Here is a 114270-nt window from a genome sequence, read left to right as displayed (position 1 = left end):
CTCCTCCGAGCGACGGAACACCGGGTTGTTGCTCTGCATGGTCTCTCCTTGGAGGCCGTGGATCTGGTGGGCCCACCCTAGTGGGGCCTGTGCTGGGACAACGCCGGGCGGCGGCCAGGCGTTCCCGCCGCCGGCGGTTTCTCAGGAAACCTTCACCGCGCGCACCACGGTGTCGTGCAGCAGCCGCTCCTCGCCCTGGTGGAGCTGCGTGCGTGCCTGCACCTCGGCGACCTGGAGGTCCCAGGTGGCCGGGTCGAGCAGGCCCACGACCTGCTCGAGCGTCGGCATCAGCCGGGTGAGCTCGGGGTCGCGGTGCAGGGCGTGGGAGTCACGCGGGTCGTGGGCGACGTGGAGCAGGGTGCCGCCGGGTGCGACTGCGTCGCCCAGACGGCGTACGACGTCGCCGAGCAGGTCGGCGGGCGGGTGCAGGAAGTGCGCACTGACCAGGTCGTACGTCGCCGGGAACGGCTCGCCGGCGACGACGTCCACGCGTCGCCACTCGACCTCGACGCCGGCCGCCGCGGCGTGGCCGGCCGCGCGGTCCAGCGCGACCTGCGAGACGTCGACCCCGGTGGTGCGCCAGCCCTGCCGCGCCAGCCAGACGGCGTCGGCGCCCTCGCCGCAGCCGACGTCGAGCGCCGTGCCGGGAGCGAGGCCGGCGACCTGCTCGACGAGCCGCTGGTTGGGGTTGCCCGACCAGACCGCGCCGGTGCCGGCGTACCGCTCGTCCCAGAAGCCGGCGGTCCACATGGTGCCGTCGGCGACGGCCGCGGCCTGCCGCGCGACCTGGTCCTGCAGCCGTTCGTCCTGGGAGTGGTCGTGGTCGTGGGTGTGCTCGCGCTCGCTCATGCCGACCAGCGTGCCGCTTCAGGTCGACCTGAAGTCAACCCGCCGACGATCCGCACCGGACGGGTGCCCCCGGCGGGACTCGAACCCGCACCTCGCCGCTTTTAAGGCGGCTTCCTCTGCCAGTTGGGACACGGGGGCCGCGTCGCGCAGGTGTGCTCAGAGGTAAGTCTTGCGCGGGTGGATCGCGTGCGCCCCGGCGACCCGGTCGAGGAACAGGAACCCGTCGGTGTGGTCGATCTCGTGCTGCAGGGCGCGCGCCTCGAAGGCGCTGGCGTGGAGGGTGACCTCCTCGCCGGTGCCGGGGAGCTGGCCGCGGACGACGACGCGGGAGGCGCGCTTCACGTCGCCGGTGAGGTCGGGGACGCTCATGCAGCCCTCGCGGGCCTTCTCGTTGCGGCTGGACTCGACGACCTCGGCGTTGCACAGCACGTAGGTGCCGTGGTGGCCGCGGGTCTTGGGGTGCTCGGAGACGTCGACGCAGAACACCCGGGCCGAGACGCCGACCTGGTTGGCGGCCAGGCCCACGCAGCCGGGGCTGACCCGCATGGTGGCGACGAGGTCGGCGGCCAGCTGCACGGTTGCGGGGTCGGTCGGGTCGACGTCGGCGCCGCGGGTCGACAGCACCGGGTCGGGCGCGCGGACGACGTCGAGCACGCGGCCCTCGACGCCGAGGTCCCGCTCCGACCAGCCGAGGACGACCTCGTTGACGGCGGTGGAGGTGGTGCTCACAGGTCGTCGGCCTCCACGGCGCGCAGCGTCGCACCGACACCGAGGTCGCTCGCAGCGGCGGTGACGGCGGCCTCGAGGGCCGGCACGTCGGCACCCCCGGGCAGGTCGATCTCGGCGACGAGGAGGTAGAGGTCGCCGGCCAGGCGGGTGGTGAGGTCGGTGATGTTGCCGCCGACCTCGGCGACGCGCGCGACGACCGAGGACACGATGCCGGGGCGGTCGCCGCCGTGGACGGTCAGCACCCACGACGTACCGGCGGGCGCTGCGGCGTCCTCCTGCGGCACGTCGCGCACGGTCACCGTGAGCGTGCCGTCGGCGGTGAGCGGCTGGAGGGCCGCCTCGATCGCGGACGCCTCGGCGTCACCGGCGCACAGCAGCATCATCGCGAAGTGACCCCGCAGCAGGGTCATCGTCGAGTCCTCGAGGTTGAGCCCGAGGTCGGCGAGGCGACCGGTGGTCTCGGCGATGATGCCCGGGCGGTCGTGGCCCAGGACGGTGACGGCGTGGAGGGGTGCGGGGCTGCTCACCCGGGCATTCTCGCAAGGGCCGCCGCGCGGCCGAGCACCCGATCCAGCATGGGCTCGGTGAGCTTGCCGGTGAAGGTGTTCTGCTGGCTGGGGTGGTAGCAGCCGAGCAGCGTGACGCCGTCCTCGTGCGCCCCGCCCGGTCGAGCGAGGTGCGCCTCGGCGCCGTGGCCGAACCGCGGCTTGGGGACGGGTACGACGTGCCCCGCGCGGCGGTAGGTGCGCAGCGCGGCGTCCCAGCCGAACGAGCCGAGGGCCACCACGACGCGAACCGAGTCCGCGACGAGCGCGACCTCGCGGTCCAGCCACGGGGCGCAGGTGTCGCGCTCCTCCGGCGTGGGCTTGTTCAGCGGCGGCGCGCACCGGACGGTGGCGACCAGCCGGGTGTCGACCAGCTCGAGGCCGTCGTCGGCGTGGACGCTCGTCGGCTGGGTGGCGAGCCCGACCCGGTGGAGGCTCGCGAAGAGCCAGTCGCCGGAGCGGTCGCCGGTGAAGACCCGCCCGGTGCGGTTGGCGCCGTTGGCGGCCGGGGCGAGGCCGACGACCAGGATCGTCGGGTGCTCGGCGCCGAAGCCGGGGATCGGCCGGCCCCAGTAGGGCTCGCCCGCGAACGACGCGCGCTTGGCGTGCGCGACGTCCTCGCGCCAGCGCACCAGCCGCGGGCAGGCCCGGCACACGCTGACGCCGGCCTCCACGTCGTGGAGGCCGGCGTCGCGCGCGAGGCGTCGGACCGCGGCCGGGGACGCGGCCACCGGTGTCGTCGCGTCGGCCGGGTCCCCCGGCCAGCCGGTGCCGGGCGGCACCGGCGAGGGGAACAGCTCGCCCGTCGCCGGGTGCGGCAGCAGCCCGCCGGGGTCGGTGCTCAATCGATGATCAGGGCGCCGGCTGGATCGACGCCTCGCGCCGGGCCTTGTCGGCGACGTTCGAGGCGGCCTCGGTCGCCTTGTCCTTGGCCTGCTCGGCCGCGGCGGTGGCCTGCTCGGTCGCCTTCGCGGCGGCGGACTGCACGGTGGGGTTCTCCGCGACCTTCTTGGCGCCGGCGCGGATCTGCTCGAAGCGCTCGCGGCCGGCCGCCGAGCCGAGGACGTAACCGATGCCGATACCGGCGAGGAGGATGAGCTTCTTCACGGGATGCTCCTTGGGAGTTGCGGGCTGGCCACCGAGGTCGTCGGCGGCCCGTGCCTGCTCCGGTTGCCGGTCGGGGGGTCGGCGAAACGGTGGCGGAGGGGTGGTCAGCATCCCAAGTTCACTTGGGATGCTGACGCTTCGCGGCCATCGCAACAGCCGAAGAGCGGCGGAGAAGGCCGTGGAGTGGCTCCTGTCGCGCCCGGACCGGAGGACCCCGGCCGGCTCAGTCGAGCAGCGACCAGGCGATCCCGTCGAGGATGTCGGACTCGGAGACGACCAGCCGGTCGACGCCGGCCCGCTCCAGCACCCGGCGCAGGATGAGCGCGCCGGCGCCGATGACGTCGGCCCGGCCGGGGTGCATGTACGGCAGGGCGCGGCGCTCCGCGACGGTCATCGCGACGAGGCGGTCGATCGTGGCGTGCACCTCCGCGACGGGGAGCACCTGCTGGTCGATCGAGCCGGCGTCGTACGCCGTGAGGTCGAGCGCCGCGGCGGCGACGGTGGTGATCGTCCCCGCGACACCGACGACCGTCGCGGCGTCCGCCGGGTCGACCGGGCACGCGGCGAGGTGGGCGTCGACGTCGCGCAGGCACGCCTCGACCTCGGCCGCGGTCGGCGGGTCGGAGTGCAGGTGGCGCTCGTGGAGGCGGACGGAGCCGACGTCCATCGAGTGGCCGGCGGTGACGCCGTCCGGGCCGCCGAGGACGAGCTCGGTCGAGCCACCGCCGAGGTCGACGACGAGCACCGGCCACTCCGGCTGCTCGCGCAGCCCGCGCGCCGCGCCGGCGAAGGACAGCGCGGCCTCCTCGGCGCCGGTCACCACGTCAGGGTCCACGCCGATCCGCTCCCGGACGCCGGCGGTGAACACCTCGGCGTTCGTCGCGTCCCGGGTCGCCGACGTCGCGCACAGCCGGACCCGGGTGGCGCCGTGCTCGCGGATCAGCGCCGCGTAGTCGTCGAGCGCGGCGAAGGTCCGCTCGAGCGCAGCCTCCGACATCCGGCCGGTCGCGTCGATGCCCTCCCCCAGCCGCACGACGCGCATCTCGCGCACCAGCGGCTCGGCCGGCGTCTCGCAGACCAGCAGGCGGATGGAGTTGGTGCCGCAGTCGATGGCGGCGACCGGCCCATCAGTCATCTGCCGGCTCCACGCACGGGCCCGAGGACCACCACTCGCCGAGGGCGTCGAGCACCTCGTCGCCGAGCGGGTTGACGCCGCGGCCCTGGGCCAACGACTGGCCGGCGAGGACGTGCAGGCACTTGACCCGGTCGGGCATGCCGCCGGCGGAGATGCCCGCGATCTCGGGCACGTCGAGCCCCGCCTCGCGGCCGATGGCGTCGCGCGCCTCGAGGTAGCGCTCGTGCGCGGCGGCGTAATGCTGCGCCAGCTCGGGGTCGGTCGCCAGGCGGTCCTGCATCTCCTTCATCAGGCCGGAGCCCTCGAGGGTGCCGATGCGGGACGCGGCGCGCGGGCAGGTCAGGTAGAACGTCGTCGGGAACGGGGTCCCGTTCGGCAGCCGCGGCTCGGTGGTCACGACGTCGGGGTTGCCGCAGGGGCAGCGGTGCCCGACCTCGTGGATGCCGCGCGGCTCACGTCCCAGCTGCGAGGCGATGGCCGCCTCGTCGCGGGGCTCGATCACTGGCGCTCCTCGGTCGTCCTGCTCAGTCGTCCTGCTCGGTGGTGCCGTCGATCTCGCTCGCCGGCGGCGGTTCGTCCTTGGGCGGGTGGCCGGCCAGCTCGACCGACTCCCACGCGTCGACCCACCATGCCTGCGGTGCCTTCTGCGGCAGGTCGTCGGGGTCGCTCAGCCGGGCGCCGGTGGTGAGCGGCTCGCCGTCGCGCAGCACGACGAACGGCGTCTCGCCCTGCATGACGTACCCCAGCCGCGCCCGCGCCTGGGCCTGCACGAAGGCGGGGTCCTGCCACCGCTTCTTCTCCCGCTCCAGGTCGTCGATCGCCGCCCGGCGCTCGGCGATCTGCGCCTTGAGCTCGGCGATCTCCGAGCGCTGGTGCAGGAAGGCGCGCATCGAGGAGGCGTACGACACCGCGAGCACCGCCAGCACGAGCACCAGCACGGCGGCGCGACCGGTCAGCCGCGGCCGCCGGGGCGGTACGCCGGCGGGCCGGCCGGCCGCGAGACGTGCCGCGCGGCCGGAGCCCGGCGTCGCGCGACCCGGTCCGGTGCGCCCCCGCGGGCGTCGTGCCCCGCGGGGGTCGCGTCGGTCGTCGGCCATGGGGCCAAGCCTGCCCGACGATCAGCCCTGGTAGCGGGGGAACGCGCCGGAGCCGGCGTACCGGGCGGCGTCGCCGAGCTCGTCCTCGATGCGCAGGAGCTGGTTGTACTTCGCGACGCGCTCGGACCGGGCCGGGGCGCCGGTCTTGATCTGGCCGCAGTTCGTGGCGACCGCGAGGTCGGCGATCGTCGTGTCCTCGGTCTCGCCCGAGCGGTGGCTCATCATCGAGCGGTAGCCGTTGCGGTGGGCGAGCTCGACGGAGTCGAGGGTCTCGGTGAGCGAGCCGATCTGGTTGACCTTGACCAGCAGCGCGTTGGCCTGGCCGCCGCTGATGCCGCGCTGGAGCCGCTCGACGTTGGTGACGAACAGGTCGTCGCCGACGAGCTGGGTCTTCGAGCCCAGCTGGTCGGTGATGGCCTTCCAGCCGTCCCAGTCGTCCTCGTCGAGCGGGTCCTCGATGGAGACGATCGGGTAGGACGAGACGAGGTCGGCGTAGTAGGCCGTCATCTGCTCGGCGGTCTTCTGCTGGCCCTCGAAGGTGTAGGACCCGTCGGTGCAGAACTCCGAGGCGGCGACGTCGAGCGCGAGCACCACGTCGCGGCCGAGGGTGAGGCCCGCGGCGCCGACGGCCTCGGCGATGAGGTCGAGCGCGGCGCGGTTGGACTCCAGGTCCGGGGCGAAGCCGCCCTCGTCGCCGACGCCGGTGGCCAGGCCGCGCTTCTTCAGCACCGACTTCAGCGCGTGGTAGACCTCCGCGCCGGTGCGCAGCGCCTCACGGAAGGTCGGCGCGCCGATCGGCGCGATCATGAACTCCTGGATGTCGACGTTGGTGTCCGCGTGCGCGCCGCCGTTGAGGATGTTCATCATCGGCACCGGCAGCAGGTGGGCGTTGGGGCCGCCGACGTACCGGTAGAGCGGGAGGCCCGCGGAGTCCGCGGCCGCGCGGGCCACGGCGAGCGAGACGCCGAGGATCGCGTTGGCGCCGAGCGTCGCCTTGTTGGGCGTGCCGTCGGCGTCCAGCATGGTCTGGTCGACGACGCGCTGGTCGTCGGCGTCGAGGCCCTCGATGGCGGGGCCGATGGTCTGGATGACGGCCTCGACGGCCTTCTCGACGCCCTTGCCGAGGTAGCGGTCGCCGCCGTCGCGCAGCTCGACCGCCTCGAAGGCACCGGTCGAGGCGCCGCTGGGGACCGCGGCGCGGGCGAACGCGCCGTCGTCGAGGAGCACCTCGACCTCGACCGTGGGGTTGCCGCGCGAGTCGAGGATCTCGCGGGCGCCGACAGCTTCGATGGATGCCACGGGGCTGCTCCTGAGGGACGGGGAGGGAGGGTCGGACGATCGGCGTCGAGCCTAGGGGATGCGGCCGGGACGCCTGGCTAGTGTTCGGCGCGTGCAGAGCTACCGCGACCACGACGCCACCGGGCTGGCCGCCCTGGTGCGCTCCGGAGACGTCACCCCCGAGGAGCTGCTGGCCGCGGCCCGCGCCCGTGCGGCGGAGGTGAACCCCCGGCTCAACGCGATCGTCCGCGACGTCGACCCGGGCGCGCTGCCCGCGCCGACCGGCCCCGAGCCCGAGGGCGGCCGGCCGTTCGCGGGCGTGCCGTTCCTGCTCAAGGACCTCGGCCAGGACGTCGCCGGCCTGCCGACGAGCGGGGGCAGCCGCGCGCTGAAGGAACACCCGGCCGCCGAGACGGCCACGGTCGTGCAGCGCTGGCTCGACGCCGGCCTCGTGGTCTTCGGCAAGACCAACAGCCCCGAGTTCGGCGCCAAGGGCATCACCGAGCCGCACGCCTTCGGCCCCACCCGCAACCCGTGGGGCACCGACCACACGCCGGGCGGCTCGTCGGGCGGCAGCGCGGCGGCGGTGGCCGCCGGGATCGTGCCGTGCGCGGCCGCCAGCGACGGCGGCGGGTCGATCCGCATCCCCGCCTCCGCGTGCGGCCTCTTCGGCCTCAAGGCCAGCCGCGGACTGCTCCCCTCCGGCCCGGCCCGCGGCGAGTCACTGGGCGGCACCGGCGTCGACGGCGTCGTCTCCCGCAGCGTGCGCGACACCGCCGCGATGCTCGACGTGCTCGCCGGCCCGAGCGACGTCTCGCCGTACCTCCCGGGCGGGCTGCCCGCCGACGGTTTCGCCGCCGGCCTCGACGAGGCGCCGGGGCGGCTGCGCATCGGCATGGCCTGGCGCAGCTCGATCAACCCCGACCCGCACCCGGAGTCGCGCGCCGCGGTGCAGCGCGCCGCCGACCTGCTCGGCGACCTGGGCCACGAGGTCGCCGAGGTGCCGATGCCGGTCGACGACGCGAAGCTCGCCCAGGACTTCCTCACCACGTGGTTCGCCCACTGCGCGGTCTCGGTCGACGAGGCCCGCCGGCTCACCGGCGCCGGCGAGGACGCCTTCGAGCCCGACACCCGCGTGATGGCCGCGCTCGGCCGGGCCACGACCGCCACCGACTTCATCCGCGCCGTCGAGGGCCGCCACGAGCACGTACGCCGCCTGGCGGCGTTCCACGCCGAGCACGACCTGCTGCTCACCCCCACCACCGCCACTCCCCCGCCGCGGATCGGCGCGTTCGACCTGCCGGCGCCGGTGGCGCTCCTGCAGAAGGCGCTGCTGACCGCGCGGGGCGGCGGGCTGCTGCGGTTCACGCCGATCGTCCAGCAGATGATCGACCAGAACCTCGGCTGGGTGCCCTACACCCAGCTGGCCAACCTCACCGGCCGCCCGGCGATGAGCGTGCCGCTGCACCGGACCGCCGACGGCCTGCCGATCGGCGCCCAGCTGGTCGGCCGGCTCGGCGACGACGCCCTGCTGCTGCGGCTCGCCCGTCAGCTCGAGCAGGCCGCGCCGTGGGACGCCGTGCGCGCGATGGCCTAGGACCGACCGGCCTAGGAGCGCCCGACGACCCGCCGCACCGCGTCCCGCAGCGCCTGCTCGGGGTCGGTGCCGGTCGACCGCGCCTCGGCGACGAGCGCGAGCAGCCGGTCGCCGAGGTGGGCGCCCGCCCCGTCGTCGCCCGCCCCGTCGTCGCCCGCCCCGTCGTCGCCTGCTCCGTCGCCGCCCGCTCCGTCGTCGCCCGCCGCGTGCTCGTACGCCGCCGGCGTGCCGGCCCGCTCGAGCCGGTCGAGCACCTTGTCGGCCAGCAGCAGCGCGGGCAGCCCCGGCGGCAGCCCCTCGGTGACCGAGATCCGCTGCTTCTCGGTCGCCTTCGCCGCCTCCCAGGCGTCGTTGACCGCGGCCGGGTCGTCGGCGTCGACGCCCGCGGCGTCGGCCGTCGACCCGAAGACGTGCGGGTTGCGGCGGTGCATCTTGGCGGTCACGTCGGCGGCGACGTCGTCGATCGTGAAGGCTCCGCGCTCCTCGGCGACGACGGCGTGGAAGTAGACCTGGAGCAGCAGGTCGCCCAGCTCCTCGCGCAGGTGCGACCAGTCGCCGGTCTCCTCGCCGACGTCGATCGCCTCGAGCGTCTCGTGGGTCTCCTCGAGGAGGTACCGCGCGAGCGAGCGGTGGGTCTGGGCCCGCTTCCAGCCGCACTCGGCGCGCAGCCGCCGCATGACGGCCAGGAACTCCAGGAGCGGCTCGGCCGGGCCGGCCGGCTCCGCGGGCTCGGCGCGCACAGTCACGGGCGGCGGGTCAGCCGCAGCGCTGCGACTCGGGCAGCGTGGCGGCGTACTCCTGGTCGGGCGACTCGGCCGTCGCCGCGGCGGCGAGGTCGCTGACCGCGACCGAGGTCTCGCTGTCGGTGCGGACCGGCTGGCCGTCGCTCAGGTCGACGCCGTAGCGGGGGTTGACGTCGACGTCGTGCTCACCGATCCAGTCGACCAGCGCCTGGTTGCCGAGCTCGGCGACCTGCTCGTCGGTCGGGTCCGCGAGCCCCTCGTCCGCGGCCAGCGCCCGGCCGACGCCGATCACCAGGTCGCTGACCAGGCTGCCGGCCGACTCGACCTCGAGGACGGCGTCCTGCTGGTCCTCGGGCAGCTCGGCGACGGCGCGACGGAGCTGGGTGACCTGCGCGGCGTGCTGCTCCCCCGGCTCGACGCCGTGCTCCGCGGCGAGCTGCTCCGCAGCGGCCGCGAGCGCGAGCTGGCCGGCGACGCTGCCGTTGAGGTAGCGCTGCGGCACGACCTGGCCCTCGAGCTGCGGGCGCAGGGCGTCGCAGTACGACGCCGCGACCTCGTCCACGCGGTCGGTCGTGATCGAGGTGTCCCCGACCTCGGCGGCGACGCCCGGCGAGAAGCCGGTGCCCGCGACGCCGCACCCGGTGAGCGCGCCCGAGGCGAGCAGGGTGGCGGCGGCGAGGCCGAGGAGGGGACGGGTTCGCTTCACGGCGTCTCCTGCGAGGTGGACCGGGGGCCCGGTCGTGGGGTCAGCTGGTCTTCGAGCTGCTGCTCTCCGGCGGGTCGACGAAGGCGTCGATCACACCGTGGGCCCATTGAAGCAGGGCGATGCCGGCGATGGGCCTGCCACCCACGACCGCGGTCTGCGGGCGCGGCACGAGGATCGTGTCGAGGTTGGCCTTGACGATCGACCTGGGGTACATCCGGTTGAGCCGGACCACCCGCGACTCCGGCAGGCTGACCGGCGCGAACCGGACGTTCTTGCCGGCGATCGTGACCTCGCCGATCCCGGCCTTGCGGGCCCGGGCGCGGAACCTCGCGACGAGCAGCAGCGAGGCGACGACCTCGGGCGGCTCGCCGTACCGGTCGACGAGCTCCTCGTTGATCTGGTCGACGTCCTCGTCGCTGCGGACCTCGGCCAACCGCTTGTAGACCTCCAGCCGCAGCCGCTCGCTGGGGATGTAGTCGTGCGGCAGGTGGGCGTCGACCGGCAGCTCGATGCGGACCTCGTTGAGCTCCGGCTCCGCCTCGCCCTTGAACTCCGTGACCGCCTCGCCGACGAGGCGGACGTAGAGGTCGAAGCCGACGTCGGCGATGTGGCCGGACTGCTCGCCGCCGAGCAGGTTGCCCGCGCCGCGGATCTCGAGGTCCTTCATCGCGATCGCCATGCCGCCGCCGAGGTCGGAGTGCTGCGCCAGCGTCGCGAGCCGCTCGTGCGCGGTCTCGGTCAGCGGCTTCTCGGCCGGGTAGAGGAAGTAGGCGTAGGCGCGCTCGCGGGACCGGCCGACGCGGCCGCGCAGCTGGTGCAGCTGGGAGAGCCCGAGGGTGTCGGCGCGCTCGATGATCATCGTGTTGGCGTTGGAGACGTCCAGGCCGGACTCGACCAGCGTCGTGCACACCAGCACGTCGAAGCGCTTCTCCCAGAAGTCGAGCATCACCTGCTCGAGCTGCTTCTCGTTCATCTGGCCGTGCGCGGTGGCCACCCGGGCCTCGGGGACGAGCTCGCGGATCTTCGCGGCCGCCTTCTCGATGGAGTTGACCCGGTTGTGGATGTAGAAGACCTGGCCCTCGCGCAGCAGCTCACGGCGTACGGCGGCCACCACCTGGCGGTCCTCGTAGGCGCCGACGTAGGTGAGCACCGGGTGCCGTTCCTCCGGCGGCGTGGTGATCGTCGACATCTCGCGGATGCCGGTGATCGCCATCTCAAGCGTGCGGGGGATCGGCGTGGCCGACATCGACAGCACGTCGACGGAGGTGCGGAGCCGCTTCATCTGCTCCTTGTGCTCGACGCCGAAGCGCTGCTCCTCGTCGACGATGATCAGCCCGAGGTCCTTGAACCGGATGTCGGGGTTGAGCAGCCGGTGGGTGCCCACGACGATGTCGATGCTGCCGTCGGCGGCGCCGGCCAGCACCTCCGCGGCCTCCTTGTCGCTCTGGAAGCGCGAGAGCGCCTTGAGCACGACCGGGAAGCCGGCCATCCGCTCGGCGAAGGTCGACAGGTGCTGGGTGACCAGCAGCGTGGTCGGCACGAGGACGGCCACCTGCTTGCCGTCCTGCACCGCCTTGAACGCCGCGCGCACCGCGATCTCGGTCTTGCCGTAGCCGACGTCGCCGCAGATCAGCCGGTCCATCGGGATCGTGCGGCGCATGTCCTCCTTGACCTCGTCGACCGTGCTGAGCTGGTCGGGCGTCTCCTGGAACGGGAAGGCGTCCTCGAGCTCGCGCTGCCACGGCGTGTCCGGCCCGAAGGCGTAGCCCTGCGTGGCCTGCCGCGCGGCGTAGAGCTTGATCAGCTCGGCGGCGATCTCGCGCACGGCCTTGCGGGCGCGGCCCTTGCGCTTGGCCCAGTCGGCGCCGCCGAGGCGGTCCAGGCTCGGCTGCTCGCCGCCGACGTAGCGGGTGACCTGGTCGAGCGCGTCGGCCGGCACGTAGAGCCGGTCGGCCGGACCGCCGCGCTTGGAGGCGCCGTACTCCAGCACGAGGTACTCGCGGACCGCGCCGCCGACCTCGCGCTGCTTCATCTCCACGAACCGGCCCACGCCGTGCTGCTCGTGGACGACGTAGTCGCCGGCCTTGAGCTCCAGCGGGTCGATCTGCTTCTTGCGTCGCGCGGGCATCTTGCGCATGTCGCGGGTGGAGGACTTCTGGCCGGTGAGGTCCTCGCCCGTGAGCAGCACCGTGCGGCCCTGCTCGTCGACGAAGCCGTGCGCCGCCGAGGCGCAGGTGACGGTGACGACGTCGGTCGCCGGCGGCTCGGAGAGGTCCTCGACCAGCCGGGCGGGCACGTCGTGCTCGGCGAGCACCTCGACCATCCGGTTCGCGGGGCCGTGGCCGGGGTGGGCGACGACGGTGCGGTAGCCCTCGGCGAGCCAGGTCCCGATGTCCTTGACCGCGCGCTCGAGGTCGCCGCGGTAGGCGTCGACCGGGTGCATCGGCAGCGCCCGGCTCGGCACCGCGCCGTCGATCGCGTCGACGTCGGTCACCGGGCCGCTCGCGTCGTCGCCGATGCCGAAGGGGCTCATCGTCCACCACGGCTTGTGCTGGTCCAAAGCGTGCTCGCGGACGTCGGAGAGCGAGCGGTACGACGCCGCGCCGAGGTCGATCGGCGCGGTCCCGCCGCTGGCGGCCGCCGCCCAGCTCGCACCGAGGAACTCCTCGCTCGTCGCGACCAGGTCGTGCGCCCGGCCGCGCGCCCGCTCCGGGTCGAGCACCAGCACGTGGGTGTCGACCGGCATCAGGTCGACGAGCAGCTCCATCTCGTCGACGAGCACCGGCGCCAGGGACTCCATGCCGTCGACGGCGATGCCGGCGGCGATCTTGTCGGTGAGCTCGACGAGCGTCGGGTGCTGCCGGCCGAGCTCGGCCGCCCGCGCGCGGACCTCGTCGGTGAGCAGCAGCTCGCGGCACGGCGGCGCCCAGAGCCGGTCGGCCTTGTCCATGGTGCGCTGGTCGGCGACGGAGAAGCTGCGGATCTCCTCGACGTCGTCACCCCAGAACTCCACGCGCAGCGGGTGCTCCTCGGTCGGCGGGAACACGTCGACGATGCCGCCGCGCACGGCGAACTCGCCGCGCTTCTCCACCAGGTCCACGCGCGTGTACGCCGCGTCCGCCAGGCGCCGCACGACGTCGTCGAGAGGGGCCGTGTCGCCCGGCACCAGCTCGACCGGCTCGAGGTCGCCGAGGCCCTTGACCTGCGGTTGGAGCACGCTGCGCACCGGCGCCACGACCACCTGGAGCGGGCCGTTGGTGGCGTCGTCGCCGGGGTGGACCAGGCGGCGCAGCACGGCCAGCCGGCGGCCGACGGTGTCGCTGCGAGGGCTGAGCCGCTCGTGCGGCAGCGTCTCCCAGCTCGGGTAGTAGGCGACCGTGCTGGGGTCGAGGAAGCAGCCGAGCGCCTCGACCAGGTCCTCGGCCTCGCGGGAGGTCGCGGTGACCGCCAGGACCGTGCGGCCCGCGCGGACCAGGCCGGTCACCACGAACGGCCGCAGCGCCTCCGGGCCGGTCAGGTCCAGCGCCCGCACGGCTCCGCCGCGGGCGTCCTCCACCGCGGCGGCGAGGGTGGGGTCGGCGAGGACGACGTCGGCCAGGCCGGTGAGGCTCACGGTGCTCCTGTGGGGTGGTTCTCGGGTGGCTGCCTGTCGGCCCGCCAGGGCCGTGCAGCACGAACGCCCCGGGCCGGGGCGGCACGGGGGCGGTACCCGATCCTACGACCGGTCCCCGAACGCGGCGGTCCGCAGGCGGGCGAGCTCGGGGCGGTCGCGGTAGTAGGCGCGGCCGTCCGCAGCGATCTCCGCGAGCCAGTCGGCACGGGCGGCCAGGTGGGCGGCGTACGCGTCGGATCGCTCGCGCAGGCCGCGGTGCACGGGCAGCACGTCGACCTCGCGGCACGTGTCCAGGGCCGCGCGCACCCTCGGCTCCGCCTCGGCGGCCTCCTCGGCGACCAGCGCGAAGAACCCGTCCTGGCTGCTGCCCGCCGGCACCGAGAGCAGCGCGGGCTGGACGTAGGCGCGGATCATCGCCATCGAGGCGTCCGTGCGTGCGGTCGCGGCGGCCGCCGCCTCCCCGCAGCCCTCGACCGCCCGCTCCTCGCGCTCCCGCAGCTCGCGGTCACCGGCCCAGCCGAGCAGCAGGAGCACCGCGGCCGCCGCCAGGAGCAGGCGCGTACGCCGCCGCACCGGCGCCCCGCCGGGCTGCTCGAGGACCTCGGCCTGCTCCACCCGGCCAGTGTGCGCCCGGACCGGTCAGGCGACGCCGTACCGCTTGACGAACTCCACGATCTGCTCGGCCAGCTCGGGCCGGCACACGATGAGGTCGGGGAGGTAGACGTCCTCCTGGTTGTACTCCAGCGGCGTGCCGTCGACGCGGCTGGTGAACAGGCCGGCCGCGCGGGCGACGGCGACGGGGGCCGCGGAGTCCCACTCGTACTGGCCGCCGGCGTGCACGTAGGCGTCGGTGACGTCGCGGGCGACGCTGATGACCTTCACGCCCGCGGAGCCCATCGGCACCAGCTCGGCGTCGATCTCCTGCGCCAGCGCGTGGACGAACTCCGGCGGACGGCTGCGCGAGACCGCGATCCGCGGCCGCTCGCTCGTGCGCGCCGGCACGACCGGCGGCTGGCCGGTGTTGAACGTCTCCCCCAGCGCCGGCTGCGCGACCGCGCCGGCCACCAGGTCGCCGTCCTGCCACAGCGCGACGTGGACGGCCCAGTCGTCGCGCGGCACCTCGGAGAACTCGCGCGTCCCGTCGAGCGGGTCGACGATCCAGACCCGGTCCTTCTGCAGGCGGGCCTTGTCGTCCTTGCCCTCCTCCGAGAGCACCGCGTCGTCGGGCCGGTGCTCGGCGATGAGCTGCATCAGCAGCTCGTGCGCGGCCCGGTCGCCCGCGTCCTTGAGCTCCTTGCCCTCGAGGCCCTCCCCGCGGACCTCCAGCAGCCGCTCACCGGCCACCGTGGCCAGCCACGTCGCCAGGACGTGGTCGTCGTGGGCAGCGGACTCGGGCGGGGCACCGGCGTCGAAGGTCACGGGCGTCAGCCTAGGACCCGGCCGCACCGGGAGGACCAGGTGGCGCCGACGAGTGGCGTGAGGCGCCGCGCAAGATCACCGCGTCTCGAGACAGGCGCTGCGCGCCTTCCTCGACCAGCCGCGGCGAGCGGCGGCGGTCAGAGCGGGAGGCCGTGCTCGCGCAGGCGCGAGCGGAGGGCGTCGGGTCCGTCGTCGACGGTCCAGACGACACCTCGGAGGCCGGCGTCCTGGGCGGCCTCGACGAAGCGGTCCTTGTCGTCGACGAGCAGCACCTGGCCCGGCTCGAGGTCGAGCTGCTCGACGATGCGCCCGAAGAACGCGGGGTCGTCCTTGGTCACGCCGAGCTCGCAGGAGGAGAAGGTGGAGTCGAGGAGGTCGCCGTACCCCAGCTCCTCACGCATGTACGCCGTGCGCAGGTCGTGCTGGTTGGTCGCGAGGTGGACGGGGACGCCCGCCTCGCGCAGGTCCCGGACGACCTCGGCGGTGTCGGTGACGACCTCGATGTGGTGGTAGTGCTCGACCAGGTCGTCGGCGCGATCGGGGACGCCCCAGTGGTCGAGCACCTCGGCGACGACGTCGCGGAAGGACCGGCGGCCGGTCATCGCGGCCTGCTCGGCCTCGAAGAGGTGGTCGGTGAACTTCTTCCCCGACCCCTCGGGCACGAGCGCCTGCAGCGTCTCCAGCCAGCCCGGCGGGTTGACCTGCAGCACGCCGTCGGCGTCGACCAGCACGGCGCGCACGGGCGCCGGCGGAGAGCCGGTCACGAGTTGAACTTCTGCTGCGTCCGCTCGAGCCCCTCGAGCACCAGGCACTCGACGGCGTCCGCGGCGGTGTCGACCTGGAAGGGCAGCACCTTGCGCTCGGCCGCGGAGTAGTTCGACAGCACGAAGTCCGCGACCTCCTGCCGGCCCGGGGGGCGGCCGATGCCGACGCGGAGCCGGTGGAAGTCGCCGGTGCCGAGGGACGATCGCATCGACTTCAGCCCGTTGTGCCCGTTGTCGCCGCCGCCGAGCTTGGCCCGCATCGTGTCGAAGGGGATGTCGAGCTCGTCGTGGATCGCGACCACCCGCTCGGGCGGCACCTTGTAGAAGGTGGCGAGCGCCTTGACCGGGCCGCCGACCTCGTTCATGTACGACCGTGGCCGGGCCAGGACGACCCGCGCCTGGTCCGAGCCGGGGGCACCGAAGCGCCCCTCCACGACGTCGGCGCGGCCGGACTTGTGGGCGCGGAAGGACGAGCCCATCCGCGAGGCCAGCTCGTCGGCGACGAGGTAGCCGATGTTGTGCCGGTGACCGGCATAGGTCGGGCCGGGATTCCCGAGACCGACGACGAGCCACACGGGGGTAGCGGTGTCGGTCACGGGGTCCCGGCCCTTCCTGGTTCCGAACAGGCGCACGTCGTACGTCGTGCCCTGCTCGGGGGTGTCTTACTCGGAGTCGGCGGCCTGCGCGTCGCCGGCCGCGTCGGCCTCGGCACCGGCGGCCGAGGCGTCGCCGTCGGTCTCCTCGGACTCGTCGCGCTCGATGCCGGCGTCGGCCTCGGCGTCGGCCAGCTCGGCCTCGAGCGCCTCGGCGGAGACCTGCTCGGTGATGTTGACGACGAGGGTCTCGCCGTCGACCAGCAGGGTCGAGCCGGAGGGCAGCTCGAGCTGCGAGGCGAGGATCTGGGTGCCGGCCTCGAGGCCCTCGACCGAGACCTCGATGGACTCGGGGATGTGGGTGGCCTCGGCCTCGATGGAGACGGTGGCGTTCTCGGTGACGACGAGCGTCTCCTTGGCGGCCTCGCCGGTCACGAGGACGGGGATGTCGACGGTGACCTTCTCGCCGCGCACGACGGCGACGAAGTCGACGTGCTCGAGGTGGCGCTTGATCGGGTCGATCTGGACCTGCTTGGTCAGCGCGAGCTGGGTGTCGCCCTCGATGTCGAGCTCGAGCAGCGCGTTGGCGCCGCCGTGCTTGAGCGCGAGCATGGTGGCGTGGCCCGGCAGGGTGACGTGGATCGGGTCGTTGCCGTGGCCGTAGATGACGGCGGGCACCTTGTTCTCGCGGCGGATGCGGCGGGCGGCACCCTTGCCGAACTCGGTCCGCTTCTCGGCGGTGATCTTCTCGCTGGCCATCGTGGCCCTCCTCGTACGTGGGTCTGGTTCGTGCGGCTCGGGGCCTCGGCTCGACGGCGCGGCACACCCGGAGGCACGACCAGCCCTGTCGATCACGGAGCCGTCCACAGCCGGTGCGGCCGGACACTCCCTCGCCGAGGCAACCGCAGCAGTCTAGGGAAGCGACCGCGGCGAGACCAATCGGCGGCGATCGAAGTGGCCGCCGGCGGGGCGGGTGGGCTCAGGCGTGGCCGTCGAACATCGAGGTCACCGAGCCGTCCTCGAAGACCTCGCGGATGGCGCGGGCGACCAGCGGGGCGATCGAGAGGATCGTCAGCTTGTCGAACTCGCGCTCGGGGGCGATCGGCAGCGTGTTGGTCACGATGACCTCGACGGCCGGGCTGTTCTTGAGCCGGTCGACCGCGGGGTCGGAGAGGATCGCGTGCGTCGCGGCGATGATCACGCCCGCGGCTCCGTCGTTCATGAGCGCCTCGGCGGCCTTCACGATCGTGCCGCCGGTGTCGATCATGTCGTCGGTCAGCACGCACATCTTGCCGGCGACCTCGCCGACGACGCGGTTGGCGACGGTCTCGTTCGGGCGGTCGGTGCGGCGGGTCTTGTGGATGAACGCCAGCGGCGCGCCGCCGAGCTTGGCCGACCACCGCTCCGCGACCTTAATCCGGCCGGCGTCCGGGGAGACGACGCACAGCTCCTGGTCGCCGTACTTCTCCTTGACGTGCTGGGTCAGGATCGGCAGCGCCATGAGGTGGTCGACGGGGCCGTCGAAGTAGCCCTGGATCTGGTCGGCGTGGAGGTCGACCGAGATCAGCCGGTCGGCGCCGGCGGTCTTGAACAGGTCGGCCATCAGCCGCGCGGAGATCGGCTCGCGCCCGCGGTGCTTCTTGTCCTGGCGGGCGTAGCCGTAGAACGGCATGACCACGGTGATCCGCTTCGCGCTCGCGCGCTTGAGCGCGTCGACCATGATCAGGTGCTCCATGATCCACTCGTTGATCGGAGCGGTGTGGCTCTGGAGCACGAAGGCGTCGCAGCCGCGGACGGACTCCTCGTAGCGGACGTAGATCTCGGAGTTCGCGAACTCGTACGCCGACGTCGGCACCAGGTCGGTGCCGAGGATCCCCGCCACCTCCTCGGCCAGCTCGGGGTGGGCCCGACCACTGAAGACCATGAGGTTCTTCTCGGTGGTCTTCTTCATTCCGGTCATGGTGGAGCTCCCTGAGTCGCCGGAGGTGCGTGCCTCAGGATTCTGCCCCTCCCGAGGAGCTGTCCCCAACTCCGTCCATCCCCGCGGCAGGCGTTTTGTGAGCGGGATCTCCTGCCGCCTCTGCGGCGGCCGCCTGGGCGGTCCCCGGCCGCTTGCGCAACGTCCAGCCCTCGAGGTCGCGCTGGGGCCCGGCGCTGACGGCCAGGGCACCCGCCGGGACGTCACGGCGTACGACGGTCCCCGCGCCGGTGCCCGCGCCGTCGCCGATGGTGACCGGCGCGACGAAGGTGTTGTTCGAGCCGGTCCGGGCGTGCCGGCCGACGGTCGTGCGGTGCTTGGCGACCCCGTCGTAGTTGGCGAAGATCGTGCCGGCCCCGATGTTGGTGCCCTCGCCGATCGAGGCATCGCCGACGTACGACAGGTGCGGGACCTTGGCGCCCGCCGCGAGGTCGGCGTTCTTGGTCTCCACGAAGGTGCCGATCTTGCCGCCCTCCCCCAGCTTGGTGCCGGGGCGCAGGTAGGCGAACGGACCGACGCTGGCCTCGGGCCCGACGACCGCGAGCTGGCCGTGGGTGCGCACGACGCGGGCGCCCGCGCCGACCTCGCAGTCCTCCAGCGTGGTGTCCGGGCCGACCACGGCGTCCTCGCCGACGACGGTCGCGCCGAGCAGCTGGGTGCCGGGGAGGATCGTGACGTCCTGGGCCAGCTCGACGTCGGCATCGATCCACGTCGTCGCCGGGTCCATCACGGTCACACCCTGGCGCATCCAGCGGGTGACGATGCGGCGGTTCATCTCGCGGCCGAGCTCGGCCAGCTGGGCGCGGTCGTTGGCGCCCTCGGTCTGCAGGACGTCCTCGAGCGGGTGGGCGCCGACGGTCAGGCCGGCGTCGCGGGCGAGCTGCACGGTGTCCGTCAGGTAGTACTCGCCCTTGGCGTTGTCGTTGCCGATCCGCGGCAGCGCCTCGGCGAGGAACGCCGCGTCGAACGCCAGGATCCCCGAGTTGATCTCGCGGATCTCGCGCTGCTCGGGCGTCGCGTCCTTCTCCTCGACGATCGCGACCACGTCGCCGTCGGCGTCACGGACGACGCGGCCGTAGCCGAACGGCGTCGGCACGATCCCGCTGAGGATGCTGACCGCCCGCTCGGCCGCCTCGTGCTCGGCCACGAACGCCCGCAGCGACTCGCCCTCCAGCAGCGGGGTGTCGCCGTACGCCACGAGGACCGTGCCGCGCTCGAGCCCGCCGGCCGCCTCGACCGCGACGCGCACCGCGTGGCCGGTGCCGAGCTGGTCCTCCTGCACCGCGAGCACCGCGTCGGGGACCAGCTGCTGCACGTGCGGCGCGACCAGCTCGCGCTGGTGGCCGACCACCGCGACGACCCGGCGCGGCTCGGTGGCCCGCACCGCGTGCAGCACGTGGCCGACCATGCTGCGCCCGCAGACGGGGTGGAGCACCTTGGGGGTCTTGGATCGCATCCGCGTGCCGCCACCTGCCGCGAGCACGATGACGGTCAGGTCGGGGGTGGCGGGTCCGGCCACGGTTCCTCCAGTCGGGTCGGGCGGTGGTCCGCGTCGCGGACCGTGGGCGGCACCGACGCGACCTCGGACCTTAGCGAAGGTCGGCGGCGCGGCAGGACTAGCGGCCGGGGACCACGGTCACGGAACGGGGGGCCGGCGCAGGGCCGGAGCGGGTGACGACCCGGACGGTGTAGGTGTAGCGACGGCCGTTGACCAGGCCCGTGTCGCGGTAGCGGCGGACGGCCGGGCCCAGACGTCGTACGACGCCACCGGGCGACCGCTTCACCCGCACCGCTGCGACACGCTTCGTGGCGCCGGCGAGCTCCCAGCGCACGGTCGCCGAGCGGTGCCCCGGGCGCGCCTTGAGCCGTGCCGTGACCGGCCGCGTCGACCCGGCCCGGGGGTCCAGCGTCAGCGCGGTGACGGCCCCGTCGACCGGCAACGTGATCGAGGTGCCCTTCGTCCGGCGGACCGGCTGGGCGCTCTCGCCGAGGCGGTGCACGGTCATGCCGTAGGACCTCGGGAAGTCCAGGCGCACGTTCGTGGCGTCCAGGGCGAGGTCGCGTCGGGTGCTCGTGTCCCACACCGAGTCGTTGCGGTACATCAGCACCACGTAGGTCCCGTCCCGCTTCTGCGTGACCACGTAGCGGCCGTCGAGAGGCCAGCCGCTGAGACCGAGGTCGAGCGGCGTCGGCGCGAAGGAGGGGCCGGGGTCGGCGAGCAGCCCGAGCATCGTCTTCATCGCGGTGTACGCCGGCTTGGGCGACCAGTCGCGGCGGAGCAGGCCGAAGTTGGCCTCGGGGTTGGTCTTCGCGGCGTCCCGGAACTCGTCGATCAGCTCGTAGCTGTAGACCCGCGCCTGGCCGCGCTGGACGTGCTCGAGCAGCAGCCGCGGCAGGTAGAGCCCGGCGGCGCGCTCGGACGTCGGCCGGTGGCCGTTGGTCGTCCTCGTGGCGTTGTGGTAGCCGGCCTCGGTCGTGACCACGGGCTTGGGCGAGAGGACGGCGCGCAGCGCCTCGACCATCGTGTCGAGGGCGGTCCCGGGCTTCTCGCCCCCGGGGTACGCGTGGATGTTCGCGACGTCCGACCACGGCGAGAGGTCCGGCAGCATCAGGTAGTTGCGGCTGAACGCCAGCGCCGGCGAGAGCACGGGCAGGTGCGCCGTGGCGGGGGTGCCCTTGACCTTCTCGTAGAGCTCCCGCTGCCAGGCGGCGGCCTCACGTGCCCAGTCCCGACCGCGGCCGAAGTGGTCCCACTCGTTGATGCCCTCGACCGCCTCGACGGCGCTCTTCGGCAGCTCCTCGGCGAGGGTGCGGACGTAGTCGGCGGGGGTCCCCGGCCGGTCGGGACGCCCCATGATGAGGTCGAAGTCGATGCCGCGCTTCGCGATCGTGCGGATCGCCTTGTACTGGCGCGGGTTGCGCAGGAACAGGTCGTCGCGGACGTGCCGGACACCCAGGTCGGCCAGCGCGTCGGCGACCCGGCCGGCGTCGGCGTACGGCGTGTCGAGGAACGGCGTGTGGATGCCGACGCCGTAGGCGTCGACGAGCGAGTCGGCAGGCCGCGCCGGCAGCACCAGGAGCCTGGTCGCGGGCGCCGGCATCGAGGCGCGACTCTGGCCCGACGGCCGGTCGACCGGCACCGGCGCGGCCGTGCCGGTGCCGGGAAGGGCCAGCGGCAGGCCGGCCACGGCTGTGGCCAGGGCCAGGACACCTGCACGAACACGCATGGGCCGGACTGTACCCACCCCGTCGCGCCCCAGTAACGCAATCGCCAGCGCCTCGTTGGCGGGGCAGGCCGCCGACGGCCGGCCGCCGGACCACGAGGACCAACCGATGAGCACAGGACGCTTCGACTACCTGGACGGCCTCCGCGCCGTGGCGATCCTCGCCGTCCTCGCGCTCCACTGGTTCGTCTGGTACGTCCCGTTCTTCCACGGCGGAGCCGTCGGCGTCGACGTCTTCTTCGTGCTCAGCGGCTTCATCATCACCACGATGCTCTGGCGCTCGCACGGGCGGGGCGGCCTCTCCGCCGAGTACCGGACGTTCCTCGCCCGGCGCGTGCGACGGCTCTACCCGGCGCTCGTCGGCCTGGTGGTCGGCAGCATCGCGTTGTACTGGCTGGTCCCGGCCAGTGGCGTCGCTCCGACGGAGGTGGCACGCCGCGGACTCGTCGCGCTCACCCAGACCGCCTCGATCTGGAAGTCGATGCAGCAGGACGGCGGCTTCTGGGTCGCGGAGCTGGAGCCGTTCAACATCACGTGGTCGTTGGCCGTCGAGTGGTACTTCTACCTGATCTGGCCCGTCCTCCTCCTCGCGGCCAAGCGGCGTGGTTGGACCGCCGGTCGCGCGGCGGCGCTCGCCGCCGGCGCCGGCGCGGCCTGCTACGGGGCGTCGTTCGCCGTGCCCGCGTTCTGGTTCTACTTCGGCCCCTCGGCGCGGTTCGGTGAGCTGCTCGCCGGTTGCGCCCTCGCGCTCTGGCTGCAGTCCCGTCCCCCCGAGGCAGCGCCTGTGTCCGTGCCCGCACCTGCCGCAGGTGCCGCACTCGCCGCGCTGTGCCTCTACGTGGTGCTCGCCCCGCCGAGCGACCAGGTCTACGCCCTCGTCGGTGTGCCGCTGGCGGTCGGAGCGACCATGGTGCTCATCGTCAGCGGGTACGGCGTGACCGGCGGCGGGGTGCACGCCCTGCTCAGCCATCCCTGGATGACGTACGTCGGCCGCCTCAGCTACAGCCTCTACCTGTGGCACACCGTGCCGCTCACCGCCTTCGAGGAGATGCCGGGCGTCCCGAGACCGGTGCTCGGCCTCGTCGCGCTGTCGTCGGTGGCCGCGCTGACGCTCGCCAGCTACCACCTGCTCGAGCGCCCGTTCATGCGTCCCCGTGGTGACGTGCTGTCACCGACCTCGATCCGACGGGGAACGCCCGGCCCGCGCCCAGGAGCCGAGCCCAGGCCGAGCGAGCCGGTGTGACGGCTCCGCGCACCCGTCGTCCCCGGAGGGCCCTGTGACCGGCACCGTCGCGGTGGTCGTGACGACGCACAACCGTGCTGCCCTGCTCGACAAGGCGCTCGCGAGCGTCCGGGCACAGACCGTCGACGACCTCGACATCGTGGTGGTCGACGACGCCTCGACCGACGGGACCCCGGCGGTGTGCCGGCGGCACGCCTGCGCCGACCGCCGGGTGCGCGTCCTCCGGTTGCCGCGCAACGTCGGCGCCGCGCGCGCACGCAACGCCGGGCTGGCGGCCGTCGATGCCCCCTACGTGGCCTTCATGGACGGTGACGACCACGCCGAGCCGGCCTGGATCGAGGACATGCTGCGGGTGGCGCAGCGGACCGGGGTCCCCCTGGTGGCGGCCGGTCACGTGGTCGACGTCCACGCGGGCGGGGCAGGGGTGCTGGCCGTTCCCTCCAGTCCGGTGGACGACGTCACGCTCGTCCCGGCGGCCCCGGGCACGCTGGAGCGTCCGCAGGCGTTCATCTGGGCGATGGGCTACTGCTGGAACAAGCTCTACCTGCGCTCGGTCCTCGAGGAGCACGGGCTCCGGTTCGACCCGGCGTGCTCCCTGTTCGAGGACATGATGTTCAACCTCGACGTGATGCAGGTCGTCCCTCAGGCCGCTTTCATCCCCTCGACGCAGTACCACTACGTCCAGCACAGCGCCGACCGCCTGACCAACCGGCCCCAGGCGCCCGACCTCCCGTTCCGCGCGCAGCTGGCCCGGCGCCTGACCGACCAGCTGGCAGCCTGGCGGCTCGACGACGACGCCCGCACCGTCCTGGGCGCGCTCCTCGGCTGGAGCATCGCCGTGGAGTGCTCGCGGACGGTCCCGACCGGGGTGGACCCGGTGGCCGCGCTCAGCGGCTCGCTGGCGGAGCCCGACGTGCAGTGGCTGCTGGCGAGGGCAGCGGCCGCACGCGGCGACGTACGGCGCGCGGACCGGCCCGTCCTCGACGCGCTCAGGGCCGGTCGCGTCCGCCGGGCGCGGGTCCTGGCGCGCGCCGTCTGGGGCCTGGCGACGATCCGGGCGCGGGCTGGCGCGCGGCTCGCGGCCAGGTGACGCGTCAGCTCGTCCGCAGTGCCGGCGCCGGGCGGAGACGCAGCACCCCGGCCCGCTCGAGAGCGTCGAGGAGGTCGTCGGCGCACCGGCGGCTCCGGTGCAGGCCGACCCGGTCGGCCACCCGCTCGCGCAACCAGGCGTCGCGACGCCCGTCGACCTCGAGGTCGGCCAGGAACCGCTCGAAGGGTGCGTGACCACCCACCAGCTCCCCCGGCAGCCACTCCAGCACGTCGGCCGGCGCCAGTCCCCGCGCGTAGGTCTCCTGGTCCGGCACGAAGAACGCCATCGGCCGGTCCAGCAGCAGGTAGTCCACCCAGACGCTCGAGTAGTCCGTGACCAGCCCGGCCGAGGCGCCCAGGAGCGAGTAGAGCGGCACGCCGACGCGTGCGAGCTCCTCGTTCGTCACGGTCACCACTCCCGGGCCCCGGCGCTCCTCGACGTCCAGCGGGTGCGGTTTCACGACCAGCTGGACGCCGCGGGCCGCTAGCCGGTCCAGCAGGGGGCGGACCTCCGCCACACCGATCGTGGCCCCGCCCTCGGACCAGGCTCGGAAACCGTCGCCCTGCTTCGTCGCACGGAAGGTCGGCATCCACAGCACGAACGGAGCGGTGATCCCGAGCTCCGCCAAGGCCGGGGAGGCAGGCATCCGCCACAGCTGGTCGGTGCGGGGGTTGCCGGTGACGAGCAGCCGCTCCTGCGGGAGCTCGAAGGCCGCGGCCTTCAGCTCGCCGAACAGGCGGGTGCCGGAGACCAGCCAGGTGCTGGGGATGAGCGACCCGGCCCCCTGCCCCGGCCTGGTCGCCTTCGGACCGTCGCCGTGCCACAGGTTCACCAACGGCTTGCGGGACGACGGCCTCGGGCTGCCGTAGAGCCCGTGGGTGAAGAACACCGCCTCCGAGCGCAGGTAGGCCCACAACCCGGCCGGGCTCGCCTTCGCGACCGTGACGAGCCGAGGGTGGCCCGGGAGGTCGGCGTGCGGACCGGCCGGCTCCCGGAGCCACACCACCCGTCCGTCGTACCTCTCCAGGAGTGCTCGGGCCACCTCGACGGCGTTGCCCTCCGTCTCGGGGTACCCCGACACCAGCACCTGCCGCGTGGTCGGCCAGACAGCAGCCACCAGGTGGAGCACCCGACGCAGCACGAGCTGCGCCGACGTCACGAGCAGCGCGCGGAGGGCTGGCGCCGGACGACGGCTCATGACACTGCCCCCACCGTCGCGCCGGTCGTGCCGCCCGGCTCACCCGTGCCGGGCGCGCGGGGGGCGTCGCGCAACGGCGCGACGAACCGGCTCATCAGGTACCCGGCGAGCCCGCCGACCAGGTAGCCGGCCCCCAGGGCGGCGGCGACCCAGGTCGTCCCGTGCGGGACCGCGACGACGCTCAGGGTCAGCACCACCGAGGTGCCGATGACCTGGGCCGCGATCATCGCGCCGGCGTGGTCGACGAGCCGCAGGCGCATCGCCGCCCAGTAGCTGGCCCCGAGGCCTATCACGGAGAGCGACAGCACCCTCAGGGTCGCCGTCCCCTCCGCGGCGTACTCCTGCCCGAAGGCGCGGAGCAGGAGCGGCGCCACCAGCCAGACCGCGGCTGCGCTCGTCGTACAGACGACCGCCATGGTCACCCCGCCCCGTCGCACGGCCTGCGTGCGCCGGTGGGGATGGCGCTCGCCCTCGGCGTACATGGAGTTGCCCACGGCGACGACGACGGCGTTCTGCAGCGCGACGACCTGGAGGCTGACGAAGAAGTACGCCGTCGTCGCCGCACCCAGCTCGTTCACCACGAGCAGGGGCAGGACCAGCTGAGGGGTCAGCGCGAGCACGACCGTGGCGTAGCCGGCACCCGCGAATCCGCGGGCGCGCCGCAGCTCGGGCGAGGGTCGCAGCGTGCTGGGGCGGGGCAGGTGGCGATAGATCACCACAGCGCTGGCGGCTCCGCACAGCAGTGCGGCACCGCCGGCCGAGCCGTAGAGCCCCAGCACGCCCGCGCCGGCCAGCAACACCGGCAGCGTGCACTTCGTCAGACCCAGCACCAGGCCGTTGAGCCACAAGTAGGACCGGACGCGGTCGATGGCCAGGAAGACGCTGTCGGTGAGCATGTTCACGGCGGTCGCGGCGACCAGCCCGACGAACAGCGCACCCACCCAGGGGCCCGCGAGCGCGTCGTGCACCCGCGGCGCGGTGTGCGGGAGCACCAGCAGGTAGCCGAGCGCGAAGACGGCTGCCGCGGATCCCACGACGACCACCGAGACGGTGAAGTCAGCAGCCTGGTGCCGGCTGCGCGGCATCGTGCGCACCAGCGCGATGTTCAGACCGAGCTGTGCGAACAGGGCCAACGTGTCCGACGCCGTCACGATCGCACCGGCGACGCCGACCGTCTCGGCCGGGTACAGGCGAGCCGCCAGTACCCAGAAGGTCGCACCGAAGGCGGCCATCAAGGCGCTGGTGGTGAACAGCAGGGCCGAGTTGGTCAGCATGCGGTCGGCCCGTGCGCCGACCACCCACCTGCGCAGGAGCACGGTCACCGGTAGATCCTGCTGTCGCCCGCGCTGTAGACGAGGTGCATCCGCTGGTCGATCCGTCGCAGCGGATAGCGGTACGTCACGCGGTCGCCGTCGAGGAACAGCGTGTCCTCGCGGTCAGCGGTGAGCCGCGAGTCGGCGAAGAGGTACGAGCCGACGTTCAGCAGCGTCGGGAAGGTGCGTCCGTGGATCTCCTCGCGCGGCACACCGGCGAGCGCCAGCCGCACACCGTGGTTCGTGGGTGTCAACACCTTCGGCAAGGGACCACTGTCGTCCGGCAGGCGCTCCAACCGCTGCACCGCCGCCACGTCGGAGTCCTCGACGATGTAGCGCTCGTGGTAGGTGCCGGCGTTGGCCAGTGCGAGCTTGGCCGGTCCTCCGCCCACGAGCGCCGTGCCGGCCGAGGTGAGGGCCGCCAGCAGGGCGACCGGCACGACGACCATCCACCCGCTCCGCTCGCGACCCAGCCTGCTCAGCAGCCACCACAGCCCGACCGCGGCCGCCGGAGCCACGAACAGGAGGCTCTGCAGGAACGCCCGGAGCACGCCGTACTCCACCGAGAGGCTCGGGACCACCGCCACCAGGCCGAGAGCCGCCATCACGCCCAGCAGCACGCAAGCGACCTCCGTGCTGACGCCCGGGACCGGAGGTCGGCCGTCCCCACCCTCCGCGTCGGTGGGCTCGGTGCCCCGCCGACGGCGGACGGCAGCACGCGCCAGCCACCACAGCCCCGCCAGCAGCATCACCTGCAGCAGCACGGCGCTCGCCCCGCGCAGGCCGACGACCACCGTGCCCGGATCGACGCCGACGGCGTCCAGGACCTCGCCGACCGGGCCGTGCGGCGCCTCCTCCGGGTCGACGATCTCCGGCTCGGTCAGGGTGGGACCCGGGTCCTTGAAGAGCGCCAGTCGACGGGGGTAGGCCTCCCGCGCCTCCATCGTCTCGTCCACGAACCGGGCGAGACGGTCCTCGGCGCTGTCCTCCCGGCCGGCGAACAGGAGGAACCGGCGGTCGTTCGAGCCCGCGGTCTCGCCCTCCTCGTCCCCGAGGAGCGCCTCGATCGCTTCCTGCGCGACCGTCAGGGGATGCCCTCCCGTACCCGTGGCCGGACCGGTCCACAGGAGCGACGACCCGGCCAGCAGCACGAGCACCGTGGGCCGCAGGAGCACCAACGCGCCCCCGTCCCGGGTGCTCCGGCCGGGTCGCACCACCAGGGTCGTGAGCCCGAGGAGGAGCAGGCCGGCGCCCAGCGCCATGAGGAGGAGGTAGGTCGTCGCGTAGTGCGAGAGCACGACGCCGAGGCCGAGGACCACCACCAGGACGCGGCGCCGCTTCGCGGGCATCGCTCGGTCCGTCGCTGCGAGCAGCAGCAGCACGAGGAAGAGGAAGGCGATCTCCTGGCGCACCAGGTAGGGCATGTCGACGTGGAAGGTGGGGAACGCGATGACGAACGCCGCCGCGACCAGGGCGAGACGCCTCGCCACGAAGCGCCTGAAGACGAGGTAGGCCAGGACCGGCACGAGCGCGAACACCACCTGGAACCCGATCTTGAACCAGACGGTGCCGGACAGCCCGGTGGCCTCGGCCAGCACCACCGGGAGGATCGTGATGCTCAGGCAGGCGGTGTAGGCGTTCTGCAACAGGTCCATCGACCAGTGCTGCGCGTCCGCCGTCAACGTGTAGACGCCGTGCTCGGCCTGGACGTCGTGGCCGGTGATGCCCCAGCCCCGCAGGGACGTCGCGAGCAACAGGGACAGCGCAGCGAGGTACAGGACACGCAGGTCCCGGCCGGGTGCGCCCCGGCGGCACAGCAGCACGGCGTACGCCGCCACGACCAGCACGTGCGCCGTGATCGCGACTGCGCCCCCGGCGCCGTTGTTCAGCCGGATCGCACCGAGGACCGCCATCGGCAGCGCGGCGAGGGCCAGGACCTGGGCCGGTTCCGCGGGGGCGGCCCAGGCCCGGCGCACCACCTCCCGCGCCCGATCGGGTTCGAGGAGCGGCACGTGGCGGCGCCACAGCAGGAGGGCGGCGTCCAGGAACAGCCAGGTGAGTCCCAGCACGGCCGGGGTGAGCGGACGGTCCACGCCCACCGCCGGGCCCGCGGTGTTGACCGCGAGCCCGACGATCATCACGCCGAGGAAGCTCGCGCCGAAGGCGTAGGCACAGCGTGCGACGGCACTGTCGGTCGGCCAGCTCGCGCGCCCGTGCAGCACCCAGGTGGGAAGGACGAGCACCGTGAGCAGGCCGACCGCCGCGCGGAGCACCGGGACGTCCAGGTCGAGGACGACCACGGACTGCGCGACCGCCAAAGCGAGGAGCGCACCCGAGGTCCCGCGCGTCCAGCGAGCCGGACCGTCGCCGCGCGGGTGGTCGGGGACGCCTGTCCGAGGCAGTGCGACCGTGATGGTGCCCGAGGTGTCGGCGCCTCCCGCGACGCGCAGTGACTCAGTCGTCACAGCGCTCATCCATCGTTCTCCTGCGCGGTCGGAGTCGCGGCCGGCAGGCTCCAGTGGCTCGTCGGGATGTCGTACAGCTCCGGCCACCGGACGATGGGCGGCTCGTGCGTGGCGAGCAGCGTCTCGAGCAGCTTCTGGGCCGACGGGAAGTCGACCGGGTCGAGGGGCTCGTGCAGGCGCACGACCGGCAGGGGGCCGTCGTGCAGCTCGGAGGTCATGGCCACCACCTGGGCGCCGGTGGCCACGGCCAGCCGGACCGCGCCGAACGACCCGATGAGCTCACGACCCAGGAAGCGCATGGGTGTGCGTCCGGGCACGTCCGAGGCAATGGTCAGCACTCCGCCGTCGCCGAGGATGCCGAGCATCGCCTCGGTCCCGGCGGTCGACAGCACGGGTACGGCGCCTTGCGACTGAGCCACCTTGGCGTGCTGCTGCATCCATCCCGGGGCGTCGGGAGTGAGCAAGCGAGGATCGCCCATGGCGTGCAGCTGGACGCCGCGGCGACCGATGCTCGCCATGGCTCCCTCGAACTGGCCGTGGTGCATGTGGCTCAGCACGACGCCGCGGCCACGGTCCCGAGCGGCGAGGAGGTGCTCGAGCCCTTCCACCCGCTGGTCGGTCACCAGGTCGAGGTGCCACCGCAGCTCACCGCGCCAGGCCTGCCGCTCGACGTAGGCGCGCGCCGCGGCGTCGAGGTCGGCGTCGGGCCTCGTGTGCTCGAGGACGAAGCGCATCTGCTCGCGCGCGTCGTCGCGCACCTTGACCTGCGACCAGGCGAGGGCGGTGCGTGTGCGCACCAGTGCCGGGAGCAGGGCGCGGGGCACCGCGCCTCGGACGCGGCCGATCCTGAGCTCGGTGGACGGCTTCATCTGATCTCTCCTGCTGGTTCCTGGCGTTGCGGACGGGACGTGGGCACTGCTGTCAGCGCCGGGACGGGTCGCAGTGGACCCTGAGGCGCTCCGGCCGGTGCCGCAGCCGGACGGTGACGTCGTGGGGCCCGTCGGGGACGTTCGCCAGGCGGACTCGCACGGCCGTGGACTCGCCCGGCGCCAGCCGGACCTTGCCCCGCCGACGGACGGTCTCCGCGCGCGGACCGGAGGGGTCCACGGCGACGCGGTAGCGGAGCGCCTCGCGCTCCTCCAGGTGGCTGGTCATGCGGAAGCGCACCCGGACCGAGCCGTCGCCGCAGGTCGCCCGCGGAGCGCTGGTCAAGGCGAGCTCCACGAACGGCTGGGGCGCGCGACCGGTGGAGAGCTCGACCTCTCGGTCGGGGAGCGTCAGGACGACGGCGGTGACCGCGACCATCCCCACGACGGCCACCAGGACGCCGCGCTGCCACCACGGCCCGGCCGGGGCGTCCGCCGGGCTCCCCGATCCGTCGTCCGCCTGGTAGGGCCCCTTGTCGGGAGGCGACCCGGTCATTCGTCTGTCTCCTCGCGCACTTCTGCCCCCGGCGCCCGCCGTCACGCGCGGTCGCGGTGGTCGGACGCCGCTTCAACGGCCCCGAGTGCCCGGAGGTTACGGAACCGTCCGGATGGGTACAGGGACCGGCTCGGCTCAGTCGTCGGCATGACGACGGAGGAACTCCCGGACCAGGCGGTCGTAGCGCCGAGGAGCGAAGTTCCAGGACTCGACGTGACCGGCGCCTTCGACCAGGTGAGTCGTGGCCAGGTCGGGCTCGGCCTCGGAGAGGCGTTGAGAGGTGGTGGCCGGCACCGCCCCGTCGGACGTCCCGTGGAACACCAGGGCGGGGACCGTGAGCCAGGACGTGTCGTCGAGGTAGTCGACAGCCGCCAGGTCCACACCGGTGCGCAGCTTCTCGACCCAGATGCTGGTCGTGACGAGGAACCCGGGCACCCCCCGAGTGCTCACCGAGCCGTCGATCGCCGGCCGGAGCTGGAGCAGCGGAGCATCGAGCACCACGGCCCGCGCGCGCCCGGCGAGGTCGGAGCGCTCGAGGAACGACGCGATGATCGAGCCGCCCATGCTCGACCCGAGGAGCACGACGTCCCGGGCCCCTCGGGTGCGGGCCAGGCGCACGGCGGACTCCAGGTCACGCCACTCGGTGAGCCCCACCGCGGTCTCCCCGCCGCCGGCCTCCGGGGACGAGCGGTAGGTGACGGCCAGGGACGGCATGCCGTGCGCCACGGTGGAGCGCATCAGCCGGAACATCTCCGAACGCGCCGCTCCTCGGCCGTGCACCAGGATCGCCCAGCTCGACGACCGCCCCGGCACGAACCATGCGGGGAGGGGCCCGTCCTCTCCGGGGACCGGCACCTCCCGCACCTCCCGGTCCGGGAACGCGCGCCGGGCGTCCCGCGGGAACGCCTCGCGGGAGTAGCGCGCGACCGTTCCTGCTTCGGGCAGCGAGCCCTCCAGGAGGCGGAAGGTCCGCCGGACCCGGTCCCCCCGGTCGGCGAGGACCGTGCCGACCTGCCCCGACCCGGTCCCCCAGTCCAGGCCGTAGGTCTTGCCGACCGTCAACCAGGTGGGGCCGCCCTCGACCTCCTCGATCGTGATCCGCCCCCGGGCCACGTCGACGACCCGGACCTCGGACGGCCACAGGTCCGGCGACACGCGCCGCAACCCCGAGACCTCACCGGAGATCCGGACCACCATCGAGGCGCTGGCCACCAGGGCGGCCACGAGCACCAGCACAGCGGTCCAGCCAGCGGCTAGCCGTGCACGCCGTGCACGCCGCGAGCGCCTCGGTCGAGTGCCGCCGTCGGCGCCCCGGCCCGTCGCGGCCGGCAGGTCAGCCATTGCTCGTCACGTCGGCGGCGCCGCCCACGGCCGCGACCAGCACCGTCTCGAGCTCGTCGAGGTGCTGGACCCAGGTGGGGACCTCGTCGGCGACCCGTCGCCCGCGCGACGCCAGCTCCCGGACCGCGCCCGGTCGACCGACGAGGGTGACCAGGCACTCCCGCAACGACTCCGCCGTCATCGCTATCTCCAGGACTCCGTCACCCAGTCCGAGCGCGCGCATGGCCGGGTCCTTGTTGACGACGACGGCACAACCGGAGAGAAGTGCCTCCATCGGCGTCATCGGCCCCTCACCGACGCTTGCACAGACGAACACGTCGCAGGCGCGGTAGATGGCCGCGACGTCCTCCGACGAGAGGGCGCCGAGGAAGATGCGGTCCGGGGACTCCGCGACGTGGGCCGGCCGGTCACCGCCCACGAAGACGACGCGGTACCCCTCGCCCGCCGCTGCCGCGACGACGTCGAATCCCTTCTTGGGAACGAACCGCCCGACGAACAGCACCAGGTGCTCGCCCTCGGGAAGGCCGAAGCGCCGACGGGTCGCCGCGCGGTCGCCGGCCTCGGCACGACGGAAGAGCGCGCGGTCGATCCCGTTGCGGAGCACCCGCGTGCGGGCTCCCGGCAGCTTCTCCCTCGTCCACGCCTCGATGGTCGGGCTGATCGGCAGGACGCTCGCGGCACCGCGGAGCACGAGAGAGCCCACCGTGCGCAGGACGAGCGCCTGCACCAGTCGGACGACACGAGACGGGTGCTCGACCATGCCGACGTGCTGGGTCACGACGTACGGCGTCCGCAGCAGGCGGCAGGCCAGCGCGACGACCCAGGAGGAGAGGTAGAGCATGTCGTGCACGTGGACGACGTCCGACCGTCGGGCGAGGGTCCACGCCCGCCACAGCAGGGTCGGCCCGAAGACGGGGAACGGCACGCCGTGCCTCTCGAGCCCGTCGAACGCGCGCAGTCGGGTCACGTGGACCCCGTGCTCCACGGTCGTGCCGGGCTGCCCACCCCCGGCGCTCGTGAGCACGTCGACCCGGTGGCCCCGCGTCGCCAGCCCGGTCGCGACCTGCTTGGCGACGACCTCGAGCCCACCGACGTGCGGGGGGTAGAAGTGCGCGACGACCCCGATGCGGAGCGACCCGGTCGGTCTCGCGGTCAGACCTCTGTCCCCCTTGGACGGACGAGGGGATACCCCCACGGTGCGAACGGCAAACGAACCAGGACGGGCGAAGTTCCGAACTTCTTGTGTGAGGAGGATAACGCCGCGCTGGTGAGGTCGTTGAGGTCGTTACCGGCGGGTCAGGACTCGTGCCGCGGGTCGGGAAGTCTTGGGGGCTGATACATGTCGCAGACGCTGCCGTCGACGCGCGATCTCGAGGCGACGGTCGAGCCGGGTGCAGCGATCGTCTCCCAGCACGACGCCACGGACGTCCGCCCGGCCGTCGACCCGTCGCCGGTCCCCTGGGCCGGCCTCCGCGTCGCCGCGATCGTCCCGTGCCACAACGAGGCCGGAGCCGTGGAGAAGGTCGTCCGGGACCTCAAGGAGCACGTGCCGGACATCGACGTCTACGTCTACGACAACTGCAGCACCGACGACACGTTCGAGGTCGCGGCGCGCGCCGGCGCCATCGTCCGCCGGGAGTCCCTGAAGGGGAAGGGCAACGTCGTGCGTCGTGCCTTCGCCGACATCGAGGCCGACGTCTACCTGATGATCGACGGGGACGACACCTACGACGCGTCGGCCGCCCCCGAGCTGATCCGGACCCTCGTCGAGGGCCACCACGACCACGTCCTCGGGATGCGTCGCCAGCTGGTGCCCTCGGCATACCGCCCGAACCACGAGTGGGGCAACCGCATCCTGAACCGCGTCGTGGCGGCGCTGTTCGGCGCCAACGTCGGGGACATGCTCAGCGGCTACCGGGTGTTCTCCCGGCGCTTCGTGAAGAGCTTCCCCGCGGTGTCCCGGGAGTTCGAGATCGAGACCGAGCTGACCGTGCACACGTTGAGCATGCGGGCCTCGAGCGTCACCGTCCCCGTGGGCTTCCGCGAGAGGGCCGCCGGCACGGAGAGCAAGCTGCGCACCTACCGGGACGGCACGAAGATCCTCGGGCTGATCCTCAGCCTCGCCCGCCACGAGCGACCCATCGCCTTCTACGGGGTGATCGCCGGGTTCAGCATGCTGCTCTCGGTGATGCTGGCGCTGCCCGTGTTCGCGCAGTACGTCCAGACCGGCTTCGTGCCGCGGATGCCCACCCTGACCTCCTCGATCGGCCTGGCGATCGTCTCTGCGCTCGCCATGACCGCCGGGTTGATCCTCGACGGGATGCGGAAGGCCCGGCACGAGCTGAGCCGGCTGGTCTACCTGCAGGTGGCCCGGGTCGGTCAGACCTGCCCGGGCGGTCACCGGCACGTCGAGTGACCACCCGCGGCGCGGCCCGGCCCGTGCGCGTCGCCCTGGTGACGCCGTACTACCCGCCGAGCGTCGGGGGGCTCGAGCACTACACCCACAAGGTTGCCCGGGCGCTCCACCGGCACCCGGGGTTCGAGGTCGTGGTCCTCACGACCGGCACCTCGCGGCGTACCGGGGTCGCGGTCGAGGAGGGCGTGACCGTGGTGCGGCTCGCCCCTTGGCTGCGGGTGTCCAACAGCCCGGTGAGCGGCTGGTGGCCGGTGCAGCTCCGGACGTTGCTGCGGCGTCACCGGATCGACGTCGTCCACGCGCACGCCCCGACGCCGTACCTCGCCGACGTCACGACGTTCGTGGCGGGCGACCGCCCGGTCGTGCTGACCTACCACTCCGGATCGATGGTCAAGGGGACCGGCGGCCTGACCGATGCCCTCCTGCGGACCTACGAACGCCACGTGCTGCCTCGGGTCTTCGCCCGGGCCGACCGGCTGGTGGCGGTCTCGCCGGCGGCCAGCAGCCACGCCACGGGACGCGCCGTGCTCGTGCCTCCGGGCGTCGACACGCGGACCTTCGTCCCTGCCGGCGAACCGGCCGCCCGCGACGTGCTCTTCGTCGGCAGGCTCCAGCGGACCTCACGCTGGAAGGGCGTGCACGTGCTTCTCGACGCGTTCGCCCGGGTCGTCGACCGGGTGCCCGATGCGCGGCTCGTGCTGGTCGGGGACGGTGACGACGTGCCCGCGCTGCGGGCGCGAGCGGCCGGGCTCGGGCTCGCCGACCGGGTCGTCTGGCGGGGTGCGCTCTCCGGCGCTGACCTCGTGCGCGCCTACCAGGAGGCAGCCGTCGTCGCGCTGCCCTCGCTCACGGAGTCCGAGTCGTTCGGGATGACGCTGGTGGAGGCGATGGCCTGCGGCCGCCCCGTCGTGGGCAGCCGCGTCGGCGGCATCCCGTACGTCGTCCGCGACGGCGTCGACGGCCTGCTGGTGCCCCCCGGCGACGTCGGTTCGCTGGCCGGCGCGGTGGGTGACCTGCTCCTCGACGGGCCGCGGCGCCGACAGCTCGGCGCGGCGGGTCGCGCCGCTGCCGAGGACCGGTGGGACTGGCGGCACTCGACCGGCGCCACGCTGCGGGTGCTCGGCGAGGCGGCAGGCGTCAGGGACTCCGACCTGCTCCCCGGGTAGGAGTCGAACCTACGTCGCTAGTCCTGATTCAAAGTCAGGCGGGCCCTGCCGGCAGACCAACCGGGGAATGTCCTGTGGACCGGCCCAGCCTAGAGCGAGGAGGTGCGCGGACGTCATGCGGACGGAGCAGTCGTCGGCTCTGTCCGCATGACGTCCGGGCGCTGCGCGCGCCGGATGGCTAGGTTCGGAGGTGTGGACCTGCCCGTGATGCCACCCGTCCAGCCGATGCTCGCGAAGTCGGTGGCGGGCGTGCCCGACCCGGCGAAGCACGGGAGCGGGCTGCTGTACGAGCCGAAGTGGGACGGGTTCCGCTGCCTGGTCTTCCGCGACGGGGACGAGGTGGAGCTGACGAGCCGCAACACCAGGCCGCTGACGCGGTACTTCCCCGAGGTCGTCGCGGCCGTCAAGGAGCAGCTGCCGGAGCGGTGCGTGCTCGACGGCGAGCTGTTCGTGGCGGTGGGTGACCGGCTGGAGTTCGAGGTGCTGCAGGAGCGGATCCACCCGGCCGCGTCGCGGGTGACGATGCTCAGCGAGACGACCCCGGCGGGGTTCGTGGCGTTCGACCTGCTGGCGCTGGGCGAGGAGTCGTACGCCGAGCGGCCGTTCGCGGAGCGCCGGGCCGCGCTGGAGGAGGCGCTCGCGCACCTCGTCGGCGGGCGCGGGCCGTGCCACCTGACGCGGGCCACCACCGACCCGGCGGTGGCGGAGGGCTGGTTCACCCGGTTCGAGGGCGCGGGGCTCGACGGCGTGGTCGCGAAGCCGCTCGACGCGGCGTACGCCCAGAACGGCCGGACGATGATGAAGGTCAAGCACGAGCGCACCGCGGACGTCGTGGTCGCCGGCTACCGCGAGCACAAGACGAGCACGCCGGAGCGGCCGCTGCTGGGCAGCCTGCTGCTGGGGCTGTACGACGCCGACGGCTCGCTGCAGCACATCGGGGTCAGCGCGAGCTTCACCGAGAAGCGCCGCGCCGAGCTGGTCGAGGAGCTCCAGCCGCTGGTGTGCCCGCCCGAGGAGCACCCGTGGGGCGCGTGGAGCGACATGGTCGCCAACCCGGACCGGGTCCCGGGCACGCAGAGCCGGTGGAGCGTCGGCAAGGACCTGTCGTTCACGCCGCTGCGGCCCGAGCGGGTGCTGGAGGTGAAGTACGACCACATGGAGGGCCGGCGCTTCCGCCACACCGCCCACTTCAAGCGCTGGCGGCCCGACCGCGACCCGACCTCGTGCGGCTACGACCAGCTCGACGAGCCGGTGCGCTACGACCTCGCCGAGGTGCTGAGCGCCGCACCCGCGCACGACTAGGGTGACGGGCATGGCCGACTACGACGTAGTGCTCCTCGTCGAGCAGGCACTCACGCCCGCCGACGCCGCCCAGGTCCGCTCGCTGCACGAGGGTCTGGACGAGACGGTCACCTACCACGTGCTGCTGCCGATGGAGGACGCCGCGGCACGGATCGAGGCCGCGATGGGCTCGCTGTCCGGCGGCGAGCTGCTGGCCTCCCCCTCGATGGCGATGTCCGAGGTCGACCTCGAGGCGGTCCGGCACGACAGCGAGGAGCGCACGCGCACCGACCTGGAGCGCACCCTCGACGCGCTCCACGGCGCCGGCGCCACGGCGGTCGGCGAGATCACGACCGACCCGCCGATCCACGCGCTGGCCGAGAAGGTGAAGGCCGTCGACGGCCGTGAGGCGATCATCCTGACCCGCCCGCACGTCGTCGCCGAGTTCTTCCACGTCGACTGGACCTCCCAGGCCCGCCGCAAGATCGGCGTCCCGGTGCTGCACCTGCTCGAGCACGAGAGCATCGACGAGCAGGCCGCCGGCGGCGGCGAGGGCGTCTCGGGCGTCTGACGTGCGACTCCCCCTGCGCCGGCCGGCCGCCGGCCCTCCCGACGAGCCCGCCCCCGCGACCGTCCTCGAGCGTGTCCCGCGACCGACACCGCCCCGCGGCCGCCCCGTCGCGGCGTACGCCGCCGTGCTCGACGGCGAGCACCTCTGGCTCGCCGTCGGGGCTGCGCCCGGCACGCTCGCACTGCGCGCGACCGGCGGCGACGAGGTCGTCCCGCTGGTCGGCGACCACGAGGACACGCCGGCCTTCCGCTCGGTCCGCGCCGACCTGCTGGCCCTGCCCGGCGCCGACGACGCGACGTACGACGCCGTGCTGGTCGGTCCGGGCGGCCGCTCCCCGAAGCCGGTGTGGACGCCGCCGCTCGCCGACGTCGGACCCGGTGACGGCCCCACGCTGGTGCCGACCAGCCGCGACGGCTCGCTGCGCTTCGGGCTGGAGCGGGCCGACGACGGCACGCTGCGGCTGGTGCGCACCGTGGTCGCCGAGCCGTTCCCGCGCCTGGTGTCCATCACCTCGACCCCGACCGGCGACGCGGTCGAGCTGCACGTGGCGGGCGCGGTCGGCGGCGAGCTGCACCTGCGCGCCGGCGGCCCGGGTGGCGAGGTCGTCACGACCGTGCCGATCCTCGAGGGCCGCGCCCGGCTGCACCGCGACGACGTGCCGCTGGACCGCGGCCGCAGGCTCGCCGTGACCGCCGGCACCGCCGCCGCGGCGCGGCCTGTCGCCCGCGACCGCAACGACCTGCGGGAGGCCAACCCGGCGACGCTGCTGCCCCACCTCTACCTCGACGACGCCGACCGGCCGCTGTGGCGGCTGGTGTGGACCCCCGACGGGACGATCGGGGTGCGGGTGCCGCCGCGCGGCACCGACCACCAGGACCAGGGCCAGGACCAGGACCAGGACCAGCAGGAGGACGACTCGTGAGGATCGCCTGGCTCGTCCTCAACCTCGACGGGATGGGCGGCACGTCGCGGTCGGCCATTACCCAGGCCAACGCGATGGCGCCGGACCACGACGTGACGCTGGTGAGCGTCACGCGCAGCGCGGACCGGCCGCACTACGACGTCGACGACCGGGTGGACGTCCGCTACCTCGTCGACGTCCGCGAGGACCGCGACCCGGCCGTCTCCCCCGTCCCCGGCGTCCCGCCGCGGGTCGCGAAGGGCCTCGCCGAGCGGGCGTCGGTGCTGGTGCCGGCCCGCTGGGACGGCCAGTTCTCCGCGCTGACCGACGTGGCGATGGAGGCCGCGCTGCCGGCGCTGGACGTCGACGTCCTGGTCACCGTCACCCCGGCCCTCCTGGCGTCGGCGGTCCAGCTGCTGCCCGACGCCGTGACGGTCGTCCACCAGGAGCACCGCTCCTCCTCCGACCGCACCTCCGGCCTCGAGCCGCTGCTGACCTACGCGCCCCGCGCCGACGTGGTCGCGCTGCTGACCCCGACGGTCGAGACCTGGCTCCGCGAGCGGCTCGGCGACGTCGCGCCCGAGACCGTCGTCGTCCCCAACCCGTTGCCGATCGGCTTCGTCCCGCGCTCCCGGCTGGACCGCAAGGTGATCACGGCGGCGGGTCGGCTGGTGCAGGAGAAGCAGTTCCCGAAGCTGGTCGCGGCCTTCGGCCAGGTGGCCGACCGGCTGCCGGGCTGGCGGCTGCGGATCTGCGGCGAGGGCCCGCAGCGCGCGGAGATCATGCGACAGGTCCGCAAGGACGGGCTGTGGGACCGCGTCGAGCTCCCCGGCGCCGTGCCGGACATGCGCGGCGAGTGGGCGAAGGCGTCGATCAGCGCGCTGACCTCGCGCGCCGAGGGCTTCCCGCTGGTCGTCCAGGAGGCGATGGCCGCCGGCGTGCCCGTCGCGAGCTTCGACTGCGCATCCGGCCCGCGCGAGATCATCGAGCACGAGGTCTCCGGCCTGCTCGTCGGCCCGGAGTCGGTCGCCGGCATGGCCGCCGCGCTGCTCCGCCTGGCCACCGACGACGACCTGCGCCACCGGCTCGGCGAGGGCGCCCACCGCGCCGCCCGGCAGTACGACGCGCACGCGCTCGCCGAGCGCTGGCTCGGGATCTTCGCCGACGCCCGCGCGCGCCGGGCCGGCCGCGGCCGGCTGGGGTCCCGCGCGCTCGCCACCCCGCCGCGCCGCCCGCGGGCGGTCGTGACCGATCCGGCCGAGGTCGCCGGCGTGACGCCCCTGGAGGCGCGCCGCACCGCGCTGCGGCTGGCCGTCGACGCGGCCCGTGCCGCCAGCGACGCGTGGTTCGTCGTGCCGCGCGACGGGGCCACCCCGCCGACCGTGGTGGTGCCGATGTCGGCGCGCCGCGACCTCCTCGACCACCTGGCCGCCGCCGGCGTCCCGGCGTACCTCTCCCTGCGCGACCCGGCCCAGCACGGCTGGCACGAGCGACGCGGACCGGTCGCCGACCTCGCCCGCGACCTGCGCCGCGGGATGACCACCTCGGTCGCGCTCGAGCCGTGGCCGACCGACCCGACGACCGGGCGGACGGGGCTGCTCGCGCACGACGGCGGCGTCGAGGTGCAGTTCTGGGAGTCGACGGTCGACGGCGACCTGGTCGCCCCGCGCCGCAACCGCTGGGTGCAGCTCGTCCCGCCGGGCACCGACCTGGTCGACCACGAGGTCGACGGCGTGCCGGTGCGGACGCTGCCGCTGATGGCCGAACCCACCTTCGACGAGGTCCGCTTCCCCGTCGACGTCGTCTACACCTGGGTCGACGGCGACGACCCGGCCTGGAACGACGCCCGCGCCGCGCGGCTCGCGGACGTCACCGGCACCGCCACCACCCGCGAGGCCAGCGGCCGGGCCCGCTTCGTGCCGCGTGACGAGCTCAAGCACTCGATGCGCAGCGTGCACCTCTTCGCGCCGTGGGTGCGCCACATCTACCTCGTCACCGCCGGCCAGCGGCCCGACTGGCTCGCCGACCACCCGCAGGTCACCGTCGTCGACCACCGCGAGATCCTGCCGGCCGACGCGCTGCCGACATTCAGCTCGCACGCGATCGAGACCGGGCTGCACCGCATTCCGGGGCTGGGCGAGCAGTGGGTCTACCTCAACGACGACGTGTTCCTCGGCCGGCCGGTGCGGCCCGAGCAGCTGTTCGCGCCGGCCGGGCAGAACGCCGTCTTCCTCTCCACCACCACCGTCGGGCCGGACGACGCGCCCGGCGCGCCGGCGTACCTCCGCGCCGCCTGGAACAACCGACGGCTCCTCCGCGACGCCTTCGGCGTCACCACCACCAGCACGCTGGCGCACACGCCGCACCCGCACCGGGTCTCGGTGCTCGCCGAGATCGCCGACCGGTTCGCCGACGAGGTCGACCGGACCGCCCGAGCGCCGTTCCGCTCCGAGACCGACGTGTCGCTGCTCAGCTCGCTGGCGCAGCACTACGGCCTCGCGACGGGCACGGCGTACGTCGGGTCGGCCGAGCACGCGTTCGTCAACGTCAGCAACAGCGACGTGGAGTGGCAGCTGCAGCGCCTGCTCGAGCGCGGGCAGGACTTCTTCTGCCTCGGCGACCACCACGACCACGCGGTGACCGCGGCCCGGCTCGACGCGCTGCTGGCGGACTTCTACGCGGAGTACTTCCCCGTCGCCGCGCCCTGGGAGCGCTAGCCCGGCTCGGGCCCGGCCGCCGGCTCAGGTCTGGTGCGCCTGCAGCGCCTTGAGCTCGGCGCGCAGCTTCTCGATCCGCTCGTTCTTGGTCGCGAGCCGCTCCTTGAGCTGGCGGCGGACGGCGGCGACCTGCGCCTGGGTCTCGTCGGAGGCCATCGCCGCGGCCTCGTCGTACATCGCGGCGTACTCCGCCTGCAGCCCGGCCAGCTCCGTCACCGCCGCCTCGTCGTGCGGGCTCGTGACCAGCGTGCCCATCGCGACCCAGGTCCGGTCGGCGAGCGAGCGCAGCACCGGCGAGACGGTGATGTCGTCCCAGGTCACCTGCGAGCGGTTGAGGCGCACGTCGACGAAGTCGTCGACCGGGTGCGGGGCGTCCAACGGACCGGCGTAGGTGACGCCGAGCTGTTCGCCGGCGCGGGTCATCGCGCTGCGCCAGTCGGAGACGAGGTCGGCGTACGGCACGAACGCCCGGCGGTGCCCCCGCGTCGCCTGCTCGGTCAGGAACGCGGCATTGACCCAGGCGGCGACGTTGGCGGTCTCGCGCTGGCGGCGGAAGGAGCCCGACTGCTGCGTGAGGTACGCCGTGTCGCGCGAGCGCACCACCTCGGTCGGGTGGCGCAGCATGGTCAGCGTCGACACCTCGATGCCGAGCCCGCCCGCGACCCGCAGCCACAGCTCGTGGACCCAGAACTCCCGCGGGTCCTTGACGACGACCTGCTGCTCACCCAGCGCGACGACGCCGGTCAACCAGTCGCGCAGCTCCGCCTCGACCTCGGGCGTGACCGCGGCGGCCGCGACCTCGGCCGCGGTGGGCCGGGTGTCGATCGTGCGGACCGGGACCGGGTTGAGCAGCCGCTTGTGGAACTCCGTCACCCACAGCGGCTCGTAGTACCCGCGCGGGTTCGACTCGTCGGCCTCGACCTCGGGCTGCGGCACGTGCAGCCCGAGCCGCTTGAGGGTGCCGGCGACGCTGCTGGTGCCGCTGCGGCCGGAGCCGGTGACGATGACGACCTTCACGGGCGCCGAGGCTACGCGACCGGCGACTCAGCCGCGCCGGGCGCGCAGCTGCTCGACGAGGATGTCGCCGTGGCCGGCGTGTCGGGCGAGCTCGGCGACCAGGTGCGCGAGCACGAAGCGCATGCTCACCGGCCCGTGGTGCCAGGGGTACTCCTCGTCCAGGCCGTGCTCCGCGGCGATCGCCCGCGACCGGTCGCACGCGTCGGCGTACGCCGCTCGCACCGACGCGACGGTGTCGTCGTCGGTGAGCGCGAAGCTCTCGTCCACGGTCTCCGGGATGCCCAGCTCGGCGCGCGGGACGCCCGCGACCCGGCTGTGGAACCACACCTGCTCGACGAACGTCGCGTGCTTGACCAGCCCGAGCACGGTCGTCAGCGACGGCACCAGCCGGGCGCGGGCCTCCTCCTCGGAGAGGTCGTCGAGCAGGCTCGCGACCGCAGCCCGCTGCCGGTCGACCATCGCCTCGAGCAGCGCCCGCTCGCCGGCGACCGTCAGGCCACGCCCGTCGCTCGTCACGCGTCCTCGACCCGGTTGCCGTCCTCGTCCCAGTGCGAGGCGACCTTCTTGCTCGGCTGCACCCGCGGCGGCTCGCCGGGCATCTTCGGGTAGTCGGGCGGGAAGTTCAGCTCGCCGCCGGGCAGCTCCTCCCACAGCCGCAGCAGCGGCTCGAGCGAGCACGCCACCTCGTCCATGTCGGCCCACGGGTCGCCGTCGGCGAGGCGGTCGGGGACCGTGAAGAGGTTGAACGCGTGCGGGTCGGTGAGCGCGGCGAGCTCCTCCCAGGTGACGGGCGTGGAGACCGGCGCGCCGGGGATCGGCCGCAGGGAGTACGCCGAGGCGATGGTGCGGTCGCGGTTGTTCTGGTTGTAGTCGACGAAGATCCGCTCGCCGCGCTCCTCCTTCCACCACTCGACCGTGACCCCGTCGTCCCGCCGGGCGAGCTCGCGACCGAAGCCGATCGCGGCGTGCCGCAGGTCGGTGAACTCCCACCGCGGCTCGATCCGCACGTAGATGTGGACGCCGCGGTTGCCCGACGTCTTCGGGTAGCCGCGCAGCCCGAGCTCCTCGAGCAGCTCGCGCGCGACCCCGGCGACGCGGACGGCGTCCGCGAAGGACGTCCCCGGCTGGGGGTCGAGGTCGATGCGCAGCTCGTCGGGGTGGTCTTGCCAGGAGTCGGACGCAGCCCCGCGGCGCACCGGCCACGGGTGGAAGGTCAGCGTGCCCATCTGGGCGCACCACACCGGCACCGCGATCTCGGTCGGGCAGATCTCCTCGGCGGTCCGTCCCGACGGGAAGGTGATCTCGACGCTCTCGAGGTAGTCGGGCGCGCCCTTGGGCACGCGCTTCTGGTAGAACGCGTCGGCCTTCTCGCCGGGCCGCCCGGTGGCGAGCTTGATGCCGGGGTGCACGCCGGCGGGCCAGCGCTCGAGCGCGGTGGGCCGGTCGCGCAGCGCGCGCATCAGCCCGTCGCCGACCGACGCGACGTACTCCGCCACCATCAGCTTCGTGACCTCGGGCGTGCTGTCCGTCGCCGGGTAGATCACCCGGTCCGGGCTCGTCACCCGGACCTCGCGGTCCCCCGCCACGACCGTCGCCGCCGCTGCCTTCGCCATGACGACACGCTAGCGGGGTCAGCGGCGGGCGGGCGTGACCTCCGTGAGCGCCGAGCTCGGCTGGAACGTCGGCCGCTTGTCGAGGTCGTCCCGCCCCGGCCGGACGAACTCGAAGCTGGCGGTCGTCGCCAGCACCCACTCCGCCGGCGGGGCGTCGAGACCCAGCACCGCCTCCTCGACCGAGGAGTACGCCGCCACCAGCCCCTCCGCGCAGGCCAGGTGCGCCGGGGGCAGGTGGAAGGCGAGCCGGTCGACCTCCGAGCGGGTGCCGAGGAACGCCAGCGGCCGGCCGAGGCTGGCGCCGCAGACGCCGCAGACCCGGCTGAGCGCGCACTGGGTGACCCGGCGCTTGTCGAGGCCGCGGGCCGACAGCGGCGTGCCGGCCGGCCGGTCGCCGTACCCGACGTCGGTGCCGGCCGCGAACGGCACCGGCACCCCCAGCTCGGGGTCGGTCGGCAGGTCGGCGAACTCCCGGGGAGCGGGGTCCATCAGTCGTGGCTCCTCTCCCGGGGCGAGCGGGTCCAGGCGCCGAGCTCGGCGCGGCGGGGCTGGCGCTCCGCGTCGGACTTGCGGCGCCGGTCACGGGACGGCTCGTTCGCGGTGTCGGAGCGCTCCGGCGGGGCCGGGTCGTTGCTGCTCGTCCAGCTGTTCGGCACCGAGAGCTTGATGATCGTCCGCAGCGCCTGGCCGTACTGCTGGTGCAGCGGGCCGGTGGTGTACGGGATGTCGTACTTGTCGCACAGCGCGCGGACCTTGACCGAGATCTCGGCGTACCGGTTGCTCGGCAGGTCCGGGAAGAGGTGGTGCTCGATCTGGAAGCCGAGGTTGCCGCTCATGATGTGCAGCAGCGGGCCGCCCTTGAAGTTCGCGGCACCGAGGATCTGGCGCAGGTACCACTCCGATCGGGTCTCGTCCTCGAGCTCCTCCTCGGTGAAGTGCATCGCGCCGTCGGGGAAGTGGCCGCAGAAGATGATCACGTAGGACCACAGGTTGCGGCTGAGGTTGGCGGTCGCGTTGGCGACGGCGACCTGCTTCCACCGCGGGCCGGACAGCGCCGGGTAGACGACGTAGTCCTTGAGCACCTGGTTGCGGCCCTTGCGGAAGATCTGCTTGAGCTGCCGCTTCATCTCCTTCGGGTCCTTCTCGCCCTTGCGGATCCGCTCGAGGTCGAGGTCGTGGAGGGCGACGCCCCACTGGAAGAGCGTGGCGAGCATGGCGTTGTAGACCGGCTGGCCCAGGTAGTACGGGTGCCACTTCTGCTCGCGCGCCATCCGGAGGATGCCGTAGCCGATGTCGTTGTCGTGGCCCAGGACGTTGGTGAACTGGTGGTGGATGTAGTTGTGCGAGTGCTTCCACTGCTCGGCCGGCTGCGCGGTGTCCCACTCCCAGTTCGAGGAGTGGATCTCGGGGTCGTTCATCCAGTCCCACTGGCCGTGCATGACGTTGTGGCCGATCTCCATGTTCTCGAGGATCTTGGCCAGGCCGAGGAAGGTCGCGCCCGCGACGAGGGCGGGCTTCTCCACCTTCGGCGCGAAGCGGCCGCCCCACGTGCCGGCGAGCATCGTGACCCGGCCGGCGGTCGCGAGGCCGCGCTGGATCTTGATCAACCGGTTGATGTACGCCGCGTCGGCGGCGCCCCGCGACTCCTCGATCTCCTGCCGGATCGCGTCGAGCTCGCGCCCGATCTGCTCCACCTCCTCCTCGCTGAGGTGGGTGTACTCCTTGACGTCCGCGATGGCCACGGGGCCTCCAGTGCTGGTGTCGGTCGTGCCGGTGTCGAGCTGGTGGTGTCGAGCTGGTGGTGCGCGTCAGATGTCGAGCGTGCAGTCGCCGACGGCGGCGGTGACGCAGGTCTGCACGGGCTCGTTGGGCTGGCCGAACTCGTCGCCGCTGCGCAGGTCGCGCACCGTGCCCTCGACGAGGGTGAGCGTGCAGGTGTGGCAGATGCCCATCCGGCAGCCGTACGGCATGCCGACGCCGGCCTCCTCGCCGGCCTCGAGGACCGTCGTGGCGCCGTCGACCTCGATGGACTTGCCGGAGTTGCGGAAGGTGATCGTGCCGCCCTCGCCGCCCTGGTCCCCGAGCTTGAGCTGGAACCGCTCGAGGTGGAGCTGGTCCTCGAGCCCCTCCTTCTCGAAGTGCTCGCTGATCGCGTCGAGCATCGGCCCCGGCCCGCACGCCCAGGTCTCGCGCTCGCGCCAGTCCGGGCAGATGCCGTCGAGCCCCTTCTCGGGGTGCTCGAGCTCGAGCATGCCGTCGGTGTCGGTGTGCAGCTGGTGCAGCGTCAGCCGGTCGTGCTTCTCGGCGAGCGCCTCGAGCTCCTCGCGGAAGATCATCCGGTCCGGGGTCGGCGAGGAGTAGTGCATGACCACGTCGGGCGCCTCGTCGCCGCTGAGCGAGCCGCGCCGGTCGAGGGTGCGCAGCATCGACATGACCGGCGTGACGCCGCTGCCGGCGACGAGGAACAGCATCCGCGGCGGCGGCGGGTCCGGCAGGGTGAAGTCGCCCTCGGGCAGCGCCAGCCGCAGGATCGTTCCGGGCTCGAGTCCGTTGACCAGGTGCGACGACAGCTTGCCCTCGGGCATCGCCCGCACGGTGATCGCGATGGTCCGGCCCCTGCGCCGCGGCTCGGAGGAGACCGAGTACGACCGCCACTGGAACTTGCCGTCCACCTGGATGCCGATGCCGACGTACTGCCCCGGGCGGTGCCGGTAGCGCCAGCCCCAGCCCGGACGGATCACCAGCGTCGCGGCGTCCTCGGTCTCCGGGATCACCTTCTCGACGCGACCGCGCAGCTCGCGCGCCGTCCACAAGGGGTTGAGGAACCGGAGGTAGTCGTCCGGGTCGAGCGGTGTCGTGAGCGTGTGGCCCGCCTTGCGGACCCGCTCCCACGGGATCGTCCCTGCCATGCCGCCCCCCATACCCACGTGACGTCGGTCGCACGCCCCAGTGAACACATGTCCTCTAGACCGGTCAACCGGTCGTCCACGACCGAGCCGCGCTGGTCCCCCGCCGTACGCTGGAGACATGGGTTACCAGGTCGAGAAGTCCGACGCGGAGTGGCGCGAGCAGCTGTCCCCCGAGGAGTACGCCGTGCTGCGCCAGGCGGGCACCGAGCGCGCCTTCACCGGTGAGTACAACGACACCGAGACCACCGGCGTCTACCGCTGCCGCGCCTGCCAAGCCGCGCTCTTCGAGTCCGACACCAAGTTCCACTCCGGCTGCGGCTGGCCGTCGTTCTACCAGCCGATGACGGACACGATCGAGTACATCGAGGACACCTCCCACGGCATGAAGCGGGTCGAGGTCCGCTGCGCCTCCTGCGGCTCCCACCTGGGCCACGTCTTCCCCGACGGCTACGGCACCCCCACCGGCGACCGGTACTGCATCAACTCGCTCAGCCTCACCCTCGAGCCGGTCCAGCAGACTGCCGAGCAGGCCTGAGCGCGGCTGCGCGGGCCGGTCGTAGGGGTCACCGGTTAACCGGTGACTCCTGCACATATCGGGGCAGATCTCCCCTGGGAAGTGCAGGACTCCCCTGAGAAGTGACCCCGGTCAGCTGCTGAACCACCCCGACGGCCCGAGCTCGGAGCCCATCCGCGGGACGTACTGGTCGAAGTAGATCCGCGCGATCAGCTCGCGCCGCGACCGCACGTCGGCCTTGTCGAAGACCGACTTCAGGTGGTCCTGGACGGTGTACGTCGACACGTGCAGCGTCGCCGCGATCTCCTTGGTGTCGACACCCTGCAGCACCAGCTGGGTGACGTCCCGCTCGCGCTGGGTCAACCCGAACGCCGCCACGACGAGCGCCACGATCTCCGGGGGGCGTGCCTCCTCGATGGTGACCACGACGTCGCCGGCCCGGTCGCCGAACGAGGTGAGTGGCGAGGCGTGCAGCACCAGCCACATCCCGCTGGCCGCGCGCACCCGCGACCGCGGCGGCGCGGCGATCTCGCCGCGGGCGTAGCGGCGGGCCGCGCCCACCAGCGCAGAGACCGGCGTGAGCGGGTCGCTGGCGCTCGGTGAGCTGGCGATGAGGTCGGCCACGCGCTGCTCCGCGCCGACGCTCATCTGCTGCACGGAGTCGTCGGGGCCGACGATCAGCACCGCCGGGCCGATCGGGGCGACCGGAACCTCGGGCCCCGCCATCCGGGCCAGCAGGCCGGTGCGGACCCCGCGGGCGAACGAGCCCGAGATGGTGGCGAGGAAGTCGACGTCCTCCTCGCCGAACGGCCGGTCGCCGTCCCCGCGGAAGAGCGCCATGCACCCCCACACGTCGCGCGCGTCGCGGAAGACGACGCGGACCTCGTCGCTGAACCCGAAGAGCGGCCGCATGAAGCGGCTCATCCGCCCCGACCGCTCGACGTCGCCGCCGGTGACCTGGTGGACACCCGCGGCGGTGGTGGCCGATCCGGCGAGCACGGTGAACGCGGTCGGCTCGACCGTGCCGTACTCGATGAGCCCGAACTCGTGGTCGTGGGAGTTCATCGTCCGCAGCGCACCGTACTTCCGGGCGCTGGTGAGCAGGTGGGTGCCGGGGTCGTGGGTGCCCAGGCACGCGCTGACCCAGGGCACCGCGCGCCCGACCGACTCGACGGCCTCCTCGAGGAACGTGTCGAGGTCCAGTCCCGCGCGGGACACGACCTCGACGTCCTGACGGACGCGCTCGGCGGTCAGACCTCGGGCCATGCCTGAGAGTGTGCGCGCCGGCTCGGCCCGACGACATCCCACATTTGTGGGTGGTCGAGACCACCAGGGACGCGGGCGCGGAAGTCCCCACCGGATCGGGATGGTCCGGGCACCTGCTCCGGCGGGAGCGTGGTGCCCATGACGACGCGCACCACCAGCACCCGCTCGGCCGGCACCCGGCACACCGCCACCCCGGTCGACGACGTCGGCCGTCTCCTGCATGCCGAGGACCCGGCCGCCCAGCTCGCGCTGGCAACCGCCCGGCTCGAGGCCGAGCTCGCCGCCGCCGGCCGCACCCCCGCCGACCTGGTGAGCGTGATCGTCCGCACCGCGGAGCCCGCCGCCGTCGGCGGCGTCCTCGACGTGCTCCTCGAGCGCCTCGAGGCGACCGGCGCCGCGCCGTACGTGGAGGTCCGCGCGGTCCACGCGCCCGACCTCCCGGGAATGGTCGTCGCCCTCGACGCCACCACTCGCCCTCTCGGGACACCCACCACTGACGAACCCACCGACGAGCAAGGAACACCGATGTCCCTCACCACCCCGCTCCACACCGACCCGGCAGCGATCCTGCGGGCGCACCTCGGTGCCTCCGGCTGCGAGCTGCACCTGCCCGGCGACCCCGGGTACGACGCAGCCCGGACGCCCTGGAACCTCGCCGCCCAGCAGCGTCCGGCCGCGGTCGCCGTGCCGCGCTCGGTCGCCGAGGTCCGCGCGGCCGTGACCGCGGCCGTCGCCGCGGGCCTGCGCGTCGCGCCGCAGAGCACCGGCCACGGGGCGGCCGCCCTGGCCGAGACGTCCCTGGGCGACACCGTCGTCCTCCGGCTCTCCGAGCTCACCGGCGTCACCGTCGACCCGGCCGCCCGCACCGCCCGCGTGGTCGGCGGCACCCTCTGGCAGGACGTCGCCGCGGCCGCGGCCGAGCACGGGCTGGCCGCGCTCCACGGCAGCGCGGGCGACGTGGCGGTGGCGGGCTATGCCCTCGGCGGCGGGCTGTCGTTCTACGGCCGGCAGCACGGGCTCGCCGCGAGCAGCATCACCGGCGTCGAGGTCGTCGTCGCAGACGGCTCGCTGGTGCGGGCCAGCGCGGACGAGCACGCCGAGCTGTTCTGGGCGGTCCGCGGCGGCGGCGGCAACCTCGGCGCGGTCGTCGCGATCGAGCTGTCCCTGCTCGAGCAGCCGGACGTGTTCGCCGGCATGCTGCTGTGGGACCGGGAGCGCGCGCCCGAGGTGGTCCGCGCCTGGGTCGACTGGACCCGCTCGGTCCCGGAGTCGGTGACGACCTCGCTGCGGGTGATGAGCTTCCCGCCGCTGCCGGAGCTGCCGCCGTTCCTCTCGGGGCGCGACCTGGTCGTCGTCGACGGCGCGGTGCTCGAGGACGACGACCGCGCCGCGGAGCTGCTGGCCCCGCTGCGGGCGCTAGCGCCGGAGCTGGACACCTTCGGCCGGATCCCGGCGCCGGCCCTGCTCGGCGTGCACATGGACCCGCCCGGGCCGACCCCGGCGGTCTCCGAGCACGCCGTGCTCGACACCCTGCCGGACGTCGCCGTCGACGCGCTGCTCGCGGCGGTCGGGCCGGGCACGCGGACCGGTCTGCTGTTCGCCGAGCTCCGCCACCTCGGCGGCGCGCTCGGCCGGCCGGCCCCGGGCGGCGGGGCGCTGGCGTCCCTGCCGGGCGAGTACGCCCTGCTCTGCCTCGCGATGGCGCCGACCCCGGCGGCGGCCGAGGCAGGATACGTCGCCGCCCGGTCGGTCGTCGCCGCGATGGGCCCGTGGTGCAGCGACCGGACGGTGCTCAACTTCGCCGAGCAGCGGGTCGCGGACACCGCCACGGCGTACGAGCCCGGCGTCCGCGACCGCCTCCGAGCGGTGCGCGCCGCGGTCGACCCGAGCGGGGTGTTCCGCGCCAACCACGAGGTCTGACCCAGCCCTCCTCACCCGCCTCGTGCTGCCCAGCGAGCGCTCCGGCGCACGCTGGGCAGCACGAGGCCGCGACGAGTCAGGCGTCGACGAGCAGCGAGCGGACGACCACCACGCCGGCGCCGTGGGCCTCGTCGGCCCAGGCCTGCAGCGAGCCGTCGTCGTACGTCACGTCGACGCTGACGCGGCCGTCGCCGACGTACGCACCCTGAGCCCCGGGGAGGTCCTGGACGTCGGCCTGGACCGCCGCCAGCTCCTCCTCGGACAGGGCTCGCGCCGGCGCGGGCAGCGGCGGCTCGGACTCGGCCACCGCGGCGTCGTAGAGGGCGGCCGGCACGGCGTCGGTGACGGTGAGCGCGGTGCCGTCCCAGGTGCCGCCGACGGCGAACATCCCCCACCGCGTCTTCCCGGAGCGCTCGAAGACGCCCTGCATCGCGCCCCAGTCCCAGTCGACCAGCGCCGGGCCGCCGCACTGCGGGGGCCACGACTCCGCGACCGGGCCCAGGCACAGCTCCGGTGCGCCCTCGCCGGTGTCCATGACGGTGGCCAGGTCGACGGTCCGCACCCGCCCGTCGGCCGCGGGGACGGCCTCGGGGCGAGGCGTGGAGGCGGCGGCCGGGGTCGTGGCAGCCGGGTCCGCCGCGGTGGTCGGCGCGTCGTCGGAGCCGCAGGCGGCCATGGCGAGCAGGGGCGGGGTCAGCAGCAGCGCGAGCGTGGTCCTCATGCCGCTCCGACGCCGGGTGCGCAGGAGCGGTTCCCGCGTGGTCGAGCCTGGTCCGGACCGGGTCAGGGCAGGCGCTGGACCAGCTCGGCGACCGGCACCAGGGCGCCGGTGTAGAACGGCACCTCCTCGCGCACGTGGCGGCGGGCGTCGGAGGCGCGCAGGTGCCGCATCAGGTCCACGATGCGGTGGAGCTCGTCGGCCTCGAACGCAAGCATCCACTCGTAGTCGCCGAGCGCGAAGCTCGCGACGGTGTTGGCCCGCACGTCGACGTAGTCGCGCGCCATCTTGCCGTGCTCGGCGAGCATGCGGCGGCGCTCGCCGTCGTCGAGGAGATACCACTCGTAGGACCGCACGAACGGGTAGACGCAGACGTGCTGCTTGGGCTCCTCGTCGTTGAGGAAAGCCGGCACGTGGCTCTTGTTGAACTCCGCGGGGCGGTGCAGCGCCATCTGGCTCCACACCGGCTCGAGGCGGGAGCCGAAGGCGGTGCGACGGAAGCGGTGGTACGCCGCCTGGAGCTGCTGCGAGTCGACCGCGTGCCACCAGACCATGACGTCGGCGTCCGCGCGCAGGCCGCTCACGTCGTACACCCCACGCACGACCACGTCGGCCTCCGCGAGCTCGGCGAAGAGCCGCTCGACCTCGGCGCCCTCGGCCGCGCGGTCCGCCCCGCCGTCGACCGGGCCGAGCACGTCGCGAAGCCGGAAGACCGACCACATGGTGTAGCGGATGGAGTCGTTGATCTCGCGGACCCGGGCGGCGTTCGACTTGGTCTCAGGGGCGGTCTCAGGGGTGGACTCGGTCATGGCGCCCATTGTGCCGCGACGCCCGCCCGGGCCAGCCGCCGGTCGCTGTCGGCCTGCTCACCCCGTGACCCGGGCCGGGCGAGGGCGCGCGGGTCGGGCGTCAACGATCGTTCAATTGCGCGGTTCCAGCGCCTCTCCCGGCCGGAATAGCGACATTTCCGCGCAATTGCTGAGCTGTTGACGTCGCCGCACGCCACGAACGCCGGTTCAGCCGCGGCCGTAACCGGCCTCCCGCGCCTTGACGATCGCCTCGGCGCGCCCGGCGGCGTGGAGCTTGGCGTAGATGGTCGAGACGGTGTTGCGCACGGTCTTGCCGGAGACGTAGAGCTCGGCGGCGATGGCGTCGTTGGACCGGCCGGCCGCGAGCATCTCGAGCACGCTCCGCTCGCGGTCGGTGAGGTCGGGGAACGGGTCGTCGCCGGCGCGGGCGGCCGGAGCGGCGACGCCGGCGAAGTACGACGCCACGCGACCGGCCAGGCTCGCGCCGAAGACCATCCCGCCGGCGGCCGCGGCGCGCACCGCGTTGTGCACCTCCTCGGCGCCCGACCCCTTGAGCAGGTAGCCGCTCGCGCCGGCACGCATGGCGGCCAGGACGGTCTCGTCGTCCTCGTTCATCGTCAGCATCACCACGCGGGTGCCGGCCTGCCGCCCGGTGAGGAACCGGGTCGCCTCGATCCCATCGAGCTCGGGCATCTGGATGTCCATGACGACCACGTCCGGGGTCGTCTCGCCCACCACGTGCAGGGCCTCGCGGCCGTCGGCGGCCGAGCCGACCACCTCGATGCCGTCAAGGGCGTCGAGCAGCGCGACCAACCCGTCGCGCACGATCTGGTGGTCGTCGACGACCACGACCCGGATGGCCGGCGACGCGCTGGGACCGCTCACGGTGTGCTCCTCACGGGCAGGGTGGCCCGGACGACGGTGCCGCCGCCGGGTGGGCAGGTGACCTCGGTGGTGCCGCCGAGCTCGGCGGCCCGCTCGCGCAGCGACACCAGCCCGACCCCGGCCTGCACGCCGGCCGGGACGCCGACGCCGTCGTCGGCCACCTCGACGACCAGGGCGCGGTCGGTGCGGGTCAGGCGGATGTCGCACCGCGAGGCGCGGGCGTGGCGGACGACGTTGGTGAGCGCCTCGCCGGCGATGCGGTACGCCGCGACCTCGACCGCCGCGGGGAGCGGGCCCAACCCGCCGGCCGGCCCGCAGGCCGGTCCGTCCGCGGGCTCGGTGCGCACCTCGGTGGCCACCGGGGCCGCGTCGGCCTGCTGGCGCAGCGCGCCGACGAGTCCCCGGTCGTCGAGCGCGGGCGGTCGCAGGTCGTGCACCAGGCGGCGTACGTCGGCGACCACGTCCTGGACCAGCGCGCTGGTGGCGGCGATCTGCTCGCGGGCGCCGTCGGGGTCGCGGTCGACCGAGAGCCGGGCCGACTCGAGGCGGAAGACCACGCCGCTCAGCGACGGGCCCAGACCGTCGTGGAGGTCGCGGCGGATCCGGCGGCGCTCCTCCTCGCGGGCCACGACGAGGCGCTCCCGGCTCTCCTGCAGCTCCGCGGCCAGCCGGCTGGTGCGCGCGGCGGTCGCGGCCTGGCGGACCAGGTCCCCGAGCAGCTGCTCGTCGCGGCGGGTGAGCCGGCTGCGCAGGCCTCGGGCGGGGAGGACCAGCCGGCCGACCTCGGCGTCGCGGTAGGTGATCGGCAGGGTCCGCGTCTCTGCGGGTCGCGGGCCGTGGGTCGCCTCGACCCGCTCGCCGCCGGGGCGGTCGACCTCGACGCTGACGTACCGCACGCCGAACGCCGCGGCGACGGCCTCCGCGACCGCGGCGAGCTGCTCCGGACCCTCGTCCGCGGTCTCGAGGGTGGAGGCGAGGCCGGCCACGACGTCGTACGGGTCGTCGCGGCGGCCGAGCACGAGCCGGCGCGCCAACGACTGCAGCCGCAGGCGGAGCGGGCCGTAGAGCAGGACCGTCAGGAGGAGCACGACCCCGACGACCTCGCGCTGGGCGAGGGCGTCGCCGAGCACCCGGGTGAGCGCGGTGACCGCGAGCAGGTCGACGACGAGCAGGGCGGTCCACAGGCCGCCGTACGCCAGCGTCCGGCCGAGCAGCGCGTCGACGTCGACCGCGCGCGGGGCGACGACGGCCACGGTCATCGCGGCGGGCAGCAGGCAGACGACGAGGAAGAAGACATACGGCTCGGCCGCGCCGACGTCGAGCAGCACGGTGGCGAGCACCAGGAGCACGACCGCGACCACGCCCCACAACAGCCACCGCATCCGGTCGCGCTCCAGTCCGGTGGCGCGGCGGTGGCGCACGACGACGGTCGCGACCGGGACGAGGAGGGCGATCAGCGAGGTGGTGCCGGCCAGGGCCAGGAGCGGCCCGGCGGCGTCCCCGAGCGGCAGGGTCGTCGGGTCGGGGTCGGTGCCGATCGGGAGCCGGCCGCGGTCGTCGAAGCCCTCGGAGGGCGCAACGACGTACGCCAGCGAGCCCAGCAGCATGACGCCGAGCGACACCTTGCCGGCCGTGCCCCATCGGCCCGGCAGGAAGCGGCCGGTCGGGAAGAGCAGCGCCACCACCGTCACCGTCACCGGCAGCAACGAGGTGAAGCGGAGCAGGAACCACGCCGTGCACGTCATCAGCGGCAACGGCTCGTCGCTGTGCAGGCCGGTGCGGAACCACGCCTCGGAGATGCCGTCGAGGGTCCAGAACACCCCCGACCACGCCAGCGACCAGCCGAGGCCCTGGCGCCGGTCGGAGGAGAGCACGACGGCGGCCAGCGCGGCCAGGACGAAGCCGGTCAGGCTGGTGCTCCATCCGGGACCCGGCGCGAGGCCGTCGCCCGGGATGTCCGCCGGAAGCCGCGACTCGAGCCAGACGGCCACGCCGACGCCCGCGGCGCACAGGACCGGCAGGCCCAGCACGGGCACGTCGACGGCGCGACGGCGTGCGGCCGTGCGCGTCGCGACCTGGTCCACGGGGACAGTGTGCTGCCGGTCCAGCCCGCGTGGGGCCGAACCGGCAGCGTCAGAGGTGGTCACGCGTTCCGGTAAGCCTTGTCACCCAGCGCGAAGCCGAGTGCGGTGACGAGCAGCCAGACCGGGCCGACCATGCCGGCGACGTACTGCAGCGGCGAGATGCCGAAGAGCAGCGTCAGCCCGCCGAGCACGAGGCCGACGCGGCCGACCCAGCGCGGCACCGCGCCGGCGCGGCCGGCCAGGTGCAGGGCGAGCCCGGCGAGGCCGGCAAGGACCCAGCACCACGGGACGGTGCCGATGAAGTGGCCGTACATGACGACGTTGCTGTCGACGAGCACGTCCTGGTGCGGCAGCCCGAAGAGGAACTCGGTGTCGAGGCTGGTGCCGATCACCTGCACGACGGCCGTGCCGGCGAGGCCGGCGAAGGCGGCCATCGGGAGCAGGCTGTCGCCGCCGAGCCGGTGCCGCAGGCGGCGGAGCAGGCCCGCGGCGAAGACCACGAGCAGGACCGCGCTGACCAGGGCGAAGGTGTGGAAGACGAACGCCGCCCCGGTCTGGGTGGCCAGCTTGTCGGCGATCGCGCCGGGGTCGCCCTGGATGTCGGGGTCGTAGACGGCGTCGACGATGCCCGAGGAGACGATCGCGCCGATGCCGGCCAGGCCGGCGCCGACGCCGGCGAGGGCCCAGTGGCGCGAGGGACGGGCGTCACCGTCGTGGGTGCTGCTGTCGGAGGTGCGGTCCGCACGGGTGTGCTCGCTGGCGAGGTCGGTGCGGGCCGGGTTGGTGATGGTGGTGGTCGTCATGCCGAGGAGGTTCGCGGGCCGGGTGTCCCGTCGCCCAGGGACAACCGGGCAGACCCTGTCCCGTGGTGTCGTGGTGCTGGGCGGAGCGGTCCGGGCGTCGACGATCGTTCAATTGCGCGGTTTCAGCGCCCCCGCCGGCCCGCACCCCGACATTCCCGCGCAATTGCGGGATTGTCGACCGGCCTGGGAGACCACCCTCGGCGAGGTCAGCCCAGCTCGCGGGCCGTCCGGTGCGCGGAGGCGACGACGGCCGGGATGCCGACGCCGTCGTACGTCGCCCCGCAGACCGCCAGCCCAGGGACCGCGTCGAGGGCGGACCGGACGCGGGCGACCCGGTCGAGGTGGCCCAGCGCGTACTGCGGCAGCCCGCCGCCCCACCGCTGCACGTGCACGTCGACCGGCCGGGCAGTCAGCCCGGTGGCGTCGGCGAGGTCGGCCAGCGACCAGGCGACCAGCTCGTCGTCGGTGGCCTGGAGCGCGACCTCGTCGCCGTGCCGACCCAACGAGGTGCGCAGGTGGACGACCCCCTCCGCGGCGCCGGCCGCGCGGACCCAGTCCCACTTGGCGAACGAGAACGTCGACGCCTTCACCCGCCTGCCCTCGACGGGCGGGACGAGGAAGCCCGACGACCCGGCGCCGACCACCGGGCCGGCGTCCTCCACCCGGTAGGCCAGCGTCACGACCACCACCGACGCGGTCTCCACGCCGGCGAGCTCGGTGGCCGCGACGGGCGCCACGACGGCGAGCAGCCGAGCGGTGGGCGCGGCGGGCGTGGCCAGGACGACCGCGTCGGCCTCGACCAGCTCCGGCGCGGTGGTCGGGCCGCAGGTGAGCGTGAACCCGCCGCCGGGCCGGTGCGCCAGCCCGCGGACGGTCACCCCGAGCCGCACCGGGAGCCCGGCCGCGAGCGCCTCCGGCAGCCGGCCCATGCCGCCGGGGAGGCCGGCGAAGACGGGTGAGTCGTACGTCGTCGGCAGGGCCGCCGCCTGCTCCAGGAGCGAACCGCGGGCGGCGTACGCCACCAGCTGGGGGACGGCCGCGCGGGCAGAGATCGCCCGCGCGCGACCGGCGTACACCCCGCCCAGCAGCGGCTCCACCAGCCGGTCGGTGACCTCGGGCCCGAACCGCCGGTCGACCAGGTCGCCGACCGACACGTCGCCCTCGAGCGCCTCCGGGTCCTCGGGACCGAGCGCCGGCTCGGCGCGCACGCGGGCGAGTCCCTCGTCGCTGAGGACGCCGGACGCCGCGAGCTGGTCGAGGTCGAGCGGCACGCCCATCAGCGACCGCGGCAGCGGGCGGAGCTCGCCGCGGGTCCAGATCCGCGAGGAGGTCAGCGCCGGGTGCTCGACCTCGAGCCCGGCGGCACGGGCGAGGTCGACCCCCTCGGGCCGACGGTTGAGCATCGCCTCGGCGCCGACGTCGACGGCGACCCCGGCGACCTCGTGCCGCCGGACCTTGCCGCCGACGACGTCCGAGGCCTCGAGCACGACGACCTCGTCACCGGCGGCGACGAGGTCGCGGGCAGCGGTGAGGCCGGCGATCCCGGCTCCCACCACGATGGTCCGGCGGCGCTGCTGGTCGGTCACCCGCCCAGCGTCCCACCCGGGCCATGGCTCGGGACGGGCGGTGGGCCCGCGGGAACCGAGCCGGAGGTCGTGCCGTCCCAGACGGCATGACGTCCCGCACCCGCCTCGCCGCCGCCTCGCTCGTCGCGCTCGCGGCCCTCGCCTCCGCCTGCTCCGCGGGCACCTCCGACGGGGACTCCTCGGCCGACACCTCCGCCGGCGGCTCGGTCGCGGATGCCCCGGCCGCGGAGTCGAGGCGGGACGCGCTCGCCTACTCCGACGAAGCCGCCGCCGACGGGGCCGCACCCGTCACGGCCGCGTCGGTGGACACCGACCGCAAGGTCATCTCGACCGGCACCGTCGCGCTCCGCGCCGAGGACGTCGGCGAGGCCCGCGCGGAGGTGCAGGAGGTGGTCGACCGGTACGGCGGCGAGGTCGCCGAGGAGAACACCGGCACCGACGACGACGGGGACGTCTCCCGGTCGCGGCTCGTCCTGCGCGTGCCGACGGCGCGCTTCGACTCCGCGGTCGAGTCGCTGAAGGAGGTCGCCGACCTCGTCGACGCCAGCACCACCAGCGAGGACGTCACCACCAGGGTCCTCGACGTCGACATCCGCGTGCGGGTGCAGCGGCGCAGCATCCGCCGCATCGAGCTGCTCCTCGACCGGGCCGAGTCGATCCGCGACATCGTCGCCATCGAGGCACAGCTTTCCCGCCGCCAGGCCGACCTCGCCTCGCTCGAGAAGCAGCAGGACCACCTCGCCGACCAGACCGCCCAGTCGACGATCACCGTCTCCATCGCCCGGACCCGCGAGGAGCGGAAGGCCGAGCCGAAGGCCGACGACGCCGGCTTCCTCACCGGCCTCGCCACCGGCTGGGACGGCCTGGTCACCACCGCCGTCGCCGCCGCCACCGTCCTGGGCGCCGTCCTCCCCTTCGCGGTCGTCGCCCTGCTCCTCGGCCTCCCCGCCTGGGCCCTCCTCAAGCGCCTTCGCCGTCGCCCCGCCGTCCCGGCCGAGTGAGCGGGCCGGCGAGGAACACCGCGCGGCCCGGGCAGGAGGTGCCCGGGCCGCGCAGGTGAAGCAGGTGGAGCAGGTGCGTCAGCCGGTCCGCGGGACGTCGCAGATGGCGTCCTTCAGACCGAGCGTCAGCGGGATGCCGAGCACCTCGACGGTGACGTCGAGGCGGGTGTCCCCGACGCAGCGCACCTCGCCGGTGCCGCCGGTCCCGTCGACGCCCACCGTCTGGCCGAACAGCTTGCGCGGCTTCAGGTGGGTCAGGGCGTCGTCGGCGAAGAACCCGTTCCCGGGCCGGAACAGCAGGCTCGCCGCGCCGAGGTCGGCGCCGACCGAGCCACCGAGGACCGGACGGACGCACCCCGCGTCCCCGCACTCGCCACCGAACTCGGTGGTGTTGAGGTAGACGTCCCCGCCGTTGTCGGCGTCCAGCGTGCCCGTCAGCTCCAGGACCCGGACCCGCAGACCGGAGGCGGACAGGCCACCGGAGGCGTCGGTCAGGTCCAGCGTCGTGTGCTCGCTGGCGGCGAACCGGACGGAGCCGAGACCGGGGTCGTCGATGCCGAGGTCGGGCAGGCACGCCTCGTCGCCGGCCATGCAGACCGTCAGCTCCGCCGGCAGCGGTCCGCTGATCGACCCGGACAGCCCGCCCATGTCGAAGGCGAGGCTGTTGGTGGGTTCGTCGGCGGAGTAGCGCAACGACAGCGCGCCGCTGCCGTCGTCGACCAGCGCCAGCCGCATGTGCGGGACCAGGTGGTCGAGGGTGGCGCGGACGTCGTCGACCAAGGCGCCCTGCTCGTCGCGCTCGGTGAGCGCCACGTCGAACACCTGACCAGCCACCGTGTCCAGCATGATCTCCGGCGCGGCGCCGAGGCTGGCCGACACCGAGCGCAGCCCGCGGATGCGGGCGGCGATCGCCGTGCCGTCCGGACGGTTCTCGACCGCGAGACCGTCGCCGTCACCGGCGAGGGCCAGCGGCTGGCCGTCGTGGGCCCGGATGTCGACGAGCCCGATCGGTTGTCCGCCGGTGTCGAAACCGACCGCGCCGGCCCCGTCCAGGCTGACCGACAGCAGGCCAGGGACGTCCTCCAGCCTCAGGTCGAGGTCGGTCGACCCCTCGAGGAGGCCCTCGTCGTCGTGCGCCGCGACGGTCACCAGGCCGATCGGCTCGGACCCCTCGACCCGGATCGCACCCTGCGGCGAGAGAGCGAGTGCAAGGCTGCGCGGAGCATCGAGGATGCGGGCGTCGAGGACGAGACCGTCCTGGTCCACCAGCGCACGCAGCGGGGTGGGAGCCATGGTCAGGCCCAGGGAGATCTCGTCCTGCAGGGCGAGGTCCATGCCCTCGAAGCCGGGCAGCCGGAGCGCGACGGACTCCGCGTCGCCGTCCTGCAGGAGCCGCAGGTACGCCGGCTCGTCGAGCTTCGCCACCGGGCGGCCCGAGGCGTAGCCGGCCTCGAAGACGCCGATCGGTCCGCTCGCCGACAGCTCACCCGCGCCTTCGGCGCTGAGACCGAAGGAGACGACCGCCGGCACGTCGGTGAGGCCGAGGGAGATGTCGTCGACCGTGCGGCCCGCGTGGAGGTGCCGCGCGTGCAGCTGCACGGACTCCAGCCCGGACGGGCTCGAGAGGGACGCCTGGAGGCCGTCGGTCTCCCCGCCGGCCAGCTCGAGGGACAGGGATCCCTCGACACTGTCCAGGACGCCGTCCGCCAGGAAGACCTCGTCGCCGCCGCTGTCGTCGGCCAGGTGGAGACCGACGACCGTCGGACGGTCGACGTCGAGCCGCGCGGCGATGTCCTCACCGCTCCCGCCGAGGCGCATGCCGATCCGGGCGCCGGTCGGCGCGCGGTCGAAGGAGACGGCGAAGCGCTGCTCGGCCGGCTCCGCGGCCGCAGGGTCGGCCGCCGCAGGCGCCACGGCACCCGTGACGTCGACCGGCGACTCGCCGCGGCTGCTCAGGTCGAGCACCGCGCCACCGTCGGCGAGCAGGACGTCGGCCCGGAACGCCTCGGGGGCATCGCCCTCGCGCGCGTCGTACCCGAAGCGGTAGCGCTCGGTCCCGCCGGGCAGGTCGAGCAGTGCCTGGATGCTCAACGGCAACGCGTCGGGCGCCCCGTCGAGGCGCGCGACCTCGAGTCGCGGGACGGCCCGGGTCGGGTCGCCGCTCGTCACGGCGTCCGCGAGGCCGGTCAGGGTGACGTTGGCGAGCACGTCGGCCGTGCCGTCCCCGGTGACGTCCAGCGGGGCCGGTGCGCCGATGAACCCGCCGAACTCCCGGTTGCGACGGGTGCCGTCGGGCGCTTCATAGCTGGCCCGCCACTCGAAACGAGCCGCCTCGGTGGCGGCGCCGAGCGGGGAGCCGGCGCCCACCGTGCGCAGGATGCGGTCGAGCGTCCGGTCGACGGGGTCGCCCGCGGCGTCGATGCCCTGACCGAGCGCACCCAGGAGGCGGTCGAGGACGGCGCGCAGCTGGGTGGTGTCGAGCAGGTGCAGGAGTCCCGACTCGACGACGTCAGCGATCGCGCCGAGCGGCGTGCTCGGGCCGACGACGCCGGTCAGCGTGCCGAGCAGGTCCCCGAGCGACGTGCCGCCGCCGCCGGGCGCGGCGCTGCCCGGACCGAGCAGACCACCGAGCAGACCGCCGATCGCGCCGGTCACGTTGCCGACCACGCCGGACTGGTTCGGCGCCGGCGACGCGGCGTCCTCACCGACGTAGAACGAGACGGTGTCCGAGCTGGGGCCGTGCACGTCGTCGCCGGCGTACGTCGCCGAGGCCGAGACCGTGCGAGACGGGCCGGCCACAGCCACCGTCCGCATCGCCCGGCCGGTCGCGACGGTCGTCACCGGGGCGGCGTCGTCGCCGAGGGCCAGGACGAGTGGCGCGTCGACGACCGGCTGGCCGTGGCGATCGCTGCCCGGGGTCACGTCGACGACCTGTCCTTCGAGCACGGCTGTGCCGCCCGGCAGCCCGCGGGTCGCGCCGCGGTAGAGGGTCTGCGTCGGACGCACGGTCAGCCGGGTGTCGGCCGAGCCGGAGAGCCCGGCGTACGACGAGTCGTCCTCGACCGCCGCGGTGACCGTGAGCGTGCCGGCGGGCAGGTCGGGGAGGTCGACCGTTGCCCGCCCGACGCCGTCGGCGCCGGTGTCGACGCTGACCTCGCCGGCACCCGGGACGGTCACCGTGACGTGGCGACCGCCCAGGGGCTGCCCGGTGACGCCGGTGCCCGACCGGGTGGTGCGGACCGTCACCGGCAGGTCCTCGCCGGTGACGACCGAGGACGGCAGCTCGACGGCCACGGCGGACTGGTTGCGCAGGGTGACGGTGATGCTCGACAGCTGCTGCTCGGCCTGCGCGGTGCAGCCCAGGTTCAGGAAGCCCGACTTCCTGCCGTCGCGGGCGTAGGTCTGGATGCGGTACTGCCCCAGCGGGCTGCCCACGCTGCTCCAGGTCGTGGTCAGCGCACCCGAGCCGGACTTCGATGCGGTGTGCACCTGGGCGCCGTCGGCGACCCGGGTGACCACGACCCGCGAACCCACGCTGCTCGGTGGGCTGATGCAGTCCTCCGTGGCACCGCGCGCCTCGGTGATGGCGACCTGCCCGGAGACGACGGAGCCGTTCGTCGGGCCCGTCACTGCTGCCTGCGCGGGCGCGGCGGTCAGGACCGCCGCCGGCAGGGCGAGGCTGGTTGCCAGCACTGTGCCGAGTGCGCGGCGGGTGCCCCGGCCCAGGCCGCGCGCACGGCTCGCGCTCCCCGGAGATGGTGACGTCGGTGGACGTGGGGACGTGTCGTCGGGGGACATGCAGCCTCCTGCTCGGGCCGCCCACCGATGAGCGGCGCTCGCACCCACGAACGTCTCGACGTGGCGTGGGTCACGGCACCAGTGCAGCGGTCCGGACGACCCTTGTGGACACGCGCGCACCTGTTGTAAAGGTCGACCACGGCTTGGCCCGCTCGGCCGTCAGGCCTCAGGCCGGACAGCCGGTGGATCAGTCGAGCGGGTAGGACTGCACGAACGCGGTGAGCCGCTCGAGCTGGGCGGGGTCGGTGGAGGGGATGACCCCGTGCCCGAGGTTGAAGATGTGGCCCTTCGCGGCACGACCGGCCTCGATCACCTCGGCGGCGCGGGCGGTCATGACGTCGGTCGGTGCGAAGACGAGGGTGGGGTCGAGGTTGCCCTGGACCCCGCGGTCGCCGACGAGCGGGATCGCTGAGCCGAGCGGCGTACGCCAGTCGACGCCGACGACGTCCGCGCCGGCCTCCCCCATGAGTCCCAGCAGGTTCGAGGTGCCGACCCCGAAATGGATGCGCGGCACGCCGAGCTCGCCGGCCGCGGCCAGCACGCGGGAGGAGTGCGGCATGACGTGCTCGCGGTAGTCGTCGGGGGTGAGGGCGCCGGCCCACGAGTCGAAGAGCTGGACCGCGGAGGCGCCGGCCTCGACCTGGACGGCGAGGTACGCCGACGCGATGCCCGCGATCTTGCGCATCAGCGCGTCCCAGACCTCGGGCGCGCCGAACATCATCGCCTTGGTCTTGGCGTGCTCCTTCGAGGGACCGCCCTCGACGAGGTAGGAGGCGACGGTGAAGGGCGCCCCGGCGAACCCGATGAGCGGCGTCGCGCCGAGCTCGCCGACCAGGGCGCGGACGGCCGCGGTGATGAACGGGACGTGCTCGGAGGTGAGGTCGGGGATCGCCTCGACGTCGGCGAGGGTCCGCACCGGGTTCGCGACGACCGGACCGATGCCGGGCTTGATGTCGAGGTCGACGCCCACGGCCTTGAGCGGCAGGACGATGTCGGAGAAGAAGATGGCCGCGTCGACGCCGTACCGCCGCACGGGCTGCAGGGTGATCTCGGTGACGAGGTCGGCGTCCATGCAGGACTCGAGCATGCCGATGCCCTCGCGGACGCGGAGGTACTCGGGGAGCGAGCGGCCCGCCTGCCGCATGAACCAGACCGGCGTGTGCGGCACCGGCTCCCCGCGGGCGGCCTTGAGGAAGGCGCTGTCGGCGAGGCCGGGGTGGCGGCCGGGAGTGTCGTCGGGCGTGCGGTCGGTGGTGCGGGCGGCGCTGCTCACGGCCACAAGCCTCCCACCCGCCCGGCGTGTTCGCACATCGGTTCGAGCGCGGCGACCTACTGTGGGGGCATGGTCGTGCGTCAGGAGACGCACCCGGGCACGGGTGCGTCGGTGAGCCCCGCGGAGTTCCGGGACGCCGTGGCGAGCATGCGTTCGGCGCGCCTGCGCCCGGAGGTCTTCTGCGAGGAGATGCCGGCGCCCCAGCGGATCGCGCCGTACGCCGCCGCGCTGAGCGCCGACGTGACGGTCGACGGGGTCGACGTTGGCACCGGCCGGATCATCCTGCTCCACGACCCCGACGGCAACGACGCCTGGGACGGCACCTTTCGCTGCGTGGCCTACGCTCGCGCCGAGATCGAGGTCGACATGGTCAGCGACCCGATGCTGGCCGAGGTCGGTTGGTCGTGGCTGACCGAGGCGCTGGACGCCCACGGCGCGACGTACTCCATGGTCTCCGGCACCGTCACCCGCGTGGCGACCGAGAGCTTCGGCGGCATGGCCGAGGAGGGAGGCACCGCCCAGCTCGAGGTGCGCGCCTCCTGGACGCCGGGCGCGCCGGACGGCTCCGTCCCCGGCGGCGCGTCCCTGGACGTCGGCCCACACGTCGAGGCGTGGGGCGAGCTGCTGTGCACCGCGGTCGGGCTGCCGCCGGTGCCCGACGGCGTCAGCGTGATGCCGAGCCGCCGCGGGCAGCGCGGCCCGGGCCGGTGACGGTCGAGGGGCCCGAGCAGGCCACCGACCCGTCCCCCGCCGACGACAGCGCACCCGAGGCGCAGCCCGACGAACCCGAGGCGCCGCCCTCCCCCTTGCTGACCCTGCGCGACGGCCTGCCGCCGGTGGTCGACACCGCCGAGGCGCTGGCCGAGGTCTGCGCACGCATCGCCGCCGGCACCGGGCCGGTCGCGATCGATGCCGAGCGGGCGTCGGGCTACCGCTACTCCAGCCGCGCCTACCTCGTGCAGCTGCGCCGCGAGGGCGCCGGCACCGCCTTGGTCGACCCGATCGCCTTCGACGACCTGGCCCCGCTGCAGGAGGCCCTCGAGGGGACCGAGTGGATCCTCCACGCGGCCACCCAGGACCTCCCCTGCCTGGCCGAGGTGGGCCTGACGCCGACCTCGCTGTTCGACACCGAGCTCGCCGGGCGGCTGCTTGGCTACCCGCGGGTCGGGCTGGCGACGCTCGTGGAGACGGTGCTCGGCTTCTCGATGAAGAAGGAGCACTCCGCGGTCGACTGGTCGACCCGCCCGCTGCCGGAGCCGTGGCTGGAGTACGCCGCGCTCGACGTCGAGGTGCTCGTCGAGCTGCGCGAGGCGATCGCCGCGGAGCTGGTGGCCCAGGGCAAGGACGAGTGGGCTCAGCAGGAGTTCGACCACCTCCGCAGCTTCGAGCAGCCGGCGCGGGTCGACGCGTGGCGTCGTACGTCGGGGCTGCACCGGGTCCGCGGACGTCGGGCGCTCGGCGCCGTCCGTGCCCTGTGGGAGCTGCGCGACTCGATCGCCGAGCAGCGTGACGTGACCCCGGGCCGGATCATCCCCGACGCCGCGATCATCGCCGCGGCGACCGCGATGCCCATGGAGCGGTCCGCGCTGCTGTCGACGAAGGGCTTCCACGGCCGCGGTGCCGAGCGGTACGCCAACCGTTGGATCGCCGCCCTGCGCGAGGTCGCCGAGATGGACGAGGCCGATCTGCCCTCGCGCTCGCCGCGCGGGGACGGCCCGCCGCTGCCCCGCGCCTGGGCCGAGAAGGACCCCGTCGCCGCCGACCGCCTCCAGCTGGCCCGCGAGGCGATGACCGCGCTCGCCGACGAGCACGGGCTGCCCGTGGAGAACCTGCTGACCCCGGACTACCTCCGTCGCACCCTGTGGACGCCGCCGGCCACCCGCGACCCCGGCGACCTGCTCGACGCCGTCGCCGGCGTGCTCCAGGGGTACGGCGCCCGCTCGTGGCAGGTCGCCCTCGCCGCCCCCGTCCTCACCCGGGCCATCCTCGACGCCGACGCCCGCGCGGCCGGCTGACCGCCCTCCCTCGGGAAGCCGTCAGGTTCGTCGGGGCGCCGACAAAGCTGACGGTCCCCCGCTGAAGTTCCGTCGGGGGACCGTGAGGTTCATCGGGGCGCCGATGAACCTCACGACCCGATCGACCCGATCGACCAGGCCGGCTACTCCTCGTCCGCCGCGGACTCCTCGGAGGGCGAGGGCGACTCGGTCGGCTCCTCGAACTCGGGGTCGAGGACCCGCTGGGAGTCGAGGTCGATCTGCTCGGTGACCGCCTCGAGGTCGAGCTCAGGGGCGGAGGTGACGAGCGAGCGGATGTCGTCGCGGATGGCCGTCTCGAGCTCGTCCCAGGAGTCGAGCAGCGGGGGCACCCGCAGCGCGCGGATGGAGTCGGTGAAGACCGAGGCGTGGGCGGGCAGCCGGCCGGGCTGGACGAAGTCCTCGGAGTAGGCGACCTCGAGGTTGGCGGGCACGAGGTAACCGGCGCGGACCACCCGGGTCACCGACTCCGAGGAGGTGGCGTGGACGAGGAAGTCGGCGCCCTCGGCGGTGCTGGCCGCGGCCTTGGACAGGCACAGGCCGGTGATGTCGCCGACGGTGGCGTACGACCCCAGCGTCGGGATCGGCATGACGTCGAACTCCAGGCCCGGCACCCGCCGCAGCTCCGGCACCAGGGAACGGTTGCCGGTCATCATCGCCAGCCGGCCGCGCTCGAACCACTCCTGCGGGGTGGCGCGCTGCAGCTGGCCGTCGGTGAGGGTGAGCTGGGGGTTGCGCAGCAGCTCGAGGGTCCGGGTCAGCGCCTCGCGGCTGCCGTCGCTGGAGAACGCCGTGGAGGTCGGCTCGGTCTCGTCGTTGAAGACCGACCCGCCGCCGCTCTCGACGAACGGCGCCAGCCCGTGCAGCGTCGGCTCGACGTGGACACCGCGGACCCGCTTGCGCGGCCGGGTGGCGAAGTCGGCTGCGGTCACGAACTCCTCGAAGGACCAGCGCGTGTCGTCCTCGTCGCTGGGCGCCGGGAGCTCGCGGTTGCGCATCCGCTCGAAGTCGACGAGCTCGGTGTTGTAGAAGACGACCGTGGGCGAGATGCCGTACGGCATGCACTGCAGCCGCGTGTCGGCGGAGAAGGCACGCAGCGCGTCGCGGGAGTAGTTGTCGCCGAACTCCGTGCCGCGCTCGTCGAGCAGCTCGTCGACCGGCTGCGTCAGGCCCTGCTCGACCAACCACCGCAGGTCGCGGCGCGAGGTCAGGAACACGTCGGGCACCTTGCCGCCGGCCCGCAGCGCGTCGGCGAGCGCCTCGCGGTCGCGCCAGGACCGCAGCTCGACCTGGCTCTCCTCGAAGGTGGCGTTGTAGGTGTCGACCATCGCCTGGTACGCCGATACCTCCTCGCTGTTGCCCCAGACGCCGAACAGCAGGCGGACCGGCGGGGCGGCCCGGGTCGGCTCGGGAGCGGGCGGGTCGCCTCCGTCGTCGGTGCACGCACCGAGGCCCAGCCCCAGCGTGAGCACCAGCAGCGTGGCCAACCCGGTCCGGGTGCTCCGCCGTCCCCGTCGCAGCCGCACGGCACGCCTCCTCGCTCCGGCCGCACGGGCGGCCCAGGTCACAGCACGCGCCCCGGTCCCTGGGGCGCGCCGTCACCCTACCGACCGCTCCGGCTGCCTACGATGCAGCGTGCCCCGCCTTCCCCGAGCACCCCAGCAAGCGCTCCTGCTCCCCGCCGCCCTCGCCCTGACCCTCGGCCTCTCCGCGTGCGGAGGCGACGGGAACGACGCCGCCGAGGCGCCGACGAGCCCCGCCGCCACGACGAGCGCGACCGCACCGCCGTCGCCGCCCGCGAGCAACCCCACCGAGGCTGACGGCGCCGACGAGCCGGAGCCGAGCCGCACCGCTCGGCCGAGCCGCACCGCTCGGCCGAACCGCAGCACGCTCGCCCCGCTGCCGCCGCAGCCGCTGCTGGCCAAGCCGGCCCGCGCCCACCTGCTCGACGCCGACCGGATGCCGACCGTGGCCGACGACCTGCCCTGGACGGACGCTGCGAAGGGCGACGGCTCGCGACCGGTCGGCGCGTGCCAGAAGGCCTCGCTGTTCGACATCGGCGCGATCCGCACCACCGAGCGCCGGTTCACCACGGCCGACGGCTCGGCCACCGCGGTCCAGGTGCTTGGCAGGTTCGCGGACCGCTCCTCGGCCTACCGCGCCGCCGAGGTGCTGATGGCCTGGCGCGCCGACTGCGCCGAGCGCCTGTCCTCGCCGCGGGCGAAGGTCGGCGAGGCGCGCGACGTGCCGGTGCGCACCGGCTTCGGGACCGTGTACGCCGCGACGTACGGCGAGCGGCCGGCCGACGGCGCGCGCGCCACCGCGCTCGGCGTGGTCCGCAAGGGCAGCTGGGTCAGCGTCGTCGAGGTCGCCACCGACGAGCGCCGGTGGCCCCGCGGCCGGAACCCCGCCCGCCAGGCCGTCCGCCGGATCGCGGCGACGTTCCGGGCGTCCTGAGCCCGGCGAGGTCCTCGGCGAGGTAGGGGGCCGCGGCGGCGGCGACCGCGTCGAACGTGCCGCGCGGGAGCGCCGCGCCCTCGCGCCGCACCGCGTCGGGGTCGAGCACGAGCAGCCGGTCCAGCCGGACCTCGCTCGGCCGACCCTGCCGGTCCCAGCCGCCGGCGCCGACGTCCATCCAGTGGCGGCCCCACCGGGCCTCGTCGGCGGCGTCGCGGTCGTGGTCCTTGCTGGTGAGCATCAGCGCGAGCAGCCGCTCCCCCGCGGGTGTGCGCTCGCGAGCGAGCACCAGCACCGGGCGGTCCTTGCCGCGGCTCGCGTCCTCCTCGTAGGGCACCCAGGCCCAGACGACCTCGCCGGGGTCGGGGCGGCCGTCGGCGCGCGGCGCGTGGACGAACCGCGGCAGCGGCACGCGGGAGGGGAGCCGGCGCGCAGCGTCCCGGAGAGTGGAGAGCACGCCGGACCGGGAGCGCCTCACGGCGCGTGGCCGCTCGTAGCGGCTAATTGTGGGACCCGGGGCTGCCGCGGCCCGACGTGCTCGTTGTCCATTGTAACGACCTATTGGAGACGCGCGGCGAGCTCGAGGTGACCGGCGGCCTCGAGCTGCTCGGCCATGACCAGCATCCGCCGCACGCCGTCCTCGTCGGAGCCGGGCAGGTGCGCCCGCCCGGTCGCGACGACGCGCGCGAAGGCGGCGGCCCGCAGCAGGACGTCGGCGAAGTCACTGGTCGCGATGCCGCGCAGCACCTCGTCGACCATCGCCTTGAGCTGCTCGGGCCCCGGCGGGTCGGCCACCCCGGCGACGACGCGGGCGACCTGGGCGCGGGCGCGCCCGGCCTCGAACTCGCGGGCCACGGCGACCGGCTCGGCGTGCACCCACGAGCGCAGCAGGAACAGCCGCCACAGGCACCCGGCGATCGAGTCCGCCGGCGCGCCGGACCACACCTCCGCGATCGTCTCGATGCCCTCGTCCTCGGCCAGCCGCAGCAGCCGCTCGGCCACCTCCGCGTCGTCGCTGGCCCGCGCGCCACGCACGAGCAGCACGGCGGCGCGGTCGGCCGCCTCGGTCACGAGCGCGGGGTCGGCGCCGCCGACGATCTCGGCGAAGAAGCCCGCGCCGGGGGTCATCGGGCGGTGGTGCTGGCGGCTCACCCGAGCGAGGTTACGCCCGGGACCCAGCCCCCGGACTCGAGCCGGATCCCGAGCCGGCGCCCGAGCCGGCGGCCTGCGCGAGCACCTTGCGGATCCGCTGGTCGCTGACCGGCGCGGGCGTGCCGAGCTGCTGGGCCCACAGCGAGACGCGGTACTCCTCGAGCATCCACCGCACCTGCCGCAGCGCCGCGCCGGCCGGGCGCCCCTCCGGCAGCGCCGCGGTCGCGTGCAGCCACGCGTCCTGCAGGTCCGCCACCTGGTCCATCAACCGGCGGTCGCGGTCGACGGCGGCGTACCCCTCCTCGAGGCGGGCGCGCCGCTGGAGCAGCGCCTGGAGGTAGCGCGGGTAGGACCGCAGCTGCGCCGCCCCGGCCTCGCCCACGAAGCCGGGGTGGACCAGGCGGGCGAGCTGCGCCTTGAGGTCGGAGAGGGCGGGGAGCATGGTCATCTCGGCGCGGCCGGACAGCGCCTTGTCGGCCTGCCGCCACAGGTCGAGCACGCGGATCACGTCGGCCACGACCGCCCTGAGCCGCGCCTCCTGGTCCTGCGCGGCGACGGCGCGCAGGGCGTCGTACGCCGCCTGGTCGCGCGCCGCGGGCCGGGCGTCGACGACGTCGACCACGACGGCGCGGCGGCAGTCCTCGAGCAGGGCGCTGACCGAGGCGTACGGCGTGCTGGCGAGCGCGAGCTTCTCGTGGTTGCTGAGGGAGTCGAGGACGGTCTTGACCGGCGAGGGCGTGCCGAGCAGCAGCAGCCGGACGACGGCGAGCCGGTGCCGCGCCTCCTGCTCGTCGGCGGACCCGACGACCTGCAGCCCGACGGTCGAACCCTCGTCGACGAGCGTCGGATAGGCCTTGACCTCGTGGCCGGCCCGCTTCTGGGTGAAGGAGGCGTCGATGGCGCCGAAGCTCCACGTCGTCTCGCCGGTGCGGGTCAGCCCGCTCTCGGTGGCGACCTCCTCGAGGGCCTGGCGGAAGCGCGGCCGCAGCGGCGCCTTGAGCGCCTCGAGGTCCTTGCCGCGTGCCTGCTCGCGGCCGGCGTCGTCGACGACGCGGTACGTCGGGCGCAGGTGCTCGGGCACCTTCGACCAGTCCCACGCGTCGCGGGGCACGACCACGCCGGTGGTCGCGCGGCACCAGCGCTCGAGCGCGTCGAGCAGCGGCTCCTCCCCCGGCGGGACGGCGGCGAGGAACTCCCGCGCCTTGTTGGGTGCCGGCACGAAGCTGACCCGGAGGTTCTTCGGCAGGCTGCGGATGAGCTCGGTGACCAGCTCCTCGCGCAGGCCGGGGACGTTCCAGGAGAAGTCCTCCGCCGCGACCCGGTTGAGGGTCGCCACGGGCACGTCGATCGTCAGCCCGTCCTCGGCCGTGCCCGGCTCGAAGTGGTAGCTGATCGGGAACGTCAGCCCCTCGGCCTGCCACTCCTGCGGGTAGTCGGCCTCGCGCACCTCCTCGGCGGTGCCGTGGGTGAGCATCGCTGGGTCGAAGGTGAGCAGCTCCGGGTGGCGCTGCCGCTCGCGCTTCCACCACTGGTCGAAGTGCGCGCCGCTGACGACGTCCTGGCCGACGCGGGCGTCGTAGAAGTCGAAGAGGGTCTCCTCGTCGACGACGATGTCGCGGCGGCGGGCGCGGTGCTCGAGCTCCTCGGCCTCCTCGAGCAGCCGCTTGTTCTCGGCCGCGAACCGGTGGCGGGTCTGCCACTCCCCCTGGACGAGGGCGTGGCGGATGAACAGCTCGCGGGAGACGACCGGGTCGACCTTGCCGTACGACACGAGCCGGTCGGCGACCAGCGGCACGCCGTACAGCGTGGCGCGCTCGTAGGCCATGACCGCGGCACGCTTCCGGCTCCAGTGCGGCTCGCTGTAGGTGCGCTTGACTAGGTCTCCGCCGAGCCGCTCGGCCCACTCCGGGTTGATCGCGGCGTTCTGCCGGGCCCAGAGCCGGCTGGTCTCGACGAGCTCGCCGGCCATGAGGTACGCCGGGTTCTTGCGCGCCACGACGCTGCCCGGGAAGACGGCGAACCGGGCGCCGCGGGCGCCGAGGTACTCCCGCGGCCCACGGCGGCGCTCACCGGCCCTCTCCTTCTTGTCCCGCTCCTCCAGCGCGCCGATGTGGGAGAGCAGGCCGGACAACAGCGCCTGGTGGATGCCGTCGGCGTCGGGCGTGTCAGCCGGGTGGCCGACATCGATCTGCATCTCCTTGCAGACCTGCCGCAGCTGGGACTCGAAGTCCTGCCACTCCCGCACGCGCAGGTAGTTGAGGTGCTCGGCGCGGCACATCCGGCGGAACGCGCTGCTGCTGAGCTCGCGCTGCTGGGCCTTGAGGTAGCGCCACAGCTCCAGCCACGTGAGGAAGTCGCTGCCCTCGACCTTGAACCGCGCGTGCAGCTGGTCGGCGCGTGCCTGCTCGGCCGGGTGGTCGGGGCCGGGGCGCTCGCGCGGGTCCTGCAGCGACAGCGCTGCGGCGATGACGACGACCTCGCGGACGCAGCCGAGCCGTTCGGCCTCGAGCACCATCCGCGCCAGCCGCGGGTCGATCGGCAGGCGCGCGAGGCGCCGGCCGAGCTTCGTCAGGCGCGGCCCGCGTCGGTCCGGTCGGTCCTGCTGGTCCCCCTGACGCGCGCGGCCCTGCTGCTCGGGCGTCAGCGCGCCGAGCTCCTCGAGCAGCTGGACGCCGGCGGTCACGTTGCGGCGATCCGGCGGCTCCACGAACGGGAACCGGCCGAGGTCGCCGAGGCCGAGGCTGGCCATCTGCAGGATGACGCTCGCCAGGTTGGTGCGCAGGATCTCGGGGTCGGTGAACTCCGGACGGCCCTCGAAGTCCTCCTCGGAGTAGAGCCGGATCGCGATGCCGGCCGCCACGCGGCCGCACCGGCCCGAGCGCTGGTTGGCCGAGGCCTGGCTGACCGGCTCGATGGGCAGCCGCTGCACCTTGGTGCGCAGGGAGTACCGCGAGATGCGCGCGACGCCGGTGTCGACGACGTACCGAATGCCCGGCACGGTCAGCGACGTCTCCGCGACGTTGGTGGCCAGCACGACCCGGCGGCCGGTGTGCGGCGCGAAGACCTTGTGCTGCTCCGCGGCCGAGAGCCGGCTGTAGAGCGGCACGACCTCGAGCCCGCCGCCGCGCGTGGACGTGGTCAGCTCCGACAGCGCGTCGGCGGTGTCGCGGATCTCGCGCTCGCCGGGGAGGAAGACCAGCACGTCGCCGGGCCCCTCGGCCGAGAGCTCCTTGACCGCGTCGACGATCGCCTCGGTCTGGTCGCGGACGATCGGCTCGCCCTCGTCGTCGTTCTCCGGCAGCTCCAGCAGCGGGCGGTAGCGGACCTCGACGGGGTAGGTGCGCCCGCTGACCTCGATGATCGGGGCCGGCTTCCCCCGTCGGTCGGCGAAGTGCTCGGCGAAGCGCTCGGGGTCGATGGTCGCGGAGGTGATGACCAGCTTGAGGTCGGGCCGCTTGGGCAGCAACCGCTTGAGGTAGCCGAGCAGGAAGTCGATGTTGAGGCTGCGCTCGTGGGCCTCGTCGATGATGATCGTGTCGTACTTCTTCAGCATCCGGTCGCGCTGCAGCTCGGCGAGCAGGATGCCGTCGGTCATCAGCTTGACCCGCGTGGCCTTCGACGTGCGGTCGGTGAAGCGGACCTGGTAGCCGACCGGGCTCTCCGGGCCGCCCAGCTCGGTGCCGAGCTCGCTCGCGATGCGCTCCGCCACCGAGCGCGCCGCGATCCGCCGCGGCTGGGTGTGCCCGATCAGCCCGCCGCCGCCCGCGCGGCCGGCGCCGCGACCGAGCTCCAAGCAGATCTTCGGCAGCTGGGTCGTCTTCCCGGAGCCGGTCTCGCCGGCGACGATGACGACCTGGTGGTCCCGGATCGCGGCCGCGATGTCGTCGCGGCGCTGGGTGACCGGCAGCTCCGGCGGGTAGGTGATCTCCACAACCGCCCCATCATCCCAGCCCCCTGGTCGACGACGCATCCCGAGACCGGGACGGCTGGTTGCGTAGAACACGTTCTAGCCGCCACGATCGCCCGGTGATCGGCACCGGCGAGGGCATCGACCAGGACAGCGACCAGGACAGCCAGGAGTACGACGTCGTCGTGGTCGGGTCCGGCGGTGGCGCCCTGACCGGGGCGGTCGTCGCGGCGCGCGCCGGCCTCTCGGTCGTCGTCCTGGAGAAGACCGGCCTCCTCGGCGGCACGTCGGCCTACTCCGGCGGCGCGTGCTGGCTGCCCGGCAGCGCGGTGCAGCAGCGGGCCGGCCTGCCGGACTCCACCCAGGCCGCGCGGGACTACCTCGACGCGATCCTGGAGGACCCGGACGGGGCGAAGGTCGAGGCGTTCCTCGCGCACGCGCCCGACCTCGTCGCGGAGCTGGAGTCCGACGAGCTGATGGACTTCGAGTGGGTGCCGTTCGCGGAGTACTACGACGCCCCCGGCCGGGTCCCCGGCGGTCGGTCGATCCAGCCGTCGGCGATCCGCCGCGACGAGCTGCCCGAGCAGGTCGCGGCCTGGGTCCGGCCACCCGTCGAGCGCGACCGGGCCGGCGAGCCGGGCCGGCGCACGCTCACCGGCGGGCAGGCGCTCGTGGCGCGGCTCGCCGCGATGCTGGTCCGCGACGGCGGCACGGTCAGCACCGGCCTGCCGGTGACCGGCCTGCTCAGCGAGGAGGGCCCGGACGGGTGCCCAAGGGTCGTCGGCGTCGTCGGCATGAGCCCCGAGGGGCCGGTGCAGGTCCGCGCCCGGCGCGGCGTCCTGCTCGGCTCGGGCGGCTTCGAGCGGAACGCCGCGGCGCGCGACAAGCACGGCGTACCGGGGTCGGCGGCGTGGACGATGGCGCCCGACGGCACCAACACCGGCGAGCCGATCGCGGCGGCCGATACGCTCGGCGCGGCCACCGACTACTCCGGGCTCGGCTGGTTCTGCCCCGGCCTCGAGCAGCCCGACGGGGCGGGCGCGTTCACGCTCGGCTTCCGCAGCGGGCTGATGGTCGACCAGACGGGTCGGCGCTACGGCAACGAGTGCCTGCCCTACGACCGGTTCGGCCGGGTGATGGCGCAGGCACCCGAGCGGATCCCGTCGTGGTTCGTCTTCGACTCCCGCGAGGGCGGCCGGCTCCCGGCGATCGCCATCCCCGAGGGCGACCACGACGCCCACCTCGCCGCCGGCACCTGGGTGCGCGCCGACACCGTCGCGGGGCTCGCGGAGGCGACCGGCCTGCCCGTCGACGCGCTGACGGAGACCGTCGAGCGCTTCAACGGCTTCTGCGCCTCGGGCGTGGACGAGGACTTCGGCCGCGGCGAGGACGAGTACGACACGTTCTTCGCCGGCGGGCAGGGGCCGAACAAGGCGCTCACGCCGTGCGACCAGCCGCCCTACTACGCGGCCCGCTTCGTCCTCTCCGACCTCGGCACCAAGGGCGGGCTCGTCACCGACGCCGCCGGGCGCGTCCTCCGCGAGGACGGAGAGCCGCTGGGCAGGCTCTACGCCACCGGCAACGCGGCCGCCTCGCTCTTCGGCGGCGTCTACCCGGGTCCTGGTGCTCCGCTCGGCTCGGCGATGGTGTTCGCGTCGCTCGCGGTGCGGGAGATGCTCGGCGCCTGACCCCCGGACACAACCCCCGGGGCACAACCCCCGGGCATGACCCCGCGCGGCGGGGCCCGGGCGGCCCTAGGGTCACGCCGTGCACCCGCCCGCCACCCGCCCGCTCGCGCTCGTCGCGGCGGGCGTCGCCCTCCTGCTGCTGGCCACCGCGAACGGCTACGGCCCGCACCGCGACGAGCTCTACTTCGTCCTGGTGGGCGGCCACCCGGCCTGGGGGTACGTCGACCAGCCGCCGCTCGTGCCGGTCCTCGCGCACCTGTGGGACGGCGTCACCGGCGGGCACCTGTGGCTCTTCCGCCTGCCCTCGGCACTGGCCGCCGGCGCGACCGCGTGGCTGGCCGGCCTCGTCGCACGCCGCCTGGGTGGGGGCGCGGCCGCGCAGGTGCTCGCGGCCGTGGTCGTCGGGTTGGCCCCGGTCACGCTCGCGGTCGGCCACCTGGTGTCGACCTCGACGTACGACCTCCTCGTCCAGGTCGGCCTGCTGCTGCTCGTGCTGCGGGCGCTCGACGACCCGCGCTGGTGGTGGGCCGCCGGCCTCGTCCTCGGGGTGGGGCTGCAGATCAAGACGCTGCCGGTGTTCCTCGCCGCCGCGCTCGTGGTGGCGCTGCTCGTCGCGGGGCCGCGGCACCCGTTCCGCTCGGCCCACCTGTACGCCGGCGGGCTGGTCGCCGCGGTCCTCTGGGCCCCGAACCTGCTGTGGCAGCAGGCCCACGGCTGGCCGCAGCTCGAGCTCGCGGAGGCGATCGCCTCAGGCGGGTCGGGCACGAGCGCCGGCCTGGTCGAGCTGTGGGCGACCCAGCCCGGGCTGGTGGGTCCGCCGGTCGGCGTGGTGCTGGTAGTCGTCGGGGCGGTGCGCCTCGCGCGGACGCCGGACCTGCGGTTCCTGCTGGCGACCTGGGTCGTCCTGGCCGCGATGTTCACGGTGACCGGTGGCAAGCCGTACTACCTCGCGCCCGTCTACGTGCCGCTCGTCGCCGCCGGCGCGGTCGACGTCGCCGCCTGGGCCGGCCGCGGGGCCGCGCGGGTGCGGCGCTCCGTCCTCGCTGCCGGGCTCGCGCTCGGCGCGGTGGTGGGCGCCGTGCTGTTCCTGCCGGTGGTGCCGGTCGAGCGGCTGCACGCGACGCCGGTGGTCGACGTGAACTACGACGCCGGCGAGACCGTCGGGTGGCCCGCCCTGGTCGCCGCGGTGGAGGCCGGCCTCGCACAGGCCGGGCCGGACGCGGTCGTCGTGACCGGCAACTACGGCCAGGCCGGCGCGGTGGCGCGCCTGCTCCCCGACGCACCCCTCCACTCCGGGCACAACTCGCTGTGGGACCTCGGGCCGCCGACGGTCGACGACGCGCCGGCCGTGGTCCTGGGCTACCCGGTCCCCGACCTCGAGGCGTGGTGCGGATCGCTCGTCGAGGTCACCCGCGTCGACAACGGCGTCGACCTCGACAACGACGAGCAGGGGCGACCGGTGCTCGTCTGCCGCGAACCCGCCGGCGGCTGGTCGGGGCTGTGGCCCGAGCTGCGCCGGCTGGGCTGACCCTGCGCCGGCTGGGCTGACCCTGCGCCGGCTGGGCTGACCCTGCGCCGGCTGGGCCGAGCCTGGCCGTGTGCCCAGTCGGGCGGACGGTGACGCCCCTTCCCAGGGGTGAGGATGATCCGCGACGTCTCGGACACCGGGGAAGCACATCAACCCGACCCGGGAGGACACAGATGACGACCGACACCAGCGCGACCGACCGTGCCCAGCAGGCCGCGTCGACCGCCGCGGAGGAGGGGCGCCACGTTGCGGGCACCGCCGCCGACGAGGCCAAGCAGGTCGCCGGGCAGGCGGCCCAGCAGGCCAGGAGCGTGGTCAACGACGCCCTGGGCCAGGCCACCAGCCAGGCCCAGGAGCAGGCGCGCACCCAGCGCGACCGCCTCGTCAGCACCCTCGGCAGCCTCGGCGAGGACCTCGACGGCATGGCCCAGCAGGCGCCCGCCGGCCTGGCCACCGACCTCACCCGCCAGGCGGCCGAGCAGGTCCGCTCGCTCAGCAGCCGCCTCGACGGCCGTGAGCCGGGCGAGCTGCTCGACGACGTACGCCGTTTCGCGCGCCAGCGCCCCGGCACGTTCCTGCTCGGCGCCCTGGCCGCCGGCGTGGTCGCCGGCCGGCTGGTCCGCGGGGCGGGCGACGGCATCGCCGGCGCCGCTGCCGCGCCGAGCACGCCGACCGCACCCAGCGCGTCCACCGCGCCGACCATCCCCGCCGCCCCGATGCCGCCTTCTCCGCCGACGCCTCCGACGCAGACCAGCGCGTTCGCGTCCGGCACCGGCTCGCTCGGCACCGACGTCGGCGTGACCGGCGGCGCCGTGACCGGCGACGACGAGCCGCCCAGCGGCACGGCGACGACGAACCCGCCGATGCCGAGCGCGACGCCGGGCCAGCCGACCCAGCCCTCCCGCGAGGAGCTGTCCGGCAACGAGACCGGCTACAGCGGGGGCGGCCTGAGCTCGGAGGACCGGCCGTGACCCAGCCGACCCACCAGCCGTTCGACCCGGCGGCCCAGCCCAAGGGTCAGCCGAGCGGGAGCTCGCCGCAGGCCGACCGCGCTCCCGGAGAGCCGGCCGACCCGCGCAGCCTCGGCGAGATCGTCAGCGACGTCACCAACGACCTGACGACGCTGATCAAGCAGGAGATGGATCTCGCGAAGGCCGAGATGAAGGAGGAGTTCAGCAAGGCCGGCAAGGGCGCCGGGCTGCTGGGTGGGGCCGGTCTGGCCGGCTACTTCGTCCTCTTCTTCCTGTCGTGGACCGTGCTGTTCCTGCTCGACAACTGGATGCCGATCGAGCTATCGGCACTGATCATCACGGGGGTGTGGGCGATCGTGGCCGGCGTCCTCGCCCTGACCGGCCGCAAGGCCCTCAAGGAGAGCAACCCGCAGCTGCCGCAGACGCAGCAGACCCTCAAGGAGGACGCAGCATGGGCCAGAGCGCAGAAGAGCTGAACAGCCAGATCGAGGACACCCGGGCCCGGATGGCCGGCGACCTCGACGCCCTGCAGGACCGGGTGAGCCCCTCGGCCATCGTCGAGCGGCGCAAGGCTGCGGCCCGCAGCCGCGTCGGTGGTCTGCGGGACAAGATCATGGGCACCGCCTCCGACGTCCGCGACACCGTCGCGGACAAGGCGAGCACCGCGGGCAGCAGCGTCTCCGGCTCGATGCCGAGCACCTCGGACATGTCGACGCCCGACGTCCGCGGCGCCGCGTCCTCGGCCGTCGGCAGCGCCCACAGCCAGGTCCAGGGCTCGCCCCTGGCCGCCGGGCTGGTCGCCTTCGGCGCCGGGCTGGTGATCTCCTCGCTCATCCCCTCGAGCAGGGCCGAGGCCGACCTCGCCCACTCGACGATCGAGACGGCGAAGGAGAAGGGACAGCCCCTCCTCGACGAGGCCCGCGACGCCGGCCAGTCCCTGGCGCAGGACGTCAAGGAGCAGGCGACCCAGGTCGCCCAGGAGGCCAAGCAGAACGCGACCGAGTCGGCCCAGCGGATCAAGGACGAGGGCCAGTCGTCGGCGGAGAACGTCCGTTCCGACGTCCAGGGCTGACGCCCGTCCCTGTCACACGCGAGCGGCGGTGCCCTGCGGGGCGCCGCCGCTTCGCGCGTTACCACCCGACGTACCCCAGGAGGACTCATGAGCGAGAGCACCGACGAGACGACCAACGAGCCCAGCCACGAGCGCGAGCCGGAGCAGCAGGCGCTCGCCGACGTCCAGGAGCAGCTCGACGAGCAGGCCGACGGCGACGGCCTGGCCGCCGAGGCCGGCACCGGTGACGAGACCGGCCTGACCGAGGGCTGACCGGCCCACCGCACCCCCGCCCTGCCGTCGTGGCGGTCCGCCACGCGTGGTCGCCCGTGGGACCTCGAGGTCAGCGGCCGTTGACGACCCGGCGGATCCGGCGGTGGACGACGGCGGCGCGGGCGGCGTTCATGCCGCAGGCGCCGTGGACGCCGCCGCCGGGGTGGGCGGAGGCCGAACCGAGGTAGAGGCCCTTCACGGGCGTCTCGGACCGGCCGAGGCCGGGGATCGGCCGGAAGACCAGCTCCTGGTGCAGCTGGGAGGTGCCGCCGTTGAGCGCGCCGCCGATGAGGTTGGCGTTGCGGGCCTGCATCTCGTGCGGGCCGAGCACCCGGCGGGCGACGACCTTGGACCCGAAGCCGGGGGCGAGCTCCTCGATCCGGGCCTGCATCCGGTCGGCGAACCGCTCGCACTCCCCCTCGTCCCACCGGCCGGTGACCGGGTCGTCGCCGAGGTCGCGGGCGATGTCCTGCGGCACGTGGGTGTAGGCCCACAGCGACTCGGTGCCGGCCGGCGACCGGGTCGGGTCGGAGGTGGTCATCTGGCCGGCGAGCATGAAGGGCTTGGCCGGCACGGTGCGGCTGTTGACGTGGTGGAGCGCCTCGGACATCTGCTCGACCGAGTCGGCCACGTGGAAGGTGCCGGGCGCGTGCGGCGGCTCGGACTTCCACGGCACCGGTCCGTCGAGCGCCCAGTCCACCTTGACGGTGCCGGGATCCATCTCGAAGGACTCCATCTTGCGCATGGTGCTGGCCGGCAGGTCGTCGGCGGCGACGAGCCCGCCGTAGAGGTGCGGCGCCGCGACGTCGGCGACGACCGCGTGCTGCACGGCGTACCGCTCGCCATCGCGGGTGCGTACGGCGACGGCCCGGCCGCGCTCGACCTCGATGCGTGTCACCTCGGCGTCGCAGCGGATCGTGCCGCCGAGGGCGCGGACCCGCGAGGCCATCGCCTGGGTGAGCATGCCGGCGCCGCCCTCCGGCACCGGGTAGCCGACGGTCTGGCCGAGCATGGTCAGCAGCAGGCCCATCAGGCCGGAGCCGGGCGCGCCGAGCGGGATGTCGGAGTGGCCGGCGTTGCCGGCGAGCAGGATCCGCGGCGCGGCGCCGCCGAAGCGGTGCCGGCCGAGGTCGACCACCGGCATCAGCAGGTCGCGGACGAACTCCAGGCCACCGACCCGCGGCAGCCGGGCGAGCGCGCCGAGCGCGGGCCGCACCGGCGGGAACGGCGTGAGCAGCGCGGCGACGACCTGGTCGCCGATCCGGTCCCACGTGTCGCACAGCCGGAGCCAGGCGTCGCCGTCACCGGGGTGCTGGGCGTCCATGAGGGCAGCGGTGACGGTGCGGTCGCGGTGGAGGGTGGCCCACTCCCCCGACGGCAGGCAGTGGCCGAGCACCGCCGGGCTGTGCGCCCAGCGCAGGCCGTGGTCCTCGAGGTGGAACGAGCGGATCGTCGGCGACCCGGCGGCCAGCGGGTAGAACGCGCTGAACGTGTCGTGGACGTAGTCCGGGTGCAGCTCGCGGTCGCTGCTGACCGCGCCCCCGACGTCGGGCTGGGCCTCGAGCACGAGGACTGACCAGCCCTGGTCGAGCAGGTGGTTCGCGGCGACCAGTCCGTTGGGGCCGGCGCCGACGACGACGGCGTCGTACGTCTCGGTCACGCGCGCCTCACCCGCGCAGGTGGGTGAGCACGTTGCGGGTGATGCCGACGATCGCGTTGCCCTGGTCGCCGTGCAGCTTGTTGCCGCTCTGGCGGGGGCTCAGCACGTTGCCGGGGTGGGGCTCGACCGGGCGGAGCCGGTCGATCGCGCCGTGCCGGAAGAACGGGCCGATGATCGCGTCGTAGACGAACGGCACCGCGCTGAACCCGAACCGGATCACCTCGTTGCTCAGCAGCAGCTGCGCCCGGGCGCCCTCGCGGCCGATCCGGGACAGGATCTGCGCGGCGACCCGCTCGGGGCTGGCGGTGGGCGGCGGCGGGCGGCCCTCGAAGCCGTCGTAGTTGGCCGCCTGCTGGTAGATCGGGGTGTCGACGCCGCCGGGGGCGACGTAGGAGATGGTCACGCCCTTCTTGTCGGCGTTCTCCAGCTTGAGCTGCCGGGCGAGCGCGCGCACGCCCCACTTGCTCACGGCGTACGCCGTCATGCCGGGCACCGCGATGTGGCCGATGACCGAGCCGACGAGGGTGAGCGTGCCGGCGTCCTGCCCGCGGAGGACGGGTACGACGTGGCGCGCGACGTTGGCGGTGCCGAGCAGGTTGGTGCGCATCACCCCGTCGAAGACCTCCTGCGGCACCTCCTCGGTGCGGCCGTAGGCCACGACACCGGCGGCGTTGACGAACACGTCGATGCGCCCGTGCCGCGCGAGCACCGCGTCGACGAGCGCCTCGACGGCCGCGTCGTCGCCGACGTCGGTCGGGACCACCATCGTCGAGGCGGCGCCCGCGTCGTCGCACTCGGCGGCCACGAGGTCCAGCGACCCCACCCCGCGGGCGACCAGGACGAGGTGGACGCCCTCCGGCGCGGCGGCGAGCGCGGTGGCGCGGCCGATCCCGCTGGAGGCTCCGGTGATCACGACGACGTCCCCGGGACGTGGCTTGCTCATGGCCGCCCGATACCCGAGCGGCCGGGGCGCCATCCCCGTGGGAGCCCACGCCGCGCGGGTTTGGCCGCCCGGTGACGCCCGCGCACGATCGGGAGCGACGCGAATTTCCCGCCGATGCGGACGTTCGTCAGGTTGTCTGACAATCTGGGAGCGACCCGAAGGAGGCACGATGACCACGCTCGCCGAGACCGCGGCTGAGAACGCAGCCGAGACCGCCCGCACGCCGTTCCAGCGCGCCGAGGAACGGACCGCGCACAACTACCACCCGCTGCCGGTGGTCGTCGAGCACGCCGAGGGTGCGTGGATGACCGACGTCGAGGGCAACCGGTTCCTCGACCTGCTGGCGGGCTACTCCGCGCTCAACTTCGGACACGCGCACCCCGACCTCTTGCGCGTCGCGCACGAGCAGCTGGACCGCCTGACGCTGACCAGCCGGGCCTTCGTGCACGACCGGTTCGCCGACTTCTGCGCCGCGCTCGGCGACCTGTGCGGCAAGGAGCTCGTGCTGCCGATGAACACCGGCGCGGAGGCCGTCGAGACCGCGATCAAGGTCGCCCGCAAGTGGGGCTACGAGGTCAAGGGCGTGACGCCCGGTCAGGCCAAGATCATCGTCTTCACCGGCAACTTCCACGGCCGCACCACCACGATCGTCGGCTTCTCCGACGACCCCGACGCGCACGACGGGTTCGGCCCGTTCACACCCGGCTTCGTGGCCGTCCCCTACGGCGACCTGGCCGCGGTCGAGGCCGCCATCGACGACGACACCGTCGCGGTGCTCGTCGAGCCGATCCAGGGCGAGGGCGGCGTCGTGCTGCCGCCCGACGGGTTCCTCCGCGGGCTGCGCGAGCTGTGCACCCGCACCAACGTGCTGATGGCCGCCGACGAGATCCAGGCCGGCCTCGGCCGCACCGGGCGCACCTTCGCCTGCGACCACGAGGACGTCGTGCCGGACCTCTACGTGCTCGGCAAGGCGCTCGGCGGCGGCATCGTCCCCGTCTCCGCCGTCGTCGCCGACCGCGACGTCCTCGGCGTGCTCCGTCCCGGCCAGCACGGCTCCACCTTCGGCGGCAACCCGCTGGCCTGCGCCGTCGGGCACGCCGTCGTGCAGATGCTCGCCACCGGTGAGCACCAGGCACGGGCCACCGAGCTCGGTGTCGTGCTCCGCGACCGGCTCGAGTCGCTCGTCGGGCAGGGTGTCGTCGGCGTACGCGTCCGGGGGCTGTGGGCCGGCGTCGACATCGACCCGACCGTCGGCACCGGCCGCGAGGTCTGCGAGGCGCTCATGGCCCGCGGCGTCCTCGCCAAGGACACCCACGGCTCGACCATCCGGCTCGCCCCGCCGCTCGTCATCAGCCGCGAGGACCTCGAGTGGGGACTCGACCAGCTCGCCGACGTCGTCTCCTCCGGGCCGCTCCGCGCCTGAGCGGGCCGGGCCGAGGTCGCGCGTAACGCGCTGTCCGGCCGTCTACCGCGCCGCTCGAACGGCGCGGTAGTTGTGCGGACAGCGCGTCACAAGCAGCTGCCGCTCACGACCCGGCAGACTCCACGAGCGCCGGCAGCGACCCGGCGACCAGCTCGAGCAGCCGGTCGCGGGGCACGTCGGCGGGGTCGGCGACCCAGGCGAGGACGAGCTCCTCGACCATGGCCGACCAGCCGCGGACGACCAGCCGGTTGACCGGGGTGTCGGGGATGAGGTCGCCCCAGGGGTCCTCGGTGAAGATCCGGCCGGTGAGCGCGGAGCGGGCGTCCTCGTAGATCTCGCGCAGGACGTCGTTGCCGCTCGCGGCCGCCTTGACCAGCGACTGGTAGCCGGCGTGGTTGGCGACGACGTAGTCGACGTACGCCGTCACCGACGCCAGCAGCCGCTCCAGCGGCTCGCCGCCCTCGGGCGGCGCGGTCTGGGCGATGAGGTCGTCGGCGGCGTGCCGGACGACGGCCTCGTGGAAGGCGTGCTTGCCGCCGAAGTAGTGGTAGAGCAGGCCGCGGCTGATGCCGGCCTCCTCGGCGAGCACGTCGATCGACAGCTCGTCGAGCGAGCGGGTGGCGAGCAGCCGCACGCCGAGGTCGAGCAGCTGCGTGCGGCGCTGCTCGGGCGCGAGGCGGGTGCGTGTGGGTGCCGTCACGGGCACCATCCTATTGACGCTCGTTCAATAGTGGCAATAGCGTGACCGCCCATGACCCAGGCCACCACTCCTCCAGGCACCGAGACCACCTCCGAGGGCGCTGCGGAGGCCACCACCGAGGTCGACCACGTGATCGTCGGCGCCGGCTTCGCGGGGCTCTGCGCGGCGATCAAGCTCGCCGAGGACGGCGAGCACGACTTCGTGGTGCTCGAGAAGGGCGGCGACGTCGGCGGCACCTGGCGCGACAACACCTACCCGGGCGCGGCCTGCGACGTCCCCAGCCAGCTCTACTCCTTCTCCTTCGCGCCCAACCCCGAGTGGACCTCATCGTTCTCCCCGCAGCCGGAGATCCAGGCCTACCTGCGCCGCGTCGCCAGCGAGTCCGGCACGCTCGACCGGTTTCGCTTCGGCACCCGCGTCGAGGACGCCACCTGGGACGACGAGGCCGCCCGCTGGACGGTGCGTACGACGCGTGGCGGGACCCGCGAGACCTGGTCCGCGCGCACGCTGGTCGTCGGCGCCGGCGGCCTGTCCGAGCCCAAGCTCCCCGACATCGAGGGGATCGGCGACTTCGCGGGTCACCTGTTCCACTCCGCCCGCTGGGACCACGACGTCGACCTCGCCGGCAAGCGCGTGGCCGTCATCGGCACCGGCGCCTCGGCGATCCAGATCGTGCCGGAGGTGCAGAAGGTGGCCGGGCGGCTCGACGTGTACCAGCGCACGGCCCCGTGGATCATCCCGCGGGCCGACCGGACCTACTCCGCCCTCGAGCGCGCCGCCCTGCGGCACGTGCCGGGCGTGCAGCGGGCCTACCGCACGGCGGTCTACTGGGCCCGCGAGACCTACGTGCCGGCGTTCACCTTCCAGCCGGGCATCGCGTTCCCCGCCCGCAAGCTCGCCGAGGCCAACATCGCCCGCGGCATCCGCGACCCCGCGCTGCGCAAGAAGGTGACCCCGCACTTCGCGCTCGGCTGCAAGCGCGTCCTCATCAGCAACACCTACTACCCGGCGCTCGCCGCCGACAACGTCGACCTCGTGACCGACCGGATCGCCCGGGTCACGCCGACGTCGGTCGTGACCGCGGACGGCACCGAGCGCGAGGTCGACGTCATCATCGTCGCGACCGGCTTCCACACCACCGACCTGCCGATCACCGAGCACCTCGTCGGCCGGCGCGGCCGCACGCTCGCCGACCGGTGGCGCGAGAGCGGCATGGCGGCGTACAAGGGCACGACCGTCCCGGAGTTCCCGAACCTCTTCATGCTGGTCGGCCCCAACACCGGCCTGGGCCACTCCTCGATGGTCTTCATGATCGAGTCGCAGGTGCAGTACCTCCGCCAGGCGCTGCGCACGATGCGGGTCAGCTCCTACGCCGTCGTCGAGCCGCGCGAGGACGTCGCCCGCTCCTGGAACGACCGGCTCCAGCAGCGGATGAAGCGCACCGTGTGGCACCGCGGCGGCTGCTCGAGCTGGTACCTCGACGAGCACGGCCGCAACACCACCCTCTGGCCGCGCACGACGTTCGGCTTCCGTGCGGCGCTGCGCGACTTCGACGCCGCCGCGTACGCCGTGCGCGGCGCGCCCGCTCCCCTCACCCCCGGCACCAGCACCGGCACCAGCACCGGCACCAGCACCAGCACCAGCACCACCCATCCCAGCCCCCAGCAGACGGAGGACGTCCCCGCATGAAGACGCTCGAGAACAAGGTCGTCGTGATCACCGGCGCCGGGTCCGGCATCGGCCGCGCCCTGGCCCTCGACTGCGCGCGCCGCGGGTCGCTGCTGGCGCTGTCGGACGTGAACGAGGCCGGCCTGGCCGAGACCGCCGACCAGGCGCGCGCCGCCGGCGCCCGCGAGGTCCGCACCGACCGCCTCGACGTCGCCGACCGCGACGCGATGACGGCGTACGCCGCCTCGGTGGCCGACCAGTTCGGGCGGGTCAACGTCGTCGTCAACAACGCGGGCGTGGCGCTCGCCGGCGACCTGGTCGACCTCGACTGGCCCGACATCGACTGGATCATCGGCATCAACCTCCTCGGCGTGCTCAACGGCACCAAGGCGTTCCTGCCGCACCTCATCGCCTCCGGCGACGGGCACGTGGTCAACCTGTCGTCGCTGTTCGGGCTGGTCTCGATGCCCGGCCAGTCGATCTACAACGCGACGAAGTACGCCGTCCGCGGCATGTCCGAGGCGCTGCGGATCGAGATGCTGGCCGCCGGCCACCGCGTCGGCGTGACGGTCGTCCACCCCGGCGGCATCAAGACCGCGATCGCTCGCAACGCGCGGGTCTCCTCGCGCGAGGACCAGGCCCGGACGGCGTCGTTCTTCGACAAGAAGCTCGCGAAGACCACGCCGGAGAAGGCCGCCGAGGTGATCGTCGCCGGCGTGCTGGCCGACAAGTCGCGCGTGCTGGTCGGCTCCGACGCGCACGCGCTGCACTGGTTCGGCAAGCTCGCCGGCGCCCGCTACCAGGACGTCGTCGCGCGGGTCTCGAAGAAGGTCCTGCCGGCGAAGACCACCGTCGTCTGAGCCCGAGACCGAGCCCGAGCTGGTCCCGCCGGATCAGGCGGAGGTCTCCGCCCGGCGCCGACGGGTACGCCGCGTGCGCTGCGACCCGTCGGGCCGGGTGCGCAGCGGGCCGACCAGCCGCGGGCCGGCCAGCCGGCTCTCGAGCCGGGCCGCCTCGCGCTTGACCGGCTGGGCGACGTACTCCCCGAGGATCACCCCGGAGGACAGCGCCAGCGCGACCGACGCGGCGGTGACCATCGCCAGCAGCCCCGTGCTGGTCGACGCGTCGCCCTCCGCGAGCAGGGTGAGGCCGCGGTAGATCGAGAGCCCCGGCAGCATCGGCACCACCGCGGAGACCACGACCACCAGCGGCGGCACCCGCAGGCGACCGGCGACCGTGTAGGCCACGAGGCCGACGAAGAGCGCCGCCAGCGCCACCGACCAGGCGCGGCCGATGCCGGGGGCGGCGATCGACTGCGAGATGCCCATCGCCACCGCGGAGACCAGCGCGATCGGCACGAGGCTGCGCTTGGGGGCGTAGGACGACCACGCGAACGCCGCGGCGGCGACCGCGGCGCCGAGGATCGTCCACGCGACGCTCGACAGGTTGGCGGTGCCGGGGTCGAGCTGTGGGACCTCCACCCCGACGGCGTACGCCAGGCTGATGCCGCCGCTGACGCCGCCGATGATGCCGGCCGTCGCGAGGATCGCCTCGGTCAGCCGGGCGCCGGCGGTGATGTAGAAGCCGGTCAGCGCGTCCTGGAGCGCGCCGACGAACCCGATGCCGGCCAGGAGCATGATGATGTTGGCGGTGACGACCAGGGACGGGTCCAGCGCCAGCGGGGTGGCGGCGACCAGCAGCGCGATGATCGTGGCGAGCCCGCCGCCGGCGACCTGCTGGTAGAAGACCGGGTACCGCCGGCGCGACATCCGCAGCTGCATCCGGTCGATCGCCATCGCCGCGAAGCACGCGATCACGACCACGGCGAGGTCACCGCCCACCTGCAGGCCGACGCCGCCGCACATCAGGCCCCAGCCGAGCGTGATCGCCCACCGCGGCCGGTCGTGGCCCGAGGACGTGATCCGGCCGAGCGCGCTGCGCGCCTCCTTCAGGTCGACCTCCTGGCGCAGCAGCTCGCGGACGAGGTGGTCGACGCGGGTGAGGTGCTCGTAGTCGATCGCGCGCTGCTTGACGTAGCGCAGCTGCACGATCGTCGGCTCGTCGGTGACCGGCTGGAAGCTCGCGGAGAGCGAGGTGAAGGTGATGTCCACATCGACGTTGCGCAGGCCGAGAGCGCGGGCGACCGCCTGCATCGTCGCCGTGACGTCGGCGGCGCCGGCCCCCGAGGCCAGCAGCAGCTCGCCGATGCGGAGACAGAGGTCGAGGATCTGGGTGTACGTGCGGACCGAGGACTCCTCCGACGCCGACATGGCGCCGATGCTAGACAGGGCGCATGTCCTCCCCGGCGGCTCCCCCGGCAGGCTCCCGGGTCACCGTCGCGATGACCAAGTGGGGCGCCCGGCCGCACTGGACGTTCGAGGCCGAGGTGCTCGGGTCGGACGCGCACGGCGACTGGCTGGGGCTCCCCGCCGGCACCGCGCTCGAGCGGCCCGGGGCGTCGTACGTCGCCCCCACCGACCAGGTCGTGCTCGTCCCCGCAGCGGGCCCGGACCTCGGCCGCGCCTGGCTGGCGACCTTCCACGGCAAGGGCGGTCCGCTGGCGGTGTACGTCGACGTCACCACGCCGCCGGCCTGGGACGGCGACACCCTGCGCGCGGTCGACCTCGACCTCGACGTGCTGCGCGGGCTGACCGGTCGCACGTGGGTCGACGACGAGGACGAGTTCGCCGAGCACCGGGTCACGCTCGGCTACCCCGCCGAGGTCTGCGCGCTGGCGATCGCCTCCTGCGACCGGGTCCGCGCGGTCGTCGAGGCCGGCCACGCGCCGTACGACGGTGCCACCGCGCGCGGCTGGCTCGCCCGGCTCTGACGTGCCGGCCGGTTCGGTCCGGTGTGCTTCGCTGGTGGCGTGCGGATCGACTTCCGGCCCTCCCCCGAGCCGACGCTCGGCGTCGAGTGGGAGCTCGCGCTGGTCGACCGCGGCTCGCGCGACCTGGTCAACGGCGCCTCCGAGCTGCTCGCGGCGGCGCAGGCGCGGCTGCCCGACCCGGGCCGGCTGCACAAGGAGCTGCTGCGCAACACGATCGAGGTCGTCACCGGCGTGTGCACCACCGTCGGCGGGGCGGTCGACGAGCTGCGGCAGGCCCTCGAGGCGGTGGTGCCGGTCGCCGACGAGCTGGGCGTCGACCTGTTCGGCGGCGGCACCCACCCGTTCGCGTCGTGGACCGCGCAGCAGCTGACCGAGGGCCACCGCTACGAGGAGCTGATCAACCGCACCCAGTGGTGGGGCCGGCAGATGCTGATCTGGGGCGTGCACGTCCACGTCGGGCTGCCCGAGCGCGACCGGGTGATGCCGGTGCTGTCCTCCCTGCTCAACCACTACCCGCACCTGCAGGCCCTCTCGGCGTCCTCGCCGATCTGGGCCGGCGTCGACACCGGCTACGCATCGAACCGGGCACTGATGTTCCAGCAGCTGCCGACCGCGGGGCTGCCGTTCCAGTTCCAGGACTGGTCGGAGTTCGAGGCGTTCGCGGGCGACCAGCTGCACACCGGCGTCATCGACGAGCTGAACGAGATCCGCTGGGACGTCCGGCCGGCGCCGCACCTCGGGACGCTGGAGAACCGGGTCTGCGACGGCGTCTCGTCCTTCGACGACCTCGCCGCGATCGTCGCGCTGTGCCACTGCCTGGTCGTCGACCTCGACACCCGGGCGGCGGCCGGCGAGGTGCTGCCGACGATGCCGCCGTGGCACGTGCAGGAGAACAAGTGGCGCGCCGCCCGCTACGGCCTCGACGCGATCGTCATCCTCGACGCCGACTCCCACGAACGGCTGGTCACCGACGACCTCGCCGACCTGCTGGTCCGGCTCGAGCCGACCGCGGAGCGCCTCGGGTGCGCCGCCGAGCTCGCCTCGGTGGCCGAGATCCCGCTGCGCGGCGCGTCCTACCAGCGGCAGCGGGCGGTGGCCGAGGAGTCCTCCGGCGACCTCGTCGCCGTCGTCGACTCGGTGGTCACCGAGCTCCGCGACGGCCTGGGCCGGTAGCCCGGTCCCGCCGGTCCCCAGGCCGGTCTCAGTAGCCGCCGGGCGGCGGCACCATCTCCAGCCGCACGCCCAGCAGCCGCACCGGGCGGTCGCGCTCGACCCGGTCGAGCAGGCCGGCCGCCGCGTCACCGAGCACGTCCGGGTCGTTGGTCGGAGCCGGCAGCGTGCGGCTGCGCGAGGTGGTGAAGAAGGGCCGGTAGCGCACCTTGATGCCCACCCGCGCCGCCGGCCGGCCGGCGGCGTCGATGTCGACGGTCGCCGCGCGGGCGAGCCGGCGGACGGCCGCCTCGACCTCGGCCCAGTCCTCGAGGTCGGCCTGGAAGGTCTCCTCCCGGCCGTGCGCCCGCGGGACGTACGGCGTCGGATCGACCCGTCTAGTGTCCACGCCGCGGCCGAGCCGGACGTACCACGGGCCCATCGTCGGCCCGAGCTCTCGGGCCAGGTGGTCCGCGTCGGCCGCGGCCAGCTGGTCCACGGTCTCGATCCCGAGCGCGGCCAGCCGCTTGGCGGTCCGGCTGCCGATGCCCCACAGCGCGTCGGTCGGCCGGTCGCCCATCACCGCGGACCAGTTCTCCGCCGTCAGCCGGAACGTCCCACGCGGCTTGCCGAAGTCGGTCGCGATCTTCGCCCGCAGCCGGTTGTCGCCGATGCCGACCGAGCAGTGCAGCCCGGTCGCCTCGAGCACCGCCGCGCGGACCTCGGCGGCGAACTGCTCCGGGCTCGTGGCTGGGCCCGTGACTGGGCCCGTGGCGGGGCCCGTGGCGGGGCCCGTGGCGGGGCTGGTGGGGGTCCCTCCCCCCACCCCCTCCGCCGCGGCCGGGTCGATCCCGAGGAACGCCTCGTCCCAGCCGAGCACCTCGACGACCACCGGCGCGCCGTCCCAGGTCACCGCACGCAGGGTCGCCATGACCTCCGCCGACGCCGCGTCGTACTCCGCCTTGTCCACCGGCAGGAACACCGCGTCCGGGCACTTGCGTGCCGCGACCCGCAGCGGCATGCCCGAGCCGACGCCGTGCGCTCGGGCCTCGTACGACGCGGTCGACACGACCCCGCGCTCGGTCGGGTCGCCGCGACCGCCGACGACGACCGGCCTGCCGGCGAGCTCCGGCCGCCGCAGCACCTCCACAGCGGCGATGAACTGGTCGAGGTCGACGTGCAGCACCCACCCGGCTCGCGGGTCGCCGGTCATCGCGGGGGCGGGGGCAGCGCGTTCGTGGACTCGATCTGGTCCATGCCGGTCATGACCAGCAGGTCGACCACGACCGACCGCAGCTGCACCAGCACGACCTCGGCGTTCATCTCCACGGCCCGCTCGACCCGGCCCGACGCGTCGCCGACGGTCAGCAGCGCGGTCCGGGCCGCCGAGGCCATCCGGTCGGCCTCGAGCTCGTCGGCCACCGTGTCCGCGGCGTCGGCGAGGTCGAGGGCGAGCAGCGCGTACGACGAGGGCACCGGCCGCCGGTGGTAGGCCAGCACCGCCACCTGGCGGACCAGGACACGGGTGCTGCGCAGGGCGCGGTCGAGCGGCTCGACCAGGTCGGCCATCCGGCGGAGGTCGCCCCGGTGCCGCACGCGGAACGGCGAGGACGCCACCACCGCCATGCCCTCGTCGGCGGCAGCCTGCAGCTCGCGGATCAGCCGGTCGGTCTGCCGGGCGTCGGCGAGCAGGTCCAGGCCGCGCTCGGACGCCCCGTCGGTCATCACCTCGCCGGCCGCGCGCAGCAGCGCGGAGATCTTCCGGACGATCACCGCGGCCTGTTCGCGGGGCCGGCGCAGCGGCGCGGACGGGACGGCCGTGGCCGCCACCAGCGCGACCGCACCGCCGACGAGCGCGTCGGTCCAGCGCACCAGCGCCGCTCCGGGGTCCGGGAGCAGCGTGGCGACCACGATCGACTGCACTGCGGCCTGCGTGACCACCACCTGCCCGCCGTCGAGGAGGAACGCCGTCGACATCGCAAGGACCACGACGAGCGTCAGCTGCCAGGCACCCGTGCCGATCTGCAGGGTCAGCAGGTCACCGATGAGCACGCCGACGGCCACCCCGACCGCGACCTCGCCGACCCGCTGCAACCGCTGCCCGTAGGACGTGCCCAGGCTGAGGACGGCCGCGACCGGGGCGAAGAAGGGCGTAGGGTGGTTCAACAGGTCGGCCGCGATGAACCAGGCCACGCCGGCCGCGACCGCGCACTGCGCGATCTGCCACCGCTTCGAGGACAGCCGGTCCAGCCGCGCCCGGGCGGAGGTCCGGCCGCGCGCCCGCAGTCGGTCCACCGGGCCGGGCTCACGCATGGCGATGATCGTGCCAGAGCCGTCGCAGTCCATGGTCCCCCCGGGCCGCGCGGTCAGCCGTCACGACCTGCCGGAGCTGGCGATTCGCCCCGCCGGAATGACGACTCGACCCGCGAGAGGTGGCGACTCGACGGTCAGGAGCCCGAGGCCGAGGACCGCGCGTAGTGGATCGCCCGCTTCATGTCGCCCAAGTCGCGGTACCAGGTGCGGACCTCGCTGCGGCACCGCACGCGGGCGACCTCGGTGTCGTACTCGTTGCACTCCGCCCGCGCTTCGGAGTCGGTCGGCGGGAACTGCTCGCTGCCGTCGTAGCGCCGGATCTCGAAGCCGTTCTTCTTGTCGCCGGTCACGCTCACGATCGTGCTCGGCACCGGCTTGTACTTCTTGCCGCCGACGAGCTCCGGCCCGTCCGCCGCGATGGCCGCTCCGCCGGCGACTCCGCCGACCACGAGCCCGGCAACCACGCCGATCGCACCCACACCGGCCGTCCACCGGTTCGTCCGCTTCTGCGTCTGCCGGCCCGTCCTGCATTGCGTCATGTCTGCTCCCGAGGAGTTCCTGCACCGGCGAGTTCCGGTGCGAGCACGACGCTAGGAAGGACCGACGACCGTGCCGGCCCCCACGCGGAGCACCGGTGGACAGCCGTGCGCGAGCCGGCGCTGTGAACGACACGTGGGCCGACCGGCGACGCCGGCCGCCCAGCGGCGCACCCGACCCTTGTGGCGGTCGTCACCGCGGGTCACACTCGGCCCCTGACTGCTCCGCCCGCCCCTCCGCCCGACTGCTCCGCCCTGCCGCCCGGCACCCGCCGACACCGAAAGGCCCTCCGTGGTCACTCCGATCGACCCCACGTCGTTGGCCTTCCTCATGGCCGAGAACCGCAGCATGCCGATGCACGTCGGCGGCCTGCAGCTGTTCGAGAACCCGGCGGACGCGGGACCGGGGTACACCCGCGAGATGTACGAGTGCATGCGCGACGTCTCGGAGATGTCGCCGCTGTTCCTCAAGCGCCCCCACCGCTCGCTGCGGACGGCCGGCCAGCTGGTGTGGCAGCAGGACGAGCAGTTCGACATCGACCACCACGTCCGGCACAGCGCGCTGCCCCAGCCCGGCCGGATCCGCGAGCTGCTCGACCTCTGCGGCCGGCTGCACGGCACCCGGCTCGCCCGCGAGCGCCCGCTGTGGGAGGCGCACGTCATCGAGGGGCTCCACGACAGCCGGGTCGCGCTCTACACCAAGGTCCACCACTCGCTGGTCGACGGCGTCTCCGCCATGCGGCTGCTGCAGAGCGTGCTCAGCGAGGACCCGGACGAGCGCGGCATGCGCGCACCGTGGGACGCCCGGCCGCGCGAGGGCGCCGAACCGCGCGTCCGCGAGCGCCGCCCGGTCGACCTCGCCGAGGTGCCCGTGCAGGCGCTGCGCAGTGCGCTCGGCCTCACCGCCGAGGCCGCCGGCCTGCCGGGCGCCCTGGTCCGCACGCTGACCAAGGGGCTGCGCAACGAGACCTCGGCGCTCTCGCTCTACGCGCCGCGCACGATCTTCAACCAGCGGATCACCGGCTCCCGCCGGTTCGCCGCGCAGGACTGGCCGATCGAGCGGCTCCGCGCGGTGGGCAGGGCGACCGGCACCACCCTCAACGACGTCGTGCTGGCCATGTGCAGCGGCGCGCTGCGCAGCTACCTGCTCGAGCTCGACGCGCTCCCCGACTCCTCGCTGGTCGCGATGGTGCCGGTCGGCCTCAACGCCAAGCAGTCGCACATCGCCAATCCCGACGGCGGGAACGCGGTCGGTGCCGTGATGGTGCAGCTCGCCACCAACCACGACGACCCGGCCCGCCGGCTCGACCTCATCCACGCCTCGATGCGCGACGGCAAGGAGGCGCTGTCGTCGATGACACCGGTGCAGATCGTCGCGATGAGCGCGCTCGGCCAGGCGCCGGCGATCCTCACGCCGATGCTGCGGATGCAGGGGCTGGTGCGGCCGCCGTACAACTGCATCATCAGCAACGTCCCCGGCCCCATCACGACCCGCTACTGGAACGGCGCCCGCCTCGACGGCACCTACCCGCTGTCGATCCCCATCGACGGGATGGCGCTCAACATCACGTGCACGTCGTACGACGACAAGCTGGCGTTCGGCGTGACCGGCTGCCGCCGCACCGTCCCGCACCTGCAGCGGCTGCTCGTCCACCTCGACGACGAGGTCGCGGCGTTGGAGAAGGCCGCCGGCGTGGCCTGAGCCGGCTCAGCCCCAGCCGACCCGCTCGTCGAGCCCGCCCCCGAGCAGCCGGTCGACGGCGCGGAGCCGGGCGCGAGTGATGTCGGCGACGGTGAGCAGCCCGGCGGCGTGGGCGTTCGAGCCGGGACGGGTCGGCTCGGCGGAGTTCACCGAGACGCACCGTCGGGTGCCGCCGTCGGCGAGGTTGGCCAGAGCGACGGCGTGGCCGGTGGTGCCGCTGCCGGCGAACGGGTCGAGGACGACCGCGTCGGCGGGCATCGTGCCGAGCACGCGGCGTACCAACCCGGTCGGCTTGGGTGACTCGAAGACGTGGCCGACGAGCTCCTTGAGCTCGGCGACGGCGGTGTCGGTCGAGCCGACCTCCTCGGCCAGCCAGATGGTGGGCAGCTTCTTGCGGCGGCCGCCGTCGCGCTCGAGCCAGTCGCGCTGGAAGACGTCGACCCGCTCCCCGCGCCGCCCGCGGACGACCCGGCAGACGAGGTCGTCGGGACGCTCCTCGATGAGCGGCCGGCTCCAGCGCCAGACCGCCGGGCGGCCGTCGCCGAAGACCGGCGTCACCTCGACGGCCCCAGTGAACGGCGTCGTCGCCACCCGACCGGTGACCGGGTCGCCCCACACCGGGAAGTGCAGGGTCGGCGAGGTGACGGGGTTGAACTTCTTGTTCGTGTTGCGCAGCGGCAGGTGCCGGTAGCGCCGGCCTGTCGCCTCGTCCGCCAGGGGGAAGTCGCGCTCGTCGACGGTCTCCGCGCTGCTGGCGTCGAGCACCGTGCGGCGCGCGTCGCGGGCGTAGACGAGGAGGTACTCGTGGCTGGTCGCGAACCCGCGGCCCAGCTGGCGTCCCTTGGGGTTGAGGTTGACGACCACCTGGGCCAGGAAGTTCTGCTCCCCCATCACGTCGTCGAGCAGCAGCCGCAGCCGGGCGGCCTCGTTGTCGTCGATGCTGACGAAGAACGCGCCGGTCTCGCGCAGGACGTCGCGGCACGCCTCGAGCCGCGGGCGCACCATCGCCGCCCACGCGTCGTGGCGGCTGCCCGGCCGGCCGTCGGCACCGACGAACCCGTCGCGGAAGTCGTCGCGGTAGGCGAACTCGTTGCCGGTGTTGTACGGCGGGTCGGTGCACACCAGGTCGACCCGCTCGCCGGCGGCCGCCATCGCCCGGAGCACGTCGAGGTTGTCGCCCTCGACGAAGGTGTTCCACGGCCGCACGCGGCCGACCCTAGAGCCGCCGGGGCGGGATTGCCGGGACGTCCGCCCGGTCACCAGGGGGTCGTGGACCACCGGGAGCCCCGCCGGCACGGCCCGGTCCTCCCGGGCGTGCTGGTCGTGCTCGCCCTCATCGGGCTCGTGGTGGTGCGCGACCCGAGCGGCACCGGCGACCGGCTGCGCGAGCTGCTCGGCACCGAGCAGCGCCGGGCCGAGGCGGTGTCGGTGCCCACCGGCGGCGGGAGCTACCAGTTCGCCGCGACCCAGCCCGACTCGGACGAGCCGGTGAGCTGGAACCCGTGCCGCGACATCGAGTACGTCGTCAACCCGGCCGGCGCGCCGGCGCACTGGCGGCAGCTGGTCGAGCGGAGCGTGGCGACCGTGTCGGAGGCGACCGGCTTCCGGTTCGCCTTCGTCGGGCAGACCGACGACCGCAACTTCACCGACCGCATCGGCGCGCTCGGCCGGTCCGCGCCGGTGCTCATCGGCTGGGCCGATGAGGAGGAGGTGCCCGAGCTCGCCGGTGACGTCGCCGGCGTCGGCGGCGCGGCGTACCTCGAGACCTCCGGGCGGTGGACCTACAGCACCGGCATGGTCGTGCTCGACACCGACGTCTTCGTCGACCTCTCCCCCGGCGCCGGCCCGCGCGCCTTCGACCTGCAGGCCGCGATCCTCGACCACGAGCTGGGGCACGTCGTCGGCCTCGGGCACGTCGAGAGCCGGGCAGAGCTGATGCACGCCGACAACATCGGCCGCACGTCGTTCGGCACCGGTGACCTGCGCGGTCTCGCCCTGCTCGGCGCCGTCCCGTGCGGCTGACCGGCCTCCCGCCGGCCGCCCTGACCGGCGTGACCTCGGTCGCGCTCGCGCGTTCTACCCGTCGGTAACACGCCTCGCCGACCGAACAGGGACTTCATGCGCCGTACCGCTGCCACGCTCACCGCCACGCTCGCGCTCCTGGCGGGCGGGCTGGCCGCTGCCCCGAGCAGCCCGGCCGCCGACCCGCAGCGCCGCGAGGCCCCAGCGCGGGCGGCGGTGACCACGCGCGACGGCTGCATCACGAGCGTCCCCGAGCCGGGCGAGACCGCGAAGGTCGAGATCTGCTACACCGTCTTCAAGCCGGCCCGGGCGGCGGGGAAGCGGCGGGTCCCGATGGTCATGCACAGCCACGGGTGGGGTGGGAAGCGCGCGGACCAGCCCGAGGTGCAGGCCTGGCTGGACGCGGGGTACGGCGTGCTGTCCTTCGACCAGCGCGGGTTCGGCGCCTCCGGCGGCCACGCCCACGTCGAGGCCCCGGCCCTCGAGGGGCGCGACGTCCGGCGCCTGGTGAAGCTCGTCGCGCGGCTGCCGTGGGTGCAGCAGGACGGACCGGGCGACCCGCGGCTGGGTGCGATCGGCGGCAGCTACGGCGGCGGGTACCAGTACGTCGGCGCCTTCGAGCTGCTCCGCGCCCGCGGCGAGCCGGTCTTCGACGCCCTCTCCCCGCAGATCACCTGGCACGACCTCGGCCAGAGCCTCGCGCCCAGCGGCGTGGTGCGCACCGAGTGGGCGCTCGCGCTCAGCGCCGCCTCGCTGCTCAGCGACGCACTTCCGGCCAACGTCTACAAGGCGCTCCTCGAGGGCGCCGCGCTCGGCGTGTGGCCCGACGGCTCGATCCCCGGCACCGAGGACATGGCGTCGTTCTTCCGCAAGAACGGACCGAAGTGGCACGTCGAGCAGGGTCGTCGGCTCGACATCCCGATGCTGCTCGGCCAGGGCACGACCGACGGCCTGTTCCCGCTCGAGCAGGGCTTCCGCAACTGGCAGCAGGCGATGACCGCGAAGGCCCGCGGGAAGAGCATCTTCGTCGCCTACAACGGCGGCCACGTGCTGCCCGCGATCCTGCCCGCCGGCACCACCGCCGACACCGACCCGTGCAGCCGCAGGCTCGCCGGCGGCGACTTCGAGAAGCTCAACATCGCGTTCTTCGACCACGTGCTCAAGGGCCGGCCGACCCGCCTGCGCGGCTTCGGGAAGATGCACCTGGCCACGCCCGGCGACCGCTGCACGACGATCACCTCCCCGCGCGCCGACACCGCGAAGAAGGTCGGCACTGTCGCCACCCTCGAGGGCGTCGGCACTCCGCTGTCCTACCAGGTCGCCGCCGGACCGATCCGCGTCGCCGGCACGCCGTACCTCACCGGGAAGCTGACCGCCCTCGGCCTGCAGAACCGCGCGTTCTACGGCCTCGCCATCGGCCGCACCCCGCTCGACGCGAGCCTGGTGCAGAACAACGTGCTGCCGATCAACGAGCCCACGCCCGTCCGCGGCCAGAAGCGGCGCGTGGCCCTGCCCTCGGTGGCGGTGGACGTGCCCAAGGGGCAGAACCTCTACCTCATGGTCACCCCGGTCTCCGACACATTCCTCCTGATGGGCTCCCGGCTGCCCGGCGTGGTCACGATCGAGGACACGATCGTCCATCTCCCTGTGGTCGGCCGGTGAGCGGCCTAGCCTTGAGCGGGTGCGCTCCCGACTCCCCCTGACCGCCGGCGCACTCGTCTGTGCCCTCGCCCTCGCCGCGACCGGGGCCACCGGCGCCGCAGCCGGCCCGTCAGGCGGTACGCCGGGCGGCGGGCCGGACCTGCGGGCCGAGCGCGGCCCACAGCACACCTCCGACGGCCAGCCCGGCTGGCGGGCGCCGGTCGTGCCGCGGCTGCTCGCCGGCCTCCCGCCGACCCGCACGGACCCGACCCGGTCGGCGGTGGCGCCGGGGGTGACCCTGACCCGGTGGGCCGAGGTCGACGCCCGCGGACCCCAGCAGTTCTCGCTGCTGACCGTCGACCCGTCGGTCCCCGGGGTCACGCTCGACTACGCGGGCGCCCGGAGGATCTCGGGCACGGCCACGCTGCCGACGCTGCTGTCGCCGGCGTACTCCGGTCCCGGCACGGTCGCCGGCGTCAACGGCGACTTCTTCGACATCGGCGACACCGGAGCACCGCTCGGCACCGGCCGGGACCGCGAGCGCGGTGTGCTGCACGCGCGCCGGTCGGGGTGGACCTCCTCGTTCTCGATCGACAAGCAGGGGCGGGCCGACATCGGCGAGGTGGCGCTGCGGGCGAAGGTCGCCCAGCGGCCGGGGTGGACGATCACCAACCTGAACTCCCCCTTCGTCGAGCCCGGCGGCATCGGGATCTACACCGCCGCGTGGGGCACGACGTCGGGCTACCGCGTGACCAGCGGGCAGCGGAAGAACGTGCGGATGGTGCTGGTGCGCGGCGGCAAGGTCGTGCGCACGCGGGCCAAGCTGTCGAGCGCCGAGAAGATCCGCGGCGTCCTGCTCGTCGGTCGCGGGCCCGGGGCGAAGGCGCTCGGGACGCTTCGCAAGGGCGCCCGGCTCGACGTGCGCTGGTGGCTCCAGGGCGGACCGCGGATGGCGATCAGCGGCAACAAGGTGCTCGTCCGTGACGGCATCGTCGAGGTCGTCGACGACCGCGAGATGCACCCCCGCACCGCGATCGGGATCGACCGCGACACCGGCGAGGTGCTCGTGCTCGTCGTGGACGGGCGGCAGACCTGGAGCCGCGGCGCCACGATGGTCGAGCTGGCCGCGACGCTGATCGACCTCGGCGCCGACGAGGCGCTCAACCTGGACGGCGGCGGCTCGACCACCATGCTCACCCGGGGCAGCGGCGGGCGGCTCGGCGTCGTCAACACCCCCTCCGACGGCCACCTCCGGCAGGTCGCCAACGGCCTCCAGGTCCGCTACCTGCCGCCCGGCGGCTGACCCGTGGCCCGCTCCTTCACCCGCGCGGAGCTGGAGTCGTACCGCGACCGGGAGGTCCCCGACCTCCTCCCCGGCCCCGGCGACCCCGACCTCCGGCTGCTCTTCGTCGGCATCAACCCGGGGCTGTGGACCGCTGCCACGCAGACGCACTTCGCCCACCCGGGCAACCGGTTCTACCCCGCGCTGTTCCTCGCCGGGATCCTCGAGCGCCGCATCGACCCCGCGGCCGGGATGTCGGACGAGGACCGCGACCACCTCCGCTCGCGCGGCATCGGCATCACCAACGTCGTGCGGCGGGCGACCGCGAAGGCCTCCGAGCTGACGCCCGAGGAGTACCGCGCCGGCGGGCTCGCCCTCGTCGAGACCGTGCGCCGCGCCCGCCCGTGCGTGGTCGCCGTCGCCGGCATCACCGCCTACCGCGCCGCCTTCGCGCTCCCCAAGGCGGTCCCGGGCCGCCAGCCCGAGCCGCTGGCCGGCGCCGACCTGTGGGTCGTCCCCAACCCCAGCGGCCTCAATGCGCACGAGACGGTCGCCTCCCTCGCCGAGGCGTACGCCGCCCCCGCCCGCGCCGCCGGCATCCTGCCCGGGGCGTAGTCGCCCGCTGGTCGAGGAAGGCGCCCACGCCGGCCCACCTTCCGTCCACAACCCCGCCGCGCCCCGCGTCCTCCACAGGCGACGACCGAGCGTCCGCACAGCGCCGGTGCTCGGCGGCAGGGTCGGCGCCATGACCTTCGCACCCCTGATCGAGACCCAGACCGACCTCGAGCGCGCCTGGCGCGCACTCATGAACCCCCTCGGCTGGACGCGCACCAGCACCTGGCTGATGCTCGTCGGCCCCGACTCCGTGCCGCTGCCCTCCCTGACCGAGATCGAGGACTGCGCCGGCCCGCCGCCGGAGGACGGCGCGGACCAGCTCGGCGGCATGCTCGCCCAGCTGCGCGCCGAGGCGCTGCCGGAGGGCTCGCGGGTGGCGTTCCTGCGCTCGCGGCCGGGCTCGGGCCACGCCGACGACGAGGACCGCGCCTGGGCCGGGATGCTGTACGCCGCGGCGCGCGTCGCGGGCCTGCCGGCAGAGGTGGTCCACCTGGCCACCGATGTGGACGTGCTGGCGCTCCCGATGGACGAGGCGGCCCTTCCCGTGGGGACCTGAGTGTGGTTACGGTCCGCCGGTGACCAAGCTCGTCTTCCTGCTCTCCGGCGGCCCCGACCCCGCCGGCACCGACTCCGGCCCGCTGCGCGACCTCCTCCTCGGCCCCGACCTGCGGGACCGGCTCGCGCGCGCGGGCGCGCGGCGGCTCCAGGTCAACGTCGACGACGAGCCGGTGGCGGCGGCGATGCGGATCGCCTCACCGACGGGGCCGGTGCGAGCGGTGGTGTCGGTCTGGACCGCGGACGAGCGCACGCCCGCCGGTCCGGTCGTCGAGGGCCTCACCGCTGCGGTGGACGGGTCGGGCGCGTCACTCGCCGGCTTCGAGGTCGAGGAGCGGCTGCCGCTGGAGCCACCTGCCGTGCCGGACGGCGAGCGGGCCGACGCGCTGGCCAACGTCGCGGTGCTGCGCCGCCCGGCCGACCTCGACGAGGCCGAGTGGCGGCACCGCTGGCTGGTGGACCACACGCCCGTGGCGATCGAGACGCAGGGGACGTTCGGGTACGTCCAGAACGTCGTGGGCGACGCGGTCACCGACGACGCGCCGTACGTCAGCGCGGTCGTGGAGGAGCTCTTCCCCATGGCCGCCACGACCGACCTGCACGCGTTCTACGGCAGCGGCGGCGACGACGCGGAGCTGCGCTCGCGGATGGAGCGCATGATGGCGAGCGTGTCCCGGTTCGGCGCGGACCAGGGCATCGACCTGGTGCCGAGCAGCCGGTACGTCTGGTCGCTCTAGCGGCGCGAGCGCCGGGCCACGGCGTACGACGGCGCCCGCACGCGACGGACCCAGTCGTAGTTCGGCAGCTCGGGCAGCTCGTTGAGGATCGCGTCGAACTCCAGCTCCGGGTCGTCGGTGCCGTCTCCCGTCGGGCCGGGCTCCTCGAGCTCCAGGTGGAGGTCGGCGAACACCCGCCAGTCCGAGCGCAGGCCTGCCACAGCGAGCTCGACGTGCCGCTCGTCGACGTAGCGCGCACCGAGCAGCACCGGCCCGCGGGGGCTCCGGTAGGGGAACAGCGTCGTCAGCGGCCGGGTCGTCATCCCGGCCGAGGGCACGACGAGGAAGCGGGTGACGGGGCCCCAACCGTTGGTGGAGAGCAGCAGGTCCGCGTGCCCGCCGGAGCCGTCCCGGGCCTCGTCCACGGTGGCGCCGCCGAGGGGAACCTTGAGCGCGAGCCCGTGGATGTCGGGGAGCCCGGCCGGGAGCCCGAGGCCCTTCGACTCGCGAGCGACCACCTCGTCCACACCTGCCCGGTCGACGAACGGCACGCCGATGCCCGGCTCGAGGCCGTGCCGTTCGAGTCGTCCGTGGAGCACCCGTCCGGCGGGGTGCATCGGCTTCTCGGCCGGCCGGACGGCGGCGAGCCCGCGGACGGCGGTGGCGATGACCGCGCCGCCGACCTTGGCGGGCAGTGCGGCGAGCGGATGCGCCTGGCCGGCGGCGTGCGGACGGGCCTCGCGCTGGGTCTGGCGCTGGGTCGTGGGCTTCGGGCGCTGCGTCGAGGTCATGCGGGCCTCCGGGGTGTGCGGGGCGGGAGCCGGTGGAGGACGACGTCGCCGATGACGCCGTCCGCCACGCGGGCGGTCAGGTAGGTGCAGTGCGGCTGCTGGCGCCGGTCCGTGGGAGAGCCGGGGTTCAGCAGTCGCAGGCCGCGGGACGTGGTGGTGTCCCACGGGATGTGGCTGTGGCCGAAGACGAGGACGTCGAGGTCGGGGTACGCCGCGTCGGCGCGCTGCTCGCGCCCCTGCTTGCCGCCGGTCTCGTGCACGACGCCGAGGCGTACGCCCTCCACCTCGGTCCGGGCGACCTCTGGCAGCCGCGCCCGCAGACCCGGGCCGTCGTTGTTGCCCCAGCAGGCGACGAGCTCGCGCGAGCGTTCCTCGAGCCGGTCGAGCGTCTCCTCGTCGACCCAGTCGCCGGCGTGGACGACGAGGTCGGCGGCCTCGACGGCCGCCCACAGCTCGGCCGGCAGGTCCTTGGCCCGCTTGGGGAGGTGGGTGTCGGCCATGATCACCAGGTCCACGTCCCGCCCGGTGCCCATCCTGGGACGGTCATCCTCAGGTCCTGCCCGGGTCATCCGCAGGCGACGCAGCGCCGTGCGTCGGGCCGGACCTCGAGGCGCTCGGCGGGGATCGCGCGTCCACAGCGCTCGCAGATCCCGTAGCCGCCGGTGTCGAGCCGGATCAAGGCGGCCTCGATCTCGGTCAGCCGGCGGGAGGCCTGCCGGACCAGGGTGTCGAGCTGGGAGCGCTCGAACGCGATGGTCGCGCCCTCCGGGTCGTGCTCATCGTCGGCGTTGGTGTCGCGGGACGCCTCGACCATGCCGGTGTAGTCGCCCCGCAGCGCCGCCAGCCGACGGGTCACGAGGGCGTGCTCGGCTCGCAGCCGCTCCTCGGCCCCGGCTGCGTCCGCGGCGGGGTCCGGGGTCAGGCCGCCACCTGGCTGCTGATGATCAGGCAGCCGAACTCCTGCCAGGGCTGCCCCTGCCGTGCGACAGCGAGCTCCGCGGTGCTGCCGCCGACCATCCGGGCCGCGACGAGCAGCGGTTCGCCGTCGTCGGTCTCGCCGGGAGCGGCGAGCACCCCGGTCATCGTCCACTCCAGGCCCGGTACGCCGTGGCGCATCCGCCGGCTCACCCGGCTCCACGTCGTCGCGGCGAGGACCAGGTGCAGCTCCGTGCCGTCGTCGAACGGGACGTGGACGGTCAGGCCGTGCACCGGCGCCTGCGCACCGAGCACCCCGGCCTCCCGGGACTCGGTGACCACCACGTCGTCGGTGCCCGACTCGTCGAAGTAGGCGTGCCCCACGGGCTCCTCGATCCCCCGACGGAACAGTCGCCCGCGCACCGGCACGGCCACCGGCCGGATCACCGATGCGGTGCGCGTGGCCAGGGACAGGATGGACATGTCTCGGCAGTACCCGCCGCACCTGTCGCACACACCGCCCGCACGGGTGACCGAGCAGCGCCTCACGCCACCCCGTCTTGGTCGAACGTTCGATCAGGACGGGCACCGGTCAGGGCCGGGCCTAGGTCCGCATGTGGAAGGTGACCTGGTTGTCGGGGTGGATCGTGCTCGAACCTGGGGTCGTGGATTCGCATCCGCCGCTTCGCAGCCGGCCGGTCCTGACGGGTGTCGTGGCTCCACCACGCCGCGGTCGGTCGCGCCGACCCGCGGCGTACCTCGCCCTCATTGCTGCTCCTACCGCCACCACCCACGACCCGGCGAGCCGAAGCCGGCTGGCGGGAGTCTCAGCGCTCGCGGCGGTCCATGGTGTCGACGTACGCCTGGACGATCGCGTCGACGCCCTGGTCCACCTCGAGCACGACGCCGTCCTCGTCGGGCTCGAGCGGTTCGAGCGTGGAGAACTGGGAGGTCAGCAGGGAGGGCGGCATGAAGTGGCCGGGGCGGGAGGCCTGGCGCCGCTCGATGATGTCGCGGCCGCCCTCGAGCAGCACGAAGGTCGTCTCGGAGGCGTGGTGGCGGAGCTGGTCGCGGTACGAGCGCTTGAGCGCCGAGCAGCTCATCACCCCGCCGGTCCCGGCGGCGGCGCGGTCGGCCAGCCAGCGGCCGACCGCTTCCAGCCACGGCCAGCGGTCGGAGTCGTCGAGCGGTTCGCCGCGCGCCATCTTCGCGACGTTCGCCTCCGGGTGGAGGTCGTCGGCGTCGGCGAACGGCACCCGCAGGCGCTGCGAGAGCGCGGCGCCGATGGTGGACTTCCCGGACCCCGAGACGCCCATGACGACCAGCAGGTGGCTCATGCCGTCACCGTACGCCGCGCCCCAGCAGCGCCGCGGTGAGGAAGTCGGCGGCGGCCCGCTCGAAGACCGCGCCGTGCCGGAGCATCGCGTGCCCGGCGCCGGGGACGTCGCGCCACTCGATGTCGGTGTGCCGGCGGAGCTTCTCGACGACCCTCCGCGCCCGGTCCGGGGTGGCGACCCGGTCCTCGCTGCCGTGCACCACCAGGACCCGCCGGCCGGTCAGGTCGACGTCGTCGGCCGGGTGCAGCCACGGGTTCAGCGCTACGACGGCGTCGACACCGGGCTCGCGGCCCGCCAGCAACGCCGCCCGGCCGCCGAGCGAGTGCCCGACGAGGCCGACCGGCAGGTCGCCGTACCGCTCGCGCACCTGCGCCAGCGCCCACCGCACGTCGTCGACGGGCGTCCTGTCGACGCCCCACCCGCGAGCCGCGTTGAGCACCCGGTGGACCGCGAGCCGGCCACGTCCGGCGCGCGCCACCCGTGCGGCGACGGGCACCATCCGCAGCACCGACAGCTGCCACGGGCTGACGTCGGGTTCGCCCGGGCGCACGTCCCCGCCGTGCAGGGCGAGCACGACGGCCTCAGGGTCGCGGAGGTCGCGGAGGGCGCGGGCGCGGACGAGTCGTGGCTCGGTCACCGGCGGAAGGTACCCGCCGGCGTCGATCAGTCAGCCCAGAGCGTCAGACCAGGGCGTCAGACCAGGGCGTCGAGCCGGCGGATCTCCACCTCGACCTCACGCTGCTGCCGCTCGCGCAGGTGCCGCAGCACCGCCTGCTTCTGCTCCGGGCTGAGGGCGCGCCAGGACGCGCGCGGCTGCGGGCGCGTGGCGGTCGACCTCATGGGGTCATCGTGGCGGCGACGGCGGGCGGTTGTCGACGCATTTTCCGCGCACCCGGCGCACCCGGCGCAGCCGACCCAGCTGACGCCCGGGCGCACCGCACGCTCGGGCCCTAGGCTGCGGGCATGGGCGAGCGGAACGTGCTGGGTGGAGAGCTGGTGCCCTGCGGGACCGACCCGCTGACCGGGTTCTACCGCGACGGGCACTGCTCGTGCGGACCGGACGACGTGGGGCTGCACGCGGTGTGCGCGGTGATGACGAGTGAGTTCCTCGACCACCAGCGGTCGGTCGGCAACGACCTGACGACGCCGCGGCCGGCGTGGCACTTCCCGGGGCTGCACCCGGGCGACCCGTGGTGCGTGGTGGCCGGCCGGTGGCTGCAGTCCTACGAGGCCGGCGCCGCTGCGCCGGTCGTGCTCGCCGCGACCAACGAGCGCGCGCTCGAGATCGTGCGGATCGAGCTGCTCCAGGAGCACGCCGTCGACGTGCCACCGGACCTCAGCTCACTCGGCTGAGGACCCGCCGAGGACCGACCGGTCGCCGTCTCAGCGCAGGCGCCACACGCCCGGCGTGCCGGGCTCGATGACGCCCTCGTCCTGCAGCGCCCGTCGGGCCTTGCGCGCGGCCAGCTGCCAGCGAGGCTCTCCGGTCGGCGACGGCTCCCGGTCGCCGGGCCGCAGCGCCTCGCCGAGCTGCTCGTCGAGGGACGGGAACACGTCGTCCGCATCGAGCTCGCCGCCGTGCTCCTGGAGCAGCGCGACGATCGGGGCCTTGAGCTCGTCGGGCGAGGTCCACTTGCGCGGAGCGGACTTCTTCACCGGCGTGCCGGGCACGCGCGGGGTGGTGGTACGGGTGCGGACCGGGGAGGCCTTCGGCTCGGGCGGTGCCGGCGTCGGCTCGGGCCGCCCGTGCACGCACTGGCTCAGCGGGAGGTCGCACAGCTCGCAGTAGTCCTCGGCCACGTCGACCCAATCTACGGACCCGGGACCAGCGGCCGCGAGCGGGTCGCGCGCGGCCGCCCGTGGCGAGGCGGACGTCACCTGCGGCTGAGCAGCACCAGCACCTCGTAGTGGCGGGTGTTGGGGAACATGTCCAGCAGCCGGCCGCGCACCGGCGCGAAGGACGGCATCGCGGCCAGGTCCGCGGCGAGGGTGCGCGCGTTGCAGCTGGAGTAGAGGACGTACGGCACGCCGGAGGTCTCCAGCCAGCCGGCGAGCTGGTCGCCGATGCCGCGCCGCGGCGGGTTGACGACGACCAGGTCTGGCAGGTCCGCGGCGGCCGCGTTGACGGCGTACGTCGTCGCGTCACCGGCCTTGAACACGACGTCAGACAGCCCAGCGGCGGTGGCGCTGTGCTCGGCGGAGCGGACGGCCTCGTTGGAGATCTCCACGCCCGTGACGGTCGGGCCGGGCGTGGAGCCGTCCCCGGCGAGGTGCAGCGCGAAGCCGCCCACGCCGCAGTAGAGGTCCCACACCGACGCCGGCGCCAGGTCGGCGACCCACGCGACCGCCTCGCCGTAGAGCGCGGTCGCCATCGCGGTGTTGGTCTGGAAGAAGCTCTGCGGGCGCAGGTGCAGGGTGACCGCGTCCCTCGACGAGCCCAGCGGCATCGCCAGCGTGGCCGCGCGGGTGAGCACGATCTCCCGCTCCCCCTCGAGCACGGCCTTGTGCGCGGGCTGGAGGTTGACCGTCGCGACGGCGACCGGCAGCCGCTCGAGCAGCCACGGCAGGTGCTTGCGCAGCCGCGCGACCGGCTCCTGCGAGCGGCACACGAACCGCACCATGAGCTCACCGGCCGGCGACTCGGTGACCAGCAGGTGCTTGAGCTCGCCACGCCGCTGCCCCACGTCGTACGGCGCCAGGTCGGCGCGACCGATGAAGTCGGCGAGCACCGGCAGCGCGTCGTGGAGACCGCGCGTGTGGAGCCGGCACTCCCGCAGGTCGACGCCGGTGAAGGTCTCGTCCAGGATGCCGAGCGTCGGCGCGGCGGCCGTCCCGCCCACGACCATCTTCGCCTTGTTCCGGAACTCCGCCGGTGGCGATGCGACCGGCTCGGACCATCCCGCGGCCGGCGTCGGCAGCAGCGCGGCGACCTCGCGCTGCTTGTCGGCGAGCTGCGCCTCGTAGGGCTGGTCGAGCAGGGCGCAGGAGCGGCACCGGCCGGTGTCGAAGTAGTCGCAGCGGACCGCGACCGACTGCGACAGCGCCGGGGAGGAATTCATCGGGTGGTGCGCACGCCGAGCTCCGCGAGCGCGTCGTACCCACCTCCGTTGACCACGCTCCCGAAGTCGAGGGACCGCATGACCGCGACCGCGCGGCTGGCCCGGGACCCGGACGCGCAGTAGACGACGTAGTAGGTGTCGCGCGGCAGCTCGTCGACCCGCTCGCGGAAGTCGTCCGCGGCGAGGTCGATGTTGAGGGCGCCCTCGACGTGGCCGGCGGCGTACTCCTCGGGGCTGCGGACGTCGACCACCGTCGCGTGGCCCTCCATCAGCCGCTGGATCTCGCTCTCCTCGGCCGCGCAGGCACCCAGGCCCAGCACGAGCGCGAGGAGCCCGGCGAGGAGCACCGGGGCTCGCAACAGGCTCACCACTGGTCGTGGACCGCGTCGCGGAAGTGCGTGTCGTAGAGCCGGCGCACCCCGTCGAGCAGCTCCTGCGGGAGCGGCGGGAGCGTCCCGGCGGCGGCGTTGGCTCGGGCCTGCTCGGGGTTGCGGGCGCCCGGGATGACGGTCGTGACCCCGGCCTGCTGCCACACCCAGGCCAGCGCGACCTGCGCGGCGGTGGCGTCGTCGGGGCCGTGCTCGCGGGCCAGCGCGGTGAACTCCCGCGCGGCGGCCACGCCGGTCGCGAAGTCCACGCCGGAGAACGTCTCGCCCTTGTCGAAGGCGCTGCCGTCGCGGTTGTAGGTGCGGTGGTCGTCGTCGGCGAACGTCGTGGACTCGTCGTACTTGCCCGACAGCAGGCCCGACGCGAGCGGCACCCGCGCGATGATCCCGACGCCGGCCTCCTGCGCCGCGGGCAGCACGCGGTCGAGCGGCTTGAGCCGGAAGGCGTTGAGGATGATCTGGACGCTCGCGACGTGCGGGCGGGCGATGGCGGCGAGCGCCTGGTCGGCGGTCTCGACGGAGACGCCGTACGCCGCGATGGCACCGTCGGCGACGAGCGTGTCGAGGGCGTCGTACGTCGCGTCGTCGGCGATGGTCGCGCTCGGCGGGCAGTGCAGCTGCACCAGGTCGAGGGTGTCGACGCCGAGGTTGCGGCGGGACCGGTCGGTCCACTCGCGGAACGCGTCGAGGCGGTAGTTCTCGGGGACCTGGTCGACCCGGCGGCCCATCTTGGTCGCGACCGTGATGCCGTCGTGGTCGCGCAGGAACGAGCCGATGACCTGCTCGCTGCGGCCGTCGCCGTACACGTCGGCGGTGTCGAAGAACGTCACACCGGCCTCGACCGACGCCTCCAGCACGGCGCGGGCGTCGGCCTCGCTCACCTCGCCCCAGTCGGCGCCGAGCTGCCAGGTGCCGAGGCCGACGACGGAGACGTCGCGACCGGTGCGCCCGAGGGTCCGGGAGTCCATGCTGCGCTGCGGGGAGACCATGCGCCCATCCTCCCCGACGGGGCCAACGATGAGTCCGGTGGTCGGCGCCGGTCCACCCGGCATGAACCTGAACCTGAGCCCCTACCTGCACTTCGACGGCACCGCCCGCGAGGCGATGACCTTCTACCGGTCCGTGCTCGGCGGCGAGCTGACGATGAACACCTTCGGCGAGTACGGCATGGAGGGCGACGGCGCCGACGGCGTCATGCACGCGATGCTCCGCACCGAGGAGGGCCTCATGTTCATGGCCTCCGACCTCCCACCCGGCACCACGCTCACCCCCGGCGACGCGACGGTCACGATCGCGCTCAGCGGGGACGAGGAGGAGCGGCTGACCCGGTGGTTCCACGCGCTGGCCGAGGGTGGCGAGGTGCACGTGCCGCTGGAGAAGCAGATGTGGGGCGACGTGTTCGGCCAGCTGCAGGACAGGTACGGCGTCCAGTGGTTGGTGGACATCGGCTGACCGCCGCCTGGCTGCTTGCCTGATCGCTGCCTGGCACTGCTTGCTGACCGGCGCTCTTGGGCGCCCGGCACGACGCGCGCGGTCGGTGCCCCCGGCTACGGTGGCGTGCGCGCGGTCGGACGACCGTTGCCGCCGAGCCGGGAGGGTTGCCGATGCAGCTGGAGCTGTCCGCCGAGGATGCCGCGTTCCGCGACGAGATGCGGACGTTCTTCACCACCGAGGTCCCGCAGGAGATCCGCGACGCCGTCGCGAACCGCCGCGAGCTGACCAAGGACCAGATCGTCGAGAGCCAGCGGGTGCTCAACGCCCACGGACTCGCGGTCCCGAACTGGCCGGTCGAGTGGGGAGGCAAGGACTGGTCCCCGCTGCGCCGCCACATCTGGCACGAGGAGATGCAGCGCGCCGACGTGCCCGCGCCGCTCGCGTTCAACGCCTCGATGATCGGTCCGGTGATCGCGCACTTCGGCTCCCAGGAGATCAAGGAGCGGTTCCTGCCGGCGACGGCGAACCTCGACATCTGGTGGTCCCAGGGCTTCTCCGAGCCCGACGCCGGCTCCGACCTGGCCTCGCTGCGCACGACCGCGGTCCGCGACGGCGACGAGTTCGTCGTCAATGGGCAGAAGACGTGGACGACGCTGGGTCAGTACGGCGACTGGATCTTCACCCTGGTCCGCACCGACCCGGACGTGAAGAAGCAGGCGGGCATCTCCATGCTGCTCATCGACATGACCACGCCGGGCCTCACCGTCCGCCCGATCGAGCTCATCGACGGCGGCTACGAGGTCAACGAGGTCTGGTTCGAGGACGTCCGGGTCCCGGTCGGGAACATGGTCGGCGAGCTGAACTCCGGCTGGACCCAGGCCAAGTTCCTCCTCGGCAACGAGCGCGTCGGCGTCGCCCCGGTGGGCGCGACCAAGCGCGTGCTGGCGCAGGCGAAGGACTGGGCGCGCGAGACCGGCCAGCTGGACGACGTGCTCACCGCCAGCCGGATCGCGGAGCTGGAGAACGAGCTGCTCGCCCTCGAGCTCACCGCGCTGCGGGTGGTCGCGCACTCCGCCGACGGCAAGCCGCACCCGGCCTCCTCGGTGCTGAAGCTCAAGGGCACCGAGCTGCAGCAGGCGGTCTCCGAGCTGGTCGTCGACCTCGCCGGTCCGGCCTCGCTGGCCTCCGGCGCCGGGGACGACTCCGACCTTCCGTGGTGGTCGCGCCGCGCCACCCCGGCATACCTCAACCTCCGCAAGGCCTCGATCTACGGCGGCTCCAACGAGGTGCAGCGCCAGATCATCGCCAAGACGATCCTCGGCCTCTGAGCGGGACGGGAAGGACTTCGACATGGACTTCACCTACGACGAGGAGCAGCAGGCGCTGCGCGAGGCCGTCCGCGGCCTGGTCGGCAAGGCCTACTCCGACTACGAGCAGCGGCGGCAGACCGTCGCAGCAGACCCCGGCTTCGACGAGGCGCAGTGGGGCCGGATGGCCGAGATGGGCCTGCTGGGCCTGCCCTTCAGCGAGGACGACGGCGGCGTGGGCGCCGGCCCGGTCGAGATCTCGATCGTGGCCGAGGAGCTCGGCCGCGTGGTTGCGCCGGAGCCCTACCTCGCCTCGGTCGTGTGGGCCGGCGGCCTGGTCAGCGCCGTCGGCACCGCCGAGCAGCGCGCCGAGGTGCTCGGCGCGCTGAGCGCCGGCGAGAGCGTGCTCGCCCCGGCGCTGGCCGAGCCGGGCCGCCGCTGGACCAACGACGCCACCGCGACGACCGCCGTCGAGGCCGGGGGCTCGTGGACGCTGACCGGCGCCAAGGAGCCGGTCATCCAGGGCGCCCGCGCCGACGTGCTCGTGGTCAGCGCGATGCTGCCCTCGGGCGGCACCGGGCTCTTCCTGGTCGGCGGGGACGCCGAGGGCATGACCCGGACGGGGTACGCCACGCACGACGGCGGCCGCGCGGCGAAGGTGACCTTCGACGGCACGCCCGCGACGCCGCTCGGCGAGCCCGGGGCGGACGTCGCGGCCTCGATCGCCACCGTCACCGACCTGGCGCGGATCATGGCGTGCAACGAGGCGGTCGGCGCGATGGAGACCGCGCTGCGCACCACCTCGGCGTACCTCACCTCGCGCAAGCAGTTCGGCGTCACGCTCAACACCTTCCAGGCGCTGACGTTCCGGGCCGCCGACATGTACATCTCGCTCGAGCTGGCCAAGTCGCTCGCCGTCTGGGCCACGATGGTCGTCGCGTCCGGGTCGCCGGCGGAGATCGCCGAGGCCGCGCAGCGCGCGTCGCTGCAGGTCGCCCGGGCCGGGCGGCACATCGGCCAGGAGGCGATCCAGCTCCACGGCGGCATCGGCATGACCGCGGAGTACTCCATCGGCGCCTACACCAGCCGGCTCACCTTCCTCGACCACCTGCTCGGCGACGCGACGTTCCACCTGCGCTCGCTCGCCGCGACGGTCGGGGACCACGCGGAAGTCGACCCGCTGCCCTGACGCCCGCCCCGAGGGTGGTCCGGGCCGGCTTCGCGCCGGTCAAAGGCACCCGGCACCAGTCGTACGACGCGGTCCGGCTCGACGGGTCCGGACCCGTCGGCGACCGGGCCTGGTGCCTCGTCGACGTCGACCAGCGACGGGTGCTGCGCACGGTGCAGCACCCGTCGCTCGTCGCCGTCTCGGCGGTGGCGTCCGCCGACGGGCTCGCGCTCACCCTCCCGACGGGCGCGGCTGTGTCCGGTCCGGCCGTGCCGTCCGGGGCGTCGCTCACCTGCGACTACTGGGGCGGCCCGGTCACGCTCGACCTGCTCGACGGCCCGCACGCCGCGGTGATGTCGTCCTACCTGGGCAGGCCGGTGCGGCTCGCGGCAGCACCCCGCGGCGGGGTCGTGTACGCCGGCGCGGTCACGATCGTCTCGACCGGCACGCTCCGCGCGCTGGCCGAGCGGCTCGGCCTGCCGCCCGACGCACGGACGCTCGACGGGCTGGCCGCGCGGTTCCGGCCGACGTTCGTGGTCGAGTCCGACGAGCCGCACGTCGAGGACTCCTGGGTCGGCGGAGAGGTCGCCCTGGGGCCGGCCCGCGTGCGGGTCACCTCCCGCGTGCCGCGGTGCGCGGTGGTCGACGTCGACCCGGTCACCGGCGAGCGCGGCGGTCGCGTGCTGGCCGCGCTGGCGGCGTACCGCCCTCGTCATGCGTCGGGCGAGCTGCTCCTCGCCGTCGACGCGGAGGTGGTCGTGCCGGGCACGGTGACGGTCGCCGGACCGGGTTGATCGCGCGACGTAGACATGGGGGCCACGCGAGCCATCGGAGTGATCGAGTGACGTCCCGCAGGAGCCGTTGGGTCCGGGACAGGTGCGCGTGCGGGTCACCGCGGCGGCGGTGAACCCGACCGACACGATCGTTCGGGAGGGGTGGCGCTACGACGCCGACCGGTCCGCCGACGGCGTCGACGTGCTGGCCGACGGCGCGGTGCTCGACGAGAAGGCGCTGCCGGCGGTCAAGGACGGCGGCACCGTGGCGACCGTCCGCGGCTACCAGGGCGACGGGCAGCGCGACCTCCGCGTCCACGCCGTCTGGGTCCGCGACGTCGCCGGCGGGGTCCGCGGCCGCCTGGTCCTCGGCCTCACCTGACCCGACACCCTCGAGCCAGCCTCGCGGTCGTGGATCGGTGCCACCTGGTGGCACCGATCCACGAGCGTCGGTCGACCGAGCCGGGGGCGTCGCGGTAGGCCGCGAGGATGCGGGCCGGCACGCGGCCGGCGGCGGAGACGGCGAAGCCCTGCTCGACGGCCCAGGCGCGGATCTCGGCGGCGGTCGGCTCGCGGGGTGGCAGGTCGGGGGCGGCGGCGAGCCCCCGAAGTAGTCGGCGCCGGCGTCGTCCTGGCCAGCGCGGGTGTACGCCGCGGCGAGGAAGCGGTAGGTCCAGTCCTGCACGAGGGCGCGGGTGTCGCAGAAGACGATCGGGACGTTCGCAAACCGGACCTGGCACTCGGTCAGCCCCTCGACCACCACCGCCGTGCGCACGACCTCGTGCGGGGATGGCCTTCGCGTAGCAACCCTCCCCGACGACCGCCGCGTGCGGCAGCGCCGTCCTCCGGCACGCCGCCCATCCTGGCACCGCCGCGCCGGCCGACGCGGCCTCACCCGCGGGCTCAGCGGGCGTAGCGCCGAGCCACCACCTCCTGCTGGTCGACGGGGCGACCCTGCTGGATGGTCCAGGCGAGACGGACGAGGGCGGCGTGCGACCAGACGAGCGGGGTCGCGGCGCGGGTGCCCTCGCCGGCGGGGCAGCACGGGCGACCGGTGGGCGCGCGACCGTCCCAGACCTGCTCGCTGATCACGTCGCCCGCGCCCGCGGCCGCGGCGATGGTGGCGAGGTACGCCGTGCCGTCCCGGCCGGCGGCGACCTCGTGCTCGCCGCGCTCGCCGGTGAGGAGCGGCCAGGCCCGGCCGAGGGTCTCCCGGGAGCCGTCCTCGGTGATCCGCCACTGCCCGCCGGAGCGGGTCTCGCCGTAACCGTCGAAGCTGAACCGGCGCCAGAACGGCCCGTTCGGGGTCTCGACCCGCAGCTCCCGGTCGACCACCCGGAGCGTCGACGCGACGACCGGGTCGTCGGCCGGCAGCACGCCGAGCCGCGTCAGCGTGAGGAAGCTCGGGTCGACCACCCGCCGCTGGTCGACCGCAGCCGGGCCACCGTCGCCGATGGCGTACCGCGTGCCGCGCGAGGGGTGCCCGTCCTTGCTCAGCCGCAGGAAGTACGCCGTGTCGGCGAGCGGCCCGTTGCGCGTCACGGTGAGCCGCTTCAGCCGCGCCTGCCAGGCGTCGGCGAGCCGCAGGTAACGGCGGGCGTCGGCCCGCGCGCCGTTCTGCCGTGCGATGTCCGCCGCGGCGACCATGCCCGCGACCAGGCCGGCGATGGTGTTGGGCGAGTAGCCCGCCTGGTTCTCCCACCGCTCCTGCGGGGAGTACGGCGCACGCCGCCCGGTCTCCGGGTCGCGGAAGCCGGCGACGAAGTCGGCGGCCCGCCGCACGCCGGCCCAGGCCCGCGGCCCGGTGCGACCGGTGAGCCGCGCGAGCACGATCGGCAGCGCGACCTCGTCGAGCTGGAGCTCGTCCCACACCGGCTCGCCGTCGACCGTGGAGTTCTGCGGGAAGGACCCGTCGGGGCGCTGCTGGACCTCGAAGAGCCAGTCGACCACCCGTCGCGCGGCCCGCCGGTCCCCCATCGCCCACAGCGCCGTCCCGAACTCGTAGGCGTCGCGCGCCCACACCAGGTGGTACGCCCCGGACGGGCTCGAGAGGTCGGGGACCTCGTCGCCCCACACCCACGGCGCCGACGGCGAGGCGATGATCGCGCCGGGGTGGGCCTTGTCCTCGGCCGCGGCCAGCACGAGCGCGGAGGAGAGGTAGGTGCGGCGCACCGTCTCCGCCGCGGCGGGTACGCCGCCGGGTCCGCGGAGCCCCGCGAGGTAACGGTGCCACTGGCGGTCGTAGCGCTCCGCCGTCGCCGCCCAGGCCTCGCGCCGCGACGTCCGGGCCGCTCGGCGGGCGTCGGCCTCGTCGGTGCCGAACCCGAGCGTCAGCACCGCGCGCTGGCGCTCGCCGCGGCCGTCGACGCCGGCGACACGGCCGACCTGCACGAGGTTCCCCGCACGCCGCAGCGCCACGGGACGACGGTCGAGCCGGTGGTCGGCGCGCAGGTCGCGCCAGCCGTCGCGCGGGCCGGCCACCGCGTTGCTGGTCGGGCCGAGGCCGGGCCGCGCCACCAGCGCGGTCGCCACCCCGCCGCGCTCCGCGCCCGCGTCGTGGGCGACGAGCGCCCGGCCGCGGCGGTCGCCGCCCACCGTGCGGCCGCGGTCGTCCATGCCGCCGTTGTCCAGCGCCGGGTCGTGCACCACCCACAGCTGGTACGCCGCCCCGTCGAGCGACTCCAACCGGACCCGCACCCGCAGCGCGTCGCGGCGCGGGTCGGTCACGACGTCCTTGACCAGGCGGTACCGCCCGTCCTCGTCGGTGTTGACCTGTCGGAACCGCAGGCTCAGCTCGTCGGGCCTCGACGTCGCGTGCGTCATGTCCGTGCTCTCGCGATCGGTGAAGGTCCGACCGTCGGTGACGACGAGCTCGAGGTTGCGCACGCTCGGCGTCGACAGGTCCGGTGCGAACACCTCGCTCACCCGCCCGCGTTGCAAGGTGAACCAGACCCGGCTGCGACGCGTCCGAGCCGTCCCGAAGCCGGCCTTGTCGGCCTCGGTCCACGTGGACTTCTCGCCGCGGGCGGGCCGGTCGGGCGGTGGTGGCGCCGCCGGTGACGCGACGGGCACGGCGAGCGCGCCCAGCGCGACGGCCGCGGCGACGGGGAACGGCAGCAGGCGAGCGAGCACGGCGTACCTCCGAGAGGAGCGGAGCGAGGCTCGTCCCGTACCCCTGTGGCCTGTGTCACATCCGACTCGTGGGCCGTCCCGTTCTCCACAGCTCGCGACCGGCGCCGCTGTAGTCCGGCTCGGTCCGGCGGGCGCTGCCCTGCGCTGGGTTGCTCAGGCGGGGAGGGCGGCGGGCTCGGGGCGGGCGAGCTTGCGCAGCTGGCGACCGAGGTTGCGGCGGTTGGTCTCGGCGAGCCAGCCGTTTGGCAGCGAGAGCCGGACGACCTTGTGCCAGGCGCTGGCGACCTGCTGCGGCAGCGGGCGGGCGTTGTAGGAGAGGCCGTAGCGGTCGAAGATCTCCCGCATCCGCGGCGCGATCTCGCCGTACCGCCGGCTCGGCAGGTCCGGGAAGCAGTGGTGCTCGATCTGGTGGGACAGGTTGCCGGTCATCAGGTGCATCAGCTTCGAGCCGGAGAT

General features: G+C 74.2%; 108 protein-coding genes and 2 tRNA genes (1 of these 110 only partly in view). 39 read left to right on the top strand and 71 right to left on the bottom strand.

Features of this window, described 5'->3' with window-relative positions; all coding sequences use genetic code 11:
- From H7344_RS08405 to eno, 11 genes are all read right to left on the bottom strand, one after another.
- Positions 1–39: the beginning of a Bax inhibitor-1/YccA family protein gene (locus H7344_RS08405; protein WP_186345579.1), read on the bottom strand. It extends 831 nt beyond the left edge of the window; the window shows 39 of its 870 coding nt (coding positions 1–39); the start codon lies at positions 37–39; its stop codon lies beyond the left edge, outside the window.
- 102 nt (positions 40–141) lie between these two features.
- The gene (locus H7344_RS20215; RefSeq protein WP_222130428.1) at positions 142–849 is read right to left on the bottom strand and encodes a class I SAM-dependent methyltransferase; all 708 of its coding nucleotides are present in this window, start codon (positions 847–849) and stop codon (positions 142–144) included.
- 64 nt (positions 850–913) lie between these two features.
- A tRNA-Leu gene (locus H7344_RS08395) sits at positions 914–987 on the bottom strand.
- 18 nt (positions 988–1005) lie between these two features.
- Positions 1006–1578 (bottom strand): peptide deformylase, encoded by a 573-nt coding sequence (gene def, locus H7344_RS08390; protein ID WP_186345578.1) that lies wholly within the window; start codon positions 1576–1578, stop codon positions 1006–1008.
- Positions 1575–2105, bottom strand: a complete 531-nt coding sequence (locus H7344_RS08385) for a glycine cleavage system protein R (protein WP_186345577.1) — start codon at positions 2103–2105, stop codon at positions 1575–1577. The genes def and H7344_RS08385 overlap by 4 nt, the downstream gene beginning before the upstream one ends.
- Positions 2102–2968 carry a uracil-DNA glycosylase gene (locus H7344_RS08380; protein WP_308423320.1) on the bottom strand — a complete coding sequence of 289 codons (867 nt, stop codon included), beginning with the start codon at positions 2966–2968 and terminating at the stop codon, positions 2102–2104. Before H7344_RS08380 ends, H7344_RS08385 begins: the two co-directional genes overlap by 4 nt.
- A 7-nt stretch (positions 2969–2975) precedes the next feature.
- Positions 2976–3230, bottom strand: a complete 255-nt coding sequence (locus H7344_RS08375) for a hypothetical protein (protein WP_186345576.1) — start codon at positions 3228–3230, stop codon at positions 2976–2978.
- Between the two features lie 223 nt (positions 3231–3453).
- Positions 3454–4365 carry a Ppx/GppA phosphatase family protein gene (locus H7344_RS08370; RefSeq protein ID WP_186345575.1) on the bottom strand — a complete coding sequence of 304 codons (912 nt, stop codon included), beginning with the start codon at positions 4363–4365 and terminating at the stop codon, positions 3454–3456.
- The gene (locus H7344_RS08365) at positions 4358–4867 is read right to left on the bottom strand and encodes a DUF501 domain-containing protein (RefSeq protein ID WP_186345574.1); all 510 of its coding nucleotides are present in this window, start codon (positions 4865–4867) and stop codon (positions 4358–4360) included. The genes H7344_RS08370 and H7344_RS08365 overlap by 8 nt, the downstream gene beginning before the upstream one ends.
- Before the next feature lie 22 nt (positions 4868–4889).
- Positions 4890–5462 carry an FtsB family cell division protein gene (locus H7344_RS08360; RefSeq protein WP_186345573.1) on the bottom strand — a complete coding sequence of 191 codons (573 nt, stop codon included), beginning with the start codon at positions 5460–5462 and terminating at the stop codon, positions 4890–4892.
- 21 nt (positions 5463–5483) lie between these two features.
- Positions 5484–6761 (bottom strand): phosphopyruvate hydratase, encoded by a 1278-nt coding sequence (gene eno, locus H7344_RS08355; RefSeq protein ID WP_186345572.1) that lies wholly within the window; start codon positions 6759–6761, stop codon positions 5484–5486.
- 91 nt (positions 6762–6852) lie between these two features.
- Here eno and H7344_RS08350 point away from each other — a divergent pair, with 91 nt between their 5' ends.
- Entirely contained in the window at positions 6853–8337 is a 1485-nt protein-coding gene (locus H7344_RS08350; protein WP_229706914.1) for an amidase, read from the top strand.
- Between the two features lie 11 nt (positions 8338–8348).
- Here the strand turns inward: H7344_RS08350 and H7344_RS08345 are convergent, their stop codons facing one another.
- The 11 genes from H7344_RS08345 to H7344_RS08295 all read right to left on the bottom strand — a co-directional run bounded on the left by H7344_RS08345 (position 8349) and on the right by H7344_RS08295 (position 21380).
- Positions 8349–9083, bottom strand: a complete 735-nt coding sequence (locus tag H7344_RS08345; RefSeq protein ID WP_186345570.1) for a MazG nucleotide pyrophosphohydrolase domain-containing protein — start codon at positions 9081–9083, stop codon at positions 8349–8351.
- Between the two features lie 10 nt (positions 9084–9093).
- Positions 9094–9786: a hypothetical protein gene (locus tag H7344_RS08340; RefSeq protein WP_186345569.1), complete on the bottom strand. Its 693-nt coding sequence runs from the start codon at positions 9784–9786 to the stop codon at positions 9094–9096.
- Positions 9787–9826: 40 nt separating this feature from the next.
- Complete coding sequence (gene mfd / locus H7344_RS08335; protein WP_186345568.1) at positions 9827–13399, bottom strand: transcription-repair coupling factor; 3573 nt, start codon at positions 13397–13399, stop codon at positions 9827–9829.
- 102 nt (positions 13400–13501) lie between these two features.
- On the bottom strand, positions 13502–14014 hold the full coding sequence (locus tag H7344_RS08330; RefSeq protein WP_186345567.1) for a hypothetical protein: 513 nt from the start codon (positions 14012–14014) through the stop codon (positions 13502–13504).
- Between the two features lie 24 nt (positions 14015–14038).
- Positions 14039–14818, bottom strand: a complete 780-nt coding sequence (locus H7344_RS08325) for a 3'(2'),5'-bisphosphate nucleotidase CysQ (RefSeq protein WP_186345566.1) — start codon at positions 14816–14818, stop codon at positions 14039–14041.
- 137 nt (positions 14819–14955) lie between these two features.
- Positions 14956–15582 carry an HAD family hydrolase gene (locus H7344_RS08320; protein WP_186345565.1) on the bottom strand — a complete coding sequence of 209 codons (627 nt, stop codon included), beginning with the start codon at positions 15580–15582 and terminating at the stop codon, positions 14956–14958.
- A complete protein-coding gene (pth, locus tag H7344_RS08315; RefSeq protein WP_186345564.1) occupies positions 15579–16178 on the bottom strand; it encodes an aminoacyl-tRNA hydrolase in 600 nt (199 codons plus the stop codon). Before pth ends, H7344_RS08320 begins: the two co-directional genes overlap by 4 nt.
- A 66-nt stretch (positions 16179–16244) precedes the next feature.
- Positions 16245–16934: a 50S ribosomal protein L25/general stress protein Ctc gene (locus H7344_RS08310; RefSeq protein ID WP_186345563.1), complete on the bottom strand. Its 690-nt coding sequence runs from the start codon at positions 16932–16934 to the stop codon at positions 16245–16247.
- 220 nt (positions 16935–17154) lie between these two features.
- Positions 17155–18135, bottom strand: a complete 981-nt coding sequence (locus tag H7344_RS08305) for a ribose-phosphate diphosphokinase (RefSeq protein WP_186345562.1) — start codon at positions 18133–18135, stop codon at positions 17155–17157.
- A 34-nt stretch (positions 18136–18169) separates the two neighbouring features.
- Positions 18170–19672, bottom strand: a complete 1503-nt coding sequence (gene glmU, locus H7344_RS08300; RefSeq protein ID WP_268238528.1) for a bifunctional UDP-N-acetylglucosamine diphosphorylase/glucosamine-1-phosphate N-acetyltransferase GlmU — start codon at positions 19670–19672, stop codon at positions 18170–18172.
- A gap of 97 nt (positions 19673–19769) precedes the next feature.
- Positions 19770–21380, bottom strand: a complete 1611-nt coding sequence (locus H7344_RS08295) for a hypothetical protein (RefSeq protein ID WP_186345561.1) — start codon at positions 21378–21380, stop codon at positions 19770–19772.
- A gap of 106 nt (positions 21381–21486) precedes the next feature.
- Between H7344_RS08295 and H7344_RS08290 the strand changes: the two genes are divergently transcribed.
- Positions 21487–22620 (top strand): acyltransferase family protein, encoded by a 1134-nt coding sequence (locus H7344_RS08290; RefSeq protein WP_186345560.1) that lies wholly within the window; start codon positions 21487–21489, stop codon positions 22618–22620.
- A gap of 34 nt (positions 22621–22654) precedes the next feature.
- The gene (locus tag H7344_RS08285) at positions 22655–23710 is read left to right on the top strand and encodes a glycosyltransferase family 2 protein (protein ID WP_186345559.1); all 1056 of its coding nucleotides are present in this window, start codon (positions 22655–22657) and stop codon (positions 23708–23710) included.
- A 4-nt stretch (positions 23711–23714) separates the two neighbouring features.
- Here H7344_RS08285 and H7344_RS08280 read toward each other — a convergent pair whose 3' ends face one another.
- The 7 genes from H7344_RS08280 to H7344_RS08250 form a co-directional block, all read right to left on the bottom strand.
- Positions 23715–24908, bottom strand: coding sequence for a CDP-glycerol glycerophosphotransferase family protein (locus H7344_RS08280; RefSeq protein ID WP_186345558.1), 1194 nt, complete (start codon positions 24906–24908; stop codon positions 23715–23717).
- Entirely contained in the window at positions 24905–26230 is a 1326-nt protein-coding gene (locus tag H7344_RS08275) for a lipopolysaccharide biosynthesis protein (RefSeq protein ID WP_186345557.1), read from the bottom strand. Before H7344_RS08275 ends, H7344_RS08280 begins: the two co-directional genes overlap by 4 nt.
- On the bottom strand, positions 26227–28686 hold the full coding sequence (locus tag H7344_RS08270; protein ID WP_186345556.1) for a hypothetical protein: 2460 nt from the start codon (positions 28684–28686) through the stop codon (positions 26227–26229). Before H7344_RS08270 ends, H7344_RS08275 begins: the two co-directional genes overlap by 4 nt.
- Before the next feature lie 5 nt (positions 28687–28691).
- Entirely contained in the window at positions 28692–29555 is an 864-nt protein-coding gene (locus tag H7344_RS08265) for a lysophospholipid acyltransferase family protein (RefSeq protein WP_186345555.1), read from the bottom strand.
- Between the two features lie 52 nt (positions 29556–29607).
- Complete coding sequence (locus H7344_RS08260; protein ID WP_186345554.1) at positions 29608–30108, bottom strand: hypothetical protein; 501 nt, start codon at positions 30106–30108, stop codon at positions 29608–29610.
- A 135-nt stretch (positions 30109–30243) separates the two neighbouring features.
- Positions 30244–31344: an alpha/beta hydrolase gene (locus H7344_RS08255; protein WP_186345553.1), complete on the bottom strand. Its 1101-nt coding sequence runs from the start codon at positions 31342–31344 to the stop codon at positions 30244–30246.
- 97 nt (positions 31345–31441) lie between these two features.
- A complete protein-coding gene (locus tag H7344_RS08250; RefSeq protein WP_186345552.1) occupies positions 31442–32644 on the bottom strand; it encodes a glycosyltransferase family 4 protein in 1203 nt (400 codons plus the stop codon).
- Positions 32645–32788: 144 nt separating this feature from the next.
- Between H7344_RS08250 and H7344_RS08245 the strand changes: the two genes are divergently transcribed.
- A complete protein-coding gene (locus tag H7344_RS08245; RefSeq protein ID WP_186345551.1) occupies positions 32789–33865 on the top strand; it encodes a glycosyltransferase in 1077 nt (358 codons plus the stop codon).
- Positions 33862–35031, top strand: coding sequence for a glycosyltransferase family 4 protein (locus H7344_RS08240; protein ID WP_186345550.1), 1170 nt, complete (start codon positions 33862–33864; stop codon positions 35029–35031). Before H7344_RS08245 ends, H7344_RS08240 begins: the two co-directional genes overlap by 4 nt.
- Here the strand turns inward: H7344_RS08240 and H7344_RS08235 are convergent.
- A tRNA-Gln gene (locus tag H7344_RS08235) sits at positions 35020–35098 on the bottom strand. The two genes, H7344_RS08240 and H7344_RS08235, sit on opposite strands and share 12 nt — an antisense overlap.
- A 125-nt stretch (positions 35099–35223) precedes the next feature.
- Between H7344_RS08235 and H7344_RS08230 the strand changes: the two genes are divergently transcribed.
- From H7344_RS08230 to H7344_RS08215, 4 genes are read left to right on the top strand one after another with little or no spacing between them, the layout of a single operon-like run.
- Positions 35224–36333 carry an ATP-dependent DNA ligase gene (locus H7344_RS08230; RefSeq protein ID WP_186345549.1) on the top strand — a complete coding sequence of 370 codons (1110 nt, stop codon included), beginning with the start codon at positions 35224–35226 and terminating at the stop codon, positions 36331–36333.
- 10 nt (positions 36334–36343) lie between these two features.
- Positions 36344–36883 (top strand): hypothetical protein, encoded by a 540-nt coding sequence (locus tag H7344_RS08225; RefSeq protein ID WP_186345548.1) that lies wholly within the window; start codon positions 36344–36346, stop codon positions 36881–36883.
- 1 nt (position 36884) lies between these two features.
- A complete protein-coding gene (locus H7344_RS08220; protein ID WP_186345547.1) occupies positions 36885–37805 on the top strand; it encodes a hypothetical protein in 921 nt (306 codons plus the stop codon).
- Positions 37802–40501 carry a stealth conserved region 3 domain-containing protein gene (locus H7344_RS08215; protein WP_186345546.1) on the top strand — a complete coding sequence of 900 codons (2700 nt, stop codon included), beginning with the start codon at positions 37802–37804 and terminating at the stop codon, positions 40499–40501. Before H7344_RS08220 ends, H7344_RS08215 begins: the two co-directional genes overlap by 4 nt.
- 24 nt (positions 40502–40525) lie before the next feature.
- Here the strand turns inward: H7344_RS08215 and H7344_RS08210 are convergent, their stop codons facing one another.
- The 6 genes from H7344_RS08210 to H7344_RS08185 all read right to left on the bottom strand — a co-directional run bounded on the left by H7344_RS08210 (position 40526) and on the right by H7344_RS08185 (position 46040).
- Positions 40526–41518: a sulfotransferase family protein gene (locus tag H7344_RS08210; RefSeq protein WP_186345545.1), complete on the bottom strand. Its 993-nt coding sequence runs from the start codon at positions 41516–41518 to the stop codon at positions 40526–40528.
- A gap of 27 nt (positions 41519–41545) precedes the next feature.
- Positions 41546–42034 (bottom strand): DinB family protein, encoded by a 489-nt coding sequence (locus H7344_RS08205; RefSeq protein ID WP_229706915.1) that lies wholly within the window; start codon positions 42032–42034, stop codon positions 41546–41548.
- A complete protein-coding gene (locus H7344_RS08200; protein WP_186345544.1) occupies positions 42031–43131 on the bottom strand; it encodes a DNA polymerase domain-containing protein in 1101 nt (366 codons plus the stop codon). The genes H7344_RS08205 and H7344_RS08200 overlap by 4 nt, the downstream gene beginning before the upstream one ends.
- An 18-nt stretch (positions 43132–43149) precedes the next feature.
- A complete protein-coding gene (locus tag H7344_RS08195; RefSeq protein ID WP_186345543.1) occupies positions 43150–43620 on the bottom strand; it encodes a hypothetical protein in 471 nt (156 codons plus the stop codon).
- Complete coding sequence (locus H7344_RS08190; protein ID WP_186345542.1) at positions 43620–44873, bottom strand: fatty acid desaturase family protein; 1254 nt, start codon at positions 44871–44873, stop codon at positions 43620–43622. Before H7344_RS08190 ends, H7344_RS08195 begins: the two co-directional genes overlap by 1 nt.
- A gap of 66 nt (positions 44874–44939) precedes the next feature.
- Positions 44940–46040: a ferredoxin reductase gene (locus H7344_RS08185; RefSeq protein WP_186345541.1), complete on the bottom strand. Its 1101-nt coding sequence runs from the start codon at positions 46038–46040 to the stop codon at positions 44940–44942.
- 118 nt (positions 46041–46158) lie between these two features.
- Here H7344_RS08185 and msrB point away from each other — a divergent pair, with 118 nt between their 5' ends.
- Positions 46159–46575, top strand: a complete 417-nt coding sequence (msrB, locus tag H7344_RS08180; RefSeq protein ID WP_186345540.1) for a peptide-methionine (R)-S-oxide reductase MsrB — start codon at positions 46159–46161, stop codon at positions 46573–46575.
- A 111-nt stretch (positions 46576–46686) separates the two neighbouring features.
- On the opposite strand, the gene H7344_RS08175 is transcribed toward msrB, so the two are convergent.
- Positions 46687–47820, bottom strand: a complete 1134-nt coding sequence (locus H7344_RS08175) for a helix-turn-helix transcriptional regulator (RefSeq protein ID WP_186345539.1) — start codon at positions 47818–47820, stop codon at positions 46687–46689.
- 138 nt (positions 47821–47958) lie between these two features.
- Here H7344_RS08175 and H7344_RS08170 point away from each other — a divergent pair, with 138 nt between their 5' ends.
- On the top strand, positions 47959–49740 hold the full coding sequence (locus tag H7344_RS08170) for an FAD-binding oxidoreductase (protein ID WP_186345538.1): 1782 nt from the start codon (positions 47959–47961) through the stop codon (positions 49738–49740).
- Between the two features lie 76 nt (positions 49741–49816).
- Here H7344_RS08170 and H7344_RS08165 read toward each other — a convergent pair whose 3' ends face one another.
- The 6 genes from H7344_RS08165 to hemG form a co-directional block, all read right to left on the bottom strand.
- Positions 49817–50461 carry a hypothetical protein gene (locus tag H7344_RS08165; protein WP_186345537.1) on the bottom strand — a complete coding sequence of 215 codons (645 nt, stop codon included), beginning with the start codon at positions 50459–50461 and terminating at the stop codon, positions 49817–49819.
- A gap of 62 nt (positions 50462–50523) precedes the next feature.
- Positions 50524–51267 carry a hydrogen peroxide-dependent heme synthase gene (hemQ, locus tag H7344_RS08160; RefSeq protein WP_186345536.1) on the bottom strand — a complete coding sequence of 248 codons (744 nt, stop codon included), beginning with the start codon at positions 51265–51267 and terminating at the stop codon, positions 50524–50526.
- A gap of 207 nt (positions 51268–51474) precedes the next feature.
- The gene (locus H7344_RS08155; protein WP_229706916.1) at positions 51475–52152 is read right to left on the bottom strand and encodes a response regulator transcription factor; all 678 of its coding nucleotides are present in this window, start codon (positions 52150–52152) and stop codon (positions 51475–51477) included.
- Positions 52149–54236: a sensor histidine kinase gene (locus H7344_RS21130; RefSeq protein ID WP_186345535.1), complete on the bottom strand. Its 2088-nt coding sequence runs from the start codon at positions 54234–54236 to the stop codon at positions 52149–52151. The genes H7344_RS08155 and H7344_RS21130 overlap by 4 nt, the downstream gene beginning before the upstream one ends.
- Positions 54237–54295: 59 nt before the next feature.
- Positions 54296–55039, bottom strand: coding sequence for a hypothetical protein (locus H7344_RS08145; protein WP_186345534.1), 744 nt, complete (start codon positions 55037–55039; stop codon positions 54296–54298).
- Positions 55040–55245: 206 nt separating this feature from the next.
- A complete protein-coding gene (gene hemG / locus H7344_RS08140) occupies positions 55246–56625 on the bottom strand; it encodes a protoporphyrinogen oxidase (protein ID WP_229706917.1) in 1380 nt (459 codons plus the stop codon).
- A gap of 86 nt (positions 56626–56711) precedes the next feature.
- Here hemG and H7344_RS08135 point away from each other — a divergent pair, with 86 nt between their 5' ends.
- Positions 56712–57626: a DUF4349 domain-containing protein gene (locus H7344_RS08135; protein WP_229706918.1), complete on the top strand. Its 915-nt coding sequence runs from the start codon at positions 56712–56714 to the stop codon at positions 57624–57626.
- 78 nt (positions 57627–57704) lie between these two features.
- Here the strand turns inward: H7344_RS08135 and H7344_RS08130 are convergent, their stop codons facing one another.
- Entirely contained in the window at positions 57705–61319 is a 3615-nt protein-coding gene (locus H7344_RS08130) for an Ig-like domain-containing protein (protein ID WP_186345532.1), read from the bottom strand.
- Between the two features lie 292 nt (positions 61320–61611).
- Positions 61612–62697 (bottom strand): uroporphyrinogen decarboxylase, encoded by a 1086-nt coding sequence (gene hemE / locus H7344_RS08125; protein WP_186345531.1) that lies wholly within the window; start codon positions 62695–62697, stop codon positions 61612–61614.
- Between the two features lie 69 nt (positions 62698–62766).
- On the opposite strand from hemE, the gene H7344_RS08120 reads away from it, so the two are divergent.
- Together H7344_RS08120 and H7344_RS08115 are read left to right on the top strand one after the other, a co-directional pair.
- Positions 62767–63408, top strand: a complete 642-nt coding sequence (locus H7344_RS08120) for a DUF3000 domain-containing protein (RefSeq protein WP_186345530.1) — start codon at positions 62767–62769, stop codon at positions 63406–63408.
- Positions 63405–64712 (top strand): HRDC domain-containing protein, encoded by a 1308-nt coding sequence (locus tag H7344_RS08115; protein ID WP_186345529.1) that lies wholly within the window; start codon positions 63405–63407, stop codon positions 64710–64712. Before H7344_RS08120 ends, H7344_RS08115 begins: the two co-directional genes overlap by 4 nt.
- A gap of 143 nt (positions 64713–64855) precedes the next feature.
- Here the strand turns inward: H7344_RS08115 and H7344_RS08110 are convergent, their stop codons facing one another.
- Entirely contained in the window at positions 64856–66256 is a 1401-nt protein-coding gene (locus H7344_RS08110; protein WP_186345528.1) for an extracellular solute-binding protein, read from the bottom strand.
- 109 nt (positions 66257–66365) lie between these two features.
- On the opposite strand from H7344_RS08110, the gene H7344_RS08105 reads away from it, so the two are divergent.
- On the top strand, positions 66366–67187 hold the full coding sequence (locus H7344_RS08105; RefSeq protein WP_186345527.1) for a hypothetical protein: 822 nt from the start codon (positions 66366–66368) through the stop codon (positions 67185–67187).
- On the opposite strand, the gene H7344_RS08100 is transcribed toward H7344_RS08105, so the two are convergent.
- From H7344_RS08100 to hrpA, 3 genes are all read right to left on the bottom strand, one after another.
- Positions 67084–67644 (bottom strand): type II toxin-antitoxin system PemK/MazF family toxin, encoded by a 561-nt coding sequence (locus H7344_RS08100; protein ID WP_313960336.1) that lies wholly within the window; start codon positions 67642–67644, stop codon positions 67084–67086. The genes H7344_RS08105 and H7344_RS08100 overlap by 104 nt on opposite strands.
- A 101-nt stretch (positions 67645–67745) precedes the next feature.
- Entirely contained in the window at positions 67746–68339 is a 594-nt protein-coding gene (locus tag H7344_RS08095; RefSeq protein ID WP_229706920.1) for a hypothetical protein, read from the bottom strand.
- 10 nt (positions 68340–68349) lie between these two features.
- Positions 68350–72309: an ATP-dependent RNA helicase HrpA gene (gene hrpA / locus H7344_RS08090; protein WP_186345526.1), complete on the bottom strand. Its 3960-nt coding sequence runs from the start codon at positions 72307–72309 to the stop codon at positions 68350–68352.
- Between the two features lie 56 nt (positions 72310–72365).
- On the opposite strand from hrpA, the gene H7344_RS08085 reads away from it, so the two are divergent.
- From H7344_RS08085 to H7344_RS08060, 6 genes are all read left to right on the top strand, one after another.
- Entirely contained in the window at positions 72366–73934 is a 1569-nt protein-coding gene (locus H7344_RS08085) for an FAD-dependent oxidoreductase (RefSeq protein ID WP_229706922.1), read from the top strand.
- Positions 73935–74013: 79 nt separating this feature from the next.
- Positions 74014–75462, top strand: coding sequence for a glycosyltransferase family 39 protein (locus H7344_RS08080; protein WP_186345525.1), 1449 nt, complete (start codon positions 74014–74016; stop codon positions 75460–75462).
- Positions 75463–75635: 173 nt separating this feature from the next.
- Positions 75636–76433, top strand: coding sequence for a hypothetical protein (locus H7344_RS08075; RefSeq protein ID WP_186345524.1), 798 nt, complete (start codon positions 75636–75638; stop codon positions 76431–76433).
- On the top strand, positions 76430–76909 hold the full coding sequence (locus H7344_RS21125; protein ID WP_186345523.1) for a phage holin family protein: 480 nt from the start codon (positions 76430–76432) through the stop codon (positions 76907–76909). The genes H7344_RS08075 and H7344_RS21125 overlap by 4 nt, the downstream gene beginning before the upstream one ends.
- Positions 76885–77505 carry a DUF3618 domain-containing protein gene (locus tag H7344_RS08065; protein WP_186345522.1) on the top strand — a complete coding sequence of 207 codons (621 nt, stop codon included), beginning with the start codon at positions 76885–76887 and terminating at the stop codon, positions 77503–77505. Before H7344_RS21125 ends, H7344_RS08065 begins: the two co-directional genes overlap by 25 nt.
- Before the next feature lie 87 nt (positions 77506–77592).
- Positions 77593–77757, top strand: coding sequence for a hypothetical protein (locus tag H7344_RS08060; protein WP_186345521.1), 165 nt, complete (start codon positions 77593–77595; stop codon positions 77755–77757).
- Between the two features lie 70 nt (positions 77758–77827).
- Here the strand turns inward: H7344_RS08060 and H7344_RS21120 are convergent, their stop codons facing one another.
- Positions 77828–79417, bottom strand: coding sequence for a phytoene desaturase family protein (locus H7344_RS21120; protein WP_186345520.1), 1590 nt, complete (start codon positions 79415–79417; stop codon positions 77828–77830).
- A 7-nt stretch (positions 79418–79424) separates the two neighbouring features.
- Positions 79425–80360 (bottom strand): SDR family NAD(P)-dependent oxidoreductase, encoded by a 936-nt coding sequence (locus H7344_RS08050; RefSeq protein ID WP_186345519.1) that lies wholly within the window; start codon positions 80358–80360, stop codon positions 79425–79427.
- 169 nt (positions 80361–80529) lie between these two features.
- On the opposite strand from H7344_RS08050, the gene rocD reads away from it, so the two are divergent.
- The gene (gene rocD / locus H7344_RS08045; protein WP_186345518.1) at positions 80530–81783 is read left to right on the top strand and encodes an ornithine--oxo-acid transaminase; all 1254 of its coding nucleotides are present in this window, start codon (positions 80530–80532) and stop codon (positions 81781–81783) included.
- A gap of 103 nt (positions 81784–81886) precedes the next feature.
- Here the strand turns inward: rocD and H7344_RS08040 are convergent, their stop codons facing one another.
- Entirely contained in the window at positions 81887–82483 is a 597-nt protein-coding gene (locus tag H7344_RS08040) for a TetR/AcrR family transcriptional regulator (protein ID WP_229706923.1), read from the bottom strand.
- A gap of 51 nt (positions 82484–82534) precedes the next feature.
- On the opposite strand from H7344_RS08040, the gene H7344_RS08035 reads away from it, so the two are divergent.
- Both H7344_RS08035 and H7344_RS08030 read left to right on the top strand, forming a co-directional pair.
- Positions 82535–84172 (top strand): flavin-containing monooxygenase, encoded by a 1638-nt coding sequence (locus H7344_RS08035; RefSeq protein ID WP_186345516.1) that lies wholly within the window; start codon positions 82535–82537, stop codon positions 84170–84172.
- Positions 84169–85011 (top strand): SDR family NAD(P)-dependent oxidoreductase, encoded by an 843-nt coding sequence (locus H7344_RS08030; RefSeq protein ID WP_186345515.1) that lies wholly within the window; start codon positions 84169–84171, stop codon positions 85009–85011. The genes H7344_RS08035 and H7344_RS08030 overlap by 4 nt, the downstream gene beginning before the upstream one ends.
- A gap of 33 nt (positions 85012–85044) precedes the next feature.
- On the opposite strand, the gene H7344_RS08025 is transcribed toward H7344_RS08030, so the two are convergent.
- The gene (locus tag H7344_RS08025; RefSeq protein WP_186345514.1) at positions 85045–86421 is read right to left on the bottom strand and encodes a threonine/serine exporter family protein; all 1377 of its coding nucleotides are present in this window, start codon (positions 86419–86421) and stop codon (positions 85045–85047) included.
- Between the two features lie 23 nt (positions 86422–86444).
- On the opposite strand from H7344_RS08025, the gene H7344_RS08020 reads away from it, so the two are divergent.
- Positions 86445–86981 carry a DUF402 domain-containing protein gene (locus H7344_RS08020; RefSeq protein ID WP_186345513.1) on the top strand — a complete coding sequence of 179 codons (537 nt, stop codon included), beginning with the start codon at positions 86445–86447 and terminating at the stop codon, positions 86979–86981.
- A 39-nt stretch (positions 86982–87020) separates the two neighbouring features.
- Positions 87021–88154, top strand: a complete 1134-nt coding sequence (locus H7344_RS08015) for a glutamate--cysteine ligase (protein WP_186345512.1) — start codon at positions 87021–87023, stop codon at positions 88152–88154.
- A 28-nt stretch (positions 88155–88182) separates the two neighbouring features.
- On the opposite strand, the gene H7344_RS08010 is transcribed toward H7344_RS08015, so the two are convergent.
- The 3 genes from H7344_RS08010 to H7344_RS08000 all read right to left on the bottom strand — a co-directional run bounded on the left by H7344_RS08010 (position 88183) and on the right by H7344_RS08000 (position 90982).
- On the bottom strand, positions 88183–89316 hold the full coding sequence (locus H7344_RS08010; protein ID WP_313960335.1) for a DNA polymerase IV: 1134 nt from the start codon (positions 89314–89316) through the stop codon (positions 88183–88185).
- A 23-nt stretch (positions 89317–89339) separates the two neighbouring features.
- Positions 89340–90443: an FUSC family protein gene (locus H7344_RS08005; protein WP_186345510.1), complete on the bottom strand. Its 1104-nt coding sequence runs from the start codon at positions 90441–90443 to the stop codon at positions 89340–89342.
- A 134-nt stretch (positions 90444–90577) separates the two neighbouring features.
- On the bottom strand, positions 90578–90982 hold the full coding sequence (locus H7344_RS08000; RefSeq protein ID WP_186345509.1) for a hypothetical protein: 405 nt from the start codon (positions 90980–90982) through the stop codon (positions 90578–90580).
- Positions 90983–91271: 289 nt separating this feature from the next.
- Here H7344_RS08000 and H7344_RS07995 point away from each other — a divergent pair, with 289 nt between their 5' ends.
- Complete coding sequence (locus tag H7344_RS07995; protein ID WP_186345508.1) at positions 91272–92681, top strand: WS/DGAT/MGAT family O-acyltransferase; 1410 nt, start codon at positions 91272–91274, stop codon at positions 92679–92681.
- 6 nt (positions 92682–92687) lie between these two features.
- Here H7344_RS07995 and H7344_RS07990 read toward each other — a convergent pair whose 3' ends face one another.
- Positions 92688–93887 carry a site-specific DNA-methyltransferase gene (locus H7344_RS07990; protein ID WP_229706924.1) on the bottom strand — a complete coding sequence of 400 codons (1200 nt, stop codon included), beginning with the start codon at positions 93885–93887 and terminating at the stop codon, positions 92688–92690.
- Between the two features lie 63 nt (positions 93888–93950).
- Between H7344_RS07990 and H7344_RS07985 the strand changes: the two genes are divergently transcribed.
- The 6 genes from H7344_RS07985 to H7344_RS07960 all read left to right on the top strand — a co-directional run bounded on the left by H7344_RS07985 (position 93951) and on the right by H7344_RS07960 (position 99533).
- On the top strand, positions 93951–94703 hold the full coding sequence (locus tag H7344_RS07985) for a matrixin family metalloprotease (RefSeq protein WP_186345507.1): 753 nt from the start codon (positions 93951–93953) through the stop codon (positions 94701–94703).
- Positions 94704–94799: 96 nt separating this feature from the next.
- Complete coding sequence (locus H7344_RS07980) at positions 94800–96365, top strand: CocE/NonD family hydrolase (RefSeq protein WP_186345506.1); 1566 nt, start codon at positions 94800–94802, stop codon at positions 96363–96365.
- Positions 96366–96384: 19 nt separating this feature from the next.
- Positions 96385–97647, top strand: coding sequence for a phosphodiester glycosidase family protein (locus tag H7344_RS07975; RefSeq protein WP_186345505.1), 1263 nt, complete (start codon positions 96385–96387; stop codon positions 97645–97647).
- A 3-nt stretch (positions 97648–97650) separates the two neighbouring features.
- Complete coding sequence (locus H7344_RS07970) at positions 97651–98241, top strand: mismatch-specific DNA-glycosylase (protein ID WP_186345504.1); 591 nt, start codon at positions 97651–97653, stop codon at positions 98239–98241.
- A 130-nt stretch (positions 98242–98371) separates the two neighbouring features.
- The gene (locus tag H7344_RS07965) at positions 98372–98797 is read left to right on the top strand and encodes a hypothetical protein (RefSeq protein WP_186345503.1); all 426 of its coding nucleotides are present in this window, start codon (positions 98372–98374) and stop codon (positions 98795–98797) included.
- A 19-nt stretch (positions 98798–98816) separates the two neighbouring features.
- Positions 98817–99533, top strand: coding sequence for a hypothetical protein (locus tag H7344_RS07960; protein WP_186345502.1), 717 nt, complete (start codon positions 98817–98819; stop codon positions 99531–99533).
- Here the strand turns inward: H7344_RS07960 and H7344_RS07955 are convergent.
- The 7 genes from H7344_RS07955 to H7344_RS07925 form a co-directional block, all read right to left on the bottom strand.
- On the bottom strand, positions 99530–100303 hold the full coding sequence (locus H7344_RS07955; RefSeq protein ID WP_186345501.1) for a hypothetical protein: 774 nt from the start codon (positions 100301–100303) through the stop codon (positions 99530–99532). The two genes, H7344_RS07960 and H7344_RS07955, sit on opposite strands and share 4 nt — an antisense overlap.
- On the bottom strand, positions 100300–100836 hold the full coding sequence (locus H7344_RS07950; protein WP_222130425.1) for a metallophosphoesterase family protein: 537 nt from the start codon (positions 100834–100836) through the stop codon (positions 100300–100302). Before H7344_RS07950 ends, H7344_RS07955 begins: the two co-directional genes overlap by 4 nt.
- Positions 100837–100868: 32 nt before the next feature.
- Complete coding sequence (locus H7344_RS07945; RefSeq protein WP_229706925.1) at positions 100869–101159, bottom strand: TraR/DksA family transcriptional regulator; 291 nt, start codon at positions 101157–101159, stop codon at positions 100869–100871.
- Between the two features lie 62 nt (positions 101160–101221).
- Positions 101222–101701 carry a hypothetical protein gene (locus H7344_RS07940; protein WP_186345500.1) on the bottom strand — a complete coding sequence of 160 codons (480 nt, stop codon included), beginning with the start codon at positions 101699–101701 and terminating at the stop codon, positions 101222–101224.
- Positions 101702–102045: 344 nt separating this feature from the next.
- Entirely contained in the window at positions 102046–102555 is a 510-nt protein-coding gene (locus H7344_RS07935) for a gluconokinase (RefSeq protein WP_186345499.1), read from the bottom strand.
- Between the two features lie 4 nt (positions 102556–102559).
- A complete protein-coding gene (locus H7344_RS07930; protein ID WP_222130424.1) occupies positions 102560–103192 on the bottom strand; it encodes a dienelactone hydrolase family protein in 633 nt (210 codons plus the stop codon).
- A gap of 56 nt (positions 103193–103248) precedes the next feature.
- Positions 103249–103395: a hypothetical protein gene (locus tag H7344_RS07925; protein ID WP_186345498.1), complete on the bottom strand. Its 147-nt coding sequence runs from the start codon at positions 103393–103395 to the stop codon at positions 103249–103251.
- A 123-nt stretch (positions 103396–103518) separates the two neighbouring features.
- On the opposite strand from H7344_RS07925, the gene H7344_RS07920 reads away from it, so the two are divergent.
- Entirely contained in the window at positions 103519–103908 is a 390-nt protein-coding gene (locus H7344_RS07920) for a DUF2237 family protein (RefSeq protein WP_186345497.1), read from the top strand.
- Positions 103909–103938: 30 nt separating this feature from the next.
- On the opposite strand, the gene H7344_RS07915 is transcribed toward H7344_RS07920, so the two are convergent.
- From H7344_RS07915 to H7344_RS07900, 4 genes are all read right to left on the bottom strand, one after another.
- Complete coding sequence (locus H7344_RS07915) at positions 103939–104355, bottom strand: hypothetical protein (RefSeq protein WP_186345496.1); 417 nt, start codon at positions 104353–104355, stop codon at positions 103939–103941.
- 74 nt (positions 104356–104429) lie between these two features.
- Positions 104430–105614 (bottom strand): 23S rRNA (uracil(747)-C(5))-methyltransferase RlmC, encoded by a 1185-nt coding sequence (gene rlmC / locus H7344_RS07910; protein ID WP_186345495.1) that lies wholly within the window; start codon positions 105612–105614, stop codon positions 104430–104432.
- The gene (locus tag H7344_RS07905; RefSeq protein WP_186345494.1) at positions 105611–105982 is read right to left on the bottom strand and encodes a rhodanese-like domain-containing protein; all 372 of its coding nucleotides are present in this window, start codon (positions 105980–105982) and stop codon (positions 105611–105613) included. The genes rlmC and H7344_RS07905 overlap by 4 nt, the downstream gene beginning before the upstream one ends.
- Positions 105979–106989, bottom strand: coding sequence for an aldo/keto reductase (locus H7344_RS07900; RefSeq protein WP_229706926.1), 1011 nt, complete (start codon positions 106987–106989; stop codon positions 105979–105981). The genes H7344_RS07905 and H7344_RS07900 overlap by 4 nt, the downstream gene beginning before the upstream one ends.
- Positions 106990–107017: 28 nt before the next feature.
- On the opposite strand from H7344_RS07900, the gene H7344_RS07895 reads away from it, so the two are divergent.
- The 5 genes from H7344_RS07895 (at position 107018) to H7344_RS07875 (ending at position 111064) form a co-directional block, all read left to right on the top strand.
- Entirely contained in the window at positions 107018–107452 is a 435-nt protein-coding gene (locus H7344_RS07895; protein WP_229706927.1) for a VOC family protein, read from the top strand.
- Between the two features lie 152 nt (positions 107453–107604).
- Positions 107605–108762 carry an acyl-CoA dehydrogenase family protein gene (locus H7344_RS07890; RefSeq protein ID WP_186345493.1) on the top strand — a complete coding sequence of 386 codons (1158 nt, stop codon included), beginning with the start codon at positions 107605–107607 and terminating at the stop codon, positions 108760–108762.
- Positions 108763–108784: 22 nt separating this feature from the next.
- Positions 108785–109930 (top strand): acyl-CoA dehydrogenase family protein, encoded by a 1146-nt coding sequence (locus H7344_RS07885; RefSeq protein WP_186345492.1) that lies wholly within the window; start codon positions 108785–108787, stop codon positions 109928–109930.
- Positions 109931–109944: 14 nt separating this feature from the next.
- Positions 109945–110703: an MOSC domain-containing protein gene (locus H7344_RS07880; protein WP_229706928.1), complete on the top strand. Its 759-nt coding sequence runs from the start codon at positions 109945–109947 to the stop codon at positions 110701–110703.
- An 82-nt stretch (positions 110704–110785) separates the two neighbouring features.
- Positions 110786–111064, top strand: coding sequence for a hypothetical protein (locus H7344_RS07875; RefSeq protein WP_222130423.1), 279 nt, complete (start codon positions 110786–110788; stop codon positions 111062–111064).
- On the opposite strand, the gene H7344_RS21370 is transcribed toward H7344_RS07875, so the two are convergent.
- The 3 genes from H7344_RS21370 to H7344_RS07860 all read right to left on the bottom strand — a co-directional run.
- Positions 111057–111422, bottom strand: a complete 366-nt coding sequence (locus tag H7344_RS21370) for an Lsr2 family DNA-binding protein (RefSeq protein WP_222130422.1) — start codon at positions 111420–111422, stop codon at positions 111057–111059. The two genes, H7344_RS07875 and H7344_RS21370, sit on opposite strands and share 8 nt — an antisense overlap.
- A gap of 163 nt (positions 111423–111585) precedes the next feature.
- A complete protein-coding gene (locus H7344_RS07865; RefSeq protein WP_222130421.1) occupies positions 111586–113814 on the bottom strand; it encodes a glycoside hydrolase family 15 protein in 2229 nt (742 codons plus the stop codon).
- Between the two features lie 153 nt (positions 113815–113967).
- On the bottom strand, positions 113968–114270 hold a 303-nt coding region (locus H7344_RS07860; RefSeq protein WP_186345490.1), incomplete at its 5' end, for a fatty acid desaturase family protein.

Source organism: Nocardioides deserti, from assembly GCF_014266025.1.
GTDB classification, from domain to species: Bacteria; Actinomycetota; Actinomycetes; order Propionibacteriales; family Nocardioidaceae; genus Nocardioides; species Nocardioides deserti.
This window is presented reverse-complemented; position numbering and strand designations above follow the sequence as displayed.

What these genes read in the sequence shown, in the direction of transcription:
- H7344_RS08185 (WP_186345541.1), bottom strand. Translation starts at nt 46,040, where the DNA reads ATGGCAGGGACGATCCCGTGGGAGCGGGTCCGCAAGGCGGGCCACACG.
- H7344_RS08145 (WP_186345534.1), bottom strand. Translation starts at nt 55,039, where the DNA reads ATGACGACCACCACCATCACCAACCCGGCCCGCACCGACCTCGCCAGC.
- H7344_RS08175 (WP_186345539.1), bottom strand. Translation starts at nt 47,820, where the DNA reads ATGGCCCGAGGTCTGACCGCCGAGCGCGTCCGTCAGGACGTCGAGGTC.
- H7344_RS07950 (WP_222130425.1), bottom strand. Translation starts at nt 100,836, where the DNA reads ATGGGCACCGGGCGGGACGTGGACCTGGTGATCATGGCCGACACCCAC.
- msrB (WP_186345540.1), top strand. Translation starts at nt 46,159, where the DNA reads ATGGGTTACCAGGTCGAGAAGTCCGACGCGGAGTGGCGCGAGCAGCTG.
- H7344_RS08075 (WP_186345524.1), top strand. Translation starts at nt 75,636, where the DNA reads ATGACGACCGACACCAGCGCGACCGACCGTGCCCAGCAGGCCGCGTCG.
- H7344_RS08030 (WP_186345515.1), top strand. Translation starts at nt 84,169, where the DNA reads ATGAAGACGCTCGAGAACAAGGTCGTCGTGATCACCGGCGCCGGGTCC.
- H7344_RS08245 (WP_186345551.1), top strand. Translation starts at nt 32,789, where the DNA reads ATGTCGCAGACGCTGCCGTCGACGCGCGATCTCGAGGCGACGGTCGAG.
- H7344_RS08020 (WP_186345513.1), top strand. Translation starts at nt 86,445, where the DNA reads ATGTCCTCCCCGGCGGCTCCCCCGGCAGGCTCCCGGGTCACCGTCGCG.
- H7344_RS08360 (WP_186345573.1), bottom strand. Translation starts at nt 5,462, where the DNA reads ATGGCCGACGACCGACGCGACCCCCGCGGGGCACGACGCCCGCGGGGG.
- hemQ (WP_186345536.1), bottom strand. Translation starts at nt 51,267, where the DNA reads ATGACCGAGTCCACCCCTGAGACCGCCCCTGAGACCAAGTCGAACGCC.
- H7344_RS08290 (WP_186345560.1), top strand. Translation starts at nt 21,487, where the DNA reads ATGAGCACAGGACGCTTCGACTACCTGGACGGCCTCCGCGCCGTGGCG.
- H7344_RS08065 (WP_186345522.1), top strand. Translation starts at nt 76,885, where the DNA reads ATGGGCCAGAGCGCAGAAGAGCTGAACAGCCAGATCGAGGACACCCGG.
- H7344_RS08170 (WP_186345538.1), top strand. Translation starts at nt 47,959, where the DNA reads ATGACGACGCGCACCACCAGCACCCGCTCGGCCGGCACCCGGCACACC.
- H7344_RS08025 (WP_186345514.1), bottom strand. Translation starts at nt 86,421, where the DNA reads ATGTCGGCGTCGGAGGAGTCCTCGGTCCGCACGTACACCCAGATCCTC.
- H7344_RS08370 (WP_186345575.1), bottom strand. Translation starts at nt 4,365, where the DNA reads ATGACTGATGGGCCGGTCGCCGCCATCGACTGCGGCACCAACTCCATC.
- H7344_RS08165 (WP_186345537.1), bottom strand. Translation starts at nt 50,461, where the DNA reads ATGAGGACCACGCTCGCGCTGCTGCTGACCCCGCCCCTGCTCGCCATG.
- H7344_RS08060 (WP_186345521.1), top strand. Translation starts at nt 77,593, where the DNA reads ATGAGCGAGAGCACCGACGAGACGACCAACGAGCCCAGCCACGAGCGC.
- H7344_RS08305 (WP_186345562.1), bottom strand. Translation starts at nt 18,135, where the DNA reads ATGACCGGAATGAAGAAGACCACCGAGAAGAACCTCATGGTCTTCAGT.
- H7344_RS08310 (WP_186345563.1), bottom strand. Translation starts at nt 16,934, where the DNA reads ATGGCCAGCGAGAAGATCACCGCCGAGAAGCGGACCGAGTTCGGCAAG.
- H7344_RS08265 (WP_186345555.1), bottom strand. Translation starts at nt 29,555, where the DNA reads ATGAAGCCGTCCACCGAGCTCAGGATCGGCCGCGTCCGAGGCGCGGTG.
- H7344_RS08280 (WP_186345558.1), bottom strand. Translation starts at nt 24,908, where the DNA reads ATGAGCCGTCGTCCGGCGCCAGCCCTCCGCGCGCTGCTCGTGACGTCG.
- hrpA (WP_186345526.1), bottom strand. Translation starts at nt 72,309, where the DNA reads ATGCGTCGTCGACCAGGGGGCTGGGATGATGGGGCGGTTGTGGAGATC.
- H7344_RS20215 (WP_222130428.1), bottom strand. Translation starts at nt 849, where the DNA reads ATGAGCGAGCGCGAGCACACCCACGACCACGACCACTCCCAGGACGAA.
- H7344_RS08225 (WP_186345548.1), top strand. Translation starts at nt 36,344, where the DNA reads ATGGCCGACTACGACGTAGTGCTCCTCGTCGAGCAGGCACTCACGCCC.
- H7344_RS07935 (WP_186345499.1), bottom strand. Translation starts at nt 102,555, where the DNA reads ATGAGCCACCTGCTGGTCGTCATGGGCGTCTCGGGGTCCGGGAAGTCC.
- H7344_RS08000 (WP_186345509.1), bottom strand. Translation starts at nt 90,982, where the DNA reads ATGACGCAATGCAGGACGGGCCGGCAGACGCAGAAGCGGACGAACCGG.
- H7344_RS07895 (WP_229706927.1), top strand. Translation starts at nt 107,018, where the DNA reads ATGAGTCCGGTGGTCGGCGCCGGTCCACCCGGCATGAACCTGAACCTG.
- rocD (WP_186345518.1), top strand. Translation starts at nt 80,530, where the DNA reads ATGACCACGCTCGCCGAGACCGCGGCTGAGAACGCAGCCGAGACCGCC.
- H7344_RS07955 (WP_186345501.1), bottom strand. Translation starts at nt 100,303, where the DNA reads ATGACCTCGACGCAGCGCCCGAAGCCCACGACCCAGCGCCAGACCCAG.
- H7344_RS08195 (WP_186345543.1), bottom strand. Translation starts at nt 43,620, where the DNA reads ATGGACCCCGCTCCCCGGGAGTTCGCCGACCTGCCGACCGACCCCGAG.
- H7344_RS08050 (WP_186345519.1), bottom strand. Translation starts at nt 80,360, where the DNA reads ATGAGCAAGCCACGTCCCGGGGACGTCGTCGTGATCACCGGAGCCTCC.
- H7344_RS07940 (WP_186345500.1), bottom strand. Translation starts at nt 101,701, where the DNA reads ATGTCCATCCTGTCCCTGGCCACGCGCACCGCATCGGTGATCCGGCCG.
- H7344_RS08135 (WP_229706918.1), top strand. Translation starts at nt 56,712, where the DNA reads ATGACGTCCCGCACCCGCCTCGCCGCCGCCTCGCTCGTCGCGCTCGCG.
- H7344_RS08120 (WP_186345530.1), top strand. Translation starts at nt 62,767, where the DNA reads ATGGTCGTGCGTCAGGAGACGCACCCGGGCACGGGTGCGTCGGTGAGC.
- rlmC (WP_186345495.1), bottom strand. Translation starts at nt 105,614, where the DNA reads ATGAATTCCTCCCCGGCGCTGTCGCAGTCGGTCGCGGTCCGCTGCGAC.
- H7344_RS08005 (WP_186345510.1), bottom strand. Translation starts at nt 90,443, where the DNA reads ATGCGTGAGCCCGGCCCGGTGGACCGACTGCGGGCGCGCGGCCGGACC.
- H7344_RS07890 (WP_186345493.1), top strand. Translation starts at nt 107,605, where the DNA reads ATGCAGCTGGAGCTGTCCGCCGAGGATGCCGCGTTCCGCGACGAGATG.
- H7344_RS07925 (WP_186345498.1), bottom strand. Translation starts at nt 103,395, where the DNA reads ATGAGGTCGACCGCCACGCGCCCGCAGCCGCGCGCGTCCTGGCGCGCC.
- H7344_RS07920 (WP_186345497.1), top strand. Translation starts at nt 103,519, where the DNA reads ATGGGCGAGCGGAACGTGCTGGGTGGAGAGCTGGTGCCCTGCGGGACC.
- H7344_RS07965 (WP_186345503.1), top strand. Translation starts at nt 98,372, where the DNA reads ATGACCTTCGCACCCCTGATCGAGACCCAGACCGACCTCGAGCGCGCC.
- H7344_RS08295 (WP_186345561.1), bottom strand. Translation starts at nt 21,380, where the DNA reads ATGCGTGTTCGTGCAGGTGTCCTGGCCCTGGCCACAGCCGTGGCCGGC.
- H7344_RS08035 (WP_186345516.1), top strand. Translation starts at nt 82,535, where the DNA reads ATGACCCAGGCCACCACTCCTCCAGGCACCGAGACCACCTCCGAGGGC.
- H7344_RS07980 (WP_186345506.1), top strand. Translation starts at nt 94,800, where the DNA reads ATGCGCCGTACCGCTGCCACGCTCACCGCCACGCTCGCGCTCCTGGCG.
- H7344_RS08260 (WP_186345554.1), bottom strand. Translation starts at nt 30,108, where the DNA reads ATGACCGGGTCGCCTCCCGACAAGGGGCCCTACCAGGCGGACGACGGA.
- H7344_RS08200 (WP_186345544.1), bottom strand. Translation starts at nt 43,131, where the DNA reads ATGGCGAAGGCAGCGGCGGCGACGGTCGTGGCGGGGGACCGCGAGGTC.
- H7344_RS07885 (WP_186345492.1), top strand. Translation starts at nt 108,785, where the DNA reads ATGGACTTCACCTACGACGAGGAGCAGCAGGCGCTGCGCGAGGCCGTC.
- H7344_RS07900 (WP_229706926.1), bottom strand. Translation starts at nt 106,989, where the DNA reads ATGGTCTCCCCGCAGCGCAGCATGGACTCCCGGACCCTCGGGCGCACC.